Here is a 115,343-nt window from a genome sequence, read left to right as displayed (position 1 = left end):
ACCTTGCCGAACTTCTCGATAGTTATGATATTTATACTGCTGACAGACGCTCATAAAAAAAGAACCCAGAATAGTCTGAGTCCTTCTATCTTTACCAATATATTTATTCTGACAATTTTATTTTACTTCTGAAGTCACTTCACTATCGATATTACCGTGAGTCGCTTTAGAATATGGGCAAACTTTATTCGCTTTTTCGACCAGCTTTTGGAACTCATCCGCTGATAGCTCTGTGTTTTCAGCAGTGACATGAATTTTCACGGCTAATTGAAAATCTAAGCCTTCACCTTTCATTAAATCTACGGATACTTCAGTGGTAGAGTCAAACTTTGCTTTTTCTGCCCCTTTGACCGCAGCAAGTGCGCCATCAAAGCAAGCTGCATAGCCCATCGCAAATAACTGCTCTGGATTATTACCGTCTTTATCAGAGCCGGGTGCGACCATATTAATCGTCAAATCACTGTCTTGCAGACTGGCATTGCCTGTACGACCGCCAGTAACTGTCGCTTTGGTGGAATATAGTGTTTTCATAACATATCCTTTGTTGTGAGTTTTTATGTTTAAGCAATAAATTTTGATAGGGATTCAGCATAACAAACCAGTGCATGAGCAATATAGGTCAGTCGTAAGTATATACTGTGGATTTGTAAGTGAACTGTTAGTAGAATCTTTAGCTGCATTTAACTATCGCAGGAAAAGCTTAATCGCTATAAGTAACAGAAGTATTAATGTAATATAGGAATATAGCTGTAAAAAATAAAGTTATCAAAATAGATGATAAAAAATCTAACCAATAAAGGTCTTATTCGATGAATAAATCAATGGTGTTACCTATTGCACTTTCTTTGCTAACATTTACCCTTGCTGGCTGCGGTGGGGAGGATGATGGTATTTATGGTTCGGGAAACAGCAACGAGCTTGAAATCAATTACTTTGAGCGCTTAAATAACGACATTGCACGTATTGAGACTGAGTATAGTGACGGGGAACGTGACATCGATGTGACTAATATTAAAGGTAGTTTTAATTCTTCAACTATTAATGACTTACCTGTTTCAACAGTGCTAGGTAAAAACTTTGAAGGTACCCTTGAAGATCGCTATATTGAGGTTAAAGGCCGCACTGTAAAACGTCCTATTTATGAGACAAATAGCAACAAAAAACTTAACTATCAAACAGATTATAGAACGCTTGATCTATCAGGAAAAAATGCTAGCAGTTATCAAAAAGGCAGTCGTCCTAGTGATGATCGCGGTATTTTTACTGATCTGAATAACTTTATAAATATTCCCAATAGTACCAGCTTCCCCAATGGTTCAGTCTGTTATATCCCTGTGACTAAGAGCGATGAATCGTTTTTTGTGTTCAATGATAAAAACAAAACAAGATACCAAGCCCTTGAAGACTGGATTGAGATAAATGAGGATAGGTTTGGTGATAATCAGAAATCTTCTACTACTACAGTAAAGGTAGGTAGAGATAATAATGATCGCGCGGCGGAGGTGAAGTTTTTTGCTACCAATGAGCGACCTGAATATATCTACTATGGTGCTGAATATGACAAATCGGTTTTCAATGCGGACTATATTAATAAAGACCAACAGCCGCCTAATGAAGACTTCACTCTCGGAGTAGTTGATTGTACGATAGTCAATGAAGTCGCAGGAGATTTCTTGGCCGCACAAATCAAACGCTACTATTAATCTTAAAAACGCATCATGTTAAAAAATTGACCAACACTCTCTATTTGACTATCTAGGGAGTGTTTTTTTATGCGCTAATTCTGCACCTTGACGCTAAATCCGCTACAATACGCTCATTATTTATTCTATTTAGTTAGATTACTGTCTAAAAGACAGCCTTTTTGAAGTTAAGGTTGAAGCCAAAAATTATGAGCGTAGATCCAAAGAAATTAAACAAAGAAGTGGCTAAACGCCGTACTTTTGCCATTATCTCGCATCCCGATGCAGGTAAGACCACCATGACTGAAAAGTTACTATTATGGGGTCAGGCAATTCAGGTAGTAGGCGAGGTCAAAGGCCGCAAGACTGATCGACATGCGACATCAGATTGGATGAGTATGGAGCAAGAGCGTGGTATCTCGATCACCACTTCTGTCATGCAGTTTCCTTATCAAGACCATGTGGTCAATCTATTGGATACACCAGGTCACGCCGATTTTAGTGAAGATACCTATCGTACCTTGACCGCTGTGGATAGCGCGTTGATGATGGTCGATGGGGCTAAAGGGGTCGAAGAGCGAACCATCAAGCTGATGGAAGTCTGCCGAATGCGCGACACGCCAATCATCTCATTTGTCAACAAGCTGGATCGTCAAATTCGTGAGCCGCTTGAGCTGCTTAGTGAGATTGAGGCAGTGTTAAAAATTAAATGTATTCCAGTAACTTGGCCTATCGGCATGGGACAAGATTTCGTTGGTGTCTACCATCTGACTGAGAACAAGACTTACCTTTATGAAAAAGGTAATGGCGGCAAGATGACAGTCTCTGAGACCCGCGCGGGCTATGATTATCCAGATATCCGTGAGCGTTTGGGTCAATTGATGTTTGATGCTTTCGAAGAGTCACTTGAGCTGGTACAAATGGCGTTAGAAGAATTTAGCGTTGAGGCGTTCTTAGCGGGTGAGATGACGCCAGTATTGTTCGGTACGGCATTGGGCAACTTTGGCGTAAACATGGTACTTGATACCTTGATCAAATATGCACCGCCACCCAAGTCGCATCCGACCAATGAGCGTGAAGTAGCGGCAACAGAAACAGATTTTAGTGGTTTTGTCTTTAAAATTCAGGCCAACATGGACCCACGCCATCGTGATCGCATTGCATTTTTACGCGTGTGTTCAGGCAAGTATGAAAAAGGCATGAAGCTGAAGCATGTACGTTTGGGTAAAGATGTACGTATTGCCGATGCACTGACCTTTTTGGCAGGGGATCGCGAAGCGTTAGAAGAAGCGTATCCGGGTGATATCATCGGTTTGCATAATCACGGCACCATCTCTATCGGTGACAGTTTTACGGAAGGCGAAGAGCTGAACTTTACGGGTATTCCACATTTTGCGCCTGAATTGTTCCGCCGTGTCATTCTAAAAGATCCGCTCAAATCAAAAGCCTTGCAAAAAGGGCTACAGCAGCTAAGCGAAGAGGGCGCGACACAGGTCTTTATGCCGCAGATTAACAACGATTTAATCTTAGGTGCGGTTGGTGTACTACAGTTTGAAGTGGTCGCGCATCGTCTCAAAGAAGAGTACAAAGTACAGTGTATCTTTGAGCCAGTATCGATTGCCACCGTACGCTGGATTCATTGTGATGATGAAGTGGCATTGGCGAAATTCAAACGCAAAGCTCATGACCAGTTGTCGCTAGATGGCGGTGGTTATTTAACGTATCTTGCCCCCTCACGGGTCAACTTGCAGCTGATGCAAGATCGCTATCCAGAAGTCACTTTTAGCAATACTCGTGAGCATTAAAATCCATCATTTCATGAGTTAGTTTATCTTTTGAGACACGCCAGCCGTGTCTTTTTTATTAGCTTAGATTTAGGCATTAAACGAGAGAGGGTAGGTAGCTATTCGTTAGCAGGAGACAGCAAAACCCTAAAAACACAAACAGTGTTCCTACAATACATCGTCATTGTTACGGTAGAATATCAAGTAACATCTTATGTTTATAAAAGAGGATATATGAACGCTGCGAATCAAATTGATATCAATCAGCCAACAATGAATCCGCATTTATCGATGACAGCAAGTCGTAGTCGTCTGCTGAGACTGCTTGCCGGCAGTTTACTGCTAGGTAGCATCGCGATGCCTGCCAATGCAGGTAATCTCATCAGTAGCACGGATTATCTAGAATATGAGCTGCCTAAAAAAGTGCAAGCACAGTGTGTTGAGCGCGATAATTGTCCAGAAATTGACATCAAATATCTGAAGACCAATCACGGTTGGATCAATGATATCGCCAATGCGCGTATTAATAATTTAGTCGTCAATAGTAAACCGACTGAATCTGTGCCTATCAAAACGAACGCCAATCAGACAATGGTGAAAGCCGCCATTGATGACTTTGCCAGCTCACAGTTCATAGATATGCCAGAGGGCAGTTCATGGGCTTATAGCTTAATGGTAACGCCTGAGTATTTAGGTCATGTCAGTGATTTTGAGCTGTTTGAAATCAATACTTATGTCTTTACTGGTGGCGCTCATGGCATGCCTTATAGCGAATACTTAATATTTGACCTTGGCACCAAAAAACAAATCACGCTTGAGGATATGCTTCAATCAGGCAAGGAATCACGTTTTAAAGCGCTTGCTTATGATGATTATAAAACGTGGGTCAAAACGGTTGACGACGATGTCAGCAGTTATGAGAAAAACTGGCCATTTACCTTAAGTGACAATGTGACACTGACAGACAAAGGCATCGATATCCGTTATCAGCATTATGCTATCGGCCCATATGCTTATGGTATGCCGGTACTTAGTATTCCGTACAGTAAGCTCGACGGTGTCATAAAGCCGCACTTTATACCTAAATAGTTCAGATAGTCATTGCATAACTTATTACGGTTTATATTAAAAAAATCGTAAAATCTCTTAAAAAATTGGCAATGATTTATCTAAAACCATTTGAAATTTAATAAAAGAATAAGGAGTTACCGCATGACGAACAATACAGATAGTATGAAGGCGACAGTCGACACAGAGATTTGGCAACTTAATGCATTAACAGAAGCGCTTGGTGACCTCACGTTGACGGTCAATGACAGCCTATCTGTTGGTCGTGGCAGCGACAATGACGTGGTACTTGGTAGCAAACAAGTATCGCGTAATCATGCGGTGTTAAGCATCTTAGATGGTCGATTGTATGTCAAAGATTTAGACTCATCGAACGGCACATTTATCAACGAGCAGCGTATCAAAGGCAATACATCGAGCCTTTTACAGGTAGATGATACCATTGGATTTGCCAGTTTTAGCTTTCAGGTGAACGCGCCTTTTGCTGCTACAGATACTGATGTATTAGCGCCCGTAGCAGTAGAGGATTCAGTTGCTGAGACTGAGACAGTGGTTGCTGAAACGACTGCCGAAATACAGGCTGTCGAAGACTCGGCGGTGAGTGAACCTGTTGTTCATGAATCAGTAGCAAAAGAGCCGATTGTTAAGCAAACGGGCATCGAAGCTATTCTGCCTGTGACAGCTGATATGAAGACAGTACCTGTTGATACCGCCTCGGATAGAGTAGCAGACTCAGTAGGGGTAACTGAGACCAGTATTAATGAAACAGTTGAACCAGTCTTACAGGAGCCGATTCAGGAGGCGATTCAGGAGGCGATTGTGAAACAAACGGGCATCGATGAAGTCTTAACGGCTATAGATAATACCGTGTCTAACACAACTGAAGCGGCACCAGTCGCTGCTGCAACTGTAGCAGATGCACAACCCGCTGTAAGTCAGCCAGAAGCCGTCACAGCGACAGAGGCGGCACCGACAGCACCTGCTCATGATACGTCATTAGTAGAGCAGTCAGCTGTACATGAAAAGCCAGCAGTTGAATCAGAGCATGACAAAACGACTAAAACTGCTCTACAAGAAGAAGCAGATCCCGATATTCTACGAGCTAAGCAGGCGGCAACCGCACAATTTTCTGGCACTGCCAATCTAGGTCAATCTCGTGATGTTGGGACAGAAGGTAATAATGCGATGGATCAGACTATCAGCAATCCAGCCAATGCAGGACAGGCAGAGAAAAAACCAAGCGGTGGTTGGTTTATTTGGGTGTTTATTGCCATCATCATTATTGCGTTAGCGTTATGGTTATTTAACATGGGCGGTGCGTAACCAAGTACCGACCAGTGCGTTTGAGATGCTCTAATTCAAGCGAGCTTTGGTATAATTGTTAGCTGCTATCGGCTAATAGTCCAGCAACCCTCACGAATATGCCACTTTGATAGCGTCAACATTCAATAGAGTGTTGACGCTATATTTTATTTAACAGTCTGCTGTTTTATCTTTTGCCAATATTTTGTTAAGAGAGCATTATTATGATGAACTTTGAAGAATATCAAGCTTTTAAATACCGTGGCTTTAGTCATGCTCCACTGATAAAAAAACGTCTGATGGACGCACAGACACCAGTATCTGTATTTTCTAAAGTACGTGATTTAAGCGGCTCTGCATATTTATTTGAGTCTGTCGTAGGCGGGGAGCGTTGGGCACGATATTCGATGATTGGTTTAGGTAGTGATCTCATTTTGCAGTATGCCGATGGTAATATGACCGTCAAAAAAAATGACCATACCGATGTCGATGCAGTCGCTGACCCGTTTGACTATATCCGTCAGCTAATGGCGCAATATAAGATGCCAACAGTCGAGGATATTGCAACGCTACCGAGCTTTAGCGGCGGCTTAGTAGGTTACTTTGGCTATGACATGGTGAGGGTTATCGAGCCAAGCGTGGGTTTGTCAGACGCCCCCAATCCGATGACAATGCCGGATATGTGGCTGATGCTGTCAATGAGCGTGATTGTTTTTGACAGTTTAGAAAATACGTTATCTATCATCGTTTATGCTGATTGTCACACTGAAGATGGCTATAGCAATGCCATCCGCGAGCTAGAAAAAATTGAAGAAAAACTGGCAGAAATGCCAAATCTGAGCGCACCCGTAATGCCGACGCCGACATTTACCTCACAAACAGGCGCGCAGAAATATTGTCATGATGTCAATAAAATAAAGGATTACATTTTAGCAGGCGATGTCATGCAAGTCGTTCCTGCGCAGCGTTTGACAGCCGATTATACTGGCGACTCATTAGCAGTTTATCGTGCCCTACGATTCTTAAATCCATCGCCTTATCTGTTTCTGGTGCATGGTTATACCCTCGATGATCACAAGCGTTTCGACATTATTGGAGCATCCCCTGAGATATTATCACGTATCGAAAATGGCAAAGTGACGGTACGACCATTGGCGGGTACTCGTAGACGTGGAAAAAATGAGGCGGAAGATTTAGCGCTTGAAGAAGAGCTGCTGAGTGATAAAAAAGAGATCGCCGAGCACTTGATGCTTATCGATTTGGGTCGTAATGATATTGGCCGCGTTTGTGAATATGGCAGTGTCAAAGTCACCGAAAAGATGTTTGTCGAGCGTTATTCGCAAGTGATGCACATTGCTTCTAATGTTGAAGGGACGATATTGCCCAATAAGGATGCGTTGGATGTTTTTTGTGCGACGTTCCCCGCTGGTACGCTATCAGGTGCGCCCAAAATACGCGCCATGCAAATCATTGACGAGATAGAGCCAGTCCGCCGAACGGTATTTGGTGGCGCAGTGGGTTATCTAGGCTGGCATGGCAACATGGATACCGCCATTGCTATTCGTACTGCTGTGATGCGCCGTGGTAAAATTCATATCCAAGCGGGCGCTGGGGTTGTTGCTGATTCTATTCCAGAAGCAGAGTGGGAAGAGACCAACAAAAAAGCATTGGCGTTGGTCAAAGCGGTAAAAATGGCGTGTAATGGTTTACGGATTCGCTAGGGACTCCAGTCATAAAAACACAGTATGCCGTCAGCGTCAAAAAACAGCTTATTTTTATTTGAAAAAAATAGTAACATAATCAACTATTTATATATTTTTATTAAAATAATCATAAAAAATATGAAAAAGGGCTTGCGTCTTTCAAAAAATTTGATAGAATAGCCACCACTTTAAGAGAACAAGCCGACTTAGCTCAGTTGGTAGAGCAACTGACTTGTAATCAGTAGGTCGCCAGTTCGATCCCGGCAGTCGGCACCATCTCTCTTAAAGTAGCTTTTTATGAATCTGTCTTAAACTAAAGTCATTTTTGTTTAAAGCAACCTAAGGTGGGATTGGGGAGCGGTCAAACCCAACAGACTGTAAATCTGTCGCGAAAGCTTCGAAGGTTCGAATCCTTCTCCCACCACCATATTTTTTTAAGTTTGTCATAGCGCCAAGCATACTCTTTATACTTAATGACTCTCGATTAGAGTCTTCTTGAATAAGAGTAATTGCGGGTGTGGTATAATGGTAACACCTTAGCCTTCCAAGCTAATGACGCGGGTTCGATTCCCGCCACCCGCTCCATATATACAACATCGCAAAGATTACCAATAAATCATCACGACAGTCAGTTTTAGTATTGCTGTATCGTGATATTTTTTTTAGTAAATCCATAAGTTGTCTTTTGTGGTTATTAAAAACATGCTCATATAGCTCAGCGGTAGAGCACTCCCTTGGTAAGGGAGAGGTCTTGAGTTCAATTCTCAATATGAGCTCCATTTATTGTTTAAACCTCTTGTGTTTGCTTTGCCATCTTTAAACAGTTCGTGTCGATATCGAAATTACAGAATATTGAAAATTATAAATTACAGTGTAGCAAATAATATTTAAGGGTGACACTGAGGTGTTGCCTTTTAGTGCTGTCAATTTATTAAGTTATCAATACATGAGTAATTATATAAAAGTATCTAAGATAAAATTGTTTAAGATAAAAGTATCTAGGTTCGTCAGGCTCCAATATTATTAATGATTTACACTAAGATAAAGTAGTGCAACAGCGATAATGTATAATATCTTGCAATGTTCACTAGATTAAAAAATACGTATAATGCTTAAACTTATGTGTGCAGCATTGAAATGCATGATCTGAGCACATATATACAGTCGTAAAGTGATCAAACAGTTTTAGTAGATAAGCCATAGCGTCAACGGTTTGATGGTTCTGTATGCATCATGAGCCGTCAAACAGCTATTCACCGATCTTTGATTGATAAAGATTCACCAAAAAAAGAGGAAATACCCATGGCAAAGGCCAAGTTTGAACGCGTAAAGCCACACGTCAACGTCGGTACAATCGGACACGTTGACCACGGTAAAACAACCCTAACAGCTGCCATCGCAACTGTAGCAGCAATCACCTCTGGTGGCGAAGCCAAAGACTACGCGTCTATTGACTCAGCACCAGAAGAAAAAGCACGTGGCATCACCATCAACACCTCACACGTAGAATATGACACCCCAGCACGTCACTACGCTCACGTCGATTGCCCAGGTCACGCCGATTATGTTAAAAACATGATCACTGGTGCGGCTCAAATGGACGGCGCAATCCTAGTCGTATCAGCAACTGACGGCCCAATGCCACAAACTCGTGAGCACATCCTGCTTTCACGTCAGGTTGGCGTACCGTACATCATCGTATTCATGAACAAATGTGATGTTGTTGATGACGAAGAATTGCTAGAACTCGTAGAAATGGAAGTTCGTGAACTTCTTAATGACTACGACTTCCCAGGTGATGATACCCCAATCATCCATGGTTCAGCCACTGAAGCCCTAAAAGGCTCACAAGAAAAATACGGCCAACCAGCGGTTGTAGAACTTCTTAACGTTCTTGACACCTACATCCCAGAGCCAGAGCGTGACGTTGATAAAGCATTCCTAATGCCAATCGAAGACGTATTCTCAATCTCAGGCCGTGGTACTGTAGTAACAGGTCGTGTTGAATCTGGTATCGTACGCGTAGGCGACGAAATCGAAATCGTCGGTATCCGTGACACTCAAAAAACTACCTGTACTGGTGTAGAGATGTTCCGTAAACTGCTTGACGAAGGTCGTGCAGGCGAAAACTGTGGCGTACTACTACGTGGTACTAAGCGTGAAGACGTACAACGTGGCCAAGTACTAGCTAAGCCAGGTTCAATCACTCCTCACACCAAGTTTGACGCTGAAGTATATGTACTGTCAAAAGAAGAGGGTGGTCGTCATACACCATTCCTAAACGGCTATCGCCCACAGTTCTACTTCCGTACTACTGACGTAACTGGTGCAATCCAATTACAAGACGGTACTGAAATGGTTATGCCTGGTGATAACGTTGAGATGGGCGTAGAGCTTATCCACCCAATCGCTATGGACAAAGGTCTTCGCTTCGCTATTCGTGAAGGCGGCCGTACGGTAGGCGCTGGTGTTGTTGCTAACGTACTAAACTAATCTGTCATTCTCAGTAATGAGCTTGTAAGTTAGTCATAAAAAGCCATCCTTGTTTAAGGGTGGCTTTTTTTTGGCTATAAAAAGGTAATGGCATAATCAATATTGTAATGATAAATATTTGAAATATATTAAGTGCTATTGTATTTGGGTTTGTATAAATAATAGTAAAAGGATACATAATGTTGATGATAAAGATTTTATCAACCCATAGTGCAGATTTTGAGCAAGTACTGCAAGCAGTAGCGGATATTGAAGCCATCGTTCAACCGCAAGATGCTTGGGGTTTTCAGACATTGGTGGAATCACTCAAACAAGATAGCATGCATCTGCTGATCGTTTATGAGCAAAAAAACAATAGTATTAATAATACTGTGACAGGCTATTGTCTATATCAAGTGATTTTTGAACAAGCGGAGATTTTACGTATTGGCACACATCCTGATTATCAACGCCAAGGTATTGCCTCACAAATTTTTGCCAGATTGAATACAGAATTGAGAAGGGATCAGGTGGAGAGCCTTTTATTAGAGGTGCGCGCAGATAATACGCCTGCGATAGCTTTATATGAGCAGCAAGAATTTGCTCTCATTCATAAGCGTAAAGGGTATTACCAAACTCCACATCAACCTGCTATTGATGCACTGATTATGCAGCGTCTTTACGTCCGAGAATAATGAATGGCATCATATGGAACCAAATAAACCTGCAGAATAGTAGATGGGTCGGCACTTTTATCATTATTGAGTGGGTATTTTCTTTTTACAGATTTCAATATTGAGTTTATAGTCATTATCTACTTTCATACGCTCAAGAACGTCGATGCGTTCGCTTAATAGTTCTACCATGAGGCTGATATTGTCTTGCTGTTTTTGTATTTGCGCCAATTTTTGCTGAGTAAGCATCAGTTGTAAATCAACATCCAATTGACCATCGTAATAATCATTCAAGCTGTCTCTGATTTCAGTGAGTGTAAAGCCAATCGCTTGCGCACTTTTGATTAGCTCAATACGTTCGATACATTCTGGATGAAACTCGGTATATAAACGCGAGCCTGCCTGACGCTTACGAGATTTTAGCAAGCCCAGTTGGTCATAATGACGAACAGTGTCTTTGGTTGTTTGAGCTTTTGTTGCCAGTGTTCCAATCAGTAAGAACGATGTGTCGGGTGCCATGATAACCTCGTCGGTAGGTAGCAGTTGATAAGGTACGAGTTAATAAAGTAGCGATTAACAAACAGACATAAGCTATCAATCACTTCGTCATCGTATTTATTTTAAGATAAGCTGCCAAGGTTCTATGGTATCAAGTAACGATACGGCGAGTGATTTGTGAGAGTTATTTTGCCATTTGACAGTGCTATTAGCCGTTAAGAGATCCAATTGAGTGAGAAATTCAGCACGCGGTAGCTTGGTTGCACCCAAACTCATCAAATGCTCATTTGGTAGCTGACAGTCGACCAGCGCCACATGGCTTTGTTCACATAAGCGCATTAGACCCCAAAATGCGAACTTTGAGGCGTTAGAGGCGATATGAAACATCGATTCGCCAAAGTAAATGCTACCTATTTTTAGACCATAAAGCCCGCCAATGAGTTGCCCTTTATCATTCCAAACTTCAATGCTATGTGCAAATCCTTGTGCATGCAGTTCGGTATAAGCCTCAATCATTTCTTCATGAATCCAAGTATGTTCGCCCTCGGGCTGTTCATTATTGAGGCGATCACTGCGCGGTAAACTACAGGCATGAATAACGTCATCAAAAGCTTGATTGAGGGTTAATTGCCAACGCTCGCGGATGGCTTGCTTACGCAGCGACTTGCTTGGCTTATAATTGGTTGGCACCATCACACAGCGCGGTTCAGGGCACCACCATGCAATTGGCTCATCTTCATTAAACCAAGGAAACAGACCCTGCGCGTAAGCAGAAATCAATGTTTCGGCTGCCAAATCTCCTCCGACAGCGACGATGCCAATGCCGTCAGGATCAACCGTTAAAGGGTCAGGAAAGTCATAACGCCCAAGACTTTTTAAGGTCTCAGGCGTGATGTGCTCATTATTATATTGAGAGAAATTACCCATTTAGGCTTCTTTATCAGCAGTCAATGTTGACGCATAAGTATGGTCAGCGGCTGTGGCTTCGCCAATCGCATCCAAGTATTTTTCAGCATCTAGCGCGGCCATACAGCCCGTACCAGCAGAAGTGATAGCTTGACGATAGACATGATCTGCGACATCACCTGCGGCAAATACGCCTTCGATACTGGTTTGTGTGGCATTGCCGTCTAAGCCGCTTTTGACAATAAGATAGCCGTCTTTCATATCCAGCTGACCTTTAAATAAGTCTGTATTCGGCTTATGACCAATCGCGACAAACATGCCAAACACGTCTAATTGTTTAGTGCTGCCATCAATCATAGATTCGATGATTACGCCATTGACGCCCATGTCATCGCCGACGACTTCTTTGACTTTATGATTCCACTCGATTTTAATATTACCGTTTTTGACCTTTTCAAACAATTTATCTTGGAGAATTTTTTCGGAGCGTAAGCTATCACGGCGATGCACCAAGGTCACTTCAGCGGCAATGTTAGATAAATATAGGGCTTCTTCAACGGCAGTATTACCACCACCGATGACGGCAACTTTTTGGTCTTTATAAAAGAAACCATCACAAGTTGCACACGCTGATACGCCTAGGCCACGGAATTTGGTTTCTGACTCCAACCCCAAATACTGTGCTGATGCGCCAGTCGAGATAATAAGCGCATCACAAGTGTAGCTACCATTATTACCCGTCAGCTCAAAAGGGCGCACGTTTAAATTGACTTCATTGACATGGTCATAAACCAATTCAGTACCAAAGCGCTCGGCATGGGCTTTCATGCGATCCATCAATGCAGGGCCCGTTAAATCATGCGCATCGCCCGGCCAGTTATCGACTTCAGTGGTGGTGGTTAACTGTCCACCTACTTCCATGCCAGTTACCATGACAGGTTTCAGGTTGGCACGTGCTGCATACACAGCCGCTGCATAACCAGCAGGGCCTGAGCCTAGGATAATGAGTTTTTCGTGACGTGGAGCGGTATTGTCAGTTGCCATGAGTTATTCCTTGCTAAATATAAATGTTAAAAATACGAGTGAGCAATATAATAAAAAACAGTCTTCAAAATTGATGCTAATGGGATTTTCTAATCGCTGCGTGATAATAACATAAGGGCATTGGACGAAAAGTACAAGTTTGCTAAAACAAACACAGGTATGATTACAATCAAAGTATATTTTTCTTGAAATATTATGGTTAGAAACCGCTGGTATTTTATAGGGTTCACCTAATATGACTGTCCTTGTTCTGGTCGTTATATTTTGCAAGTGACATAGGTTGTTGTTTAAACCGTATGATTTTTGCCTAAACCGTATACAGACTGATTTTATTGCACGCTTTCTTTGTAAGACGGTCGCCACTATCCCTATGTATTTGTTATTATAAGAAGTTATGCCAAGTGTGCCAAAGGCAAAAAGAAGTCTGTTGTATATCGCTTTTATAATAGACAATGTTTTCTGTACACTTCGCTAAGTGCGTTTGTATCAGCACTTTATATCCAACCCTTTATCAGCGCTTTATGTCAGCATGATTAGGCTTAGTCATGCATTGGCGACCATTTAGTATTAATAACAAGGCAGATCTTACGTGATATCAGCACCGCTTATTGAGTATTTAAAAAAGGGAATATTTACCCTCCTTGGGTTAATACTGGCCGTCTATCTATTTGTCATTTTGATGACATATACCAGTAACGATCCTAGTTGGTCGCATATCAGTAGCGATATGACCACGATTAATAATGTAGGCGGCGAATCGGGTGCTTGGTTATCTGACTTGCTTTATAGCTTCTTTGGTTTTGGTGCATGGTGGCTGCTGGCGTTTGTGGTTTATGAGTCTATCCTTATTTGGTGGGACAACAAGCCAACGTTTTGGCTGATGCGAGTGGTTGCTTATGTGTTTTTATTATTAAGTGCCAGCGCTTTGTTTGCACAATTGGTGGCGTTAGTACAGCAATTGACCAATCCAGGAACGCTAGGGCTGGAAAGCGTGGCTGGTGGCATTATTGGGTTTGAATTACAGGCGCGTTTGGCACAGCTTTTATCGCAGTGGGGGAGTGTGATTTTCTTGACGGCATTCGTCATTATTACCGCGACTTTTGCCTTTAATATTCATTGGCTAGCGATTTATGAGAAGGTTAAGGCGCTATCGTGGCTTGGCTCAGGGGTGAAGCGTCAGGGTAGAATGCACGATAGCGTATCAACCACGCCAGAAAATATCAATGCCAAGCAAAATGATGAAAACACAGCCAAGAGTAACGCGAAAAAAAACGCAGCCGATCACGAGCAGCTGCCACTTGAATTGCAAGTTGCTGGCAATGCTCAAGCCGTAGACAACAGTGGTCGGTTCAGCAATGTGTTGTCAGAGTTTTTGGCAACGTCAGGGTTGGCTGAGAGCGTTAAAGCTTCTGTAGTTGCCGCAACACAAGCGGCGATGCCTACTTCAGCTGCTAAATCTAGTCGTGAGAATAGTGAACCTGTTCCTGTCTCAGTAGAGACACCTAGCAATACTGTTCAAAATCTTGCGAGTCATACGAATACATCGACGCCGTCAAGTCCTGCCATGACTGCTATCCGTAAAGTTGAGCCAAGCTTTGCTTGGAATGACGCCAATACTGTCGATGACTTGTTATCCAGCGAACAAATGGCTTATCACGCTAATGATATGAACACTTCTGATTCAGCTGCTACTACTTCTGTATCTGCCGCTACTACTTCTGTATATGCTGATAGCAATACTGAGTCGTTAGAGACAGCGGTGCTAGACTCTACAGCGATATCAGCCGTAGAGATGTCCGAAGCTCAACCAACAGAGAACTTGCCGTCAATAGCTCAGCCATCAATAAATGAGCTGGTATACGGTGAGACGGCTGACGAAACGGATAATGAGCCTACATCGTTCGAGTTAGAGGATAAAGTGGAGGCCGTTGATATACTTGCCGATGCATGGTTGGCAGAGCATGCGGATGTATCAACACCTACAGCTATGCAGTCTGTAGAAACAGGGCAACCTACAGGAACAGTGCAAGCAGCCAATATGACTGAGCTGCCCAGACAAGCAGTAGTCACAGCGCCTGCGACAGACTCATTTAATAGCGAAATGGACGACTTTACTGATAAATGGTTTGATCAAGAACCGGAACTATTAGAGGATTCAGAGACTTCTTCTGTACCTAATGAAGCGAGTGTCGCCAAAGCAGTAGACGTGGTTGAACCAGTTGCGCCAGCCGCTGATATGACGCCGACCAATACGCCACCGTCTAATCCTAAACTGCCGCCTACGGTAGAAACCCGCGTCACAGCATCAGCTATTGAACCAATAGTCGCGCCTAAACCAACGGTAAGTTTTGCGGTACCTGAGGGCGATAGTAGCAATCATATCACTGACATGATGCCAGAGGATGATAGCGCTGAGGATGTGAATGCGCCTATTATGCCAGATATTAGTGATGATGCCGCCTTCAGTCAAAAATCACGCTCGATGCAAACGGCTGCCTATCGCAGTAGCCTAACGCCTATTCCAGAGATTTCTATTTTGGATAAGCCAGACCCTGATCGTAAGCCCAGTTATACCGTCGCCGAGCTTGAGCAATTATCAGAGTTATTAGAGATTAAATTACAAGAGTTTAATGTAAAGGCGAATGTGGTCAACGCCATTCCGGGTCCTGTTGTCACCCGTTTTGAAGTTGAGCTTGCTGCTGGTGTAAAAGCCAGTAAGGTTACCGGTATTTCACGTGATTTGGCGCGCTCGTTATCGATGGCGTCTTTGCGTGTGGTTGAAGTGATTCCGGGTAAGCCGTATATCGGTATCGAAGTACCCAATAAGCAGCGCGAAATGGTACGTTTGATTGAGCTACTGAATACCGAAAAATTCCAAGATCCTAAAGCCCAAATCAGCATGGCGATGGGTAAGGACATCGGTGGCAATGCTATCATTACTGACCTTGCTCGCGCGCCGCATATGTTGGTTGCTGGGACTACAGGTTCGGGTAAATCGGTATTGGTCAACTCAATGCTACTGTCGATGCTACTCAAATATACGCCAAATGAGTTGCGTCTTATCTTGATTGATCCAAAGCAGCTTGAGCTTGCCAACTATAATGATATCCCGCATCTATTAACACCAGTCGTCACCGATATGACTGAAGCGGCCAGTGCTTTGTCATGGTGCGTGGCAGAGATGGAACGTCGCTATCAACTGATGAGTTTGCTCAAAGTGCGTAAGCTTAATGAGTTTAATAAAAAAGTCATTGCTGCTGAAAAATCGGGCAATCCGATGCTTGATCCTTTATGGCGACCTAATGACAGCGTGAGTATCAGCCAAGCACCGAAGCTAAAAACCTTGCCGATGATTGTCATTGTCGCGGATGAGTTTGCCGATATGATTATGCAGGTTGGTAAACAAGCCGAAGAGCTTATCACCCGTCTTGCACAAAAATCACGCGCAGCAGGGATTCATTTAATGCTTGCTACCCAGCGTCCATCGGTCGATGTAATTACTGGCTTGATTAAAGCCAATATTCCCGTGCGGGCGGCACTACGAGTGAACTCAAAAGTAGATTCGCGGACGATTCTGGACAGTGGCGGTGCCGAAGACATGCTGGGTAATGGTGACATGCTATTTTTAGGACCTGGGCAAATTGAGCCGGACCGTGTGCATGGTGCGTATGTCAGCGATGAAGAGGTCAACCGTGTTTGTGATGCGTGGCGCGAACGCGGTGCGCCTGATTATATTGATAATATGGCAGGCAACTTTGAACTGTCTAGTCCTAGTGGCGGTGGTAGTACGGCGAATGCATCTGGTGAGGATGACGATCTTTATAACGATGCTGTGGCCTTTATTATGGAGACGCGAAAAGTTTCTGCTTCTAGTATCCAGCGTAAATTTAGCATCGGCTATAACCGTGCCGCACGTATCGTAGATTCCATGGAGGACGCGGGGTTGGTCAGCTCAATGGGCAAAAGCGGTAAGCGTGAGCTATTAATGTAGCGTTTAGACTTTATTAGACAATAAAAAAGACGAGTCACAGAAGTGGTTCGTCTTTTTTATTGAAAAAATATGATAGCGCTTATGTCTGAGTGACCAATCAGTTTTTTTATCAATTATCAGCACTCGTTTTTTATACTAAACTGACCTTTGTTGATAGCATAAATATCACTCAATTTTCAGAAATTTTAGGTTCATTACTCAGCAAGGAAGCAGGTTATGTTTAAAGAATATACCCAATATGATGCCATAGCATTGGCGGCATTGGTCAATGCAGGTGAAGTCAGCGCTAAAGAGTTGTTAGATGCTGCCGTCTATCAAGCCAATACACTCAATCCCAAATTAAACGCCATCATCCATCGTTTCGATGAGCGTGCTTATCATGCTGCACAGGCGGGATTACCCTCAGGTATATTTAATGGTGTGCCTTATTTGCTCAAAGATTTGTCATTTGGCTTTGCCGATGAGCCAATCACGATGGGCAGTCGTAGTGTTAATATCATCTCTGAGAGCGACAGTGAAATCGTTAAGCGGATGAAAGCCACAGGCGTGAATACCTTTGGCAAAACCAATACGCCAGAATTTGGTTTAATCATTACCACTGAACCAAAAGCCCATGGTGCGACTCATAACCCTTTCAAAAAAGGTTACAGTTCTGGCGGTTCATCGGGCGGTAGTGCCGTGTCAGTAGCGAGCGGTATCGTACCGATGGCGGGCGCGGGTGATGGTGGTGGCTCGATACGCTTCCCTGCTGCTTGGTGCGGCGCGTTTGGACTCAAACCCAGCCGTGGTCGTAACCCGATAGGCCCTAAATTCGGGGAAGGCTGGGAAGGTGCAGTCGCAGATCACGTGATTACCCGCAGCGTACGTGACAGTGCCGCGATGCTCGACGCTACAAATGGCGCAGAGATTGGTGCGCCTTATGTCATCGCGCCACCTGATGGCACATTTTTGCAAGCTGCGATGCGCGCACCAAGGCAATTAACCATTGCCTTGCATCAACAGCCATTGATTGCCAATACTGTGGTTGATAAAGAAGTGTTAGCCGTATTAGAGCAAACGGCTAAGCAGCTAGAAGCCATGGGTCATCGCGTCATACCCGCTGAGCCGAATATCAATATCGAGCAGTTTTGGCATGACTTTATGGTGGTGGTCTGCACCCATACCGCTTTTACCATTGATAATATCGAGCGTGACTTTGGGGCAGAGTATATCAAAAACCTAGAGCCGCAAACCTATAATATGGCATTGCTCGGTCGCTCATTATCAGCCGTTGATTTGGCGCATGCTAAGCATGGTTGGCATCACAGTCAGTACCAGACAGGCTTGCTACTTGAAACCTATGACATGATTTTATGTCCGACCGTGCCGACACCTGCAGTTAAGCATGGTGTATTGCCACCAAGTCGTATGGATGAAATGCTCATGCGTAGCGCAGGATTGCTCAATAAGGGCATCGATATGGGTAAGTATGCCTTTAGCTCAGGTATGATCGAAAAGCTTAGTCAGCCTGTACTGGGCAAAATGGCCTTTACACTACTGGGTAATATCACAGGATTGCCAGCGATGTCATTACCGGTAGGAATGAGTAAAAAAGGTTTGCCAATTGGGATGCAGCTGATTGGGCGTATGAATGATGAAGCGACATTATTCAGTGTGGCAGGGGAGATGGAGCGAGCAGGGTTATTCACCAAGGCAGCCTTTGAGAAGTAGGTGTGTATTCTATCGGTTAAGTAATGATTACTTAATCAAATCGATAAATATCCATGCCCAAGCTATGATGCGCCATGCTTTGATGGACAACTGAGACACGCTGACCTGTACCTAAGGCAAAAAATAATGGCAACAGATGCTCGTCACTCGGATGAATATCTTTATAGTCAGGATATTGCTGCCAATCTAAAGCACTAGGAATATCTGTTTTAAGCTGTTGTAGCAGCCATTGCTTAAATGCTTTAGCCGTTTGGTCAACACTATCTGCTTGCCAGCGTAATGCTTGCAGATTATGGGTAATGTTACCTGAACCAATGATCAGTATTTGCTCTTCACGTAGGCGCGCTAGCTGCGCACCCAATTGATAACAGGCGATACTGTCATAATGCTGCGGTAGAGAAACCTGTACGATAGGTATCTCAGCCTCTGGATATAAGTGCCTGAGCGGTGCCCACACCCCATGATCGCAAGCCCGCACCGGATTAACACTACAAGTAATACCGCGTGCAGTGAGCTGCTGGGCAAGGGATTCAGCAAGTGCTGGCTGACCAGATGCAGGGTATTGAAGCTCATATAGCTCAGGTGGAAAACCTGAAAAATCGTGCCAAGTCTTAGGTTGCGGATTACTGCTCATTTCGAGTTTGGCGGATTGCCAATGCGCTGACATAATCAGGATGGCACGTGGCTTTGGTAAGTTTTGCCCAATACGTGCCAGTGCACTGGTCGTGGCTGATTGCTCAATGGCAAGCGTGGGTGCGCCATGCGAGATAAACAATGCTGGTAGCTTAGCTACATTTGACCCTAAAGCAGATACATCTGTCCAAACGCCAGTCGCTGTAATAGGCGTTGGCGAATGAGAGTACGAGTCATCAAGCTGATGAATTGAATGAGGTGTGTTAGGTGTCGCATGTTTTGGATATTTCATGTAGCGTTTATTAGGGCACGCCACGATTTTTCAATCGCTTCTATCATTGATATTGTTGCCCATAAACTATCAGCACAGAATATCGGCAAAAAATATTAGCACAGAGTATAGCAGTGTTTAATGATTGCTTAATTGCCACGATGATAAGGATGATTGTTGTTGATACTCATCGCGCGATACAACTGTTCCATTAGCACAACACGTACCAGCGGATGCGGTAATGTCAGCGCTGATAGTGACAATTTTACATCGGCTTTGGCTAATACTTCTGGCGATACGCCGTCTGCACCGCCGATCACCAGTGCAATATCATCGCCTTGCTGCATGCCATCAGCTAATTTATCAGCCAGCCCTTCTGTGGAAATCATGTTACCTTTGACATCCAATACCCATAGTTGCTCACGCCCTGAGGTATTATGAGCGGCTAATATTGCCTGTCCTTCTTGCTCACGGTATTGTGCCAAATTAGCATCAGACGGGTTTTTTGCACGCTTTGCGGCAGCAATTTCCACGATTTCTGTACTGAGCATAGGTTGGATACGCTTAAAATACTCATAGAACCCCGTTTGTACCCATTTAGGCATTTTATTACCGACGGTTAAAATCCTTACTTTCATAGCCAGTACCACTTTAATTTTAGTCATTAGTCAAATGTAACAAAAGAATTTTACGCTTAAGTGAACGTAACAAACAAGATTTTACGAAGCTTTTTTTATGCTTTACTAATCTTGGATAAATAATAGGTCTTACATCAAGGGCTGTATGGTTTGCGAGACACTATCTTCTGTATTTTGGTCATTACCACTAGCATCAGTTGGGCTGGGTTTTGGAATGATAGTAAGCTTGGCATCAGACTCAAAAACGATGGCTTCAACATCATCGAAACTATGCACTCCTTCAGAGCGCATCGCACATTCAATCTCTTGACGAGTCAGCCGCTCAGTGCGCATGGCATCTGGCAAAAACTGCCCCTGATAAAAAACAATACGCGGCTCTGACAAAATAAAACTGCTAAATTGCGGTGAGATAGAGGCGTATTTGGTGACTAAAAACTGCAATAAATAAAGTACTAAAATCGATGAAACCCCTTCGACAAAAGGAATGTCTTTGAGCAGAATAGTACTGGCACCAAGTGAACCGATCATCACGGTGACGATCCAATCAAAATTATTGAGCTGTGAGGTGGAGCGTTTACCTGAAATTTTGGTCACCAGTACGATCAACACATAAACCATGACAGTCGTCAAAACGATGCGTCCAAGCTTGTCTATATTGTCAAAAAAAACCATGTCCATGATAAATGCTCCTATTAAAATATAAAACCGTTAATCAGCCACAATCATCCAAAAGATTACCCATTAAAGTTAGCCTAACGGATTTTATGTATTAATAGGGAGAAAAATTTGTAGCACCTTGTAGAGGTTTAGCTGAGGTCTCCTCGCTCACATAGTTTTGCGTTTGGGGTCAAGCAGGCGATTGATCGCCCAAAGACTGATGCGAGCACTGACCAGTGTCAGCACCAATATCATCACCAACGATGAGACCAATGGCAGTGGTTGCTGGACGGCCATCTCTAGTAGGACTTCGCGATTTACCGTATCAAACAACCAAAACCATATGGCTAAGAAATAAATGACAGTCAGTAGCCAGACCACCGCGACGCCGCCAAACATTAAGCGATTGATTTCACCGCTATTCAATGCGCGCTGCTGATGTTTGACAAATTTACGAACCGCGATATAAGCCCCGATAATGATAGACAATACCGTTACCAGTTGCGAATTCACAGCAAGCTTGGTTTGAATCATCATAAATATTGCGCTGGCAAGCGTATAGCCAATCGCGAAATAGCCTACATATTGTGCCAATTTAGGCTGCGCTGACTCATGATTCTTCGGCAGCGGCTCGCCACCTGAATGAGTCTTGGATTTATTGAGATTGGTTGTCTTGCGTGACATAAGTGAACCTTTATAAAGGTGGAAAATAGGATGTGAAAAACACTTAATGCTGCGCCGTCCAATCAAGCATCGCATCTAGCACGGGTCTTGCTGTATAAGCGTTATGTGCTTGCTCACTATTGATGAGTCCAACCACGACATAATCCTGTCCTGATAATCCTTTGACATAGCCTGCCATCGAGGTGACGTTGTTTAAGGTACCTGTTTTTATCCACGCCCGACCAATGGCTGCTGATTCTGGTAGGCGTTCACTATGAGCGGTAATGGTGCCACTAACGCCAGCGATACCTAACGAGTTGACGTAAGCGTCAAAACTTGGATGGCTATAAGCATAAGTTAATAGCTCGCTTAGGTTGGCAGCCGTGATGGTGCAGTCGCGGCAGAGTCCTGAACCATTGGTCAAATGGGGCGGTGGTGTGCTTAGATTGGTCTGCCACCATTGATTAATAGTTTGTAATGCGACAGGATAGCTCGTCGAAGTCGGCGTGCCAAATTGATACAAGCTATGTGAACGATTAATAGCTTTATCGAGTGTTTTATTATCAACTTTGTCATAAACACCAATCGATAGCGCCACTTGCTCAGTCATCACATTGTTTGAAAAGTGATTGATATCGTAAATCTGCTGCGTCAAATTCAATGATGGGTAGCTGACAATAGGCAACGGTGATATAGGAAGTGCTGCCAGACCATGCGTTGATTTGGTGCTTTTCATTTTAGTGTAGGGTGCTTCTTGAGTGATGACATGACCACTCAGCGTATTGCCTAGCTCTTGCCATTTTGCGGCAATAACGCGTGCGGCAAAATCTTTGGCATCAGGATAAGCCACATAAAAAGCATGCTCTTGGCAGCTGTTTGGCAACTGAGTATTTAACACCAATTGTTTTTTTTGCCACTCAGGTGCGAGACTATAACGCGCTTGCCCACAGGCCGCCGAACGCGTATTTATGATGCTGGGCAAAGCATAATTTGCTAATTTTGGTGTATAAGTTAGATTTGCTTGGTCATCGTTTAACGGATAGCTTTTGATACCGATGGTACTAAAATTCACCAAAAAACCATCGGGACTGGCGTTATAAGGACGCAGTGGCGAGTTGTCAAAGGCGGCAGGGTCTTTACTAACATTTTTAAAGACGCCGCTGTCAATGATAATATCACCGTCTATATGACGGATACCGGACGACTGGACTTTATAAAGGAGCTGTTTTAAACGCTCGTGGGTCATTTTTGGATCGCCGCTGCCTTGAATAATCAGATCGCCATGCAGACGGTCACCGATGACAAGGCCTGTATGATAGACACGGGTATGCCAGACAAAATCAGCGCCTAGGGTGTCTAAAGCAATAAAGCTGGGAACGAGTTTCATGGTGCTGGCAGGCGTGCGAGCGATATCGGCTTGATGGTTCAGCAACGGCGAAAATGAAATTTTTATGGAGGCGTTATCAGTACTGATGTCATCAGTTTTATTGTTATTAGCATTGTTGTTAATGACAGCTGTTTTTGCCTTATCACCCAATATCGTGGGGATGCTTTCTAAGCTTTGATAAGTGTAAGGGTCATCGGTGTAAGCATGCAGTTTTTTCTCATGCTTTTCAATTGTACGCTGCTCAATAGTAATCAGCGTACTCTGTTGGCGCACATAGTTATTATTGTTTTTGTCATTATTATTTTGCGTGGTTTTTTGAGAATTACTTTTTATATCAGCATTTATATTGGCAGTCGGTTTTGTCTGAAGAGCGGGTTTAGATGAGCGGTGTGTGCTGCTGCTATCAATAACCTGAATGGGAGCGGGCAGGTGACTGGCATTTTTATCACCGACTGGTGTGACGATAATACTAATATCAGCTTCCGTTAAATCGGCTCGTGATAATGCTGCTTCGATGGCTTTTGGTAGTGCTGCTTGTGCATGGATTGGCAATATTGTCGCCGTTGCTAATAACGCCATGATAGGTACGTATTTAGCAGGCGGCTTCGACGGTCGCAGATAACGACAGAAAGGAAATAATTTGGCAGTAAAAGCAGAGGAATGACGGAGTTTAGAGGTGGGTCGCATGAGCATCTTTCATCAGGTGGCAAAAACAGCCTATGGTAACATGAGTTGCCGTTTTCGCGTAGATGGCAGGCGTAGATGAAAACTTGTTTTTATCTGAATATTCAAAATGCGAACGCACGTTAGCGCACATGTAAAAATGCCATGGCGGTCATGATGGCATCGTTGTAAGCATCATGAGCGCCTAGATCGGGTATATTATAATGCGCTAAAATATTGGTCAGATGCTGCGCTTGGCTAGATAGCCCTTGGGTTTGACCACTCATGCGCCGACTATATAAATGGCGCAAATCGATGACTTCGTTAAGCAGTGCTGTGCCCATATAGCGTTTGACCAGAGGGTTTAAAAACGCTGTGTCTAAACTCGTACAAAACCCCACAATTGGGCGATTACCTATAAATGGCAACAACAGCGCCAGCATCTCATCGTAGCTCATACCATGCTCAACGTCGGCAGTACGTAGACCGTGAATCACAATGGTGTCACGGTCTGGCATCACAGGTGGTCTGCATACGATATGCATACCATTGCCAGTGTCGATTGTATTGTCATTGATATGAATCGCGGCGACAGACAATAAATGGTGATTTTTTGGATTGAGTCCCGTCATTTCGCAGTCAATCGCTACCCATTGCTTAGCCACAGGTTTGGTAAACATCGATGCCAATTCTGGGCGCTGTAGCTGCGTTTTTTGCCAAGCGCAGGATAACTGTGTTAGCCAACTCATAGTTGTCGCTCATCCATTTATGCGATTGTTTTACTTATGCGAGTTCTAGTTGATAATGCTGACGTAGCTGATTTTTAAAGCTTTTAACAACGGCCAAACACTCTTTTAATAAGTCGCGCTCAAGCGCGGTCAAGGTCATTGGGTTTACTTGCCGCGCATGTTTATCATCGGTTGATAGAGCGACTGATAGGCGCTGTGCCATAAAAAACTCCAAGGCTTCTAGTAAAGTATCTGCGCGCTCTTGGGTCAAGGCGCGCGCTTGTACCAAAGCTTTAAGACGATTTTTACTACTGGGCAGCTCTAAGATATCGTTTTCTAACGCCAAGGTACGAATGCCATGAACCAGTGGAAAAATACCGGCTTTCTTTAGATCAATGTCTTCTGACCCGGATTTACCACCGAGCAAAGGCACGAATTTTTGCCACCACTGATTGACATCACCGAACTGTAGCGCGGCGCGCGCGAACTGGCGTACAAACATAGGGTCTGACTGCCTGTGGGCAACCTTTAAATGTTGACGCACCTGAGTCAATAATGACTCATCTCCGCAGACATATTCGCCATCGAGTATGGCAGACAAATAAATACCATGCATGGGATCCGTATTTCTAAACCATAAACCAATCTGGGCATTAAACTGTTTTAGCGGCTGTCGCCACATAGGGTTGGTCATCATGATATTACCATCGCACAGTGGATAACCGAGGTCTGCTAAATGCTGATTAAAAGTATCCGCAAATTGTGCCAGATCAGGGTGAGTATAGCCGTCACGTAAGATGAGCGCATTGTCTTGGTCAGTACGCATGATTTGCTCACCGCGCCCCTCGGAGCCCATCACGATCAGGCAGGTATTTGTCATGACCTCATCAGGCACGATAAGTTGCCAGAGCTTGGTAAATACCTGTGCATTCAAGGTCTGTACCATGCGGCTGATATTACCGATTTTGACACCGTTTTGATGTTGTGCGCGAATGTAACGACCGATAAGCTCGACGGCAGTATCTAAGCTCGATAAGTCTTTTGCCTGCTCGATTTGGATACTAATGAGCTGTGAATGATGACCAATATGCGCAAGCATATCGCTTTGTCCCAATATACCGACGACATCCCCATTTTGATCCATCACTGGTAGCCGATGGATGCGATAGCGGGTCATGGTCAATAATGCATCGCCAATCTCATCACTGGCTTTGATGGTGCGCAGGTTAAAATTAGCATAGCGCTGGCAGGGGGTAGTGGCTGGATCTTGCTGGTCACTTACGGCGCGGCAAATATCGGTATCGGTCAAAATGCCCAATAGATGACCAGTACCATATTGCATCTCTCCCTCGTTTTTTAGGTGGTCTAAGGGTTGCACCAGTACGTGTTTTAGCCCCGCTTTCGTCATGATAGACGCGGCTTCGTACAAGCTGTTACTGGCGTTGACGATATGGACTGGCAACAGATTGACATCAATGACGGGCTGCAACATGATTTGCTGCACTTCTTGTTGGTCATTGTAGCTAGCAGAGACTATGGATTTATTATTGCGGCGCTGCTGTAATGCCTTTAGCCGTTCGGGCAATTTGTCTGATAGCATTTGGCGTACTAGATGATTTTGGGCGCTGATTTTATCGACTGCGCTACCAGCGACTTGGAGCAGCAAGGTATCCTCAGCGGCTCGAAACTGATAGGTCTGCAGGGCTTTAGTATTAAGGCTATTTTCAGTCAATGATTCAGGCAGACGACGGCTGTCGAACCAGTCGTTATTATTGAGATGGTCGGAGTGATTACTACCCAAGTAAGAGGCAACAAACTCACCATCAAGCAATTGCTCAATCTGCCCTTTAATGACCACATACAGATATTGCAACTCTTCGGCAGTTAGATTCTCATTTTTGGCAAGGTAGCGGATTTGGGTATTTTTTCTGATGCTTTGACGTTCAGCCAGACTCAATACGTCAAAGGGCGGCTGGGTAAAATCAAGATGGGGCATGGCATCATCCTTGATGGCATATTGAGTAAAAGATAATTGATGATAAAAGACACTTTACCATAGCATTATTAAAGCAAAAAACCTCTAATAACCACAGTAATATTGTGGTTATTAGAGGTTGCTATTTTTTTTCAAACTTTTGTGTATAAAGCGACTGCTTATGCGCCTAGTAATTTTCTAATACGGTTTATCGCTTCACGGCTTTCATAAACACTCGCAACGAGCGCAATGCGCACATAGCCTTGCCCAGGGTTTTTGCCATCAATATCACGTGACAGATAGCGCCCTGCTAGTGCGTGAATATTGGCCTGCTCGTACAGTGCTTTGACAAACCGCTCATCATCCCCATCGAACGGCTCAGGGACCTTTATCCAAAAGTAAAATCCAGCCTCAGGCATTCGTAACTCTAGTAGTTCACCAAGCTCAGACATCCACAAGGCAAACTTTTCTTGATACAGAGCGCGATTGTGTGCCACATGCTTTTCATCTTGCCAGGCAGCGATCGAGGCGAGCTGATGTGGTATCGGCATCGCACAGCCTTGATAAGTACGATATTGCAGATAGGCTTGCAAAATATTGGCATCACCTGCCACAAACCCTGAGCGCAAACCAGGCAGATTTGAACGCTTAGATAAAGAGTGAAAGACAATACAATTTTTGAAATCATGACGACCGAGGGCAGCGCAGGCTTGCAATAGTCCAATCGGTGCCGTATCAAAATACAGCTCGCTATAGCACTCGTCACTGGCAATAATAAAATCGTACTGATCTGACAGACGAATGAGATACTCCCAATCCTCCATCGTCATGACCGAGCCCGTCGGATTGTTCGGACTACAAACAAACAGCAACTGCGTGCGCGCCCAAACATCTTTTGGTACGGCGCGATAGTTACCTTTAAAGTCATCGTCCAGTGTGCAAGGCACAAAATAAGGCTCGGCTTGCGCCAGTATCGCTGCACCCTCATATATTTGGTAAAAAGGGTTGGGCATGACTATTGTAGGAGCAGTCATAGGAGAAACGGCAGATAACGGGTCAGAGCCAGACAGTGGACTACTCTCTGTATCGCTTACGTTATGATCAACAACTGCTTGTACCAGACTAAAAATAGCCTCGCGTGTGCCCATTACTGGCAATACTTGCGTATTGGCATCGACATGGTTCAAAAAGAAGCGTTTTTCTAGCCAATGCGCGATGGTTTGGCGCAGCTCAAACATGCCATTAGTCGTTGGATAACGACTTATTTTGTCCAAATTTTCACGTAGTACGTCCAGCACGAACGCTGGTGGCTCATGTTTTGGTTCACCAATACCGAGCTTGATTTCACTGTAGTCATGGGCTGGCACACTGTTAGCAAGCAATGTTGCCATCTTTGCAAAAGGGTAAGGATGCAGGTACGTTAAGTTGTGATTCATAAGTAGGGTAACTATAATAGACAATTAATAATAAAGTTATAAAGAAAAATTACATTTAAGCAGTGTAGCACTTCTCTTATTTTTTGTCTTTTACTTCTCTTGCTTAAGCTGCTTAGCTATTTAACCATAAATTATAATAACTAATGAAGCCGTCACAGATTTAAAAATCCTAAAAAAAGCTTATCAATTGATAACTTATAACAATACAAAAAACTGCTGTCAGCCCTAATGATAGATTATGGTGAGGATAATTTGATATGCCTAGTATCTCAAAAACTAATGATCTTAACGCGACAGACATTCAAGATGAAAATTTTGATGATGCGCAACAGCGAGCCAAATTCTACGAGCTATTAAAACAGCGGGAGCAAAGCTGGTGGCAAGCTCGCCAGCAATTAATTAGCCATAAAGAACGAAAAATGTTTTGGTACGGTGAAAACAGCTTGATGATGTGGTTACTGTGGCAACTGGTCAGTTACGTGATCGTTGCGATGGTGCTGATGTTGCTTAGCAATCAGCTCGGTATTTTACTGCCCTTATGGCAATATATAGCCTTATTTATCGTACAGACAGTGATTTTTGTGGCCATGCTCGCTTCCAAAAGTCGAATGGCAGACAGCTTGCAACGTAAAATCGATAAAGATGAGTTGATGCGTGAAGAGGCACTGAATGAGATGATTATCTTAGCAGAGGACAGCCTTTATCCCGATGTGCATGCCAAATCGCCTATTTCTCTAAGACAAATCTATGAGTGTTTTGGCAGAGATTTTCATTTAGCAAGTTTACATTGTTTGCTGCAAAAAGAGGTCAACGCTGGGCGCTTAATACTGACGCAAAAACAGATTGAAGCAGAGATTCTGCCACCAGATCTTGCGGATGATGAGCTCAATGAGCACGCTAGCGAAATGATATATAAAAGCACCTTATAAAAGGTGCTTTTAATATTAACGGGTTAAGAAATACAAAGCATGTCATCAATGAATGGATAATACACACTGAGTATTTATCTTAGACTTATCTTGTAAGCCCATTTGTTCAATCACATTTGCTGTAAGCAGCAGGCTGTTCTCTTTGCATACTGAGACTGGCCATCAAAGCTGATCGTAGTGCGTCAAGTCTAGCAGCAGATAGCGGTTCATCATTTTGATCGCTGATATAAAACATATCTTCTGCACGTTCGCCCAAAGTGGTGATACGCGCCGCATGCACCTCAATTTTCTCCTGCAAAAACACCTGTCCTACTCTTGCCAATAGTCCCGGCTGATCAAGGGTTTCTAAGCTCATAATATGCTGATCAGAAGCCTCGTTAAACTCAAAATTAATCACCGTGGTCACTTCAAAATGTCTAAGCTGACGCGGTATGCGCTTATTGGTAAGTTTCAGTACTGTCGGGTCTTTAAAGGCATTGATTAGGCGCTGTTTGAGCTCTTGTTGACTGTCTTCATCGACCAATAGTGTGCCACTGGGATCGAGCAGTACATAGGAGTCCAAAGCAAAATCGCGGGTAGCAGTAATAATACGGGCGTCTAAAACATCCAAGTTCATTTGATCGAATACAGCCATGGTGACTGCAAACAGGTTCGTCTGATCTTGGGTATAAACAAAGACCTGTACCGCATCAAGGGCCAACTCACGATGCTCACGCAGTACTACCAATGGCGGGCTATCTGCATTAGAAGCAAGACCAATTGGTGGATGGTTCAAAATGGCCTCGGTATGCCATAAGATGTCTTCAGGAATTTCTCTCAAGAAATATTCATCACCCAAATCATCCCATAGCCTCAAGACTTCATCGCGATTCATGTGTTGATTGTTGACGCTATCGAGCATCGCTAAGGCTTGGGTACGTGTGGCACTGATCATATCTTGGCGATTAGTAGGTGCATCGATATCAGCGCGCAAAATGCGCCGAGTTTGTGAGTATAACTGTTTCATTAATGTGGCACGCCAGCTGTTCCATAACTGTGGATTGGTCGCATTCATATCCGCAACAGTGAGCACATATAAATGATTGAGGTGGGTGACATTACCGACTAAATTGGCAAAAATAGTGACCACTTCTGGATCTGAGATGTCTTTTTTCTGAGCAGTCATCGACATCAATAAATGATAGCGAGTGAGCCAACCGACCAAGTTGGCATCTGCCAGACTCATACCATGCGCCAAACAAAATTCAGTCGACTCAGTTTGTCCAAGCTCACTATGGTTGCCACCGCGACCTTTGGCAATATCATGAAACATGGCGGCCAGTACCAAGATTTCCTTGCGCTCGATACGTTGAAAGATAGAGCTAACCAGTGGGAAATCTTCATAAAACCGTGGGTCGGTGAAGCGATGCAAAATCCGAATCAAAAATAAGGTATGCGCATCAACCGTATAACGGTGAAATAAATCATATTGCATCAGACCGGTCACTTGGGCGAACGCAGGAATGTAGCTGCCTAAGACGCCATAGCGATTCATGGCACGCAGGCGATGAAACAGATAATTCTGCTCTTTTAAATTGGCTAAGAAGAGCGCTTGGTGAGCGGGGTTATCACGGTAGACTTGATCGATGCCACGCGCGGCGATTTTTAGCGCACGCAACGTATGAGTGCGCACGTTTTTGATACCGTACTGACCCATCAGTAAAAACATCTCTAAGATAGAGTCAGGATGCTGAGCAAAAACCCGATGATGCGCCATGGCGATTTGGTCACCAACTTGGTTAAAGCGCGCATTGATTGGCTGCTTTTTTGGACGCTCATCATCAGGCAACTGCGGCTCTATAATCGTCTCGTAATAGTGATTGGTCAGCATCTCAGACAGCGTCGATATCTGCATGGCACAGCGATAATAGTCGCGCATAAAACGCTCGACGGCGGCATTTGGTTGATCGTCTGGCTGCGTCTCATAACCCATCAACTGGGCAATTTCACGCTGATAATCAAACAGCAGCTTGTTTTCGTTGCGACCAGTCAATACATGCAGATAATGACGTATTTGCCATAAATAACCTTCTGCAAAGTTCAGCTCATCGAACTCTTTTTCAGTCAAAAAGTTTTGTTGTACTAAGTCATACAGCTTACCCACTCGAAAATAGCGTTTGGTCACCCAGCCGATGATATGAATGTCGCGTAGACCACCAGGGGCGGTTTTTATATTGGGTTCAAGGTTGTACTCGGTGGCATTGTGCTGTAAGTATCGCGCTTTAGCTTCTGCGATTTTTACTTCAAAAAACTCACGTGGCGACCACTGTTTATTGACAATTTGAACGGGTACATCCTGTAAAGCCTCATTACCAATTAATAGCCGAGCTTCTAGCTGTGCACTGGCAATGGTGTGATCGAGCGACGCCTCTAAAGCATCATTAACACTACGTACCGAGAGAGCAGGCTCTAATCCTATGTCCCACAATAGCGCCACCAACCGATCGATTTTCCCACTGGCATCAGCGCCAATCTCATCAGGGGAGAGCAATAAAATGTCGATGTCTGAATAAAGCGACAGCTCGCCGCGACCATAACCGCCTGTGGCAAATAAAGCCAAATCTGTCTTATCCAGCTCAAACCAGTTGAACAAGGCAATCAGCAATTCGTCAATCGCACCAGAGCGTGCCGCGACCAATTGACGAATATTGACACCGCGTTCAAGTGCACGGTTGATATCCTGATTAATTTGAGTCAACCAGTGAGGAATACCCAGTAGCGACTTTTCAGTGATAGGGGTGTCCGCTAGCAGTGACGCGTTTGTCGCCATATCCTTTGATAATAGAGGTAAAGGTGTCAGATCGATAGAAGCGACATCACAAGTAAACATGAGTGTTATCCCGTTAAGAGTTTAAAAATAAAACGTTTCAGCTGAAAAGCGTAGAATCACCAGTGTGCTGGTAGCTGACAAAAGCCACAAATATAAGTTATTAAGTCATCAGAGTATAAAGATAAAAAGTGGGTGAGCACAATACTCAATATGACCTAATTATTGACCAAAAAAAAGACCGCCTAGGCGATCTTTTTTGATATTACTGGGTCAAAAAACTCAAATCTTCTTCAGGGCGAGTGGTAAACACCTCACAGCCATTATCGGTCACGACCATCGTATGCTCCCACTGTGCTGACAGCTTACGGTCTTTAGTAATCGCCGTCCATTCATCAGGCAAAATCTTGGTTTGCCATGTACCTTGGTTAATCATCGGCTCGATGGTAAAGGTCATGCCTGTTTTTAGCTCAAAGCCTGTGCCTTTTTTGCCATAGTGCATGACTTGTGGCTCATGGTGAAACTCATTACTAATGCCGTGACCACAGAACTCGCGAACGATACTAAAACGCTCAGGCTCGACCACTGCTTGGATAGCCGCACCGACATCACCTAGACGCGCACCGTTTTTGACGACACTCATACCAGCATATAGGGCGTCTTGTGCCACTTTGCAGATACGCTGTGCCATGATAGAGCCGTTACCAACGATCCACATTTTTGAGGTATCGCCATAGTAGCCATCTTTTATCACGGTCACATCGATATTAATGATATCGCCATCTTTGAGTAGCTTGTTTTCGGCTGGAATACCATGACAAACCACATGGTTAATCGAGGTACAAATTGATTTTGGGAAGCCATTATAATTAAGCGGTGCAGGAATAGCCTGTTGCACATTAACGATATAGTCATGGGCGATTTGGTTAAGTGCCTCGGTACTGATGCCAACTCGAACGTGCTCATCGAGCATGACAAGGACATCACTGGCAAGTTTACCGGCCACGCGCATTTTTTCTATGGCTTCTGGGGACTGGATAAGGGATTTTTTAGTCATCATTATATTACTTATAGTTATGGAATTAATGGCTTGAATTATAACATAAATGAAGACGCCGCTGTTTTACGTTAAGTGATAGTGAACCTATCATTAATATTGATAATAATTGCTTTACAGCGAAGTAGGGGCAGTTGTGACCCTCTAGTCACGATAATATATTCATATTTTGACAATTTAGTTGAATGTTACAGAAGATATAAGTAATGTAATTTTGCATGCTAAAGGAATTAGCAGCAATCTTTGCCGATATTATGAGGTAAAGATAATCAAAATTAATGATAACAAGGACGTTATTATGACGCTAAAATCTTCTCTAGCTTCGGCTTTCACGCCCAGCGTATTTCTCCCCTCACTTGGTGTTATCGGTGCCGGTGTACTTTTAATGGCTTTACAAACCACCTCAGCTCAAGCTGCTGGTCAATACTATAATTGTGCCAATTCAACCGGATGTAAGCTGGTCAGCAACAAATACTGGACGTCAAATCATACTGATACAAAATACCCAATTGTTATGGCACATGGTCTTGGCGGCTTTACTAACTTGTTTGGGGTTATCGACTACTTCAATGGCATTCCTCAAGAGTTGATGAAAGGCGGCTCAGAGGTATATACCACCAAAACCTCAGCCGTCAATAACAGTGAGATTCGCGGAGAGCAACTGCTACAACAAGTCAAAACCATCACTGCCATTTCAGGTGAGCCTAAAGTCAATTTATTTGGACACAGTCAAGGCGGTATAGATATTCGCTATGTCGCTGGCGTCGCGCCAAAATATGTCGCATCAGTTACGGCAGTCTCAAGCCCAGAACAAGGGTCAAAAACGGCAGATTTTGTCAAAAACACCCTTGAGCCAAACAACACCACAGGTAATCCATCCAATGTCACAACACAGCTAGTCTCAGGCGTGTTCAATTTGATTGGTGGCTTTACAGACGTTGGCTCAGGTATCAGTTTTAAAGAGATACAAGAGCAAGATGGCTGGCAAGCGCTCGTGGCTCTATCAACCGATGGTGCTGCTAAGTTCAATGCCAAATTTCCTGCGGCAATGCCAAAAAACTATTGTGGTCAGCCGACCAGTACTGCTGTTAATGGCATTAAATATTATTCGTTCAGCGGGGTTGGGCAAATAACAAGCGCACTTGATCCTAGTGATTATTTGTTGGCAGCAACGAGCGTGCCGTTTGCAGGCGAGTCTAATGATGGGTTGGTATCTGCTTGCTCAAGTCGTCTTGGTTATGTGATTCGGGATAATTATAGAATGAATCATTTGGATTCAGCCGATCAAGTATTGGGTCTGACGGCATGGGGCGATTCTGAGCCAAAATCTATCTATCGTACTCAGGTCAATCGTCTCAAAAACGCTAACCTTTAATAATGTAAGCTTTTAATAACATACGCTTTTAAAAACATAAGCTTTTAAAAACATAAGCCTTTAAGCTGACTTATAAAAAGAACCCTCATCTATGTCGAATAATCGCCGCCCAGCCTATCTACCAATAGTTATAATCGCCTTGGTTAGCATAGCCATAACGGCGGCGGTGATTATGTGGTTCAAACCTGATAATACACGTATGGCTACAGCGCAACCAGTATCCAGTGCCCTCACTAATGAGGCTGATGCTACTCTATCAACTGCGCTGGATAATGGCCAAGTAGTGCAAACAACTGCCGCCCAAAACCAGTCTCTATTTGTCACTGGATTGGAGCATTTGCCGCGCTCATTACAAGGCACGCAAATTGACGGCGAAATCATCATTGATGAAAATAAGCAGTTGGTTGTCACTGAAGGTCTACGGCGTTTATTCGATTATTTTTTGTCGGCGCTGGGTGAAGAAGATGAAGCGGTTATTTATGCCCGTGTCGAAAGCTATATTCGTCACCACACGCCAGAGCCTGCCGCTAGTCAAGCGGTCGCTATATTTGACCAATATATTACCTATCTTAAAGCCATTTCTGAAATAGAACAACGTTACGGTAATCTGCAATTACAAGCGGCAAAAAGCGGTGAGCTGGATCTAAATGTCGTCGCTCAGCAAAAGCAAGATGTAGCCAAGTTGCGTCAGCAGTATTTTACTAAAGAAACCATTACCGCCTTCTTTGGTGCAGAAGAGGAGTATGATGATTATAGTATGGAGATGGTCAGAATTAACCAAAACCAGCAGCTAACGGATGTGCAAAAAGAGGCGACACGGCAGAACTACATTAGCCGTATGCCAGATAATGCGCTCAAAGCCGGTATCACCCAGCAAGCCAATCTGAACGAGCTGATGAATCGCACAAAACAGATGCAAGCAAAAGGGGCAACGGCTCAGGAATTGTATAACATGCGTCGTGATCTGGTAGGTGCTCCAGCCGCCGCACGCCTCGCGCAAGTCGATGCAGAAGATGCTAACTTTGCTCAACGTTTTGACCAATATCAAGCTCAAAAACAGCGCTTATTAAGTCAAAGTGCAGATAAAACGCAAGCACAAACCCAAATCAATCAAATCGAACAGCAGCTATTTAGTGAGGCTGAACGCAAACGTTTGGTAGGCTATGCTGCTTTGCAACAACAGAACAGTGCCAATCTAGAGTAATGCCTAGCATAAATGAGTAAAACGGTAATTTTAACGAGAAATTATCGGTTTTTAGGGTATATTCGAGAAGTTATATAAAAAGTGTTAGCAGTTAATGTACTGTCTAACAATAGGGGTTAGCAAAAAGACTATAGAGCGCAACAAATAACAGGGTAATCATACACTCAATCTATAATGACAGTTAAGCTCCAGTTGTGCATAATGACCGCATTATTGAGAGTAATGAATAAAACAGTAAATTAATCATAATAAAAACGAATGTTTAGGATAAGAGCTATTTTTTATTCTAAAAAACCACTATAGGAGTTTATATGAAAAACATGACTAAAATGATGATGGCAGCGACGCTTGCGGTAGGTACATTGGCTGCTGGTTGCCAAACCACCCCTAGCGTAACAGCGCCAGTGACTCAACCAATTACTTCTAATACGCTACAAGCATATGATTGGCAGCTAGTTGACGCAAAACGCAGCAATGGCGATAAAGTTAGCCAATTGTTCTTTGATCCAGCGAAGCCGTTGACGCTAAAGTTCTTTAAAGATAGCGGCAGTGACCGTGTGACCTTTATGAACACCTGTAATAACATGGGCGCTGACTACAAGGTTGTGAATGGCAATGTCGTACTAGGCAACGTTTTATCTACTATGATGGCATGCCCTGAGCCACAAGCAAGCTTTGATACTGCGACTTTAGCGACCGTACAAGGTAAATATAGCATCAGCAAAAATGCCAATAACACGCCTATCTTGACCATTACCAATAGCAATCAAGTTGCCCATTTCAAAGCTGTTTCTAAATAATTCAAGCATTGCAGATGGTTTTTGAATAGTATTTGCGAAAAGCAAGGTTGAATAAAAGCCAGATGTAGTTTTAAAAATGCCTCACTATCTAGTGGGGTATTTTTTTGTCCAAAATTTGGCATGGTTTACGCTACACTGTCATTTGCTATTAAGTAAAGTCTTTAGGCTAGGATACCTTAATGCACTCAATCTTTTAGCCTTGATTGTCAAGATTCTCAGTACGCAATAATCAACACTTTATTGGACGTTATTTTATGTCAAAAATGCTTGTATCAAAATCATTCGTCAATATACGAACGATAAGTAATATCACCGCACTAACGACTTTTATTCTGTTGACGGGTTGTCAGACCTTGCCTAGTACGATATCTAAAACGATGCAAGCACCTGCTAATAATATGAGTGCGAGCAATCCACTAACGGCGCGAATGTCAGCGATAGATCGGCAAGGGCGCATTGCCTATGTCGAGGAGCAAGGAGTCGGAGCTGCAAAGATATCGACGCTTTATAGCATTCGTCCTGATGGTAGTGATCGTCAGTTAATCGATCAGCTAACTGGTTATATTTATGCGCCAGCGTGGTCAGCTGATGGGCAACTGCTGGCATATAGTAAACAAGCGCCGCGCCAGCATCCTAAGATTTATATCTATGATCGCAAAAGCAACATCCGCAACCTTGCGGTAAATGCTGAAGGCAGCAATATGTCAGCGTCGTTCTCACCTGATGGTCAAAAACTCCTCTATAGCTCAACGGTCGGCGGCAATGCTGATATCTATGAGATACGTCTGAGCGATGGTAAGACCACACAGCTCACTACGTTACCGAGCACGGAAGTACAGCCAAGTTACGCCAGTGATGGGCAAAGCTTTGTCTATACCAGTGATAAAGTCCGCGCTGGACGTCCACGTATCTATCGCTATCACTTCGAGACTGCTAGTGCCACGCCTGTGCCAACAAGTGGCTATGTCGCCAGTCCGCAACTGAGCTTGGACGGTCAGCGTATGGCCTATCTAAATGGTCGAAAGGCCGCCGTTATGACCCTGAGTACTGGGCAAATCACCAATCTAGCAGAGACTGGACTTGATGAACCAGCGCGTCTGTCACCATCTGCACAGTATGCTGTCTATCCGACAAAGCTTTCACAAGTGGGCGGTCAAAATGGCGGAAGTTTGGTCATTCACTCATTATCTGGTAATACAAGTTATGCGATCGGCAGTAAGGTGGGCGGAGTCGTGCGCTCGCCGATATGGGGACGCTAAAGGCAAAACCTATGTATTATGTAATAGAATATATATATAATCCTTGATAAAGCAACATAAGTTGATTTAAAAAATGTAAACTTGGCAGCATTAATTCGAGTGAGCATCATCCACATAATACCAATTTGTATAACCAAGTCATTGAGCTAATAGATTGGGTGAGCAAAAGGAGAACACGCGCAATGCAAGAAGCTTTTTTAGTCTTTATCACTAAAATCAGTTTATATCCCACGATTATTTTTACGGGGCTTGTGATGTTCGTCACTTTATATTGGGTTGTGTCTTTACTCGGCATGGCAGATATGGATAGCGTAGACCTTGGTGAGTCAGGCGGTGATGCTGATGTCTCTACCTTATCATCGACTGGTTTTTTCACCGGTCTCATGCTCAAGTTTGGTCTTTACGGTGTCCCTTTAATCATCATACTAAGCTTAATTAGCTTGATCGGTTGGTTGCTTAGCTATTTATATACCAGCTTTTTACACCAATATTTCGATTCTGGCGTTCTGTATTATTTATTCGGTACAGGGGCGCTCATTTTCGTATTGGTCGTCTCTATGTGGTTGACAGGCATTATTATTTCGCCGATTCGCAAAAATATCGCCAAAATTCCCAAACGTAATTCGTCTAATAATGTGGGTAAGATCGCTGTTGTGCGTACGCTTAGTGTCACAGATAAACATGGCGAAGCAGAATTAAGTGATGGCGGCGCAGGATTGATATTAAAAATTCGTTCAGATATTGATGATAATTTATTAAAACAAGGCGATAGAGTGATGTTGGTCGAGTATTTAAAGGATGCCAATACCTACCGAGTTGTTGTCGTGGAAGATAAAAAAATATTGTAAAAATATGAATAAAGCTAATTATTTTTAGAAATAATTGATTGTTAGAAATAGCGAGTTTTTAGAAATAGCACGAATCGTTTTAAATTTGGTTATAGTCGGTTCAATGTAGTTCAGATATCAGAATGGTGCGTGACAGGGCTATAAAGCGCACATGCTATAAACAGTGCTATAAATAGTAGAGTTAGCAGGCCTGATAGCGTATCTGATTTATATAGAATTGATTATGGAATGTTTTAATTAAAGGAATGGATATGGACACACTCATTATCGTCGGCGTGATTGTAGTGCTGGCGTTTGTTTTTATGATGGTCGCACTATTGATGCTCAAGGCCTTTTACTTTAAGGTCGAGCAGGGCAAAGCACTCATTATTAACGGCGTGAGTAAAATTGCCGTACGTTTTGATGGTGGTTTTGTTTGGCCAGTCATCAACAAAAAAGAATTGATGCGCATATCGCTCATCACGTTAGAAGTGGACAGACGCGGTAAAGAAGGTTTGATTTGCGCAGACAACATGCGTGCTGATATCACCGTGGCATTTTATTTACGTGTCAATGAAACCGAAGAAGATGTGCTAAAAGTTGCTAAATCGGTTGGGGTTGAGCGTGCGTCAGATAAGGTCGCTGTCAACGAGCTATTTAATGCTAAATTCTCTGAAGCATTGAAAACGGTTGGTAAACAGATTGATTTTGTCAAACTGTTTGAAAATCGCAGCGAGTTTCGTGACAGCATCGTTCAAGAAATTGGTAATGATCTAAACGGCTATGTCTTAGAAGATGTGGCGATTGATTATTTAGAACAAACGCCAAAAGCGTCATTAGATTCCAGTAATATCTTAGATGCTGAAGGTATCAAAAAGATTACGCAATTAACGGCCTTTCAGAACGTCATCACCAACGAGCTTGAGCGTGATGAAGAACTGGCTGTTAAGAAAAAGAATGTAGAAACTAGAGAGGCAATGCTAGAGCTAGAGCGTCAGCAAGCTGATGCCGAAGCCAAACAGCAACGTGAAATCTCGTCAGTGATTGCACGCGAAACTGCTGAAACCCGCAAGATTGAAGAAGAAGAGCGTAAAAAGTCTGAAACGGCTGTTATCTCGGTTGAGCAGGATTTGGCCATTCAGCGTGAGAATCAGCAACGTGAAATCGAAGTAGCAGGTCAAAATCGTCTGCGTGCGGTCGTCATCGAAGAAGAAAAAGTCACGCGTGCTCGTGATTTAGAAATTGTCTCTCGTGAGCGTGAAGTTGACTTGCAGCGTATCGAAGCTGAACGTGCAATTGAGCTTGAGAAAAAAGAAATCGCCAACGTCATTCGTGAACGTATCGCAGTGGACAAAACCGTTGCGCAAGAAGAGGAGCGTATCAAAGAAGTCCGCGAAATTAGCGAAGCTGAGCGTTCTAAGCAAACACGTGTGCTAGCAGCAGAAGCCGATGCGGAAGAAATCAAAGTACGTCAGGTGAAAAAAGCCGAAGCAGAAGAGCTGTCTGCCAAGCATAAAGCCGTCGAAATTACCACGCTTGCCGCTGCGAATCTTGAAGCATCCGCCAAAGATTCAGAAGCCAAAATTAAGATGGCCGAAGGTACCAAAGCAGAAGAGTCAGCACATGGCTTCGCTGAAGCGGCTATCCAAGAAGTCAAAGCGGCTTCTTTGGAAAAAGAAGGCATTGCGAAAGCCAATGTTATCAAAGCGACTGGACAAGCTGAAGCACAATCAGATCGTGAAAAAGGTATGGCAGATGCTGAGGTTATCGCGGCTCGCGGTGAATCTACCGCCAGAGCTGAGCGTGAAAAAGGCATGGCAGATGCTCAAGTCATCGCGGCTCGTGGTGAGTCAAATGCCAAAGCAGAACGCGAAGTTGGATTGGCAAAAGCCGAAGTTACTCGTGCACATTTCCAAGCCGAAGCAGATGGTCTGGTCGAGAAATTCAATGCCATGGGTAGCATGAGCAAAGAGGCACGTGAGCACGAAGAGTTCCGTATGAGCCTAGAAACAGCATTGCAAGAAGCGCTTGCTTCGATTGACGCTGGTAAAGAGATTGCGAAAGAAAATGCTGAAGTATTGGCAGTCGCATTACAGAAAGCCAAAATCGATATTGTTGGCGGCGAAGCGCATTTCTTTGATAACTTTGCCAAGTCACTGTCTATCGGTAAAGCCATTGATGGCCTAGCGGGTAAGTCGGACACATTGAGCGGTATCATCAATGGTGTGATGGCCAGTCAAGCCATGAAATCAAACCAGCAAAATGATGATAAAACGACTTATTAATAGGGTCTAAATGTCTAGGGCGAGTCCTCAATTCAATCGATAGTTATCTAAATAGGTTAAAAATGGCTAAATCTTGCCAAACAGCGTCAAATAGCTGACTAATATCTCGATATTATCTGCGCTATTTTCCTTGTTTGACTGCGATTTATCTCATTTTTATCACCATTTTTAAAATGAGGACACGCCCTAGCCTTAATGGGTAAGTATTAGTGAGCAAGTTTTTATCTAACAGTATGAATGAGTAATATTTTCTAAAATAAAAAATCTGTCGTTTAGGCGGCAGATTTTTTTGCTAACTCAGGGTGATTCGGAACGACGAATCATGATGAGTTGGCTAATCTAAAAAATCAGCAGTGATGATTCGCTTTTTTAGATTAGCCAAGTGCTTCTTTACTTTCAATGATTCTTTATCTCACATAGCTTCTTATTTTTCTTATTGCCCAAAATTCTCTTATTATGTAAAAACAGAAACGGACGAGCAACGATGGCGGATACGCAAACTTCAAAGAACTCAGATAGCAACGATAATAATAGCGCTAATCAAGCTAACCAAACCGATCAGGCAGTTGCTTCAGGCAATGCTTATGAGCTCATCAAAAAACGTTTAACCGAGCAAGGCAGCCGCTTAGAGCAGCAGACCGCTACGCTCAATAATTCGCGTCTCGAAGAGTTTGGCAGCACCCAGATGCAAGTCATCGCCCGTACTCGTATTCGTACTGAGTACAACTGTGTGGCACAAGACATGGTGCAGGTCGGTGATTATTTGCTGTTTGGCTACAACGTTTTTATGGGGCTTAAACGCGCGAGCAATATTAAAGACGTATTGTCGTTATATCGTCTGAACGAGCCAGTTGGTAATGAAGAAGAGTATCAGCTCGAAGAGGTTGACTTAAAAGGGACTTTTTTGGCTCAAGATGCCTTTGTCCAAGACTTTAATGAGCTATATAGATACTACAAGCAAACGCGCCTGATTCAAATAACGGTGAAAGACAGCAAATTGCTGTTGGCATTTCAGATTGGCGAGCGTATCACCGATATTCGAGTGTTTCGCTTTGCGTTAGATTTTAGCCAAGGTACGCCAGAGTCGGCGCAAGTCGCTTATGTGGACAATCGAGGCGAGCGTGACATTGAACTGCCGCCTGCTTATGATTTTGACTGGATTGATACCACCCGCGATCAAATGGTGAATGGCAAATATCCCCATATGAATATCTTAGACACGATATTCGTAGAAACGGTCGGTGGTGATTTGACCATTAAGATTGAGGACAATACGCAATCCGGTCAAGGTATTTATAGTGAACATGTCAATGACCGTACCCAGTCGCTGACGGATGCTGAGATTGCGTATGCCAAAGTCGGCAGTCTAATACTGCTTAAGATATTGCCTTATCGTGAAGAGGACTACCGTTATTTCGTTTATAACACCTTGACCGAAGCGGTGCTGCGTTTGGATGCGATTGGACAGTCGTGTGTTCAGCTACCAGAAGACCACGGCATCATGTTTCCGGGTGGTTATTATCTACAGACGGGTGAGTATAAGCTGTTCGAGGCCAATAACGTTGGCGCTACTGACTTACGGTTTAAGCGGAAAATTGTATCGCCAAATGGGGAAGATGTTTTATTCTTATTTTACGACAGAGACTTGGGCGTCACGGGGCTGTTCCCTTATAATCTGATTAAAAAGCAATTGGCAAATCCTATTTATTGCAACGGTATGGCTTTGGCTGAGAATGGCCGCTTGGTGCTGTTTAGTGACCAAAGCGAGCCATCTCGTATTCATCCGATGCAGATATGGCACACGCCTTATGCCTCACACGAGTATGTCAGTGAGTTGCCAGAAAGCACGAGTTTTTATGGCAAGATTGGTAATAAAGAATTGGTGCGCGGTATCTCAGACCTTTATAGCATTACTCGCCTGATTGATAATCAAAGCGTGTCACAAAAACTATATGAAGAGCTTACCAATAATACCAGCCGACTCTTTGACAGCTATTATTGGTTGTCTGAGCCTGAGCTAAGCGAAGTCGCCAGCAGTATTAAAGAAGTGACGGCCACGGCTGAGCTGGTCATTGATGAGTTCGCCAAAGTACAAAGTATCCAGAAGCAAACCCAAACCGCGCTAGCCGATGCTGATACGCAGCAAAGTGAGATTTTACGACAGATACGCGTCACTAGCTTTGAGTCTGCCAGTGATTATGTCGATCAGTTGTCAGCATTAAGACGTCAAAAAGGCCGTTTGGTCAGCTTAGAAGATTTGCGTTATCTGGATGCTGACAAGTTACAAGCATTGCAGACGCAGTTAGAAGAAGCCGAAAGCGAACTGGCTGAAAAGACTGTGCTGTTTTTAAGTGGCGAAGAGGCGCTCTCAAGTTACGAAGGCATATTAGTCGATGTCAGTGAGCGCTTAAACACCGCAGAAACCAATGCCGAGCTAAAACCTGTATTAGAAAAAATTGATGAGACAGCGCAAGGGTTGGATTTATTAACCGAGTTGTTAGGCACGTTGGATGTGGCTGATGCCACGGTACGTACGCAAATTATCGATGACATATCGACCATTTATGCGAGCCTAAACCAGAGCAAAGCCAAGCTCAATCATAAACGCAAAAATCTAGGATCAGCGGAGGCTGTGGCGCAATTTGGTGCGCAGTTTAAGCTGTTTGGTCAATCGATTGCCAATGCATTATCCATTGCCAATACCCCTGAGAAATCAGATGAGCAAATGGCAAAATTGTTGGTACAGCTAGAAGAGTTAGAGAGCCAATTCGCTGATCCAGAGACCAACAGCGGCGATCAGTTTTTAGCCGATATCATCAGTAAGCGTGAAGAGATTTACGAGACCTTTGAAAATCATAAGCAGCAACTGCTCGATGCTCGCAACCGTAAAGCGCAAAATTTAGGTGATGGCGCGCTGCGAATGCTTGAGAGTATTAAAAAACGCACGCAAAGCACTGGCGTCACCGGCTTTACAGAAGAAGAGGCGTTAAATACGTATTTTGCGGCTGATGGTCTGGTGCAAAAAGTCCGCAACATCGCAAAAGAGCTGCAAGCGATGGGCTTTAGTGTAAAAGCTGATGACATCGACGCGCGCCTAAAAGCCATTCAAATCGAGAGTTATAAGAGTCTAAAAGACAAGTCGGACTTGTTTGAAGATGGTGGCCAAATCATCAAACTGGGCAAGCACCGCTTTTCAGTTAATACTCAGCCACTTGATTTAACTTTATTAAGCCGTCAGCAATCAGATGGCAGTCGTGTTTTAAATCTGCATCTCACGGGCACAGACTATTATGAAGTACTTAATAATGCTGAGCTAAACGCCTTGCGTCCGTATTGGGATATGAATATCGCTTCTGAGTCGAATGCCGTTTACCGCGCGGAGTACTTAGCATATAGCATTATCGAAAGTGCCAAAAATAGCCAAGAGGGTTTGACGGAAGCGCGTCTATATCAAGCATACGATGCGACTGTCATTACCCTCGATGTGAATGGCGATATTGATAATGACAGCCCCTTGTCCAAACTGGTCAAAGCCTACGCCACTCCTCGTTATCAGCTCGGCTATGACAAAGGCATTCATGACCATGATGCCACGTTGTTACTGATGCAAATACTGCCGACTTTGCGCGAGGCAGGGTTGCTGATTTATACCCCACAAGTACGTGCATTGGCGCAACTATTTTATTGGCAGCTGAATATCGTCCAAGCGCTGGGCTTAGACAGCTTACGCCAATTTGGTTATGACACTTGGTTAAATGAGTCCGTGCTGACGCGCGCGAGTAACTGGACGGATAGAGCCGCGACCGCCGAGCAACTGCGCCGTGCATTGGGCAGTGATACTGCGAAGTCTCTATTGGTTGAAGACATGAGCCAAGTGATGCGTCATTTTGTTATGGCTCATAATGATGACAGTCTTAGCGCTGATAAAGATGTTAGCGTTGATAACGGCACTGGCATTAATAATGGCGCTGGCAAGCAGTCCACATCTAAATCAGGGTCAAAACTGGATTCAAATACCAGTGATGTTCATAACACCAATATTTTCAAACCAAGCTACGTTCAGCTTGCTTGTGAATATTTAGTGAGCGTGATGGGGCAGTCGGCTGAAACCAATGCAGGCGCAAACAGCACAGTAAACTGGCAAACCAGCCAACAAGCGCAGCAGTTGTGTGAACAGCTAAGCCAAACGCTAAATAGCGCTTCAGGCAGTATGCAAGCGACAGCCAGTTTTGATCAACTACAGTCTTCAATTGGCAAGCTTGGATTCCAACCCAAGTCAGCCTATGAGCTATTGGCAACCTGGTTCCATGCATTGCTTGAGAAAACTTATGGTGGGACTGAATCGGCTAACGTAGCGACTGATAGCACCAATGAAGCAGGCGAAGCACTCAGCGAAGCTCAGCTTGCCGAGATTGACGCACAAAACGCGCTACGCAAGCAGCAGTTAGAAAGTGGCCGTCATTATGTGCCGGAGGCGATAGCCGTTTTACTTACTCAATTGAACGATGCCCAACGTGAAGCTTTGGTGCAACGATTGATTGATTCAGGTGCTAGCTTTGATAAACGGATGGGTGTTAAAGGGTCAGGTAATAAAGGACTAAATGCTAAAGGACTAGGCAATAAAGGTTTAGGCAGTACAGGCACCAATGCCACGACATCTGCCTTATCATTTTCCTCAATTACCTCGTCGGCTACGTCAACGCCTTCATTGACCAGTATTAATAATCCGCTCAACCAAGTACAAAGCTTTGAGCGTAGCACGGGTAAGGTATCGCTTGAAATACAGGTTAATAACTTGCTAGGTGAGCATGCACGTATTCATCAGCAGACCTTAACCTTTGCCGTCGATGATTTCTTAAATCGTTTGCATTATCATGATACCCAAGTCATTCCTGCCTATAGACGTTATCTGGCCATGCGCTCAGAGATTTTGAATGATTCAAAAGAAACGTTGCGACTGGACGAATTTATGCCACGTCCATTGTCCTCCTTTGTGCGTAACCGTCTGATTAACGAGAGCTATCTGCCTCTCATTGGTGATAACCTCGCCAAACAGATGGGTACGGTCGGTGAGGATAAGCGTACTGATTTGATGGGTATCCTCATGATGATATCGCCACCAGGGTATGGTAAAACCACCTTGATGGAGTACGTGGCAAATCGTCTCGGCCTTATCTTCATGAAGATTAACTGTCCGTCACTCGGTCATGACGTAACGTCTTTAGATCCTGAAAAAGCGCCCAATGCCACCGCACGAGAAGAGCTGAATAAAATCAACTTAGCCTTTGAGATGGGCAATAACGTCATGCTCTATCTCGATGATATTCAGCATACGCATGCGGAATTTTTGCAGAAGTTTATCTCATTGGGTGATGGTACACGCCGTATCGATGGTGTCTGGCAAGGTAAAACCAAAACCTATGACATGCGTGGTAAAAAGTTCTGCGTGGTCATGGCTGGCAACCCATATACCGAAAGCGGAGAGGCATTTAAAGTGCCTGACATGCTCGCCAACCGTGCCGATATCTACAACTTAGGCGATATCATGAGCGGCATGGAAGAAGTGTTTGCGCTTAGTTATATCGAGAACTCGCTCACTTCTAACACCGTTCTCGCGCCACTGGCCAACCGTGACCTAGCGGATGTGCATCGTCTCATCAAAATGGCGAAAGCGGACAATGCGAATCTTGCCCAAGCCCAAATCAGTGATTTGACGTATCCGTATAGCACCTCAGAGATTAATGAGATTGTCGCGATTTTGCGTCATATGTTTACGGTGCAAGAGGTCATTCTAGACGTTAACCAAGCGTATATTGCTTCTGCCTCGCAAGATGACAAGTACCGCGTTGAGCCGATATTTAAGCTGCAAGGCAGTTATCGTAATATGAATAAAATGACCGAAAAGCTGTCGGCGGTCATGAATAAGAGTGAGCTGAACCAGCTGATAGACGATCACTATTTGGGAGAGTCACAGCTACTGACTCAAGGTGCAGAGAGCAACTTGCTCAAGCTTGGTGAGATGCGCGGTGTGTTGACCGAAGTAGAACAAGAGCGTTGGGCGCAAATCAAAGCTGATTTCTTACGTAACAAAGCCATGGGCGGAGAAGACGGTGACACGGGCGCGCGTATCGTTGCTCAGTTGGTCGACTTGGCCAGTGGTTTCAATGCCATCAGTAGCCAGTTTGAGACATACTTAACGAAAAATGATCCTGAACAAATCGCTCGATTACGAGAAGCAGGTCAACAAGCGCAGCTCGATGCGCAGTTAAACGGCCAATTAGAAGCACAGAAAATCCTTGCCGATAGCATGATCAATAATGCCAAAGTCGTCAGCGACAGCATCGATAATGGCTTTGAGAAAAGTCTGAATCAGCTGATGCAAATATATAAGCATGATCACAATGCTGGAAAGGCAGAAGGCGAGTATCTCAAGCAAAACCAAGACGTGCAAAAAGCATTGATGGTGCAGCTGGTCAACGCCGTTGAACAACTGGCGCAAAAAATGGCGGATAGCCTGTCTAATAGTTTAACTGAAAGCCTGATTAAAAATGAAGAGCATCAAACCGTAGATAGCGATGCGCCTGATATCACTCAGCAGACCGCACTTATGGCAACTGCACTCAAGCAAGCGTTAGAGCCACTGACGATGCGGATGGATGAGAAGCTGGCGATTGATAGCAGCACCGATCAATCAGGCAAGTTAATCGTCAATAGTCTCAACAGACTCAATAAAATCTTTGACGACTATGATTAATTATTAACGCTTATGAGCAATGCTGATGACTTGCACTTATGAATATCACTATAAATAGGGCTTATGATTAAGAGACAGTGGTAATATAGTCGGCAACAGCTACTTTGGGTACGATGACGGCGAGTAAAGTTGCTACAAACAGTAGGTGAAGCGAGCCTAATACCGTATCCGATGATAGTGAATCGACTATAGATTAAACAAACCAATGAGAGAATTATGGCGCATAAAAAGAAGAACGTCCGCAAAAAACTTTGCCCTGTCTGCGAGCGCGAATTTAGCTGGACTAAAAAGTTGGATAAAAATTGGGAGAGCATGGTCTATTGCTCAGACCAATGCCGACGAGTGAAAAAGTATGAAGGGCTGGATCATCAAAAAGAAGATAAATAGGCAGTAAACATTAATCATAGATATACGGCAGAAGGGAGCAGACGATGGCACATAAAAAGGTCAACCTACCGCAAAAAACCTGCCCAGTCTGTCAACGCCCGTTTACGTGGCGTAAAAAGTGGGAGAAAGACTGGGAGCAGGTGATTTATTGTTCTGAAGAGTGTCGGCGAGGTAAGGATAAAGCAGATTGAGGTATTCCAAAACATTAAGGTAAATTATGAGTAAGCATTTTGAATATTCAAGTTTTCGAGAAAAGCTTATTGAACACCTATTCATTGGTGAAATGCTTAAGCTATCTTGGTCAAAAGATGATTGCCAATTAGAGGTTATGAAACCTGAAGTTGATAACGCAGGTTGCGATGTTGTTCTTGAAGACAATAATATTATCCGTCATATTCAACTAAAGACTTCAAAATTTGGTGCTAAGACATCAGGTCAAAAAGTCAATGTTCGCTTAGCTAATAAGCCATCAGGATGTATAGTTTGGATATTATTTGATGAAGATACATTAGAGTTAAAATCTTTCTACTTCTTTGGCGCAGAAGCAGGAAAGCCACTAACTGGATTAGAAAATGCCAAAGTAGCAAAACATACTAAAGCTAATGTAGAAGGGGTGAAAACTGAGCGACCTAATATTCGTACGATCAATAAAGGACAATTCACTAAATACGATAGTATAGAAGCTTTATACAATGTATTGTTTGTTCCAAAATTCTAAACTAGTGATTATTGTCCTTTATATGCTGAAATATTGATTCGCATAATTCTGTGGCTGATGGTGTTAGCTCCCATCGCTCACTCTGCATCAGTTCAACTATGTCTTGGCAGAAATTAGTTTTACTCTTAATAGTACCTTGGTTTCCATCTAAAAAAGTAAAAGATTTTTCATTATTTCCTAGCTTAGGTACGACTCCATCCTTACGCATTTTACTTAAAATATTATCAAAATATTTGCCTATTCCTTTAGACGATGTCTGATAACTGTCAGTAAAATACTTTTCATAATTATCGCTGTAAGCGAGCTTTTTCTTATTCCCTTGCCTAGCTAGACCGTTATCAGGACACATTTCAAAGAATTTTCTTACTAAAAGTTTTTTAGGTATTGAGTTTTCAGTCTCTTTTCCTTGAGTGATGATTATTCTCTCTCCCAGCTGTTGCTCAAGCTCATTAAACCTAGGCTTGTCTTTCAAGTCAGCATCCGCTATCACTAAGGCATTAGAAGTTACAAGTACAGCATTTAATCCCTTTGGCTTACTACTATCAACTTTTTCTGAATTGTCTATTTCAAAATCCCAATGTTCTAAGTTTGAACCTTGATATTCGACAAACGCATAGTGATAGCCATCTATAAAGCGTGAATAATCTTCCAACTTCTCTTCATCAGTTACCTTCAACTCATCCAAGTACTTTTTTAAATATTGGACGAAATATAGGCGGTCAGTAATTCCTTCAATCCAAATAGTGCAATTGGCTAAGAAGACCGACGAAGGAGATACACCAAGCGTTTGCAGTATAGTGCGATCACCATCACAGCGTCTAATTACAGTTTCGTATTTTTTTTCTTCATTATTAACATTTTCTTTGTCTACACGATATAAAGCAATACGTTTGTCTTCATTAATCATATCAAGCAAATAGTTTGAATGACTGGTTGCCATGTAGTAATGGTCAGTTTCATTTAACAAGAATTTCATAAGTTGTTTGACGTAGCCTGCATGCAAATGCATTTCTGGCTCTTCGATGAGAAAAATAGATGGCCTTCTCATTACATATGATGTGTAGGTTAAAATAATTATTTGCTGTAGTCCATCTCCTAAATCGGAAATAGGATATTGTTCACTGTTACCAATTTTAATTTCTATGCTTTTACTTTTCTTATTGGGAATAATTACAACTTCTTCATTATTGAAAAAATAGTGTGATAATTTGTGTTGATAACTTTTAACTTGCTCTCTTCCATCAGGTAAACCTAATAGTAAGTCAGTAAGAGTTTCGAAAAATCCTTCTCCAGAAATTATCTCACTAGGAGAGAAACGGTAGTCATAGGCTACTCTCAATGTTAATGGCGAGTTTTTAAGAAAATTTTGAGCCTCTTCTACAGACAAATGATACTCTGTGTCAATACCTTTATCTTGAGATATTAACTCATTTATATATTTATCATCGAAGTTGGTATAGCCTAAATCTTTCAGGGTTCTTAAAGAGTTAATATAATGAATTTCAAACTCTGTTATATTAAAGTAAACTGCTTTTAATTCTAGAGTACTCAATTTTTCTAATACTTCATGGAACAGTGAAGTAGTGGTAGATATATCTCCTTTAGTGATTGAGTAGATACTTTTCAACCACACATCGGCGTTGCTATATAGCGTGTTCTGATTTGCGAAGTAATCATTGTGTAAATGCAAATAACGATCTACCTTACCCGAAGCTTCATTTATAAGTTTGCTAATTATAGAAAAATCTGTTGTATCCATTTGTTTTAGATTTAAATCAACTGAAGTCAAGCTTAGAAAATTATCGTTCAATTCATTCAGATTTTGCAAAAACATTGAAGGTGGAAAAATATTGACTCTTTTAGACTGTATGTGCATTGCTAAACTCCGCATAAACCTACTTTTGCCAGAATTATTTGCACCAACAAGTACATTTACTCGTTTTAGTTCTAGAGGATTAGCAGAGTCTAATCCTTCCTCTGAGTCAAAATCATTAAAATCCTCTTTAAACCATATTTTTACTGCTTCTTCCATAGCTTCCGCCTATCTAATTAATACAAACCTTTCTACAAATTCGGATTCAACCATTTCTCAGCAGTCTTCATATCCCAGCCTTTACGCTCAGCATAGCTCTCTAGTTGGTCACGACTGATCTTACCGACGTTGAAGTATTCACTATCAGGATGTGAGTAATAGAATCCGCTGACCGATGACGCAGGCCACATCGCATAGCTTTCGGTCAAAGTCGTACCGATAGCATCTACCGTACCGAGCCAATCAAACAATTTGCCTTTTTCGGTATGCTCAGGGCAAGCAGGGTAGCCAGGTGCAGGGCGGATGCCGACATATTTCTCTTTAATCATCTCATCATTGGTGAGTGACTCAGTTGGCTGATAGCCCCAATATTCTTTACGGATGAGTTCATGTAAATGCTCGGCAAACGCTTCAGCTAAGCGATCAGACAATGCCTGTACCATAATGGCATTATAGTCATCGCCTGCTGCTTTATACTTTTCAGCCAGTGCTTCTGTACCCACGATAGAAACGGTAAAGCCGCCCAAATGGTCAGTATGTGTCTCTGATGGCGAGATGAAGTCTGCCAAGCTAAAGTTCGGCTTGCCACTGGCTTTATCGCTTTGTTGACGTAAGTGCTCGAATTGATATTCTGCTGCACCACCTTCAGTGGCATGGTCATAGACAGTAACGGTATCGGCACCAGTACGGCGAGCTGGCATGAGTTTAAACACCCCTTTGGCGACGATTAATTTTTCATCAATCATCTTTTGCATCAGCTCATTGGCATTATCGAACAAATCGCGTGCCGCTTCGCCCACCACATCATCTTGTAATATTTTCGGATACTTACCGACCAGTCCCCAAGAGATAAAGAATGGTGTCCAGTCGATATAAGTCAGTAGGTTAGCGATTGGATAGTCGTCAAATATCACTTGCCCCAGCTTATTGGGCACTGGTGGCACATAGTTTTCCCAATCATACTGAAAGCCAATTTTGACCGATTCGGCATACGTGACCTTCGCCGCCTTTGGCTGACGCTTGGCAAGGCGTTCACGTACTTTGACATACTCTTCGCGAGTTTCATCGATAAGCGCTTGACGGTATTCTTTGGAGAGCAGTTTAGTGACTACACCGACTGAGCGTGAGGCATCAGATACATAGATGACGGCATCATTTTGGTATTGTGGCTCGACTTTGACTGCGGTATGCGCTTTGGAGGTCGTTGCACCGCCAATCATCAAGGGTAGCGTCATGCCGCGCTCTTGCATTTGCTTGGCGACATAGACCATCTCATCGAGACTTGGGGTAATCAGACCTGATAAGCCAATGATATCGACTTCTTCTGCGATAGCGGTATCGAGGATTTTTTCACACGGCACCATGACGCCCAGATCAACGATATCATAACCGTTACAGCCTAGCACCACGCCGACGATATTTTTGCCGATATCGTGGACGTCGCCTTTGACAGTTGCCATGAGGATTTTGCCTTTCTTTTCACCCTCGACTTTTTCTGCTTCGATATACGGATTTAGCCACGCAACGGATTGCTTCATCACGCGAGCTGATTTGACCACTTGTGGTAAGAACATTTTACCGGCACCAAATAAGTCACCGACGATATTCATCCCGTCCATGAGTGGGCCTTCGATGACTTCTAGCGGCTTGGGGTATTTCTCCCATGCTTCTTTGGTATCAGCTTCGATAAAGGTAGTGATGCCTTTGACCAGTGCATGGGCGATGCGTTCTTCTACCGTGCCTTCGCGCCAGCTCATATCAACGGTGCTGTCTTTTTTCTTACCACCGTTTTGGTAGTTCTCAGCCACAGTCATCAGACGTTCGGTGGCGTCTTGACCGCTCTCACCTTGGTTGCGGTTGAGCATCACATCTTCGATGGCGTCACGAGCTTCCTTTGGAATATCATCGTACAGTTCAAGCATGGCAGGATTGACGATACCCATCGTCAGACCGTTTTGAATCGCATGATAGAGGAATACGGAGTTGATGGCTTCACGGATAGGGTTACCACGGAAACTGAACGAGACGTTAGATACACCACCCGATACCATCGCATTGGGTAAGTTATCGGTAATCCATTTGGTCGCGTTAATAAAGTCGGCACCATAATTATTGTGCTCAGTGATACCAGTGGCGACGGCAAAAATGTTCGGGTCAAAAATAATGTCTTCTGATGGGAAACCAACTTCATTGACCAACACATCATAGCTGCGTTGACAAATCTGAATCTTACGCTCGTAAGTATCGGCTTGCCCGTCTTCATCAAATGCCATGACGATCACGGCGGCACCGTAGCGCATACAAAGCTTGGCACGCTCAACGAACTCAGCATGTCCTTCTTTTAATGAGATAGAGTTGACGACGGACTTGCCTTGGATACGCTTAAGACCTTCTTCGATGATGTCCCATTTAGACGAGTCAATCATGAGTGGTACGCGGCTGATATCAGGCTCACCAGACACGAGGTTGACGAAATGAATCATCGCTTGCTTGGAGTCGAGCATGCCTTCGTCCATATTGATATCGACGATTTGCGCGCCGCCTTCGACCTGATCTCGTGCCACATCGAGCGCTTCGGTGTAGGCTTCGGTTTTAATCAAGCGTAAAAACTTTTTAGAGCCTGTCACGTTGGTACGTTCACCGACGTTGACGAACAAGCTATCTGCATTAATGGTAAATGGCTCAAGACCTGACAAACGGCAGGCAGGTGGGATTTCAGGAATCACGCGCGGTGGATAATTTGCCACCATTTTAGCGATTTGGCGGATATGCTCAGGCGTCGTACCACAACAGCCACCAACGATGTTTAAAATACCCGCTTTGGCAAAGCCTTCGAGTAGGGCAGCGGTTTGTTCGGCTGTTTCATCATATTCACCAAACTCGTTGGGCAGACCTGCGTTCGGATGCGCTGACACATAGGTATTAGCAATGTTCGACAGCGTTTGAATATGTGGACGCAGTGCATCAGCGCCTAATGCGCAGTTAAAGCCAACCGATAATGGCTTGGCATGGCGGATTGAGTTATAAAAGGCTTCGGCGGTTTGACCTGATAGCGTTCGACCTGAGGCATCGGTAATGGTGCCCGAAATCATAATTGGTAATTCAAAACCAATGTCATCAAACACGCCCGTAATGGCAAAGATTGCAGCTTTGGCATTGAGCGTATCAAATATTGTTTCGATGAGGATGAGATCAACACCACCTTCTATCAGGCATAAAGTCGCTTCACGGTAATTTAGTACCAATTCATCAAAGGTAATGTTACGAAAAGCTGGGTCATTGACGTCAGGTGATAGCGAGCACGTGCGTGAGGTTGGCCCCACGACACCAGCGACAAAACGCGGTTTCTCAGGCGTTTTTGCCGTAAATTTATCCGCCGCTTGACGGGCAATCTTGGCTGCTGTCTTATTCAGCTCAGGCACTAGATACTGCATATCGTAGTCAGCCATCGACAGACGCGTACCGTTAAAGGTATTGGTCTCGATAATATCGGCACCAGCTAGCAGGTGATCGTGATGAATGTCTTTAATCATGTGCGGCTGTGTCAGTACCAATAAATCATTATTGCCGCGTACGTCTTGATTGATATCGGCAAAACGCTCACCACGATAATCTGCTTCTTCTAATTTATAGGTCTGAATCTGTGTACCCATCGCCCCATCTAACATCAAGATGCGTGATGCCATTTGCTCGGTGATACGTGCACGTGCCGTCAGTTGCTGCTCTTTATAAGGAAACACGGCAGGTGGCGTTAAAATAAAGTCATCAGCGGATGATGGACTAGAAGTAGGATCAGATTGAGAAGTCATCGTTTGAGTCATAGGAGCGCTGCTTATATCGTCAATGTTATAAAAAGGGGAGTAATAGGAATAATAAATAGCGTGCAACATTCATAAAAGGCGTAGGCAAATCCGCATTATTCTAGCATGAAAATCATACCTCACGTGGGACAGTACTTATTCCTCTTTGGCAATATGCTAGACAAAAAATCTGCCTGTTGATTGAGTGAGCATGATGTTCAAAGTTTATGGCATTAAATGATTAGGAACAAATGAATATCATTTCGCTTAAAGATTACATAAAGCTTTGTTTCTATAAATGAAAGCACAACGATTGTGCTTAAAAGTCAGACAGAGTTTACACCTGTACTACAAAAAGTTGCGTAAAGAGGAATTGATAAAGCTTGGTTATATGTTAATTTAATTTCAGAAGGATTGATGTTTCATAAGCAATACTTACTAGTAAATGTTAATAGTTGTATTAGTGACATCTAACATTTACCACTATTATTAGCGCCAGTATTTGCTATAAGGGAAGACGATCTAATCTGCAAGACAGTTATAGAACAGTCAATAAATACTCAATCATTAAGGATAATGTTATGAAGCTTACTAAAATTGCTACCATCGGTACATTAGCACTCTCAATCGCTGGTTTAAGCGCTTGTAATAATATGATGCCAAGCAAAAGCGCAGCCATGAAAGCGCCTATGCACAGTCAATCTATGGCAAAAATGAACGTGGTACAAGTTGCCCAAAGTAATCCTGACTTCTCGCTACTGGTCGAAGCCGTCGTAGCGGCAGATTTGGCCGGTGCTTTGTCTAACCCGAATGCAAACTATACAATATTTGCGCCGACCAATGCCGCATTTGTACAAGTTCTGCAAGAAACAGGCATGAGCAAAGCACAACTATTTGCCAACAAGCCACTATTGACTAAGATTTTAGGCTATCACGTGATTAACGGTGCTGCGCCAGTATATGCGAAAGACGTTAAACCGGGCAATATTACTATGTTCAGTAAAGATACTCTGATGGTCACCAATCAGAGCAAATTGATGGACGAAAATGGTCGTACTACCAATATCATAAAAACCGATATTGCTGCTAATAACGGCGTAGTACATGTTATCGATAGAGTATTACTGCCCAAATAAGATTGATCTCAAAATTACAGCTAAAGAATTATATCCCTATTACTTTGTATGATGCAGTTGGTATGAGTACCAGCTACCGTCTTTGATGACATGATTATTAAATACACGCTATTTTGATTGCTAACGGTTTTAGATGAAGCTTTTCTAAATGAAATTGCTGGCATTTAGAATGTTTGAGATATTTTTTAAGCGTGTCATCATTATTGTTTAACACTACGACAATAAACGACAGTCATCTTTGTTTCTTGTTGAAAGCTTTGATCATTTAACAATTTCAATCATTCGACGGATGCTACTGACAAAGTAGATGGTTCATCTGAACTCATACATAAGGATATACTCATGCTAAAAAGAACCCTATTATCTCTGGCGCTTGCCATGACCGTTTTGCCGCTAGCCGCTTGTAATGACGATGACAATGATTTTTCAGTTGTTGTAGAAGCGCCAACACAAAATATTGCAGAAATTGCTGCTGAAAATAAAGATTTAACCATTCTTAACGCTGCGTTAAAGGCATCTGGACTTGATAAAGTTTTGATGTCATCAGAGGACGAATTTACTGTATTTGCACCTACTGATGCTGCATTCGCTGAATTATTGGAAGAGCTTGATGTGACGTCAGAAGAGTTATTGGCTAACAAAGAGCTATTAACCATGGTCTTAACTTATCATGTTATCCCCAATATGACAGTCAAAGCTGCTGATATTCCTTATGGCGACAGTATCGAAACAGTCAATGGTCAAGCGTTCTCTATTAGTGATGCCAATGTCATTATGGATGCAAGTGGGGATACCTCTAAAATTATCAAAACAGATGTATTAGCCACTAATGGCGTCATTCACCTCATTGACGACGTACTGTTACCTACTGACAAGTCTATAGTGGATCTAGCCGTTGCCACAGAGGATCTCAGTATCCTCAAAGAAGCAGTGGTAGCAGCAGGATTGGCCGATGCCCTCGCTGATAAAGCCGCTGACTTTACCGTCTTTGCACCCAATAATGCCGCTTTTGCTAAATTATTAGCTGAACTTAATATAAGTAAAGAACAGCTATTACAAGATAAGCCGCTGTTGACTAAAGTGCTCACCTATCATGTGATTAAAGACGACCGCGTCTTTGCCTCTGAAATTATGGCAGGCAGTCAAGAGATGCTGGAAGGCAGCAGCATCACATTTGACGCTAAAAAACAAATTACCGATGGGAGAGATCGTACCTCTAATATCGTTACCGCGAATATACAAGCGAACAATGGAGTTGTACACGTGATCGATACAGTGTTGCTACCTAAGTAAGCATTAATCTGAAATTAATCAGTTAAAATTATAGTTATTGGTATAGCAGAGGCGACATTATTACTATTGTTTAGTTGCTATCATTTGCAACAGATAAGTGGTTCGCTGTTATATACATTAACTGGGTTAAGTTATTTGTCAAACAAGTCACTTAACAGACCATCCCTTTATAAGGAAATACTTATGTTGAAGAAAAACTTACTTTCTATTGCTGTCGTTACAGCTGCCATGTCATTAGCCGCTTGTAATGATAAAGAAGCAGCTACTGATCCTGTTGAGCCTGAAGTGACTACTGAAGAAGTGGTTGTAGAGCCCGTTGCCGAAGTTGAGCCAATGACTGAAGCCGATCCAATGGCCGATACTGCTGCGACGCAAAGCATTGCTGAAATAGCAGCTGGCAACGAAAATCTAACGATTCTAACGGCTGCATTACAAGCTGCTGGCTTAGATACAATGATGATGGATGCTGGGACTTATACGGTATTTGCACCAACTGATGATGCATTTGCTCCTGTGTTAGAGAAGCTAGGCGTTACTAAAGAAGAGCTATTAGCCGATACAGATCTACTGAAAAAAGTACTTCCGTATCACGTAGTGCCTATGGTTGTTATGGCAGCTGACATTCCTTATGGTACTGATGTTGCTACTGTAAATGGTGCTACTATCAATATTAGCGATGCTAATGTCATCACTGATGCGACTGGTAACACGGCTAATATTACTGGTACAGATATCATGGCAACGAACGGTGTGGTTCACACTATCGATGCAGTATTGATGCCTGAGTAAGTTGTTTCTATAGTCTCTTCATTTATGATTAATTAATTATTTAAATAATGACGTCGAAGAAGCCTAGCTATTGAGCTGGGCTTTTTTGCGTTTGGGGGATACCTAATGTTTACCATAGCATTGATATAAGTCAGTCGCATGAAAACGGTTCAATGTAGTGGAGAGTAAGATAAATGAGCCTCTCATTGGTTTAAAATGATGCAAGTTTAAAGAGTAATGATGAATGATGAACGATGAATGATGAATGCAAAGGTTTGAAACAGAAAAGCCCGAAACGATGGTTTCGGGCTTTTGTTTTGGAGGTTTGAATAACAATTATGTTAAAGAATGATAGCTACGTTATAGAATATTACTTATGCTCTTTACGTAGTGGATCTGCTGCCATTCTTTGTTGCTCTTTTAGATGACGCTCTTCCCAATAAGGGGCGTTTTTGATGCCGAATTTTGCAGGATCAAAACTGTAGCGCTCAACACCTGCTTTACGCTGTGCTTCATAATCTTTTAGCATAGTAAGCGTTGGACGAGCCACAATGAAGATGACCAAAATACCAACGATGTTCAACCAAGCCATAAGCCCAACACCAATATCACCAATAGCCCAAATGTAGCCAGCTGAGTTTAGGCCGCCGTAAGCAACCATCACCATGATTAAGATTTTGACTAAGAATAGACCAGTCTTGTTGGCACTGCGCCCGACAAAGCGCGTTAGATAAGCAACGTTCACTTCGGCGATGTAGTAGTAAGCCAAGATAGTGGTAAAGGCAAAGAAGAAGACAGCAATAGCGATAAAGGTATTACCAAAACCACCATAAACAGATTCCATCGCCATTTGCGTGAATGCAGGGGCGTTGATTTCAGTGGTAGCAGCGACGTTCTGTACGATGAACTGACCGTCTGGTAATGTTCCTTGAATGTTATAAGTACCCATGGTTAGGATCATGAAGGCAGTAGCAGAACATACTAAGAGAGTATCGACATATACTGAGAATGCCTGAACCAAACCCTGCTGTGATGGATGCTCAACTTCAGCAGCAGCAGCAGCATGAGGACCTGTACCTTGACCTGCTTCATTTGAGTAAATACCACGTTTTACGCCCCAACCAATCGCTGCACCAAAACCTGCTTGAGCAGTAAATGCATCGCTCACGATTAGACCGAATACTTGTGGAATCATATCAAAGTTAGTAAACATGATGATCAGTGCAAGAACGATATAGCCCAATGCCATAAAAGGAACGGCATACTCGGTAAACGTTGCGATACGCTTGATACCACCAAAAATGATAATACCTAATACCACAAGGATAATGGCTAAGGCTACTAGACGCATTGAGCCAACTTCTAAGGCGCCAATACTCATAACAGACCCTTCGCCCATTACCTGTGCGAAAGCATTGATAACGCCGTTTGCCTGTACACCTGGTAAAAATATACCACAAGCGAGGATAGATGAGATTGCAAAGAGGATGCCATACCATTTTTGGCCAAGTGCGCGCTCAAAATAATAAGCTGGGCCACCGCGATATTCGCCAGTGATGACATCTTTTTCTTTATAAATCTGTGCGAGCGTAGACTCGACATAAGCAGTAGATGCACCTAAGAAGGCCACGACCCACATCCAAAATACGGCACCTGGGCCACCGAAGCCGATAGCCGCAGCTACCCCAGCGATGTTACCCATACCCACGCGTCCTGCGAGTGATACGGCAAGTGCCTGAAATGATGAAATACCTTGATCACTAGACTTACCAGTAAAGAGTAATTTGATCATTTCACCGAACAGGCGCACTTGTACGAAGCGCGTCATAATGGAATAAAATAGGCCCGCGCCCAAGCACAGATAGATCAGTGCGGGGCTCCAGATAATTCCGTTTACTAAGTTAACTAAACCTTCCATATGTATATTCCTAGTACTGTCTCAAAGTGGCTCTGTATGCTAGGAGTAAGCTAACTGGTTAACTTACTTATTTAAGTTAAGCAGTTAAATTATCTACATTGACTCATGTATATCCGTTAAGTCTCATACGAGCTTAGCCACTAAGAATGGACTGTAGTTGTCTGTAGTTATCCGCTTGGTTTATCAGTAATATTGACAGTTTGCTTAAGCTTATTACCGACGATATGCGTATCAGCATAGTTGCAAGGCGTAAGCTGTCTCAATTACTGCGACATTTATCTTATCACTTAATATCTGCGATGAATGTTCAGTAGACCAGTGGATAAAACAGGCGGTTATAATATTAAATACTTATCATGCCGATAGCATTCAACTTTTTGTGAGCGGTATCGATTGACTACAGGGTTGGTGTGGCTGATTGAAACGATTAAGCGAATCTCTAATAATTGAGTAATATTTTACATAGAAATCAACAAATCGCTAATACTAATCAAGCTATAAGTCCACTACCAAATGTATTCAAACCGTACGGCTACGTAACTGCAATTTGCCATATTTTTGTCGTAATTACTAGAATTTTCTTTGTACAGAAGCATATATATTCATATTGAGTCAGACAGATATGACTATAAATAACGATAAAATATCGCATGTTTTGACCGTTGTTAGATATCGAATCAATAGATAAAGCCACATCGACTACACAAAAACAGAGCGGTTATTCATCGCTCATCTGTCAATCCTCTATGCTGGACAAGCTATGCACTAAAGATAATGCCAGTGGTTCGATGATATTTGTGATGTAGATGTTATGAATGATAGGTAGTAAAAACGAGCAATAGTCATGGGATAGCAGTGTGGTTTTGCGGTTGTGTTTTGGTAACGGCTAATTGTAAAAATATCGAGATAGCGCCATCATTGTGTAAGATATCTTATCCTATAGTTTCGTTATCGTTGATAAGAAGAGACTCTAGTAGAGCGGCATACGATTGCTATCGTACTCATTAACTGCTGTTTTTATGTTTAGTGTGGCTTTAATACAAGTGATGTGCCTTTATTATAAAAAATATACGGCTTCAATATAAATAGACATACATTTGCATGACCTCATGTATCAGCTTCAAAATATAAGCTTCAAAAAATTATTAAAAAAGTGTTACTGGCTATTTATTATTTACCATTATTAGGAGAAACAATGATGACGCGTCAATCAATTGTAAAACCCATATTGCTCGCGGCCGTGTTAGCGACGTCTACCGTCGGTCTAAGCGGTTGTGGCTACAACAACCTGCAGGCTCAAGATGAGCAAGTTACCGCGTCGTGGTCAGAAGTGGTGAACCAATATCAACGCCGCGCTGATTTGGTGCCAAACTTAGTCAAAGTCGTGCAGCAGTATGCTGAGCAAGAACAAGAAGTGTTTACTCAAGTAGCTGAGGCACGCTCTCGTGCTGGTAGCATTACGGTGACGCCAGAAGTACTGAATGATCCAGAAGCGATGGAGCGTTATGCAGCGGCACAGGAACAGATGACAGGTGCACTATCACGTTTGATGGCTGTCTCTGAACGTTATCCTGAGCTAAAGTCAGATGCTTTGTTCCAAGACTTACAAGCCCAGCTCGAAGGCACTGAAAACCGTATTGCCGTCGCTCGTAACCGTTATATTCAAGAAGTGCAAAGCTATAATACGACAGTGCGCCAGTTCCCAACCAACATTACAGCAAAAGTATTTGGTATGAATGCCAAGCCAAACTTTAGCGTGGCGAATGAAGACGCTATTTCAACCGCACCAAGTGTTGACTTCGGTGATGATAAGTCAGCGACAGCTGAGTAGTGGTGATTGAATAGAGATGAAAACAGAGCGGAATTTGCCGCTCTGTTTGTTTACATTTTTATCGTTTAGCTCAGTTAGCCACTAGTTTGCTTAGCCACATTTTTAAAGGTATTGATGGATATGAATGCCTATTAAACTTAATACCAAATCCAAAAAGTACGATTAGCTATGTCAAATTTGGTTTCTTTGCTATGCTAATTTTTGTGAATGGTATCACGTAGATTCACTCAGTACAGATGTCACTTGAGGTGGTATAGATTAGATGAACAATTCAAAAGCAATCCTATCAGTATTACTGCTCACACTCAGCGTCAGTAGTGCGTCTGTGTTGTATGCTGCGCCTAATGAAGCCATTGATAGCACCTCAGACATGCAAAGTCGTAGTGTTGAGGACTTGGTAGCGATTGCCAAAGCGGGCGAGTCTAATGAAGCGCTCAATGACGCTGTATTGGGTAATGATGCAATCAATGATGCCATTTTAGGTAATGAGGCGATCAACCCTAATGCGGCTAATAATGAGGCAACAGTTGGGTCAACAGCCGAAAATCCTTCTCCTATACAGTCAAATGCACCCAGTGTCGATGCCGATAAGCTCATATTAAATAATCCTGTCGTTGATCAGGCTAATATTCTAAATCCGCAAGAAAAACAGCGTCTAGAGGCGCAGCTTAGAAATATTTATCAGCAAGGTCTTGCGCAAGCAGCGGTGGTTATCGTTCCTACGACCAATGGTGTTCCTATCTTTGACTATGCTCTACAAGTAGCTGAGAAATGGCAGCTGGGTAATAAAGACGTCGATGATGGCTTACTCATGGTAGTCGCCGTCAATGACCGTGATATGTACATTTTGACGGGTTATGGACTAGAGGGTGTCTTACCAGATGCTGCCGTCAATCGTATTATTCGTGAAGATATCACGCCGTTATTTAAGCAAAATAACTATGGCGCTGGGATAATAGCTGGCGTTGACGCACTCAAAACGCGGTTGACTGCTGATCCTGAGGTATTGGCTCGTGCTGATGCGCAAGCAGCCGAGCGTAGTGCACAACAAGGTTCAGACGAGCTACCATCGCCCATATTTTTATTCATCATGGCAATGATATTTGGAAGCTTTATTACCAGTATTTTTGGTCGTGTATTTGGTTCTATTATTACTGCTGGTGGGTTTTTTGCGGGATCGTTAGCCTTAGGCGGTGGTTTTTTTATGACCGTTATTATGGCTATATTCTTATGGCTATTTTTGATTTCACGAGGTGGCGGTGGTGGTGGTAAAGGTGGATCTGGCGGCGTTCGTAGAGGCGGCGGTATGATATTCCTACCTGGTATGGGCGGTGGTGGCGGCTCTGGAGGTGGTGGTTTCGGCGGCGGCGGCTTCGGTGGTGGCGGCGGTGGTTTTGGCGGCGGCGGTGCTGGTGGCTCGTGGTAGATGCTTAAGTAAGAACGGATACTAAACGACCGTCAGCAATGACGTATTTGAGGAAATAGTAAAATGTCAGAAAACAACGCGTCAAATCCCAGTTTTGCCCGCTGGTGGCGTCAAGTCTTATTTATTCCTATATTGCATAGTAAATGGTTAACAGCAGCAGCCAAAGCACGTTTGACAGACGAGGTGACCCGTGCAGAGCGAGGGCATCGGGGTGAGGTGTTTTTGATTGTAGAAAACCATCTGCCGATTCAAGAGGCTTACTATATTGGCTGTCGCGAACGTGCGATTGAGCTGTTTAGTGAGTATCGAGTTTGGGATACTGAAGAGAATACAGGCGTCTTGGTGTATGTCAATATTTGCGAGCACCAGTTAGAGATCGTAGCTGATCGTGGTATCAGTGCTCATGTCAGCCCCACCGTTTGGCGGGCGATGTGTGATAAGGCCGTATCAGGTATTGCCAATCAAAAAACCGAAGAAAGCTTGGCTGAATTGTTAGATGAAGTTGGGCAAGTGCTGCGTCAGTATTATCATTTGGATCAGGATCCAGCGGGTAACGAGTTGTCTGATACTGTGGTGTTTTTGAAGTAACGTTGATGAGGGAATCTGATGGCTTGTTATTTTGCTAGCATCGTGTTCTTTTATAGGGTTTAGGCATCAATTACAATATAATAGCGCCTCTAGAAATCGAGGGTGATTGATATATTGCTCAAGCGTCTATACAGGCTTTGCATTTATAAAGGCACTTCTCAAAAGCACTTATCAAAAGTACTCTACTACAAAAAGCCGTCACTGGAATCCTATGATTGATTTAATAAAGAAATTACCAAAAGCTGAGCTGCATTTACATATTGAAGGCTCACTAGAACCTGAGCTGATGTTTAGATTGGCCAAAAAGAACCAGATAGAGATTCCCTATAAAAACATAGAAGATGTGCGCAACGCCTACAACTTCACCAACTTGCAAACCTTTTTAGATATCTACTATGCAGGCGCAAATGTCCTGATCACTAAAGATGATTTCTATGATTTAACGTGGGAATATATAATTAAGTGTGTTGAAGATAACGTCATTCACACAGAGATATTTTTTGACCCGCAGACGCATACTGAACGAGGCATACCTTTTGAAGTGGTGATAACAGGCATCAAAGAAGCGCTTGCAGATGCCAAAGAAAAATATGGTATCACCTCTTGTATTATCATGTGTTTCCTAAGGCATTTATCACAAGAAGAAGCGTTTGAGACCTTAGAGCAAGCACTGGCATTCAAAGATGACATCATTGGTGTCGGTCTTGATTCGTCAGAGCTGGGCAATCCACCATCAAAATTCAAAGATGTCTTCAAAAAAGCTAAAGAAGCAGGTTTTAAGCTGGTCGCCCATGCTGGTGAAGAGGCAGATTTTTCGTACATTTATGAAGCACTGGACTTATTAAATATCAATAGAATCGATCATGGTGTGCAATCGATAAAAAGCCCAGAGTTGATGCAAAGACTGAAAGATGAGCAAATGCCCCTGACCGTTTGCCCGAACTCAAATATTGAGCTAAAAGTCTTTGATAATTACAAAGAACACAATATCAAAGAGCTGCTAGATTATGGTCTAAATATCACCATAAACTCAGACGACCCAGCCTATTTCAAAGGTTACATGAATCAGAACTTTATAAATATATGTGAAAATTTACCGCTAACAGAAGATGATGTTGTTACTTTGGTAAAGAACTCCTTTAATGCCTCATTTATTAGTGATGAATTAAAAGCAGCATATTTGGCGAAAGTTGATCTGGCACTAAAGTAAATAAACTATGATTAGGTTTTATATCCGAGGCTTAACGGTTGATATCAATCGTTAAGCCTTTTCTTTTTTATACGGTATGCTTTTTAAGTTCAAGTGACTTAAGTTCAGGCGACTTAGCTGCAAGCGACTTAGGTGCAAGCGACTACAGCGCAGTGATTTTCTGGATTAATAACGGCATAATCACACCAGCTTTTTCTGCTAAGATGATATCCACAATAGTATTCGGCGTTGGATTGGGATTTATCTCGATAATTTTGGCACCATTTTGCGTCGCTAACTGTGCGAGTCCAGCGGCAGGATAGACGAGACTGGAGGTGCCAATACTGATAAATACCTCGCAGTTCGCCGCCGCATCTTCTGCCGTTTGCCATGCTTGTACTGGTAATGCTTCGCCAAACCAAACGATATCTGGTCTGATATAGCCATCGCAATGGCGACAGGTCATCAGTTTGTCATCAAAATTGATTGTATCCTCGCTATGATACGAACCCCTCGATTGACTTTGGTAGACTGTCTCACATTGACTACAGCGGTTATGCCACAGATTGCCATGCAAATGAGTTACCGTACTGCCAGCTTGCTCATGTAAATCATCAACATTTTGAGTGATAAGCGTTAATGATTGATTGGACGACTGAGTATGGTATTGCCACTGCGCTAAGGCAAAATGTGCAGGGTTCGGTTTTTTATCTGCGACCAATTGCCTGCGCCATTGATACCATGACCACACCAGTTTTGGATCACGAGTGAAAGCCTCAGGTGTCGCCAAGTCTTCCACACCATAGTTTTCCCACAAGCCTGTTTGCTTATCTCGGAAAGTTGGAATGCCACTTTCTGCTGAAATCCCTGCACCCGTTAAGATGCAAATATGCTGTTTGGATGTCAATAATTTAGCAGCAAGTTCTACTTCTGCTATTAACGCTGGTGATAATTCTGCTAACATGAGCCAACCCTTGCTAATAATGGATATCTCTTCTAATGATAGATGGAATTTGGTGGCTTGTCATATTGTTTGCCGTTATTGCCGCTTTATGGTTGTTGGCAAAGTCACGCGGCGTAAAAGTGGGTGAGACAATTCATAATAAATCGTCTAAAAGCGTGAGAAAACCTATTAATGACGATTTGCAAAAAACATCCGTACTGATTAAACAGTATTTTCCTGATTATCGAGTCACACGCAAGACCAATCATTTGTTGCTCAGTAAACAAGATAAAAAAATTGCAATGATTACGATGGATAAGAAAATTGCTTCAGGTCAGCGCCTGTTAGGTAATGTGCCCGTGATTAATTATCATCGTGTGCCCAACCGTGCCCAGCTAGCAGCTAATTTGCAGCAAGCAAAATAGGCGAGTGTTATAAGCGAAATGCCTATCATATAAGAAAACTATCTATCAATAGACGAGCACGCACGGCGAAATCCGCAAATATTTTGAGTACGGAGTTAATGGGTATTTGAGATTTAGGATGATACTAGGGAGGGATGAAACAAATATTACCGATACGATGATTGGTGCGCTCGGCGGGAATCGAACCCACGACCCTCGGCTTCGGAGACCGATACTCTATCCAACTGAGCTACGAGCGCATAATAACAATGGCGTACGGTATTATCCACATCATGCCTAAACGAGCGTTCTGAGCAGTAAAGATGTCGAAAAATAAAGACCGCTTAGTCTAACAAATAAAATCCATAAAGCCAATGAATGAAGACAGTGATTGATGTTTTTTAAGAAAAAACAGGATAGTCATTAAACAGGCATGGCAATCTACCTGCCTTTTCCCTTATAATGACAGGGAGAATTCATATTTATAATCACCGATTACAAGTGTGCTGGTACGTGGGATGGCTGTTTGCTATTGATAACTATTTGGTTGTCAAAGGAGGACAAGCAAAATGTCTGAGCCGTACAAGCCTTTGTATATGTAATAAGAGAACGTGACGAATGAGAAAAGTAGTTATGTTATCGGCAGCTGCCATTCTAGGAATCGCTAGTATCGCGGTGAGCCAAGCTGAAAGTGTTGTAGACACTCCTGTAACTGTTTCTGATGCAGCAGCAGCGCAGGAAGTGGTAGCAAATGCGCCTGAGCAGTTGGGTGATGATACCCAAGCTGCTGCAGATACGACTGATGGCGATGCACCTGCCGCTGCCGCACCTGCAGTTGATGAAGAGCCTATTCCGCAAGATACGCCGCAAGTGCAAAAGCTGATTGCTTTGTATCCTAACTTAATTGCTCGCATTCAGCCAGTTGCTAAAGTGTGCTTTGAAGACGATGAAGTTTGTGATGTGACGGCACGCGCCGCTGGCCCAGCAGCGGGTGATGGTCCTCGTGATGGCAAAGCAGTATACAATGCCGTATGTCAGACTTGTCATGCTGCAGGTCTACTTGGCTCACCAATCTTAGGTGACGCTGGTGCATGGGGACCACGTATCTCCAAAGGTAAAGAAACATTATACACTCATGCTATCAATGGTTTTAACGCCATGCCTGCTAAAGGTGGTGCTGATATCCCTGATGAGGAAGTTCAAAACGCTGTTGATTATATGGTTGGTGAAGCAAGCTAATTGTATTGAATATCTGGCTAAGCCTTTTACTATATATATCAGTGGAGCGCCTATTTCATTAAATGAGATAGGCGTTTTTTTAATGATGAGTATTATCAATACGGTACTTCTAAGGCATTACAGTTGAAATTTACCAACACTAGCCTCACTTTATGACACTACACAGTCTCTTCTGTCTGTTTATATTCTAAAAACGTTTTTACATAAATTTATAACCAATAAAGAGGTTTTCATGTCTGAGGTACCAGCACTTGCTATCCAGAATTTATCCAAAACCTATAGCAATGGGTTTTCGGCACTCAAAGATGTCAGTTTAACCGTTCCGCAAGGAGGTTTTTTTGCGTTGCTGGGGCCAAATGGTGCTGGTAAATCAACCATGATTGGTATTATTAGCTCGCTTTTTAAACCAACAACTGGCAGCGTAAAGATCTTTGGCACCGACTTACTAGAGAATCCGTCTGTTGCTAAACAGTATCTTGGTATCGTCCCACAAGAGTTTAATTTTAATATGTTCGAAAAAGTCGAAGATATTTTGATTACACAGGCCGGTTACTTTGGTATTCCTGCCAAAGAAGCACGCCCACGGGCAAAACGATTATTAATGGCGCTAGGTCTGTGGGACAAGCGCAATAGCAAATCACGTGAGCTATCAGGTGGTATGAAGCGCCGGTTGATGATTGCAAGGGCGCTGATTCATAAACCAAAATTATTGATTTTGGATGAGCCAACCGCTGGGGTAGATATCGAGTTGCGCCGCTCTATGTGGGAGTTTATGCAGCAGATTAATATCGAAGAAAACACCACGATTATTCTGACGACTCATTATCTTGAAGAAGCGGAGCAGCTGTGCAAACGCATTGCGATTTTGGATCATGGTGAGATTCGTATTAATACCGAGATGAAGGACTTGCTAGCGCAGCTATCGGTTGAAACCTTTGTGTTTGATTTGGAGACACCGCTTACACGTCAATTGGTTTTGGCAGGAGTGACAGACACATCGCAGCCTGATGATCAGACGCTTGAAGTCACACTGACTGAAGGCGAATCGTTGAATGGTGTTTTTGACCAGTTATCTGAGCAAGGTATCACGGTAGCCAGTATGCGTAATAAAGCCAATCGACTAGAAGAGCTATTTATGCGCTTAGTAGACAAAAATATCCAAAGTGCAGACAGCATGAAGGAGGCAGGATTGTGAGTCAAGAAATGATAGATCCTAATAAAACCATGTCATGGAATAAAAAGTGGATTGCTTTTCGCACCATTTTGTTAAAGGAGGTTCGCCGAATTCTGCGTATTTGGCCACAGACCTTGCTGCCACCAGTTATTACGATGAGTCTCTATTTTGTCATCTTCGGTAAGATGATTGGATCGCGTGTGGGTGAAATGGGCGGCGTGCCATACATGCAGTTTATCGTGCCTGGTCTCATTATGATGTCGATTATTACCAACAGTTACTCCAATGTGGTTTCGAGCTTCTTTAGTGCCAAATTCACCTCCAGTATCGAGGAGCTGTTGGTCTCTCCTGTATCCAAACATGCGATTTTGATGGGTTATATCAGTGGTGGTATCTTTCGTGGACTGGCCATTGGTATCATCGTCTCAATAGTCGCACTATTCTTTACTGATCTTGGCATTGAGCATTTATTTGTGACGGTATTTACGGTACTGGGTACGTCTATCTTATTTTCACTTGGTGGCTTTATAAACGCCGTGTTTGCTCGCTCATTTGATGATATCTCTATCATTCCAAGTTTTGTGCTTACGCCATTGACCTATCTTGGCGGTGTGTTCTACTCGATGGAAAACTTGTCACCATTTTGGCAAAATATTTCGCTATTAAATCCTATCGTTTATATGGTGAACTCGTTCCGTTACGGTATTCTCGGTTATTCTGATGTGAATGTCTGGTATTCGATGGCTGCTATTTTTGTCTTCTGTGCGGTATTCTATACCATCGCCTATCGTTTACTCAGTAATGGCTCACGTGTGCGCTTGTAGATTAGTTTGTAAAATATAGCTTGTCACCTTATTATAAGAGTCCAACATTGTTGGGCTTTTTTTATGCAAAAAATTTCAATAAGGCATAAGCTTTTGATAATAGCGGTATTAAGTGGCTTTTCCAATGCTGCTATTGCGGCATCGTTTGCTAATATGGATGATTATGTTTGGGAGACTATAGAAGCGCCTATTTATCCTAACTGGGGTAAGGATTGTAATAGTGAGGATGAGCGGATTTATCAAGATTGCTTAGATAAAAGCTTGATGATTTATAATCAAAACCTCATCGAAAAACTACAATTATCAAAATATATTTCTCGTCAGCTAAACCAGACCACTATTACGATACCCAGTCATGAATCTCCTGTCATATTGACCGATAAGTCTGTACAAGACGAAAACGGGGACAGCCTTAGGTATGTTTATCTTATAAATAGCTATGATAAAAATAAAAACTGGCTTTATCTATCTGGACAAGCCTATGAAACTAATAACACAGTATTGGTTGATCTAAACACGGGTGTTATACAAGAGTTTGAAGGATCGCATTTGACATTTTCACCAGACATGACTTATGCAGCCACGGTTAAAGTTGAGTTTCCAGAAGAAGAAGAGGTTATCATTTGGAAAAAGGACAAGTACGGTAGCTATCAGTATGATAAAAACAATATGGATTATGGAAATTTTCGGCAACATTTCAAGTTTTATGACAGTCGGAAGTATAGTCCAATGCCTTACAGTGCAAAGCTTGAATGGGTTACCAATGATAGCTTATTGGTAGATTTTTATTGTAATATGAGTGAGCATGACACTATTACTTATCGAGTACGATTTAATTATGTGAAGACAGAGCCCGCATCAGACTGGCAAATGATTCCCATAAAATAGCCCATTGCTGTAAAATGACTGGTTTTTATTTCATTATATTTAAGCATAAAAGGTAAGTAACTTATGAGTATCCACGGTATTTTAGGTGAGCAAACCACTGACTATCCAACCGAGTATAGTCCAGAGACCTTGTATCCTATCGCTCGCAGTATGGGTCGCGATGTCATTGGCTGGCAAGACGATAAGTTAATGGTTGGCATCGATTGGTGGCAGGCATTTGAGATGTCTTGGTTAAATCAACAGGGTATCTCGCAAGTGGCTATCGCGCGTTTTGGTATTCCGGCCAGCTCGCCATTTATCGTTGAGTCAAAGTCACTTAAGCTCTATCTAAACAGTATCAACTTTACTGAATTCGCTAGTTGGGATGATGTGCAAGCGCTGATTGCTAAAGATTTATCAGCCTGTGTACAAGCAGACGTGCAAGTTGAGTTGTTTGGCTTAAATGACGACCTGCATAATAAGACAACAGGGTTATTGGTGGCTCAACCTGAGGGTGTTTGTATTGATGACGCGCTTGCTAATACTAGCGAAAAAGTCGCATTGTGTGATCATCCTGATGCGTCATTGCTAAGTAGTGATAAAGATTTAAACAGTAGCTCTATTTTAGAGAATACTGGCACTGAGCCTTATACTTTTTATTCTAATTTGCTGCGTAGTAACTGTCCGGTGACCAATCAACCAGATTGGGGGACGTTAGCAGTTTCGATTACCAGTAATAAAACAGTCGATGAGGCTGGAATGCTGCGTTATATCTTAAGTTTTCGTCAGCATAATGGTTTTCATGAGCAATGTGTGGAGCAAATATTTGCTGATTTGAGTCAATACTATGAGCCAAGTGAGCTGATGGTTCGCGCTTGGTATACACGCCGAGGCGGTATCGATATCAACCCTTGTCGCGTCAGTGATATCCGCTTAATGCCACAGCCAAGCCGCTTGATTCGGCAGTAAATAAATATTAATTTTTAGCTTTCATAGATGAGCGTTCTTTCTTATACTCAATAAACCTTATTTTATGAATATTGAGATGCAGTTATGAAGTTAAAAACCGGATTTTTAACCGCTCTAGGGACTGCTACTTTGTCTCTTTCTACCTTGCAGTTAGCACAGGCTGCATTTGTGGAAAATCAATATAACTGTGAAGACGCTTATATGGAAGTGGCTTATGATTGTGGTAATAATGCAATTATAGTCGAAAAAAATCGCCTTAATAAAATCTATATGAGCGTTTATCGTACTTTGAATACGACACAACAACAGCAGTTGGATAAAGAACAGCGTATATGGTTAAAGGATCGTAATGATAAGTGTGACTTTGAATATGACGGTCCAATGAATAATTCTGTGGTATACGCCCAGATTAGCGCTAATGTTTGCACCGCTAATGAGACACAGAAACGCAGTAAGGTCATTGCTAAAAGATGTAATATTAAGTAGTTTTTTTTAGCTATATTACACGCGAAAAAGCGCCTATCTCATTTAATGAGATAGGCGCTTTTTATGGCACAGTTTTAACGAGTAAAACTATTTGCCGCTTACTTTTGCCATGACGTCTTCACGGCTCAGCATTTGCTTTTCTGCTTCACGGCGATTGACGTATTCGTACTGGCCTTCAGCCAAGTTACGGTCTGAAACCACGATACGATGAGGAATACCAATCAATTCAAGATCAGCAAACTTGACACCTGGACGCTCGTTACGATCATCAAGAAGTACATTGATGCCTTGTGCTTTTAACTCTTCATAGAGTGCCGTCGCTGTCTGCATGACGGTATCTTCTTTTGACTTCATCGGTATGATAGCGACTTCAAAAGGAGCGATTGAATCATTAACCGTTGGCGTCTGTGGCCACATGATACCGTTTTCGTCGTTGTTCTGTTCGATAGCAGCGGCAATGATACGGCTCACACCAATACCGTAGCAGCCCATCATTAGGGTTACAGGCTTACCATCTTCACCAGATACGGTAGCATTTAACGCTTGCGAGTACTTATCACCCAACTGGAAGATATGACCGACCTCGATACCACGTTTGATTTTTAGGCTGCCTTTACCATCAGGAGAAGGGTCGCCTTCTTGTACATTGCGTACATCAACGACACGAGTAATGCTCGCATCACGCGCCCAGTTCATACCAGTGGTGTGTTTGTTGACTTCATTGGCACCGCATACAAAGTCTGACAAAGTTGCTGCCGAACGATCAACGAAGACAGGCATATCCAAATTAACACCAATATAGCCTTTATGCAGACCAGCAGCTTTCAGTTCTTCATCAGAAGCCATTGTCAGCGGCACATTGGCCTCTTCGATTTTCTCGGCTTTGATCGTATTTAGCTGATGATCACCGCGTAATACGATAGCGATAAGCTGTGGCTCATCATTTTCGGTATGACCATGGACGATTAACGTTTTGACCGTCGTTTCTAACGGTAAGCCTAAATGTTCAGCAACCATTTTACAGCTGGTCATATTTTCCGTCAGGACGTCTTCGCGCTCCATCTTCGGTGGCTGGCGCTCAGCGGTGCTCACTGATTCGGCAAGCTCAACGTTGGCCGCATAATCAGAAGAATCAGAGAAGGCGATATCATCTTCGCCGCTGTCTGCCAATACATGAAATTCATGTGAAGCAAAACCACCAATAGAACCAGTATCCGCTTGTACTGCACGGAAATCTAAGCCCAAACGGGTAAAGATACGCGTATAAGCGTCATACATGTCATGGTAAGTTTTTGCCAACGATGCTTGGTCAACGTGAAACGAGTAAGCATCTTTCATGGTAAATTCGCGTGCGCGCATCACACCGAAACGTGGACGAATCTCATCACGGAATTTATTCTGAATTTGGAAAAAGGTGATTGGTAGTTGTTTATAACTACGCAGCTCGCCTTGCGCCAGATTGGTGATGACTTCTTCATGCGTCGGACCAAGCACAAAGTCGCGATCATGACGGTCTTTGAAGCGCAATAGCTCAGGACCGTAATCGTTAAAGCGTCCGGTCGTTTGCCAAAGCTCGGCAGGCTGGGTCATCGGCATGAGCACTTCTTGTGCACCAACTTCTTGCATCTCTTCACGAACAATACGTTCGACTTTTTGCAAGATGCGTAGCCCCATGGGCAACCAAATATATAACCCAGAAGCAATCTTTCGAATAAGACCGGCACGCACCATCAATTGGCTTGAGGCGATATCGGCATCACTTGGGGTTTCTTTTAGAGTGGCAAATAAAAATTGACTGGCTTTCATAAATAAAGCGTAACCTTATCAACGATAAAATAAATAAGAAATAGTAGGATATTGAGCGTGTGCTTTGATGGCCGACGCAAGCTTACCTTTGTATCACTTGGTAATAGTCTAGGACATGCCTAGCTAAAAAGTACTGCGACAAACAGTACATGAATAGAAAGTGCATTCATAAAACGCCTTACAAAAAGGCTGGAACTGTTCATTTTGTATTAAAACGTTGATGTTGGCAGCGTCATACTTTACGCATAAAGACCAGAAAAATAGATGTACGCCAACATTTTGCTTATACAATCTGACTATGTTAGGTAAAGTTAGCCTAAGACGCAATGACTTTTTGTTTTTTCAGACAGAACGTGACTTAAACGTGACTTAAACGAGCAAATAAGGTCACTACAACTCGATTATTTACCAGCTTTTAGGGTATTTATAGTAAATGGTAGCGCTAGTCATTATGTAGCGTATTGGTAGTTATTACTTGAAGTTGCTGCTCAAAAGTAGCATTTATCATTTAGACAGTTATTTGTTATACGTTTAATAAAAATAAATGATAAAACTCTGAGGGTGTTTATATGAATAATCCTGATAATCGATCTCCTGTTAATAATGATGCGACTAACTCACAAGCGAAAAAATCCATTGCGATGATGTCGTGGATAATATTGCTCATCGGTTTAGCAGCTATCGTCTTTGCTATTTATAGTTTGCAGAATATAACCAAGGAAGAGCCGATAGAAACCATTACTCGTGAAGGCGTGGTCACACAAATCCAAAAGTTAAATCGTTTGGAAACGGTGGCGTTTAGTGTCGATACCGTCATTACCAGTCAACGTCCTGGCAGTTGGATGAAGCTGTGGCAAGACGAGCAAAAGGGTTTGTTTATCGCGCGCGGACGAGTGGAGGCGGGGATTGATTTAAGTGCACTTACCCCCGAGATGGTACAAGTGGTGCAGCCTGAAATTAACGTCGATGAGGTACAAGAAGCGGGTGCCAATACGCCAGTCTCAGTGATGCCGCAAATCAATATTACCATCCCACCATCAGAGATATTTTCGGTTTATCTAGACGATATCGAGATTTATGATTGGCAGACGGGTGCTTTTGGCATGATGCAAGTCGATCCGAAAATCTTGCAACAAGCGCAAAGTATGGCAAAAAAAGAAGTACTCGAACGCGCTTGTCGCGGTGATGTCATGAATATGGCACTAGAAAATGCGCAAACCCAACTGCAACAGCTATTTTCGTTAACTGGTGCAGTAGTGACGGTAACGACTCAAGGTGCAGGCGCGTGCCAGATGCCAGTAAAATAATATATACATAATTTTATTAGAGCCATAGACTAGATAATCATACGTTAGCTTATTAATTGGAAACACTTAAAGTAACGCCATTTATATTGTATAGTAGAGCTTATCTATTATTCATAATGAACTTATGAATTTCGTTGATAATATAACACTACATAAAAAGGTGGCGTATATGACAACTCTTAATAATAAACCGTCTTCTGACTCTGAAGAGCAGCTTAATAAGCGCCCTAAAGCGAAAGAATCGCTTTCTTTTGCGACATGGGTGCTGTTAATCATAAGCTTCACTCTACTAGCCTATGCCTTATACATTATCCAAACCCGCATATTATAAGCAGCCAGCTGATACTAGGGCGTGTCCTCAATTCAATCGATTACTTTCTAAATGGGCTAAAAATAGCTAAATTTTGCCAAACATTGTCAAACATTGTCAAACATTGTCAAATAGCTTCTTAATATCTCGATATTAGGTGCGCTACTTTCCTTGTTTGACGGTAATTTATCTCATTTTTATCACCATTTTTAAAATGAGGACACGCCCTAGGAAGGGTAGATAATGTGATTAAAATACAATAGCTGAAATTCTTAGTAAATTGAGGTTTTAGTGTTGATGTAATGCGTCGCTATTTTTTAAATTCAGCAATCGCTAATTGGCGAGCCGCTTTATGTTCGACCATCGGTAATGGATAATCAATGTCAGCAAATTTACCGCCCTTTGCCAGTGCTTGACGCATTTTATCCTCGCTATGCAAGATGCTGGCAGGAATGGCTTTTAGCTCAGGTAGCCAAGTTTTAATAAATATCCCATCAGGGTCATGGCTTTTGGCTTGGCTAAAAGGGTTCATAATGCGAAAGTAAGGTGCAGAGTCGGTGCCAGTCGACGCACTCCATTGCCAACCCCCATTATTGGACGAAAAGTCACCATCTATCAGCTGCTGCATAAAGTAGCGCTCACCTAAGCGCCAATCAATCAATAAATCCTTGGTCAAAAACATCGCTGTCACCATCCGCAAGCGATTGTGCATAAAGCCCGTCGCATTCAGGCAGCGCATTGCTGCATCGACTAACGGCACGCCAGTTTTACCTACGCACCATGCATTAAATTCCTGCTGATTATATGACCAATTAGTCTTGCTATCGGTTTCCTTTTTATACGCTTGATGGCGAATCAGCTTGGGCTTATAGTCTAAAACATGGCGATAGAAATCTCGCCAAGCCAGCTCACTTATCCAGCGGTTAATGTCGTTATTATCAGTATTGTCAAAGCTATCCCCGTTATCTAGGATGTCTCTGTCATTCCCATGTAATTCTCCCAGTGCTTTGCTTAATTGTAGGGTAGCTTGTAAGTAGCAAAGTCTGGGGCTGATTGCGCCAATAGTCAGGTAGGCAGATAGCTGACTGGTGGCATTTAAACTGGGTACATCGCGACTGATATCGTAGTTATCAATATCCTCAGCGATGAAGTCCTCTAAACGCTGGCACGCCGCCGCTTCGCCAGCAGGGTAGGCTGCCCGAGCGTGCTCAAGCTGTACGTCTATATCCATGGGCTCTAATAAACCAGCATTTTGCAGTGCCTTTTGATAATCTTCGACTACTTCTTTACTTACTCTTTCTATATCTTCGATAGTAGCACTGGCGTTCGAGACTTCTAGTTTGACTTTAGTGTTGCCATTTATGGCGGATGCCTCATGCATTTGTATGGTACTGATATCCAAGGTATGCCGCCATTTTTTATAAAATGGGGTAAATACCTGATACATGCTGTCATCGTTCGTGGTGATGGTTTGTGGTGGCAAGATACATTGATCATGCCAGCGAATAAATTCTATATCGTTGTTTGCAAGCTGTTTGGTTAATTGTTCATCACGCTTAATCTCATTGCCTTCGTACTCGTGATTTGCCATCACAGTGCTGATCTGGTTCGCGCTACAGATATCTAGCATCGCCTCAACACAGTCAGAAAAGCTTGGACAGAGCTGTACTGTTAAGTGGATATTTAATTGTGTTTGCAGAGATTTGGCTAGGATAGGCAAGATGCGTGCGATATGGTCGAGCTGTGTCAGCGACATGTCATGTGCTTGCCATTGTTCAGGCGTCACGAAGTAAATAGCGCTTACTGAGGCGTTATCCGCATTTGCCTGCTCGCAAAGCGCAGCTAGCGCGGTATTATCATGAACTCGCAGGTCACGACGAAACCACATTAAATAATGTGCTGGGTTTACGCTAGTGGCATCGTCGCTATTGTTGAAGTTGCTTGTTTCGGTGCTATCTGTGCTATCGGTGTTATGAGACGTTTCCGCCGCCGTTTTAGACATTCAACTATCCCTCTATTAATCAATCGCAATCATAAACAAAACTGGTAATAAAAGTATGCTAGGATAAGTTTTTGGATGCAATGGATTTACCATTCAATTAACAAATCCTCATATTTACGCTTTAGCGTTGGCAATTGACGTTTACCTTCCGTCAATGTAGCGAAGACAGTCTAATAATGTCGTACTGAGTGTTATATCTAAGGTCACATCATGCACGTTAAGTTTTGCGGATTTACCCAGCCTAATGATATTAAAATTGCTGCCCAGTTGGGTGCTGATGCGGTTGGCTTGGTATTTTATCCGCCCAGTCCACGCGCTGTTACTATCGAGCAGGCGCAATCGTTAAGTGCGTCTTTGCCAGCTTTTATAAGTATAGTGGCTCTAGTGGTGAATATGCCGCGCGCAGAGCTGATAGAATTAGCGAATCAGGTTGCTTTTGATATCATTCAATTCCATGGTGATGAAACACCAGAGCAATGTGCGCAGCTGGCCAGTGCGGTCAATAAACGCTGGATAAAAGCGCTGCGTATCAATGCTGACCAACACACTGCCGCTAGCGTAAGCGCCGAGATTAATGAGTTTGCCGCCGCTGGCGCGAACAGTATCTTATTGGATGCTTACCATCCCCATAAATATGGCGGCACAGGGGCACGTTTTGATTGGGGTCTGCTACCGCAAGACAGCTCGCTACCTATTATTTTAGCGGGCGGACTGGATGCCGATAATGTCGCTGCCACTTTAGATTTGCCTATTTATGCGGTCGATGTCAGCGGTGGGATTGAGTCTGACAAAGGCAAAAAAGACGCTGCCAAAATGCGTGCCTTTATGAAAGCGGTAAAACGCGACCGATGGCAAAATGAGACGCTTGGCGAACCTTCGAATATCAGTAACTAGTTTTTTACCCGTGAATTTTTATCCGTTAAATAGCTAATTACTTGGAAAAATTTCCCCCTTATTTATCTTAAAAAATACCACTTATTATAGTAGGAATTATCATGAGTCATGTCGCAAGCAAAGATGTATCGGCTACTGCTAAAGCTATCAATACCTTCACCAATCCAGAGAACGTGCAAGATTTCAATCAATATCCTGATGCCCGTGGACATTTCGGCGTGCATGGCGGTCGCTTTGTCTCTGAAACCTTGATGGCAGCACTAGAAGAGCTAGAAACGTTATATAACACAGTCAAAAAAGACCCTGCGTTTTGGGAAGAATATCACAATGATTTGGTCAACTATGTCGGCCGCCCAACGCCTTTATATCATGCTAAGCGATTGAGCGATGAGATTGGCGGTGCGCAAATTTATTTCAAACGCGAAGACCTGAATCATACTGGCGCGCATAAAGTGAACAACACCATTGGACAAGCACTACTTGCCAAAATGAGTGGTAAAAAACGCATTATTGCGGAAACTGGAGCAGGTCAGCATGGCGTAGCGACGGCGACAATCGCCGCGCGCTTAGGGCTTGAGTGTATCGTCTATATGGGTGCGGATGATGTCGAGCGCCAAAAGATGAACGTCTATCGTATGCGTTTGCTCGGTGCAACGGTTGTGCCAGTGACTTCTGGTTCACGTACCCTAAAAGATGCCATGAACGAAGCGATGCGAGATTGGGTTACCAATGTGGATAGCACGTATTACATCATTGGCACAGTTGCTGGTCCGCATCCTTATCCTCTCTTAGTACGCGATTTCCAAGCGATTATTGGTAAAGAGGCACGTATCCAGCATTTGCAAATGACGGGTAAATTGCCTGATGCCTTGGTCGCTTGCGTTGGCGGTGGCTCGAACGCCATTGGTCTGTTTTTTGACTTCTTAAATGATACTGACGTTAAAATGTATGGCGTTGAAGCAACGGGTGACGGTATCGAAACGGGTCGTCATTCAGCACCATTGGCTGCTGGTCGTATCGGTGTACTGCATGGCAACCGTACCTATTTGATGGCCGATGATGAAGGTCAAATTCAAGAAACGCATTCTATTTCAGCGGGTCTTGATTATCCTGGCGTTGGTCCTGAGCACAGCTTCTTAAAAGACATGAAGCGTGTTGAATATGTCGGTTGTACCGATAAAGAATCGCTAGAAGGCTTCCATGAAGTGACGCGTAAAGAAGGTATTATCCCTGCGCTCGAATCTGCGCATGCCGTTGCTTATGCATTGAAGCTAGCTAAGACGATGACCCCTGATCAAACCATTATCGTTAATATGTCTGGTCGTGGCGATAAAGACTTGCATTCAGTGATGAAGGCGGAAGGGATTGAGTTGTAGTGGCCTCTATTTTTATAAGCTATTTTACGATTTATCCATTATAAGAAAAATTGCTTAACACCCTTTGTTTAATATTGATTCTTAAATAAAGGGTTAACTAGGCCAGTTTATAATAATCAAGAGAACACTATGACCAGAATTGAAAGCACTTTTGAAACCTTAAAAGCACAAAATAAAAAAGCCCTGATTCCTTACGTGATGGCAGGCGATCCAAACCCAGAGACTACCGTCGGTTTATTGCACGACTTGGTCAAGCATGGCGCAGATATGATCGAAGTCGGCTTGCCGTTCTCTGATCCAATGGCAGATGGTCCTGTGGTTGCATTGGCTGGTGAGCGTGCATTGGCAGCAGGGACGAGCACTCGTGACGCGCTAAAAATGGTGGCAGAGTTTCGTCAGCAAGACACGCAGACCCCCATTACTTTGATGGGTTATCTAAATCCCGTGGAAATCATCGGCTATGACAACTTTGTCGCGCTATGTGAGCAGTCAGGTGTCGATGGTATTTTGATGGTTGATTTGCCGCCAAGCGAGGCAGGCAGTTTTACCCAGCATTTGACTGACCATGCGATGAACGAGATTTTCTTATTGTCACCAACCACTTTACCTGAGCGCCGTGAGCAAGTATTGACTCATTGCGGTGGTTATATTTATTATGTGTCATTAAAAGGCGTGACAGGTTCGGCAACGCTTGATACTGATGATGTTGCGACTCAAGTGCAAGCGATTAAAGCAGCGACTGATTTGCCAGTATGTGTGGGTTTTGGTATTCGTGATGCGGCTTCTGCTAAAGCGATTGGAGCACATGCGGATGGTATTATTGTCGGTAGTGCCTTGGTTCAAAATTTTGCTGATATAGATGCCAATGATAGCACTGCGGTTGCCGCCGCTCAGCAAATAATCATGGCAAAAATGGATGAGCTACGCGGTGCACTTGATAGTTTAAGTGTCTGAGTTAAACAAAGTTAAATTATCGTCACTTAAATCGTCATGGCAATATGAATAACAATGTTTATAAAGACAGGGTTAAATGACTTTGCTAAAGTTAGTTTACGTGTGTAAACTAACATCACATATAAATTGTTACAGTTTCACGTAAGCGTGCCTTATAACTGCGCTTTATAACTGCGAAAGTTATGGGGATATGTGACGATTAAACTGATTCTTATAAATGGATTCTTAGGGACAAGCGAATGAGCCAGCTTGTCGATAAGCCTTTGATAATGGCGAATAATATGACTGATACGATAATAAAACCTGATATGACGACTCTGAACCATACTGAAAAAAGTAACGCTGAGCCAAACGGTAATACTGCTGGGCAATCGTGGTTTAATCGCCCGATACCGGGTATTAAACAGCAACTGACAGCGCCTTTGACAGCAGTAGAGACGGAACCGTCAACCAAGTGCAGTAATTGTCATTCGATGATTACCAATACGGCGCTGATTTTTAACTGCTATGTTTGCCCGCATTGTGATCATCATTTACCGATGAGTGCTCGTGAGCGCTTAAACTGGTTGCTCGATCAAGTAGACGGTGAGCTTGGACAACAATTTACTGCCAAAGATCCGCTAAGGTTTGTGGATAGTAAGCCGTATCCGCAGCGTATGACCGAAGCACAGGACAAAACCGGCGAGTCTGAGGCGCTGATTGTGATGTACGGTAAATTGCGCAATCTTGATATCGTTACTTGTGCCTTTGATTTCCGCTTTATGGGCGGTTCTATGGGCTCTGTAGTTGGTGACCGTTTCGTAGAGGCGGCTGAGAAAGCCCTTAAAGATAAAGTGCCCTTAGTTTGCTTTGCTGCCTCTGGCGGCGCACGTATGCAAGAAGGTTTACTGTCCTTGATGCAGATGGCTCGTACTGCCGCAGCGATTGAGCGTTTGAGAATTGCTGGCGTACCGTATATCGTGATATTGACCAATCCTGTTTATGGCGGTGTGACTGCGTCGCTCGCTATGTTAGGTGATATTCATTTAGCAGAACCAAAAGCCATGATTGGCTTTGCTGGTAAGCGCGTGATTGAGCAAACGGTTCGTGAGACGCTAGAAGAGCCGTTCCAGCGTGCCGAGTTCTTGTTAGAACATGGTGTGGTCGATGAAGTGGTACATCGTCATCAATTAATTGATACCATTTACCGTCTGCTGGCAAAGTTAAGCCGCATTCCTAATGTTGATGCCTAACTTGCTCATCGGCTTGACTAATGGATAACTGAGTTTAATATTCCACAGGACTTATGCTTAGTAGCATGCTCAATTTTGCTGACTAAGTAAGATCAATCAATAGCATTTATCGTCAACAGCGGTAAATGCTATTTTTGCTTTTTGGACAGGTAGTTATATACTGTCTGTACTTTCTTAATGAATGCTTTCTCATTGACCATTTTTTATTCAAATATTTCAATATAGGCTGTGTCCATGTCCGACTCTCTACTTTTTAACCCTAACACTCCCAACAAGCATTCTAGTTTGACCGAATGGCTCGATTATATGCAGCAGATTCATGTATCGGCAATAGACATGGGGTTGTCGCGAGTTTTGCCAGTTGCCGAGGCGTTAGGCGTGGTACAGTCAGCCAAAGACGATGCTTATGTATTTACGGTGGCGGGCACCAATGGTAAAGGCTCAACGACGGCTGTCATCGCGCAGATGTGCCAAGCAGCAGGTTATAAAACGGCTCTGTATCAATCACCGCATCTAAGTGTATTTAATGAGCGCGTGCGTATCAATGGCGAGATGGTCAGTGACGAGACGTTAATTGAAGCCTTTAGCAAGGTAGAAGCAGCGCGATTAACGTGTGAGCTGACCTTATCATTTTTTGAGATGACCACACTTGCTGCATTATTAATATTTGCTGAAGCGGACTGTGATGTCTGGGTGTTGGAAGTCGGGCTGGGTGGGCGCTTAGATGTGGTCAATATCATTGATCCTGATATGGCAGTGATTACCAATATCGCCATCGATCATGTCGATTGGTTAGGTGACAATGTTGAAGATATTGGCCGTGAGAAAGCAGGTATCTTACGTGATGGTATCAGCGTGGTTTATGGTGCTACCGCGATGCCAGTCAGTGTGCAGCAAGCGATTGATAAGCATCAAGCAACTTGTTATCAAGTTGGGCAAGACTTTGATTATCGTGAAGTGGATGCAAGCGCTTGGCAATATAGCAATGCTGCGGTCACCATGCAGTTACCGCGCCCAGCACTGTCATTGACCAATAATGCCACTGCGTTATCAGCAGTGCTCGCAAGTTCGTTAAATGTCGATAGCACTGCTATCGAGCAAGCATTACAAACGGTCAGGCTCGCTGGTCGCTTTGATTATCGTGAGACCCACAATCGCCATTGGCTGTTTGATGTCGCGCATAACGAGCAAGGCGTTGAGTTTTTATTGGCGCAATTATTACCGCTTTGGCAACAGCATCTAGCCAATCAAAATAGCTTTGATGCTCTCAATCAAAGTAGTAGTCAAAACAGCAGCCAAAAAAACCAAGCTGAACGCAGACCTGCCAGCATTAAAATGCTATTTTCTATGTTGGGTGATAAAGATATCAACAAAGTCGTGCAGCATTTGACGATAGCGGGCTTACCGATTAGCGATTGGTATATCGCTGAGATTGATTATCCACGTGCCGCGAGCACCGAGCACTTGCAAGGTATCTTATCGAGCTATGTCGATGATGCTCAAATACACGAATTTAAACGTTTATCAGAAGCGACCGATGCGGTTATCAATGCCAGTCAGCCGCAAGACCTTATCGTGGTATGTGGCTCCTTTCACACGATCGGCGAGGCACTGGCAGCACTTGCGGTTGATAATTAACATTAAAATGGTGCTTATTTAATGTTAATCTTAGCAGTAGCATGATGGCAGACAGTATGAAAAATATGCTTTATAATCAAAGTGATTTGGCAAGTTGCTCTATAATGGCATTAAACGCTTGGCATAACATTTAAAAACGGATGGACGCAACTGGTGGCAATGACACCTATCAAGGCTATTAAAACTATCTAAACACAGTTTTGAGACGACAGTTGCGCCGCTCAATCAACCTTATTACCAACTAAGAGACGTAAACGGATGAACTTTTCGAGACAAGCCTTATTGGGCATTGGGATGATTATCGGCGGTAGCGTGATGCTATACGCCATGGTGCAACAGATTGGTGATAGTAATGAACCACAACCAGCGTCAGCAATGGTAGATAAGCCAAGCCCTGAGCAAGAGTCTCCTCAGCCGCTGACGACGGATATCGAGACTGAAAAACGTATCCTGGCAGAAAAACAAAAAGAGCGCGCTGCTCGTGTTGCTGAACAAGAAAAACGTGCCCATCAGTTCTTAACTGAACAAGAAGCCGCTGAGGCGGAAGCATTAGCAAAAGCCCGTGCAGAAAGTCAGCAGTATATGGCCAGTAGTGCAGCAGCTGCTGAAGAGAGTGACAAATCCAAATCCGACGCGGAAAAAAATGACGCTACAACGCCAATAAAAAAGACTAGCGCTGCTGCGTCAGCTGAAAGTGAGACAAACACTGGCAACCAGCAAAAAGCTGCCCAAGCGCAACAAGAAGCTCAAAGGCAAGCGGCGATTAAAGAGCAGGCTGCCGCCAAGAAACTAGCAGACAGTAAAAAAGAAGCGGAAGCAAAAAGACAAGCGGAAATTAAGAAACAAGCGGATGCTGCGGCTGAGAAAAAACAAGCGGCAGCCGAAGCGGCTAAAAATGAGCCACCAAAATCGCCTTCTGATTATCAAGTTAAAAGAGGAGATGGGCTGATTAAGCTGGCGCGGCAATACAATATGCCAGTAGAAGTATTGGCACAAGCGAATAATCTGTCACCCTCGGCATCGCTACAACTGGATCAAAACATCACCATTCCATCACGTAAGCAAGTGGAGCGATTAGCACGTGAAGCGGCAGCGGCTGAGCAGGCACGTGAAGACAAGCGTCAGAAAGAAGAGGCTTTAGCCAAAAAATCAGCGGATGCTAAGCGTGAAGCACAGCAAAAACTCAGCGAAGCCCGTAAAGAAGTCAAAGAAACCGACGCCAAAGGCAGCTTTGGGGTGCAAGTAGCATTGGCAAACGATCAAGCCAAAGCGGATGAGCTGGCAAAGAAATTTAAATCCGCAGGCTACCAAGTTAAGACCAGCCCTACCAGCCGTGGGGTTCGCGTCATCGTCGGTCCTGAGCGCGGTAAAGTGGCAGCGTTAGCGTTAAAAGATAAAATTAATAGTGATCCTAAGGTCAATACGACCAGTGCTTGGGTTTTATACTGGCGCTAAAATAGTGTGAAAATCACTATAATCAGATGACTGTTATTGCTAAATAAACAGCAGAGTCTTGGTTAGATTTTATTGTTTTATCTGATTTTTATTCAAACACGACATTTATTGTCGTGTTTTTTGTTTTAGTGTTTGCTGATTGGCGCAAGCTTAGCTACGATGTGCGCCGACTGCCCCTGATTTTTTCTGTATAACGGGTCAGCCTATAAGGGCTGCCCTGTCGCAGTTGAGTATGTATATCACTTTATGGAAGTCGTCATACATATTTGGCTGCCTTAATCATGTATAAGGTAAAACCATGTCATTTGGTGTTATGTTTTTAATATTGGCCGTTGGATTTTTAGGGCTGATTACCGTACCAAAGCTGTTGAAAAAACCCCCAGTTGTTGAGCCTGATCCAAAGCCAGTACGCGGCGATGAGTTGGCTATTTGGCCGTTTGCGCCGATGCCGATTATGACGGATACGGAAGTCATTTTCTTTAATAAGCTAAAAAGTGCGTTGCCGGAATATTATATTTTCGTCCAAGTTCAACTGTCACGCATTATCGAAGGCAATAGCAGTGAGGCGTCCGAGCGTAGCTTTTGGTTCAATCGTATCTGCCGTCAAAGCGTCGATTATGTGATTGTGGATATTGATGCGCAGACCACGCTGGTTGCTATCGAGCTTGATGATTGGACACACACGAGTAAAGCGCGTCAAAAGGCGGATGACAAAAAAGACAAAGCCCTTGCTAGTGCCGGTATTGCTATTGTGCGCTTTCACGCTGAGCGCATGCCAAGCGCAGATATGCTCAGGTACGAGCTGATGCAAGTGATTGAAAATTATTGATAAAGTGTCCTTGGTAGACAGTCAAGATTAGTCGCAACAACGGCATTTATTTTTTTGTGTAACATTGCTGTTATATCCGTTTACTTTATAGATAAGTTGTTTAAATAAGAGTATTACTATTTTAAAACAAACTTAAGTTTTCTAAATTAAGAAGTGCTTTTGAGAATTAAGGCATTATTTGCTTAATTAGATAAAGATTTTGGTGCTTCTCGTTTTCAAAATTACTCTATAAAGGACTGTGTTATGAAATTTTTTAAATTGAGCGCATTAGCGTTAGCCAGCACGTTAGCGTTAGCAGGCTGTGGTGATGACAATAATAGTAGCTCTTCTGGTAATGGTACTAATACGCCAGATGTGCCAGTTAAGCCGCCTGTCGATAATAGTTTGTCTGAGATCGAGCAAGCGAAAGAGATGATTCGTACCGCCAAGTTATTTGTCAGTGACAATAAAGCGGTTACAGATGCTTACGAAGATGTAAGTGATATCCTTACAGAAAAGCAAGATACGCGTCTGGGTTATACCTTCGATATCCCAAGTGATCTAAAATACTATATGGAAGAGAATGATGTATCACAGCTCACGGCAGCTGATATCTTAGCATTAGCCAATGATGCAAAATTTGAGGTCGCATTAGGCAATATCACTTTAACGCCCGAAAATGGTTTTGTCGCAACGCTAAGTACTGACGGTAAGTTTACCTTGAATGGTACAACCAAAGTAGATGTTGAAGAATACGATTATGTGTATAACCCGCAAACAGGTTTGTATGACCCTGTTATTGATAACAAAGACGTTTTCACCGTAGTGTTTGATGGTTATGAAGATGCGTTAAGCTCAAACACCAGTACAGATAACTTTAACGGTAGTTTGGGCTTCAAGAGTATTAACATTGGCACTGGCACTGGCACTGGCACTGATACCGTTACCCTCAACTCAAGTACTAAAGGCGCAACAGTCAGTGGTCAATTCAGTGATAAAGTCGTGGTCAATGATGAGTTTGATATTAATTATGCAAATAAAGAAGGCATCACGCTAGAAAAGGCAGTCATCAAATTAAGCAGCCTGAAGTTGACGGCTAATGATAGCGTGATTGAAGCAAAAGATTTTGAATTTGCCGCACTGGATGTCAGCAGAAAGCTAGCAGATAACAGTCTGGTGGTTAGAACAATCCCTTATAAGTTTGCTATAACGGGCAAGATGACCAAGCAAAAACCGATGACTGATGTAGAGATTACACTGAACGCGACTGCCAATGACGCTGATATAAAGAAATTTATCATAATCGATGAAGTCGGTGATATCGAAGAGGCCGCCAATAAATACGTAGGTATGGAAATAGTATTGGCGATTAAAGGCAAGGTAACGAAAGAGAGTACAACGACGATTCCGCTTGATTTCCAAGCCAATCTTAAACGTACTGCTCGTAATGTTATTGAGCTACAAGGTCTGACTGCTAGCGTAGAGGGCAAGAAGCTATTTGTAACCGGTAAGTCAAGCTTAGATAATAACTATGATGTGGTTAGCACCCAGTTTACCGTTGAGCAAAATAAAGCGTCGATCAAGTTAAATGTTGATGCCAATGGTGATTTTATTAAAGATAAAATGGGTAAGCTCGGCGATATCATGGTTAACGGTAAAGACTACGGTGATTTAATGGATAATGATGGCAAAGTTACTGCCAAGTTTACTGATAATAGTTTAATTATTTTATAATCAAATCATGTGTCACATCGACTCTCAAACGTTGTTAGTAGCGATTGAGGTATAGCAACAAAAAAAAGAGACAGATTCCTGTCTCTTTTTTATGCTCTCTAATAAACGTGAGAAATTTATGCCATATAACGTTTCAAGTCTCTATGATTTTTTACCTAAAAGCTTAGCATTGCATTTATACAGCCGTACCAAGTTAATCACTACGCCAGCGATTGCCGCTATGATGATATCCAGCGCTGCGGTTGCTGATAGTGCAGATATACCAGCTGCTGACACGAATTTTTACTTCTACCCCCAAGCGACAGGGTTGCTAGACAGTCATATTGCTCAGTCAAACGCGCAGATAGAGTGGAGTCTGATGGCAACGGCTCATAGTCCAACACAGCCTATCTCAGCATTTTTAGATGATTGGAATGCTCCTTTAGATTCCGGAGATCATGCTTATGCCCAAGGTCGGACGTCGCTTGAGATTCGTCCTGCGGGCAGTGCGATTAGCTACGGTCTAGGTTGGCGTTATGATTATTTAATGACGTTTAGCAAAGAGACTGCCGAAATTTATTGGCAGTATGAAAATAAACAGCCCTCAAGTACCAGTCAAACTTATCCGTTATTTTTGGAAGCCAAGCACAATGAAAGATTCGGTGCTAATATTGGCCTGACGCAGCAGCTCATGCCTAACTGGCAATTGACGACTCGGGCCAATCTCTGGCAAGGACTGCATGCATTAGAAGGTAAGATAGTTGGCGATTTAAGCACCAGAGTGTTACCAAATAATGAGGTGACAGACATACGAGACAGTTTGGATAAAACCAACGCTTACATCGATTATTACTATGATGAACCAGCCTTAGGGGAAGAAAATTTAGACTGGAACCCCGCGAAACCTTCGGGATATGGTTATTCGCTCGATTTGCAGCTCACAGGTCAGTTGTCTGATAGCACGCAGTTATCTCTGCGCGGCTACGATATCCTTGGACGCATGCATTGGAAAGACATGCCAAGCACTCGTTATGCGTTGGATTATGACGTCAACGGCAGACCTCTCTATACGATTGAAGGGCAGCTTAGCACTGACGATGTCACACAGACATTGCCATGGCGAGTTGAAGGTAGCCTTCAGCATCAGCTAGACAGTCAATGGCAGCTCGGTCTACATGGTCAAGTGAATGACATTCAAGACTTATATCAATTATCCGCAGGCTATCAAACGTCCAATGACGCTTTTCCCATTACGGTGACGGGCTTGATAGAGCCGCAAACGCAAGCATTGGGTCTCGCTGTAGACAGTCGTTATGCTGGCATCAAATTGCTGACTGACAGTTTCGATTCAGAAAAAGCCAAACGCAGTGAGATTAGCTTGTATGGACGCTATGCTTGGTAGCTTGATTCATTGCATTGCATTAATAAAGCAGATGGCTAAAGCGTCGATGTGCATATAATGCGGTGGACGTTACTAAAATTTGTCATACGTTTTGTCGCGCTGTTCAGGATAAATGACGATCGGACTATGACCTTCGAAGTATAGTCCTGTCGTAGGCAGTGCGTCGTTTGACCAAGCTACCTGCGGCTGTCGTCCATCATAACAGTCGCGCCTAGTAAACCATTCGATATAATGGGCGGTTCGTAATGCCCTTATATCAATCTTCGCAAGATTAAGCTTATCATCTTTATCACACCATTCGTGCATCGGAAAGCTTGGTACTAACCAAGATGGATAATTAAAGTTAGTGGTGTTGATTGGCAAAAAGAATCGCCCTTTAATCACGCCATAACGCTTATCGATTTTAACCTGTCCGTGTTTCTCCGTATCCACCCAAACCGTACGAAACTGTTTGGTTTGCATATGGGTCATTTTACGCTGTAGATTGTCCTTGGAATTAATACCAACCCAGTTCTCAGGAGCAAACGGCGCTGATCCCATAAAAAACTTAATCGCCAATTCCCAATGCTCGACCAGATTTTCTCCATGATTATATAAGATTAAATCCAGCTCACCAGTCGTCTGCTTACCGTTATACAACTGGACGTTACTGGCTAGCGTTTCATACGGATGTAGCTTGCGCGCAAAGCCATCTGCTAGCCAAAAGGACAGTAACCCTTCAAAGTGAAAACCCAGTCGATTGGGACTTGGGCACTTGAGTAAATAGCGAGTCAGCGCCTGATAAGCATTGGTGCTATCTAGCTCTTCTAAACGCTGCTTATACGCTGCAAACTGCGCCTGCCAAAAGCTGGCATTATGCACTGAAATCGCATGTGTATTCTCATGCGGTGCAAAGTCTATCCACTGTGTCAAGACGTTAGGACAAGCCAGCGCATAAGCCAAATCACGCACATAAGGTCGCTGGTATACGTCCCAAGGTGCGTCAACTATAAGGTAATTCGAGAGGGGCTGAGCGATAGGCTCTGACATAGGATAAACCAGTGTAAAGGTGTAGCATTTACCCTAGCTGCTTGCTTGCCAAAAGTCTATGGTCAATCGTATTATGTTAATGTTGTGACCACTTGTCGGCTAATGCCTGAAAATAACAAGATATTCTATCCATAACTTGTATCAAGCCAAATATTGTTGCTCGATAATGCCTTACTATTAATACTAAGATGATAATCTATGATAAATAAGCATCTGTAAAATATTTCATGCATGATAAGTCCACTGCCTGTGCGTCTATGGGCGCAACTTTGACTATGGCACAGAAACCTACTTTGCCCTAAGAGCATATTTCACAAGATATTCAGTAAGCAATTAATCATGTTATGGTGGTTAATGACAGCTTAAACTATGACAAGGTTCGAAGGTGCACTCTATTTAATAAAAAAGAAACTTCTAATTATGAGAGTAGGGAGTATGTGAGTGAAGACAAATACTGTATTGCTGCTATCAAGTATAAAATTGAGGAAATAAATTGTGAAACTAGGCCATATTGGTAATGAGAGTAATGGAAAATCAAGTTTTGATGAAAAAAGTAATTATATGTATAATAAAATCAAGCAACAGTTTGAATTGTTTGAATAGATAAAGATGATCGTTATGAGAGGTAATATATTATGAAAGCATGGCTAGTTACTGCTGTTCTGATGGGTGTTACATTCGCTACCAATGCCAATGCCAATGCCAGTGCCAGTGCCAGTGCCAGTGCTTTTGATGCTATGGATAAGTATTTTAAAGAGTTTGAGGTCGTAGATGAAAACTACCGTTACGTAGACTTAGAAGCCGCGTCTACTTTTTTTGACTTAATGGATCATATGTTTAATAAAAAGATTAAAAATGAGCAACCTGATTTTAAATTGGGTGGTAAAAATCACTTGATGAGCTGGCATGTCGACCTATACTCAAGCTCACTCGCTTTTAAGAACATGGAGCCTAGTTTCCAAGAGTCGGGTATGACTGAGCTTTGTAATGATTTTTATGGCGCAAAATACCAAGCTGCTAATAATGTTGTGGTTAAGCTATCTAGTTATGACAATCAGGATAATTTGGTAGAAACAGTGGTTTTGAACAAAGATGTCTGTGCAGGGGCTAGTAATCTGTAGATTTGTCATCAAAGTAATTTAAATGTCATACCTACACCTACTAAAAGTAACAACTGTAAGGCATTGCCCAAATTTTAATCAAAAAAAAGCCAACCATTGAAAACAATGATTGGCTTTTTTCTTTACTACTATGTTTGGTCGGAACGGCAGGATTTGAACCTGCGACCACTACACCCCCAGTGTAGTGCGCTACCAGACTGCGCTACGCCCCGAATGACTGACTATTTTACGCAAAATTACGCATATTGCAAGAGCTATTTATTTTGCTCAAGGTCTACTGCGCAACTCCACGTATCGCCATTCACCTTAACCCAAAAGCTCTTTTAAGATTTGGTTCACTTGCTGCGGATTAGCACTACCGCGACTGGCTTTCATGACTTGACCGACCAGACCATTAAAGGCTTTTTCTTTACCGCCGCGATACTCTTCGACCATTGCTTCATTTTTCGCGATGACTTCTTCTACCATGGCCTTGATAGCACCAGTGTCCGTTTCTTGCTTAAGACCTTTGTCTTCGATGATCTTATCTGCTGCATCATCTGTGTCGCCGCCCGCGCGCTCGTATAGAGCACTAAAAACTTTCTTAGCCAATTTACCAGATAGCGTGTCGTCTTTGATACGTTTGAGCATGCCAGCCAATTGCTTGGCGCTGATAGGGGAGTCAGTGATTTCTTTATCGTCTTTATTTAGCGCACCAAGCAAATCACCCATGACCCAGTTGCCAGCCATTTTGGCATCTGCTTGCCCAACTTCTGCGACCACAGCTTCAAAGTAATCAGCAATTTGACGACTGCCAGTCAAGATACGAGCATCGTATTCCGATAGACCAAGCGCTTTTTCAAAACGCGCACGACGAGCAACGGGTAGCTCAGGCATTGCTGCACGAATGCTATCAACCGTATGCTGTTCGATACGCACAGGTAGCAAGTCAGGGTCAGGGAAGTAACGATAATCGTTGGCGTCTTCTTTGGTACGCATTACACGAGTTTCGTCGCGCTCTGGATCATAAAGCATCGTTGCCTGCAGTACTTTGCCACCGTCCTCTAAAATATCAATTTGACGCTCGATTTCACGATTGATGGCGCGCTCTATGAAACGGAACGAGTTGAGGTTTTTGAGCTCAGTACGCGTACCCAATTCTGCACCAGGCTTACGAATAGAGACGTTACAATCACAGCGGAATGAGCCTTCTGCCATCACTGCGTCTGAGATACCAAGCCACGTGACCAGCTGATGAATGGCTTTGATATAGGCAAGTGCTTCATGAGCCGAGCGCATATCAGGCTCAGAGACGATTTCGATTAGCGGCGTACCAGCACGGTTCAAATCCACACCAGTCATACCATCGACGGTGTCGTGTACTGACTTGCCAGCATCTTCTTCTAAATGCGCACGCGTAATACCCATACGTTTGGGATATTCGTTCTTTTCCCCTTCATTGACCACCACGTCGATATAGCCTTCGCCAACGATAGGGTTGGCCATCTGAGTGATTTGATAGCCTTTAGGCAAATCTGGATAGAAGTAGTTTTTACGGTCAAACGTATTAAATAGACCCAACTCAGCGTTGACGCCGATGCCGAATTTTAGGGCACGATCGACCACGCTAGCATTGAGCACTGGCAATACGCCAGGCAGACCTAAGTCTACGATGCTAGCTTGGCTGTTTGGCTCATGACCGAAGTCAGTCGGCGCACTTGAAAATATCTTACTTTCCGTATTTAGCTGGCAGTGAATCTCAATGCCGATGACCACTTCATAACCATCGACGAAAAGCTCTTTACGCACGGCATGCTCGCGCACGGCATTGTTATCAGTAGTAGCTGTACTCATTATACCGTCTCCTTTGCGATGGCAGATTGTTGTAAATGATGGTCGGTATGCTGCTGGAATAAGTGAGCAGTCGTGAGCAATTGGCTCTCTTGCCAATGTTTACCGATTAATTGTAAGCCAACAGGCAAACCTTCTGAGGTTAGACCAACTGGCTGACTGAGTGCAGGTAGACCCGCTAAGTTGACCGCGATAGTATAAACGTCACCCAAGTACATGGTCGCAGGATCAAGGTTGTCAGTAAGCTTGTAAGCAGCGGTTGGTGCTGTTGGGCTAGCAATCACATCACAGCTAGTAAAGGCTTCATCGAAGTCTTTGACGATTAAGCGGCGGATTTTTTGTGCTTTAGTATAGTACGCATCGAAGTAACCTGCCGAAAGTGCATAAGTACCTGTCAAAATACGGCGCTGTACTTCAGGACCAAAGCCTTCAGAGCGTGAGCGCGTGTATAGATCTAGCAGATCGGTTGGATTCTCACAGCGATAGCCAAAACGTACACCATCGAAGCGTGACAGGTTTGATGATGCTTCGGCAGGGGCGAGCATGTAGTAAGTGGCAAGGGTAATCTCAGGGTCAGTGATATTCACCTCCACAATCGTCGCACCTAGCTCTTCATATTTTTTCAGAGCAGCACGTACGGCCGTTTCTACCTCAGCGTCTAATCCAGCACTAAAGTATTCTTTTGCCACACCAATGCGCAAGCCAGAAAATGGCTTATCACCAGCCGCGGCTTCAGCATCATTGATGTCTTGTACGTAGTCAGGCATATCGTATTTGATAGAAGTCGCATCGCGTGGATCGTGACCAATCATTGGCTGTAGCAGATAGGCACAATCTTTAGCGCTGCGTCCCATGCTACCAGCTTGATCCAGACTTGAGGCATAGGCAATCATACCAAAGCGTGATACTCGGCCATAGGTTGGCTTGATACCGGTTAAACCACAAAATGAGGCAGGCTGGCGAATAGAGCCACCAGTGTCACTACCCGTTGCGACTGGGACAAAACCTGCGGCAACGGCGGCAGCACTACCACCTGATGAACCACCGGGGACGCGCTCTAGATTCCAAGGGTTCTGTACCGTGCCGTAGTATGAGCTGCTATTGTCTGAGCCCATCGCAAACTCATCCATATTGAGCTTACCTAAACTAATCATGCCCGCTTTGTCGATGTTAGAAACGATGGTAGCATCATAAGGTGAGATAAAGTTATGCAGCATCTTAGAGCCACAAGTCGTCAGTACACCTTGAGTACAAAAGATGTCTTTGTGAGCCATCGGTACGCCAAGTAATGGACGTTTGTCACCTTGCGCGCGCATCTCGTCAGCTGCCTTTGCTTGCGCGCGTGCTGTCTCAGAAGTATGAGTGATAAAGCTGTTAATCTTATTGTCTAGCGCGTCTATACGTTTGATGTAGTGTTCTGTCAGCTCAAGGCTGCTAAATTGTTTGTCTTGCAAGCCCGTAATAAGCTGCTGGGTACTTAATAAATGAAGTTCTGACATAAGGTGTCGTCCGTCAAAATGTGAATAGCATAAAGTAAAATAGAGTAGCGGTTAAAGCAGCGCGCTGCTTATTCAATCACTTGTGGAACCAAATATAAGCCATCTTCAACAGCTGGGGCGACTGACTGATTGCGCGCGCGGTTGATATCGTGTTTGGCCACATCAGCCCGCAATTCTTGGCAAGCTTCATGAATGTTTGCTAAGGGTTTGATGCCTGTAGTATCCACGTTAGATAGCGTATTCATAAGTTTTAATACTTTACTAATATCGTCGGCATAGCTATCGGCTGTGCTTTCATCGACACCCAAACGTGCAAGGTTGGCAACTTCTAGGATTTCTTCACGGCTGACGTTGCTGTCAGACGTTGCTGGTTGCTGTGACATAGTTTCTCCAGTGAAGGACAGTTTTTGTTAGAGTAGAATGCGGCTAAAATAGGCAAGCATTAGATATAGATAATTATTAACACAAACTAAAACAAGGGGTTTATCTTAAGATGTATATATAGTGGCTTTATTATAAAGCATCTGGCTTAAGTTTACAGAGCATGACGCTTGATTGATGCACAATATCAACCAAGATGGCATGATTTGCAAAATTGACCGTATAATTCACGATTGATTCTCAATTGCTTACCCATTACGTTCTGAAATACGTTACAGTATGCACCTGTGCTGCTAAGCAAAATTATCATTTGCCTGTAGAGCCTTGTTAGTTATTGAATTAAATGATGTTTCATTAAGTCGAATGGTGTTTACTGCTATTTTAAACTTTGTAACAACTTTTAGCGTTTAAGACCAAAATCCTGACTTACTGATGCAAATATCTGTGTTTTTTTTGAGCCAAATCGGTATAATTTAGCTCAGTTTTTCCATTGCATCATTATTGCTTAGGTTTGACTTGTTGCGAGGTTCAAATTTCGCCATAAGTGATGTCTAACGACGACCTGCTCAACGCTGACGAGTAACGCCTCAGTCAATCTCAGTCAATCTCATTCGCCTCATTTGTAATACGCTGGAAATATTAGTCATGAACCTGTTTGGATTTTTATCAAATAATATCGCTATCGACCTCGGTACTGCGAACACTCTCATTTTTATTCCTAATAAAGGCGTCGTGCTTGACGAGCCTACGGTGGTTGCGTTACGAAGTAATCGTACACAAAACCCTACCGTTGCGGCTGTTGGTATTGATGCCAAGCAGATGCTTGGTCGTACACCTGCCAATATTACAGCGATTCGCCCATTAAAAGACGGCGTGATTGCTGACTTTGAAGTGACGCAAAAAATGCTCAAGCATTTCATCATGAAGGTAAAAGCCAAGCGTTTTATGGCGCAGCCTAACGTGGTGGTTTGTGTGCCTTGTAAGTCTACTCTGGTTGAGCGTAAAGCGATTCGTGAAGCGGTATCTTCGGCAGGTGCGAGTAAAGTACTATTGTTAGAAGAACCAATGGCGGCAGCGATTGGCGCAGGCTTGCCAGTTCATGAAGCCAGCGGTTCGATGGTGGTTGATATTGGTGGCGGCACGACGGAGATAGCCGTTATCGCTTTATCTGGTTGCGTTTATGCTGAGTCGATTCGTATCGGTGGCGATATGTTTGATGACGCGATTATCACCCACGTACGCCGTACCCATGGTTGCGTGATTGGTGAGACGACAGCTGAGCGTATCAAGCATGAAGTTGGCTCTGCTTTGAATGAAGACAGTCAGTTAGAAGTCGAAGTTCGCGGTCGTAGCATGGCAGAAGGCGTGCCAAAAACCTTTACTGTCAACTCAGAAGAAGTACAAAAAGCTCTGAGTGATCCGCTGAGCGGTATCGTTAGCGCGGTGAAAGCTGCACTTGAGCAGACGCCACCTGAGCTGTCATCAGACATCGCAGAGCGTGGTATTGTCTTGACGGGCGGCGGTGCGCTGTTACGTGATTTGGACAAATTGATTTCAAGAGAGACAGGTCTACCTGTGACCGTTGCCGAAGATCCGCTGACTTGCGTTAGCCGCGGCGGTGGTATTGCACTTGATTTTATCAATAACAAAAGCTTGAACATGATTTTTGTTTAGATTACTTTAGTTAAGCACTGCGGTATTGATAAATCATCTTCGTCGTGCTTGATGATAGCTTGCGTAAAAATAGTGGGTTAAAACAGTATAAAATTAAAGGTAGCCAGTTGCGCTGCCTTTAATTGCATTAATCAACTAGAACCCAATACTGGCTACTGCTTATTTTATAACTCCTGAGTTAGACGACTTATGACCCCAAGTATTTTTGCGCGCCAGCCGTTAGCACTTCGTAAGACTGCCATTGTATTAATAGCAGCTCTAATACTGATGTGGTTCGATAGCAAAAATTCAGAATGGTTTAATCCAGTACGTAGTACCAGTCATGCCGCGATGCAGCCTATTTATGAGCTATCACTGTTACCGAGTTATGCCAAGCATTGGGCAGGTGGCAGCTTACAGTCTAAAGAAGCGCTGCGCCGCGAAAACATGCAATTGAAGTCTCAGCTTATCCATGCGCAAGCCAAGTTGCAGCAGCAAGATTATATTTTGGCACAAAATGCGCGCCTGCAAGGTATTTTATCAACGACAAAGCCTGAACAATTTGATCTTAATTTGGCACAGGTAATCGGTACAGACACCAATTTACTCAGACAAATCGTGGTGCTCAATAAAGGCGTTCAAGACGGGGTTCAAGTTGGACAGACAGTGATTGATGAGGACGGTATTTTAGGGCAGATTATTAATGTCTATCCCAATACCAGTCGCCTACTATTGATGACTGATGAGCAGCAATCGGTTGCAGTTACAGTCAAGCGCACAGGTCAACGCGCTATCGTGACAGGGCAAGGGATACCAACCTCATTAAGCCTTGACTATGTATTCAAAACCTCAGACGTGCGTGTGGGTGATGAGCTGGTGTCATCAGGATTGGGTGGGCGTATTCCAGCAGGGTATCGTGTCGGGCGTATAGCCCATGTTAAAGATACTCAAGCCGATAACTTTAGAAGTATAGAAGTGACCCCAGCGGCGAACTTTATCGATAATGCATATGTATTAGTTCTGCAAGATAAGCTGGTGAATAAAAATAATATGACTCTTAATGACCGTTAAGAAGTTAGGCGCTCAATACGTAAGCACCAATCAGATAATGGCTGGCATCTATTTATTAACTGGTCTGTTTGTTGATACATTTTCAGCCATGGTTTTTACCCCATCAATGCCCACTCATGCTTTAACAGCAGCCATCAATACATTCGTTAAGGTAAGTACCCATGTCGTATCCTGATTCTGAGAATGCAACGGTACTACTGATTGCTACCATCATTCTAAGTTTTGTTATTGCGTCATCGCTTAATGTCTATCCGTTAAGTCCTAGTATGGCTACCTTACGCCCTATGGTCATGATCATGGTGCTGATTTTTTGGTTGTTATTTCAGCCACGCTATGTTGGTATTTTTACAGCATTTACCATCGGTCTCATTGCTGACTTACTCATGGATACCCATTTGGGACAGCAAGCCTTTGCCGCCGTGGCAGTCGCCTTCTTCATAAAAATAACCAGTATTTATATTAGGCAACTAAATACCATCAGTGCATGGTTATTAGCGAGCTTAGGATTGGTTGTTTTTCAATTATGTTTATGGATATTGCAGATGTTTATCCAGAATGTCTTTGTCGCACAATCTGCCTTATCACTGTTGATGAGTATCATCAGCTGGCCATTGGTACTACTGGCTTTACGTAAATTTGCGTCATAAGAAAAATTCTGCTGATAGCCAATAAAATTGTAGCGCTGGTGTTTATTATTCATGGCTAACTAATGTTAATGCACTAACAGGCAGCAATTTTCGGTAGTAGGCAGATAAATTCAGATATAAAGAGAGTAGCGATGGATATTATTTTAGCTTCTGGTTCGCCGCGCCGTCGTGAGCTGTTAGAAAGAGCACAACTAGAATTTAGCACATTGAGTGTAGATATTGATGAAACACAGCATGATGATGAGTCACCTACAGACTATATCGAGCGCATGGTCGCTACTAAAGCTGAGGCTGCCATACAGCAACTAGCATCACGCTTGAAAACGGATAAAAGCTGTTTTTCGGACTCACTGATCATTCTAACGTCTGATACCATCGGTGTGCTGGCAGATGGTCAAACAGTGCTGGTCAAGCCAGTCGATCGTGAGCACGCTTATAGCATGTGGCAACAGATGTCTGATAATGTCCATGAAGTATGGACAGCGGTTCAAGCAACTTATGTATCATTATCTTCTAAAGCGGTCAACAGCACAACTCATGAGCCAGTATTTCAAATCATTAATCAGCAACAAATCACTGAGCGTACCGAAGTGACCTTTATAGCGCTCACTGCAGAGATGATGAGTAACTATTGGGAAAGTGGTGAGCCTGCTGATAAAGCGGGTGGTTATGGTATACAAGGTCTGGGTGCTATTTGGGTCAGCCGTATCAATGGTAGCTATACCAATGTCGTGGGTTTACCACTTCCACAAACGCTGGCGTTAATTCAAAACGTCACAGATATTAGTATCAAGTAAAATACGAGACAGAACCTGATGGAGATTATTGGTCTCTCAGAGATTGGTTGTCACTCTAACCTGCTGCACATAATAACACGCGAGAGTAATGGGCGAGAGCCAGCTGCATTTGTTACACTATAAAGATAATAGACGATGAACGTCTAACAAGAAAGCTGAGAGATAAGAGAAAAACATTATGTCCGAAGAGCTGCTGATTAATATTAGTCCAATGGAATCCCGTGTCGCAGTTTTAGACAATGGCATCTTGGGCGAAATTTATATTGAACGTCATCATAAATTGGGTCTGGTCGGCAATATCTATCTGGGTACAGTCGTACGCGTTTTACCTGGTATGCAGGCAGCATTTGTTGATATCGGGCAGTCGCGGACAGCATTTTTACATGTCAATGATATGCAGCGTGAGCCGCGTCCAGTAGCAGAAAATAAAAGTAAAGCGGCTGACAATAGCGATAAAAACTCGGATAGCAATATAGAAGATGCTGTGGTAGAAAATAGTACTGATAACTTGGCTGTCACGCCACCGGTGATTAGTATACAAAATACCGAAGTCATCCCTGTGTCTAAAACGTTGATTCAACATCGCTTGCATGAAAGCCAACGTATTTTAGTGCAAGTGACCAAAGATCAGTTGGGCAGTAAAGGCGCTCGCTTGACCACCAATATATCCTTGCCATCTCGCTATTTAGTGTATCTGCCCTCAAGCGAACACATTGGTATCTCTCAGCGCATTGATGGCGAAGAAGAGCGCACTCGTCTGAAGACTGAGCTTAGTAGCCTGATGCAAACGGTCAATCTAAAAGGCGGTCTCATCGCTCGTACCGCTGCTGAACGTGTCCCTGTCGATAAGCTTGAAGAAGACATTTATTATCTATTGCAACTGTGGCGTACCATCTGCGCGCGTCGCCAAGAGATGAAACAACATCAAAGTTCTGAGCTTATTTATCAAGAGCTATCATTACCGCTGCGCTCTATCCGTGATTTGGTACACGCGGATACCGAGAAAGTCATCATTGATAATGCACAAATTTACGCACAAGTCAGATCCTTTGCCAAAGAGTTTGTGCCTTTTGTCTATGACCGCATTGTACATTATACCGCTGAGCCATCCTTGTTTGATGTCCATCGTGTCGAAGATGATTTGCGTGATGCTTTAAAACGCCGCGTAGATTTGAAATCAGGTGGCTATCTCATTATCGACCAAACAGAAGCGATGACCACAATCGATGTCAATACGGGATCATTCGTAGGCGGGCGTTCGTTAGAAGATACGGTTTATAAAACCAATCTTGAGGCAACTCATGCAATCGCCCGTCAGCTGCGTTTGCGTAATCTAGGCGGTATTATCATCCTAGACTTTATTGACATGCTTGAACAGCAGCATAAAGATGATGTGTTAGAGAGTCTGCAATCACAGCTAGTACAAGACTATGCCAAAACTAAGATTACTCAGGTCAGTGAGCTTGGGTTAGTAGAGATGACGCGTAAACGTACGCGTGAGTCGCTCGGACAGCAGCTATGTGAGCCGTGCTCGACCTGTCAAGGACGCGGCTTTGTCAAAACGGCTGAGACAGTGTGCTTTGAGATATTCCGTGAAATCATGCGTTGTGCTCGTACTTATAACTCTCCCAAGAAATTTACGGTCGTTGCTCATGCCGCAGTCATTGACTTACTTCTCACTTCAGAGTCAGACACGGTGGCAGATTTAGAGTATTTACTTGGTAGAGTGATTACCTTTGATGTCGAAAATCTCTATACTCAAGAGCAATATGACATTGTTTTGGATTGATGTTTCATAGCTTTAGATTAACAGTGCATAGTTATTGATTCATATAAGCGTGATTATTAAGCACAGATACTGTTGTTTACATATTACTGTTTATAAAAGGTAATATCCTAAGTCGCTACAGATATTACCCTTGCAATGACTGAAATACTATGTATAATATACACCACTGAATTATATATGCGCCGCCAATCAAACAGCGGGCGCTATGACAGCTAGAGCATCGTTTCTAGCACTATTTCATTATGCCTTTGCTGACATCCTATAATGGAAGGGTCGGCGGGGCTTTAAACTATTTTGCTTTTGGCACGCTACAAGTTCGGATAAAGAACTCATTCTGGTTAAGAACAGAAGGCCGCTTTAAGTGAATATTTAACCAAACGGCTTTTGATCATATCTTTGCAAAGCAAAAATGACAAAAGCACATATTAGGAGCTTGCTGGCATGGCTAACCAGAGAATCCGTATCCGTCTTAAGTCTTTTGATCATCGTCTGATTGATCAATCTGCACAAGAGATTGTCGATACTGCAAAGCGCACCGGTGCGCAAGTTTGTGGTCCTGTACCGTTGCCGACTCGCATTGAGCGCTTCAACGTTCTAACTTCACCACACGTAAACAAAGACGCTCGTGATCAGTACGAAATCCGTACTCATAAGCGTATGGTTGACATCGTTCAACCTACCGACAAAACTGTGGATGCGCTAATGAAGCTTGACTTGGCGGCGGGTGTTGACGTTCAAATTGCTTTGGGTTAATGCACATAAACACCCAACCCATTAATATAAGATATAAAGAGGTCTAAAATGGCGATCGGTTTAGTCGGTAAAAAATGCGGCATGACCCGTGTCTTCACTGAAGCAGGCGCATCTATCCCTGTAACAGTGGTTGAGATCAGTGCTAATCGCATTACTCAAGTAAAAAATACTGATGTAGATGGCTATCAAGCCATCCAAGTTACCACAGGTACCCGTCGTGACAGCCGCGTAGCAGCAGCTCAAAAAGGTCACTTCGCTAAAGCTGGCGTTGCCGCTGGTCGTGGTGTTTGGGAATTTCGTGCCAATGATAGCGATCTTGAAGGTCGTGAAATTGGTGGTGAGATCCTAGCTGACTTGTTCGAACAAGGTCAGATGGTTGATGTCACAGGTAACAGTAAAGGTAAAGGCTTTCAAGGCGGCGTGAAGCGTCACAACTTCAGCATGCAAGATGCCACTCATGGTAACTCAGTATCTCACCGTGCCATTGGTTCAACTGGTCAAAACCAGTCACCAGGTAAAGTCTTCAAAGGCAAAAAAATGCCAGGTCAGATGGGTAACAAACGCGTTACCGTTCAGGGCCTAGAAGTGATATCGGTTGATGTTGAAAAAGGGTTACTTGTCATCAAGGGTGCTATCCCAGGTGCCACCGGTGGCGATGTCATCGTACGTCCGTCAGTCAAAGCCTAAGCAAGGGGATTAACGTGGATTTAAAAACAGTTACAGGGGCGGCAGTTGAGCTTTCTGATACGGCTTTCGGTCGTGAATTCAACGAAGCACTAGTGCATCAAGTCGTCACCGCATATCTTGCTGGTGCTCGTCAAGGTACACGCGCTCAAAAAACCCGTGCCGAAGTTTCTGGTGGTGGCATTAAGCCATGGCGCCAAAAAGGTACTGGTCGCGCTCGTGCAGGTTCTATTCGTAGCCCAATCTGGCGTGGGGGCGGTCGTGCATTCGCGGCTAAACCACAAGATTGGTCACAGAAAGTTAACCGTAAAATGTATCGCGGTGCTATGCAGTGTATCCTAGCCGAATTGATTCGCCAAGAGCGTTTGATTTTGGTCGAAGAGCTAAGCGTTTCTGGACCTAAGACTAAAGAGTTGATTGCAAAGTTAGGTGAGTTAAATGCATCACGTGCATTAATCGTCACTAAAGAAGTTGACGAAAACTTATACTTAGCTGCTCGCAACATCCCACATGTCAATGTACTTGATACAAGTGAAGTGGATCCAGTGAGCTTGATCGCTTTTGATAAAGTGATCATGACAGTCGAAGCTGCGAAACAATTTGAGGAAGCACTAGCATGAATAACGCAAGACTTTATCAGATCCTAAGAGGACCTGTATTCTCAGAGAAATCTCAAATGCTTGGCGACTCACTTGGTGTGCAGGTATTTAAAATTGACTCTAACGCTACTAAGCTTGAAGTCAAAAAAGCGGTTGAGATGATGTTTGAAGGTGTTGAAGTTTTAAAAGTAAACACTTTGAATGTTAAAGGTAAGACAAAGCGTTTTGGTAAAAGTATCGGCCGTCGTAATGACTACAAAAAAGCCTACGTTACCTTAAAAGCTGGTCAAGATGTACAAATGGCTGATGCTGGTGAAGAGGTCGCGAATACGACTGCTTCTACTAGTGAAACAGCGAACAACGAATAAGGATTACACTCATGCCTATCGTAAAAGCAAAGCCAACATCACCAGGCCGTCGTTTTGTTGAAAAAGTGGTGCATCCACACCTTTATAAAGGTCGTCCGTTTGCAGCGCTTCTCGAATCAAAAAGTAAAACTGGTGGTCGTAACAATAATGGTCGCATAACGACTCGTCATATTGGCGGTGGTCATAAGCAGCATTATCGTATTATCGATTTCAAACGTACTAAAGACAATATCCCAGCCACGGTAGAGCGTATTGAATACGATCCTAACCGTACTGCGCACATTGCTTTACTTAAGTACGCTGATGGCGAACGTCGCTATATCATTGCTGCTAAAAAACAAGCAGTTGGCGATACAGTAATGTCAGGTGAGCTATCACCAATTCGTCCAGGTAACTGTTTACCGCTGAAAAATATCCCATTGGGTACTGTGATCCATAATATCGAACTTAAAATCGGTAAAGGCGCACAGATGGCTCGTTCTGCGGGTGCTAGCGTTCAGTTGTTAGGTCGTGAAGGTATTTATGCTATTCTACGTATGCGCTCTGGCGAAACACGCCGTGTACACGTGAACTGCCGTGCCGTTATTGGTGAAGTTTCTAACACTGAAAACAACTTGAAATCACTTGGTAAAGCCGGTGCTTCACGTTGGCGTGGTGTTCGTCCTTCTGTTCGTGGTGTTGCTATGAACCCGGTTGATCACCCACATGGTGGTGGTGAAGGTCGTAATAAAGGTCGCCATCCAACCAGCCCTTGGGGTCAGAAGTCTAAAGGACTTAAAACGCGTAGTAATAAGCGTACTGACAATATGATCATCCGCCGTCGCGCCAAGAAGAAATAAAGGAAGAATTTCATGCCTCGTTCATTGAAAAAAGGTCCATTCATAGACGCGCATTTGTTTGCCAAAGTTGAGAATGCATTAGACACCAACTCACGCAAGCCAATTAAGACTTGGTCGCGCCGCTCGATGATCCTACCACAAATGGTTGGCTTAACCTTGTCTGTTCACAATGGCCGTACTCATGTACCGGTTATCGTGAGTGAACAGATGGTTGGTCATAAACTAGGTGAATTTGCCCCGACTCGTACGTATCGTGGTCATGGCATTGACAAAAAAGCTAAGAGATAAGGTGCTTACCATGGAAGTAACTGCAAAATTACGCGGTGCCGCCATATCGGCACAAAAAGTTAGACTCGTTGCCGATGAAGTTCGTGGCAAATCTATCGAGCGTGCTTTGGATATCCTAACGTATAGTAATAAAAAAGGCGCTGTATTTGTTAAGAAATGTCTTAACTCAGCCATCGCCAATGCCGAACATAACAACGGTCTAGATATTGATACCCTTAAAGTATCAACCATCTACGTTGATGAAGGCATTACGCTAAAACGTATCCTACCACGTGCTAAAGGTCGCGCTGATCGTATCAGTAAGCGTACCTGTCACATCACTATAAAGGTAGGAGAATAAGTTATGGGTCAAAAAGTACATCCAATCGGAATTCGTCTTGGTGTTGTAAAGAAGCATAACGCAAACTGGTATGCTAACCCTAAACAATACTCAGAATACCTAATCAACGACATTCAAGTTCGTGAATATCTGCGCAAAAAACTTGATAGTGCTATGATTAGCAAAATCATGATTGAGCGTCCTACCGGTGCTGCTAAGATTACCATCGCCACTGCGCGTCCTGGTATCGTTATCGGTAAGAAAGGCGAAGACATTGAAAGACTTCAAAAAGAATTGACCAAAATTATGGGCGTACCTGCTCAGGTCAACATTGAAGAAATCACCTCGCCTGATCTTGATGCTCATTTAGTAGCGGAAGGTATCGCAAGTCAGCTTGAGCGTCGTGTTATGTTCCGCCGTGCTATGAAGCGCGCCGTACAGAATAGCATGCGTTCTGGTGCTAAAGGTATTAAAGTTGAGCTGTCTGGCCGTCTTGGCGGTGCTGAGATTGCTCGTACTGAATGGTACCGTGAAGGTCGTGTGCCATTGCATACACTACGCGCTGATATCGACTATTCGTCAGTACGTGCGGAAACTACTTACGGCACCATCGGTGTAAAAGTTTGGATCTTCCGTGGCGAAATCCTTGACGGTATGAACAGTGTATACAATCCCGTTAAAGAAGAGCAGACTCGTGCGCCAAAACGCCGTGGTCGTGGAAACGGAAACCGTCGAAACACAGACAGAGGTTAAACTATGTTACAGCCAAAACGTACCAAGTTTCGTAAAATGCACAAAGGTCGTAACACTGGGCTAGCTCATCGTGGAAGCACCGTTGCATTCGGACAAATTGGTCTAAAATCGTTGACTCGTGGTCGTATGACTGCCCGTCAAATTGAAGCAGCACGTCGTACCATCACTCGTAAAATTAAGCGTGGTGGTAAGATTTGGATTCGTGTATTCCCAGACAAACCAATTACCAATAAACCACTAGAAGTACGTATGGGTAAAGGTAAAGGTCCTGTAGAATATTGGGTATGCGAAATCAAACCTGGTAAAGTGCTATATGAACTCGAAGGGGTTTCAGAAGAACTTGCTCGCGAAGCGTTCACGCTTGCTGCAGCAAAACTGCCCTTTAAAACTACCATTGTTAAGCGGACGATAATGTAATGAAGATCAGTGAATTACGTGATAAATCATTAGAAGAACTGACTCAGTTACTTGATGAAAAGCAACTTGATGCTTTCCGTATTCGTATGGCTAAAGCAACTGGTCAGTTGGGTAATACCCATGAAGTACGTGTTAATCGTCGTGCGATTGCTCAGCTTCAGACTTTGATTAACGAGAAACAACGAGGCGACTCATGAGCGATAACAATCAAACAGCTAATGCTAGCGTATTGACAGGACGAGTTGTCAGTGACAAGATGGACAAGTCCATCACAGTTTTGATTGAGCGTCTGGTTCGTCATCCTTTGTATGGCAAGCAGCTTCGTCGTTCTACAAAAATCAAAGCCCATGATGAGAATAATGTTTGCCAACAAGGCGACCTTGTCCGCATCAAAGAAACGCGTCCAATCTCTAAAACCAAGTCTTGGACTTTGGTTGAAGTGGTTGAAAAAGTAGAAAAAATCTAAGTAAATTGCATTAAAAGCCAGAAGCTGTTAAAATAGCCGCCTTTTTAAGGGTGCTGATTGCGCCGAGCGTATATCACTCACATTAAGAGTAGCAGCGGTTATTATTATTAAAATGCCGACTACTCATACTGTGCTAGCGGCAGCAACTGGTTTTTATTGCTCATACGTGTGGAGTAACGCTATGATTCAGGTTGAATCGATGCTGGAAGTTGCAGATAATAGCGGTGCAAGACGAGTTCAGTGCATTAAAGTACTGGGTGGCTCTCATCGTCGTTATGCATCAGTTGGCGACATTATTAAAGTAACGGTTAAAGAAGCCATTCCTCGCGGTCGTGTTAAAAAAGGCGACGTGATGAATGCTGTAGTTGTACGCACCAAAAAAGGCGTTCGTCGTCCTGATGGTTCTGTTCTGCGTTTTGACGACAATGCTGCGGTATTGTTGAACCAAAATAAAGCACCGATTGCAACTCGTATTTTTGGACCGGTAACTCGTGAACTACGTGGTGATCAGTTTATGAAAATTGTATCACTAGCACCAGAAGTATTGTGAGGTAATCCATGTCAAAATTACGTAAAGGCGATACAGTTATCGTGATTGCTGGGAAAGACAAAGGCAAGCAAGGTACTGTACAAGCTGTAAAAAATGATCGTATTAAAGTTGAAGGCATTAATATTGTCACTAAACATCAGAAGCCAAATCAGGCAACTGGCGTTGAAGGGGGCATTCTTAAGAAAGAAGCTTTTCTACATATCTCAAATGTCGCAATATTAAATGCGCAAACCCAAAAAGCTGATCGTATTACTTATCAGTTCGGCGAAGACGGCAAGAAACAACGCGTCTATCGTTCGAACGGTGAAGTAGTGGCGACTGCGTAAGACACTAAGGGTGTAATGGTAATGGCAAGATTAAAATCTTTATATAACGAAGAATTAAAGCAGCAAATCAAAGAAGAGCTTGGTTTGGCTAATGTGATGCAAGTGCCTAAAATCACTAAAATCACACTTAACATGGGTGTAGGCGGCGCGTCTCAAGACAAGAAATTGCTTGAAGGTGCAGTAGCTGATATGACTGCTATCGCTGGTCAAAAACCTGTCGTCACCAAAGCGCGTAAATCAGTTGCTGGCTTTAAAATTCGTGAAGAATGGCCAATTGGCTGCAAAGTAACGCTACGCGGTGAGCAAATGTACGAATTTTTAGATCGTCTCATTGCCATTGCAATTCCTCGTATTCGTGATTTCCGCGGTTTTTCACCTAAAGCCTTTGACGGACGTGGTAACTACTCATTGGGTATCAAAGAACAGATCGTATTCCCAGAAGTAGATTTTGACAAGATTGATCGTATCCGCGGTATGGATGTGACAATCACCACGTCAGCTCAATCTGATGAAGAAGGTCGCGCGTTGCTTAAAGCATTCGGCTTCCCATTTAAATAAGGTAAAGACGTTATGGCAAAGAAGAGCATGATTAACCGCGAATTAAAGCGCGAAAAAATGGTTGCTAAGTACGCTGATAAGCGTATCAAGCTAAAAGAAACTATCAGTGATATGACTGCAAGTGACGAAACTCGTATGGAAGCGATGCTAGAGCTACAAGCTCTTCCACGCAATTCATCGCCAGTACGTCTGCGCAATCGTTGTGCTATCACCGGTCGTCCTCACGGTTACTTCCGCAAGTTTGGCTTATCACGCAATATGCTGCGTGAGCGTGTCATGCAAGGCGATGTGCCTGGTGTTCGTAAAGCAAGCTGGTAAGGGGTAACTATATGAGTATGCAAGATACCGTTGGGGATATGCTAACCCGTATTCGTAACGCACAAATGGCTAACAAAGTATCGGTAGCAATGCCGAGCTCTAAATTACGTAAATCAATTGCTGATTTGCTAGTTAGCGAAGGTTATGTGGCGAGCGCTGTTGTTACTGAAGAAGCAAACAATAAAGCAACCCTATCTATCGAATTGAAATACTTCGAAGGCCGCGCTGTCATCGAAACGATTCAACGTTTTAGCCGTCCTGGTTTACGCCAGTTCCGCGGTAAAGACGCTATCCCTACTGTTAAGCAAGGTATGGGTGTTGCTATCGTATCAACTAGCCAAGGCATCATGAGTGATCGTGCTGCACGTGCTGCTGGTATCGGTGGTGAAATCGTCGCATTTGTAGCGTAAGCTACACGACGATAAAGTCTATTTGATGATTGTTAGACTTCTATTGATTGAGTAATAATGAATTATTTCAAATTGATAGGTGTCTAACGCAGTCAACTATGCTAAACTAACACGCTTTTTAGCCTGTTAGTTTTTTCGCTAATATAAAGAAGTTAATTTTTTAAGGAATATTCCTATGTCTCGTGTGGCTAAAGCCCCAGTGACACTGCCAAACGGCGTAAGTGTTACTTTGAACGATCGGCAGGTCGAAGTGAAAGGCAAGAACGGCATTTTGTCTTTACGCCTGCATGAATTGGTCGAGCTGAAACAGGAAGATGATGCGATCATTTTCTCACCTACAGTCGATTCAAAAGAAGCTATGATGCACACTGGCACCATGCGCGCTCTTGTTAACAACTATGTTAAAGGCGTGAATGAAGGCTTTGAAAAGCGTCTTCAGTTAATTGGTGTTGGTTATCGCGCACAAGTTGCTGGTAACAAGGTAACTTTGAACGTTGGTTACTCTCATCCAGTAGAATATACGTTGCCTGAAGGTGTGTCAGCTGAAACCCCAACGCAAACTGAAATTGTTTTGAAATCAAACAATAAACAGCAGCTTGGTCAAGCAGCGGCTAATATCCGCGGTTTCCGCCCACCTGAGCCTTATAAAGGTAAAGGTATTCGTTATAGTGACGAGCATGTGATTCGCAAAGAAGCCAAGAAAAAATAAGGTGAGTTGAAATGTTTGATAAAAAAGCAGCTCGTCTGCGTCGAGCTAAGAAAACCCGCGCGCATATCCGTTTCTTAGGCGTTCATCGCTTAACGGTTACTCGCACGCCAAAACATATTTATGCCCAGATTATCTCTCCTACCGGTGGTGAAGTGATTGCTCAGGCATCTACCTTAGACGGCAGCTTGCGCTCAGGCGCGACTGGCAATGCTGATGCAGCAACGTCTGTGGGCCAAATGATCGCAGAACGCGCAAAAGCAGCTGGTATCACTAAAGTTGCCTTTGACCGTAGTGGTTTTAAATATCATGGTCGAGTTAAAGCTTTAGCAGAAGCAGCTCGCGAAAACGGATTGGAGTTTTAATCATGGCTAGAAATGATAAAAATGATAAAAATGAACAGACTGACGGTCTAGTAGAACGCTTAGTTACCGTTGATCGCGTTGCAAAAGTTGTTAAAGGTGGTCGTATTTTCTCTTTCACTGCATTGACTGTAGTGGGCGATGGCAATGGTCGTGTTGGTTTTGGTCGCGGTAAAGCACGTGAAGTGCCAGCTGCTATCCAAAAAGCACTAGAAGCTGCCAAACGTAATATGATTACTGTTGAGCTTAATGATGCAACTTTGTATCATCCGATCAAAGCACGTCATGGTGCTAGTAAAGTTTATATGCAGCCTGCATCTGAAGGTACTGGCGTAATCGCTGGTGGCGCAATGCGTGCTGTATTAGAAGTTGCTGGTGTCAAAGATGTTTTGACTAAATGTTATGGTTCTACCAATACTGCTAACGTTGTTCGCGCAACGTTTAACGGTTTACGTGATATGTCAACTCCAGAGAAGATGGCAGCAAAACGTGGTAAATCTGTAGACGAAATCTTGGGTTAACTTAGACTAGGTGAGTTACGATGAAAAAAATGAAAGTCACTCAATTTAAATCGGGTGCCCATCGCCTAAAGAGCCACAAAGCGAGCTTGAAAGGATTGGGTTTACGCCGTATTAATCATACTGTTGAAGTAGAAGATACACCTTCAAACCGTGGTATGGTCAATCGCGTTAACTACATGGTAAAAGTGGAGGAAGCGTAATGGGTCTTAGATTAAATGAATTATCACCAGGTGTTGGCGCAAAGAAAACTGCCCAACGTCGTGGTCGTGGTATCGGTTCAGGTCTTGGTAAGACTGGTGGTCGTGGTGTAAAGGGTCAGAAATCTCGTTCAGGTTCTAGCATACGCTCAGGATTTGAAGGTGGTCAAATGCCTTTATATCGTCGTCTACCGAAATTTGGTTTTACCAGTAAAATGGCAATGAAGACGGCTGAAGTACGTCTTTCTGAACTAAATAAAATAGATGGCGATGTGGTTAGCCTTGAAACACTTAAAGCTGCTAACCTAATCCGTCACGACATGAAGCGTGCCCGTATTATGTTGTCAGGCGAAGTCACTAAGGCTTATACCTTTAAAGGTATTAAAGTGACTAAAGGCGCTAAGTTAGCAATCGAAGCTGCTGGTGGTAGCATCGAGGAGTAGTAACGTGTCAAAACAATCAATGTCATCGACTGGTATACCGCTCAATCCATTTGCATTCATACGCAAGTATGATGAATTATGGAGGCGTTTATTATTCTTAATCGGCGCATTGGTTGTTTATCGTTTAGGGTCACATATTCCAGTACCGGGTATCAATCCGGTCAACTTGGCTGATCTGTTTTCGCGCAACGAAAATACCATTTTGAGCATGTTTAACATGTTCTCAGGTGGTGCACTAGAGCGTATGTCCATTATGGCGCTCGGCATTATGCCGTATATTTCAGCATCGATTATTGTACAGATGATGTCTGCAGTATTGCCATCGCTTGAAGCCCTCAAAAAAGAAGGCGAAGCGGGACGACGTAAGTTGAACAAGTATACCCGTCAAGGGACACTTGCTTTAGCCCTAGTACAGTCATTAGGAATGTGTGCTGGCTTAATCAGTCAAAATCTTACTTTATCTTCTGGTCTGACCTTTTATATTCCAGCGGTTACCTCATTGGTAGCGGGCGCTATGTTCTTGATGTGGCTTGGTGAGCAGATTACAGAGCGCGGCGTAGGTAATGGTATTTCAATGCTCATTTTTGCGAGTATTGTGGCTGGTACGCCAGGTATGATTTCGCAGTCTATTGAACAGGTCAATCAAGGACAAATGAACTTGATTGTACTGTTTATTTTTGTGCTACTAGGCATCGCGGTTACTGCTGGTATCGTTTATATTGAACGTGCTCAGCGCCGTGTTCCAGTGAACTATGCACAGAAGCAGCAACAAGGTCGCAAAATATATGCTCAGCAGCAGTCACACTTGCCGCTGAAGCTTAACATGGCAGGGGTTATCCCAGCCATTTTTGCCAGCTCGTTGTTGTTGTTTCCAGCAAGTTTAGGGCAGTGGGTCGGTCAATCAACTGATCCTACCCTTACACAAAAGATACTACAGAATATGGCATTGGTGTTGTCTCCAGGACAGCCGCTATATTTGGTTCTGTTTGGCGCGATGATTATTTTCTTCTGTTACTTCTATACGGCATTGGTATTTAGCCCACGTGAAGTAGCTGAAAACCTTAAACGTAGTGGTGCGTATATCCCAGGTATTCGCCCCGGACAACAAACTCAGCGTTACCTAGATCATGTATTAAACCGACTGACCTTTATTGGCGCGATGTATATGACGGTTATTTGTTTAATGCCAATGGTCGTCCAGTCATCGTTTGGTGTGCCGTTTCAACTCGGTGGTACGTCTTTACTGATTATGGTGGTTGTGGTAATGGACTTCATTTCGCAAATCCAAGCGCATTTGATGACCCATCAATATCATGATCAGACGTTAATTCAATCGCCCACTCAACCTTAAATGAGCGGTACGATATCTCAAAGGAGCATGCTATGAAAGTTCAAGCATCAGTTAAAAAGATTTGTGGTAGCTGTAAAGTTGTGCGCCGTAAAGGCCGTGTACATATCATTTGTACAGCAGAACCTCGCCACAAGCAACGTCAAGGTTAATATTTAGTATTATAAAGTCTTAGACTTTTGTTACTATTTCAATTAATACTTGAAAAATGACGGCGGATGGGATATCATCCGCCACTTGCCGTAGTTTATGCAAAAACTTTTATAAGATCGTCAATGAATAGGCTTGTAACCAAGTCAAAGCAGCGATAATAATTATAAAAGCTTTAGTATTGACAGCAACAAATCTGAAAAATAAAGCCTTATTGATAAATAACGCTTATTTTTCTTTAATGGAGAGAAATCAATGGCTCGTATTGCCGGCGTAAACATTCCGGATAATAAGCATGCTGTTATTTCACTAACTTACATCTTTGGTGTAGGTCGTACCACTGCTCAGAAAATCTTAGAAGCAGTTGGCATTGCCCCTACTACTAAAGTTAGTCAGTTAGATGATACACAGTTAGATGCTATCCGTGCACAAGTTGCAAATTACATGACTGAAGGTGATCTTCGTCGTGAAGTGTCAATGAATATCAAGCGTTTAGTTGATCTTGGTTGTTACCGTGGCATCCGTCATCGTCGTAACCTACCAGTTAGAGGTCAGAATACTAAGAACAACGCTCGTACTCGTAAGGGTCCGACACGCCCTCTCAAAAGATAATTAACTTAGGAAGCTAAAAGATGGCTAAAGACACTCGTAGTCGCAAGAAAGTGACTCGTCGTTCAGTATCGGAGGGCATTGCCCATATCCATGCGTCTTTTAATAACACCATTGTTACGATTACCGATCGTCAAGGTAATGCACTGGCTTGGGCCACTTCAGGTGGACAAGGCTTCCGTGGTTCACGTAAATCTACACCATTTGCAGCTCAGGTTGCAGCTGAAGTCGCTGGTAAAGCGGCTCAAGAATATGGTGTTAAGAATATCGACGTTTTGGTCAAAGGACCAGGACCGGGTCGTGAGTCTGCGGTAAGAGCACTAGGTGCATTGGGTTATAAAGTTAACAGCATCTCTGATGTAACCCCAATCCCACACAATGGTTGCCGTGCGCCGAAAAAGCGCCGCGTCTAATATTAAAGACGAAGCTTTTTATTCCAAAAGCTTATAGGAGACATAACAATGGCCCGCTATATTGGACCAAAACTCAAATTATCACGTCGTGAAGGCACGGACTTAGGTCTTAAGTCTGGCGTTAAACCATACGACGTAAAAACGAAAAAAGCTGGTCGTCCACCAGGTCAACACGGTGTAAGCCGTAACAAGACCTCAGAATATGCTTTACAGCTGCGTGAAAAGCAGAAAGTTAAGCGTATCTATGGTGTATTAGAGCGTCAGTTTGCTAATTACTATAAAGAAGCTGCTCGTAAGCGCGGTGCTACTGGTGAAAACCTGTTAGCCATGCTTGAGAGCCGCCTAGATAACGTTGTTTATCGCATGGGCTTTGGCTCAACTCGCGCCGAAGCACGTCAGCTAGTCAGTCATCGTACTGTTATGGTAAAAAAAGCTGGCCGTGATGAGTTTGTTCGTGTGAACATTCCATCAATTCAGTTGCAAGATGGTGATGTCATCGCTATCCAAGAGAAGTCTCGCGAGCAATTACGTATTAAAAACGCAATTGAGCTGGCTACCCAACGTGGTATTCCAGAATGGCTAGATGTTGACCACAGCAAATTACAAGGCACGTTTAAACAAGCGCCTGATCGTATTGATCTACCTGCTGAAATCAACGAAAGCTTGATCGTTGAGCTATACTCTAAGTAATGACGTACTGCTCGATGTCGTAAAAACGGCATTGAGCAATCAACGTTAATTAAACCAGTTTAATAAATCGAGGTGACATCATGACGCTAAATGCAACTGAGTTTCTAACGCCGAATGCCATTAATGTGGATACGGTTAATGAAACGATTGCGAAAGTCACGCTCGAACCGTTAGAACGCGGCTTTGGGCATACCCTTGGTAATGCCTTACGTCGCATCTTGTTATCTTCATTACCTGGTGCTGCAGTCATTGAAGCTGAGATTGATGGTGTTGACCATGAATACTCAACGCTTGAAGGGCTACAAGAAGATGTACTTGACTTGCTTTTGAACCTAAAAGGCTTGGCCATTACGCTTCATGACCAAAATGAAGTATTTTTGACCTTGGATAAACAAGGTCCAGGCACTATTACTGCTGCAGACATCGCGTTACCGCATAATGTAGACATCGTCAATCCAGAATTGGTGTTGGGTACATTGAGTGATCGTGGTCATCTTAAGATGCGTTTGCGTGTAGTAATGGGTCGTGGATATGAGCCAGCAAACCAGCGCCGTGAAGATGGTGATACTAAAGCAATCGGACGTTTAAAGCTTGATGCAAGTTTTAGTCCTGTGCTTCGTGTTGCTTATCAGGTTGAGAACGCTCGTGTAGAGCAGCGTACTGATCTTGATCGTCTTATCATTGAGCTTGAAACTAATGGCACTATAGATCCAGAAGAAGCAATTCGTAAAGCAGCCACTATTTTACAACAACAGATTTCTATCTTTGTTGACCTAGAAGCTGAAGAAGCGCCTGAGCCTGTGAAAGAGAAAGAAGAGGTTGATCCGGTGCTATTACGCCCTGTGGACGATCTTGAACTAACGGTTCGCTCAGCCAACTGCTTGAAAGCTGAAAACATTTACTATATCGGTGATTTGGTACAACGTTCAGAGACTGAACTTCTAAAAACCCCAAATCTTGGTAAGAAATCATTAACGGAAATCAAAGACGTACTAGCGTCTAAAGATTTAGAGCTCGGTATGCGCCTAGATAACTGGCCACCAGCTGACCTTCGTGTTGATGATCGCTTTTCTTATCGTAGCCGTTAAACTTTAAGGATTTTTGACTATGCGCCATCGTAAGAGTGGAGTCAAGCTGGGTCGTACCGGCAGTCATCGTAAGGCAATGTTTCAGAACATGACTAACTCATTATTTGAGCATGAACTGATCAAAACAACTTTACCAAAAGCAAAAGAGTTACGTCGCGTTGCCGAGCCATTAATCACTATGGCTAAAGAAGACAGCGTTGCTAACCGTCGTTTGGCATTTAGCCGTATGCGTAGCAAAGCTATGGTAGGTAAACTATTTGGCACGTTAGGTCCTCGTTACCAAACCCGTCCAGGTGGATATTTGCGTATCGTAAAATGCGGTTACCGTGATGGTGACAATGCGCCAATGGCATATGTAGAATTGGTTGATCGCGACTAATTTTACAATAAGCAAAAGATGTATATAAAAAAGCTCCAATTCAATTGGAGCTTTTTTTGTGTCTGATACTTGAGTCTATTACCGTAGTAGTGAATCTACATCCGCGGCACCTTGTCTGATAATTTCAGGCTGGCTACCAGTCATATCAACAATCGTAGTGAGCTTAGTGGTTTTTATACCTGCATTTATCAAACCGTCAATTTGATTGCCTAATAAATCCTCAATCTCAAAGGGATCATCTAGTATGTCATCACGGTTAGGCAGTATTAATGAGCTGGTTAAGATAGGTTCATCCATGGCCTCTAAAAGCGCTTGCGCAATGGGGTTGCTAGGTACTCGAATACCGATGGTTTTTTTCTTCGCATGTGCCAATTTTTTTGGTACGTCTTTTGTGGCATTGAGGATAAAGGTGATGGGCGCAGGAGTAAATGCTTTGAGCTGTTTAAATTGCATATTGTCCACTGCAGCATAGTTGGCGATTTCGCTTAAGTCACGGCAAAGCAAGGTAAACTGGTGTTTATCATCAAGTTCACGAATTTGTTTGAGCTTATCGAGTGCATCCTTTGCCCCTAAGCGACAACCAAAAGCATAGCTGGTATCGGTAGGGTAGATAATGAGCTGGTCTTTACGTAACAGATCCGCCACTTGCTCAATCAGCCGTGGCTGTGGATTTTCTGGATGAATATAAAATACTTGCATAGCAGTTCCTTATTTTATAGTTATAGGTTTTTAGATGTGAAGTTTTTGACTAAGTAGAACATTTGTGGCGCGTATGCTTCTTTCACTAGGGCGTGTCCCTAATTCAGTTTGCAATGAATCATAGTACAAGCTAGATACAGCATAGACTTATAATTACGAGCCAATTTCTCGTATCTAGTCGCAATACTACGGAAGTGCTTTAG

General features: G+C 43.3%; 104 protein-coding genes, 6 tRNA genes and 1 pseudogene. 83 read left to right on the top strand and 28 right to left on the bottom strand.

All coding sequences use genetic code 11. The features are described from left to right. Window positions 1-117 precede the first annotated feature (117 nt). Entirely contained in the window at window positions 118-531 is a 414-nt protein-coding gene (locus ACP7AE_RS07525) for an organic hydroperoxide resistance protein (protein ID WP_055125695.1), read from the bottom strand. Between the two features lie 278 nt (window positions 532-809). Here ACP7AE_RS07525 and ACP7AE_RS07520 point away from each other — a divergent pair, with 278 nt between their 5' ends. The 11 genes from ACP7AE_RS07520 (at window position 810) to rimI (ending at window position 10,706) form a co-directional block, all read left to right on the top strand. Beyond that, a complete protein-coding gene (locus ACP7AE_RS07520) occupies window positions 810-1,703 on the top strand; it encodes a hypothetical protein (RefSeq protein ID WP_426242248.1) in 894 nt (297 codons plus the stop codon). 188 nt (window positions 1,704-1,891) lie between these two features. Further along, window positions 1,892-3,487, top strand: coding sequence for a peptide chain release factor 3 (locus ACP7AE_RS07515; RefSeq protein WP_045453786.1), 1,596 nt, complete (start codon window positions 1,892-1,894; stop codon window positions 3,485-3,487). Window positions 3,488-3,700: 213 nt separating this feature from the next. After that, entirely contained in the window at window positions 3,701-4,555 is an 855-nt protein-coding gene (locus tag ACP7AE_RS07510) for an RsiV family protein (RefSeq protein WP_426242246.1), read from the top strand. A gap of 123 nt (window positions 4,556-4,678) precedes the next feature. Further along, window positions 4,679-5,857: an FHA domain-containing protein gene (locus tag ACP7AE_RS07505; RefSeq protein WP_426242244.1), complete on the top strand. Its 1,179-nt coding sequence runs from the start codon at window positions 4,679-4,681 to the stop codon at window positions 5,855-5,857. Window positions 5,858-6,060: 203 nt separating this feature from the next. Then, window positions 6,061-7,557, top strand: a complete 1,497-nt coding sequence (gene trpE, locus ACP7AE_RS07500) for an anthranilate synthase component I (RefSeq protein ID WP_426242242.1) — start codon at window positions 6,061-6,063, stop codon at window positions 7,555-7,557. Window positions 7,558-7,739: 182 nt separating this feature from the next. Continuing rightward, a tRNA-Thr gene (locus tag ACP7AE_RS07495) sits at window positions 7,740-7,815 on the top strand. Window positions 7,816-7,882: 67 nt separating this feature from the next. Further along, window positions 7,883-7,966 (top strand) — tRNA-Tyr (locus ACP7AE_RS07490). Window positions 7,967-8,050: 84 nt separating this feature from the next. Next, window positions 8,051-8,124 (top strand) — tRNA-Gly (locus ACP7AE_RS07485). Between the two features lie 119 nt (window positions 8,125-8,243). After that, window positions 8,244-8,318: transfer RNA gene (locus ACP7AE_RS07480), tRNA-Thr, on the top strand. Window positions 8,319-8,841: 523 nt separating this feature from the next. Further along, on the top strand, window positions 8,842-10,032 hold the full coding sequence (gene tuf / locus ACP7AE_RS07475) for an elongation factor Tu (protein ID WP_055124836.1): 1,191 nt from the start codon (window positions 8,842-8,844) through the stop codon (window positions 10,030-10,032). 179 nt (window positions 10,033-10,211) lie between these two features. Next, window positions 10,212-10,706: a ribosomal protein S18-alanine N-acetyltransferase gene (gene rimI, locus ACP7AE_RS07470; protein WP_426242240.1), complete on the top strand. Its 495-nt coding sequence runs from the start codon at window positions 10,212-10,214 to the stop codon at window positions 10,704-10,706. A gap of 63 nt (window positions 10,707-10,769) precedes the next feature. Here rimI and ACP7AE_RS07465 read toward each other — a convergent pair whose 3' ends face one another. From ACP7AE_RS07465 to trxB, 3 genes are all read right to left on the bottom strand, one after another. Further along, a complete protein-coding gene (locus ACP7AE_RS07465) occupies window positions 10,770-11,204 on the bottom strand; it encodes a MerR family transcriptional regulator (RefSeq protein ID WP_426242238.1) in 435 nt (144 codons plus the stop codon). A gap of 96 nt (window positions 11,205-11,300) precedes the next feature. Next, window positions 11,301-12,110 carry a leucyl/phenylalanyl-tRNA--protein transferase gene (aat, locus tag ACP7AE_RS07460; protein WP_426242236.1) on the bottom strand — a complete coding sequence of 270 codons (810 nt, stop codon included), beginning with the start codon at window positions 12,108-12,110 and terminating at the stop codon, window positions 11,301-11,303. Beyond that, entirely contained in the window at window positions 12,111-13,133 is a 1,023-nt protein-coding gene (gene trxB / locus ACP7AE_RS07455) for a thioredoxin-disulfide reductase (RefSeq protein ID WP_193007872.1), read from the bottom strand. Between the two features lie 589 nt (window positions 13,134-13,722). On the opposite strand from trxB, the gene ACP7AE_RS07450 reads away from it, so the two are divergent. Both ACP7AE_RS07450 and ACP7AE_RS07445 read left to right on the top strand, forming a co-directional pair. Continuing rightward, a complete protein-coding gene (locus ACP7AE_RS07450; RefSeq protein WP_201540445.1) occupies window positions 13,723-17,124 on the top strand; it encodes a DNA translocase FtsK in 3,402 nt (1,133 codons plus the stop codon). A 216-nt stretch (window positions 17,125-17,340) separates the two neighbouring features. Next, window positions 17,341-18,834, top strand: coding sequence for an amidase (locus tag ACP7AE_RS07445; RefSeq protein WP_426242233.1), 1,494 nt, complete (start codon window positions 17,341-17,343; stop codon window positions 18,832-18,834). 31 nt (window positions 18,835-18,865) lie between these two features. On the opposite strand, the gene ACP7AE_RS07440 is transcribed toward ACP7AE_RS07445, so the two are convergent. From ACP7AE_RS07440 to dapC, 8 genes are all read right to left on the bottom strand, one after another. Continuing rightward, window positions 18,866-19,759 carry a DODA-type extradiol aromatic ring-opening family dioxygenase gene (locus ACP7AE_RS07440; protein ID WP_201540443.1) on the bottom strand — a complete coding sequence of 298 codons (894 nt, stop codon included), beginning with the start codon at window positions 19,757-19,759 and terminating at the stop codon, window positions 18,866-18,868. 128 nt (window positions 19,760-19,887) lie between these two features. Next, entirely contained in the window at window positions 19,888-20,376 is a 489-nt protein-coding gene (gene rlmH / locus ACP7AE_RS07435; RefSeq protein WP_426242343.1) for a 23S rRNA (pseudouridine(1915)-N(3))-methyltransferase RlmH, read from the bottom strand. A gap of 129 nt (window positions 20,377-20,505) precedes the next feature. Beyond that, window positions 20,506-21,054 (bottom strand): DUF421 domain-containing protein, encoded by a 549-nt coding sequence (locus ACP7AE_RS07430; RefSeq protein ID WP_426242231.1) that lies wholly within the window; start codon window positions 21,052-21,054, stop codon window positions 20,506-20,508. 147 nt (window positions 21,055-21,201) lie between these two features. Continuing rightward, window positions 21,202-21,717 carry an ABZJ_00895 family protein gene (locus tag ACP7AE_RS07425; RefSeq protein WP_201540440.1) on the bottom strand — a complete coding sequence of 172 codons (516 nt, stop codon included), beginning with the start codon at window positions 21,715-21,717 and terminating at the stop codon, window positions 21,202-21,204. A 43-nt stretch (window positions 21,718-21,760) separates the two neighbouring features. Next, the gene (dacB, locus tag ACP7AE_RS07420) at window positions 21,761-23,770 is read right to left on the bottom strand and encodes a D-alanyl-D-alanine carboxypeptidase/D-alanyl-D-alanine endopeptidase (protein WP_426242229.1); all 2,010 of its coding nucleotides are present in this window, start codon (window positions 23,768-23,770) and stop codon (window positions 21,761-21,763) included. Window positions 23,771-23,889: 119 nt separating this feature from the next. Continuing rightward, window positions 23,890-24,495 carry a 3'-5' exonuclease gene (locus ACP7AE_RS07415; protein WP_426242227.1) on the bottom strand — a complete coding sequence of 202 codons (606 nt, stop codon included), beginning with the start codon at window positions 24,493-24,495 and terminating at the stop codon, window positions 23,890-23,892. A 34-nt stretch (window positions 24,496-24,529) separates the two neighbouring features. Then, window positions 24,530-26,470: a DUF294 nucleotidyltransferase-like domain-containing protein gene (locus ACP7AE_RS07410; RefSeq protein ID WP_201540439.1), complete on the bottom strand. Its 1,941-nt coding sequence runs from the start codon at window positions 26,468-26,470 to the stop codon at window positions 24,530-24,532. A 158-nt stretch (window positions 26,471-26,628) separates the two neighbouring features. Next, entirely contained in the window at window positions 26,629-27,885 is a 1,257-nt protein-coding gene (gene dapC, locus ACP7AE_RS07405) for a succinyldiaminopimelate transaminase (RefSeq protein ID WP_201540438.1), read from the bottom strand. 257 nt (window positions 27,886-28,142) lie between these two features. Here dapC and ACP7AE_RS07400 point away from each other — a divergent pair, with 257 nt between their 5' ends. Continuing rightward, window positions 28,143-28,814: a hypothetical protein gene (locus ACP7AE_RS07400; RefSeq protein ID WP_201540437.1), complete on the top strand. Its 672-nt coding sequence runs from the start codon at window positions 28,143-28,145 to the stop codon at window positions 28,812-28,814. 106 nt (window positions 28,815-28,920) lie between these two features. Here ACP7AE_RS07400 and glnD read toward each other — a convergent pair whose 3' ends face one another. Beyond that, window positions 28,921-31,683 carry a [protein-PII] uridylyltransferase gene (gene glnD / locus ACP7AE_RS07395; RefSeq protein ID WP_201540436.1) on the bottom strand — a complete coding sequence of 921 codons (2,763 nt, stop codon included), beginning with the start codon at window positions 31,681-31,683 and terminating at the stop codon, window positions 28,921-28,923. Between the two features lie 202 nt (window positions 31,684-31,885). Beyond that, entirely contained in the window at window positions 31,886-32,677 is a 792-nt protein-coding gene (gene map / locus ACP7AE_RS07390; protein WP_372815769.1) for a type I methionyl aminopeptidase, read from the bottom strand. Between the two features lie 298 nt (window positions 32,678-32,975). Between map and ACP7AE_RS07385 the strand changes: the two genes are divergently transcribed. From ACP7AE_RS07385 to ACP7AE_RS07340, 10 genes are all read left to right on the top strand, one after another. Then, window positions 32,976-34,052 carry an esterase/lipase family protein gene (locus ACP7AE_RS07385; RefSeq protein WP_201540435.1) on the top strand — a complete coding sequence of 359 codons (1,077 nt, stop codon included), beginning with the start codon at window positions 32,976-32,978 and terminating at the stop codon, window positions 34,050-34,052. A 91-nt stretch (window positions 34,053-34,143) separates the two neighbouring features. After that, a complete protein-coding gene (locus ACP7AE_RS07380) occupies window positions 34,144-35,256 on the top strand; it encodes a lipase secretion chaperone (RefSeq protein ID WP_426242224.1) in 1,113 nt (370 codons plus the stop codon). Between the two features lie 311 nt (window positions 35,257-35,567). After that, a complete protein-coding gene (locus tag ACP7AE_RS07375; protein ID WP_055125201.1) occupies window positions 35,568-36,056 on the top strand; it encodes an META domain-containing protein in 489 nt (162 codons plus the stop codon). 254 nt (window positions 36,057-36,310) lie between these two features. After that, window positions 36,311-37,315 (top strand): Xaa-Pro aminopeptidase, encoded by a 1,005-nt coding sequence (locus ACP7AE_RS07370; protein ID WP_426242222.1) that lies wholly within the window; start codon window positions 36,311-36,313, stop codon window positions 37,313-37,315. A gap of 182 nt (window positions 37,316-37,497) precedes the next feature. Beyond that, window positions 37,498-38,163, top strand: coding sequence for a hypothetical protein (locus ACP7AE_RS07365; protein WP_426242220.1), 666 nt, complete (start codon window positions 37,498-37,500; stop codon window positions 38,161-38,163). Between the two features lie 251 nt (window positions 38,164-38,414). Continuing rightward, window positions 38,415-40,427 carry a flotillin family protein gene (locus ACP7AE_RS07360; protein WP_426242218.1) on the top strand — a complete coding sequence of 671 codons (2,013 nt, stop codon included), beginning with the start codon at window positions 38,415-38,417 and terminating at the stop codon, window positions 40,425-40,427. Window positions 40,428-40,911: 484 nt separating this feature from the next. After that, a complete protein-coding gene (locus tag ACP7AE_RS07355) occupies window positions 40,912-47,181 on the top strand; it encodes a DNA repair ATPase (RefSeq protein ID WP_426242216.1) in 6,270 nt (2,089 codons plus the stop codon). A gap of 216 nt (window positions 47,182-47,397) precedes the next feature. Next, a complete protein-coding gene (locus tag ACP7AE_RS07350) occupies window positions 47,398-47,568 on the top strand; it encodes a DUF2256 domain-containing protein (protein ID WP_010196547.1) in 171 nt (56 codons plus the stop codon). A 44-nt stretch (window positions 47,569-47,612) separates the two neighbouring features. Next, window positions 47,613-47,759, top strand: a complete 147-nt coding sequence (locus tag ACP7AE_RS07345) for a DUF2256 domain-containing protein (protein ID WP_426242214.1) — start codon at window positions 47,613-47,615, stop codon at window positions 47,757-47,759. A 26-nt stretch (window positions 47,760-47,785) separates the two neighbouring features. After that, window positions 47,786-48,286 carry a hypothetical protein gene (locus tag ACP7AE_RS07340; RefSeq protein WP_426242212.1) on the top strand — a complete coding sequence of 167 codons (501 nt, stop codon included), beginning with the start codon at window positions 47,786-47,788 and terminating at the stop codon, window positions 48,284-48,286. Window position 48,287: 1 nt separating this feature from the next. Here the strand turns inward: ACP7AE_RS07340 and ACP7AE_RS07335 are convergent, their stop codons facing one another. Next, on the bottom strand, window positions 48,288-50,318 hold the full coding sequence (locus tag ACP7AE_RS07335; protein WP_426242210.1) for an ATP-dependent nuclease: 2,031 nt from the start codon (window positions 50,316-50,318) through the stop codon (window positions 48,288-48,290). A 32-nt stretch (window positions 50,319-50,350) separates the two neighbouring features. Next, complete coding sequence (gene metH, locus ACP7AE_RS07330) at window positions 50,351-54,139, bottom strand: methionine synthase (RefSeq protein WP_426242208.1); 3,789 nt, start codon at window positions 54,137-54,139, stop codon at window positions 50,351-50,353. A 560-nt stretch (window positions 54,140-54,699) separates the two neighbouring features. Between metH and ACP7AE_RS07325 the strand changes: the two genes are divergently transcribed. The 3 genes from ACP7AE_RS07325 (at window position 54,700) to ACP7AE_RS07315 (ending at window position 57,336) form a co-directional block, all read left to right on the top strand. After that, window positions 54,700-55,254 carry a fasciclin domain-containing protein gene (locus ACP7AE_RS07325; protein ID WP_426242206.1) on the top strand — a complete coding sequence of 185 codons (555 nt, stop codon included), beginning with the start codon at window positions 54,700-54,702 and terminating at the stop codon, window positions 55,252-55,254. A 342-nt stretch (window positions 55,255-55,596) separates the two neighbouring features. Beyond that, on the top strand, window positions 55,597-56,547 hold the full coding sequence (locus ACP7AE_RS07320) for a fasciclin domain-containing protein (RefSeq protein WP_426242204.1): 951 nt from the start codon (window positions 55,597-55,599) through the stop codon (window positions 56,545-56,547). Between the two features lie 183 nt (window positions 56,548-56,730). Further along, window positions 56,731-57,336 (top strand): fasciclin domain-containing protein, encoded by a 606-nt coding sequence (locus ACP7AE_RS07315; RefSeq protein ID WP_055125212.1) that lies wholly within the window; start codon window positions 56,731-56,733, stop codon window positions 57,334-57,336. A 349-nt stretch (window positions 57,337-57,685) separates the two neighbouring features. On the opposite strand, the gene ACP7AE_RS07310 is transcribed toward ACP7AE_RS07315, so the two are convergent. Further along, window positions 57,686-59,233, bottom strand: coding sequence for an alanine/glycine:cation symporter family protein (locus ACP7AE_RS07310; RefSeq protein ID WP_055125213.1), 1,548 nt, complete (start codon window positions 59,231-59,233; stop codon window positions 57,686-57,688). A gap of 1,198 nt (window positions 59,234-60,431) precedes the next feature. On the opposite strand from ACP7AE_RS07310, the gene ACP7AE_RS07305 reads away from it, so the two are divergent. The 4 genes from ACP7AE_RS07305 to ACP7AE_RS07290 all read left to right on the top strand — a co-directional run bounded on the left by ACP7AE_RS07305 (window position 60,432) and on the right by ACP7AE_RS07290 (window position 64,288). Continuing rightward, on the top strand, window positions 60,432-61,064 hold the full coding sequence (locus tag ACP7AE_RS07305) for a LemA family protein (RefSeq protein WP_045456163.1): 633 nt from the start codon (window positions 60,432-60,434) through the stop codon (window positions 61,062-61,064). A 262-nt stretch (window positions 61,065-61,326) separates the two neighbouring features. Continuing rightward, the gene (locus ACP7AE_RS07300; RefSeq protein WP_426242202.1) at window positions 61,327-62,490 is read left to right on the top strand and encodes a TPM domain-containing protein; all 1,164 of its coding nucleotides are present in this window, start codon (window positions 61,327-61,329) and stop codon (window positions 62,488-62,490) included. A 63-nt stretch (window positions 62,491-62,553) separates the two neighbouring features. Next, entirely contained in the window at window positions 62,554-63,078 is a 525-nt protein-coding gene (locus tag ACP7AE_RS07295) for a TPM domain-containing protein (RefSeq protein ID WP_193007852.1), read from the top strand. 211 nt (window positions 63,079-63,289) lie between these two features. Beyond that, the gene (locus ACP7AE_RS07290) at window positions 63,290-64,288 is read left to right on the top strand and encodes an adenosine deaminase (protein ID WP_426242200.1); all 999 of its coding nucleotides are present in this window, start codon (window positions 63,290-63,292) and stop codon (window positions 64,286-64,288) included. A gap of 142 nt (window positions 64,289-64,430) precedes the next feature. On the opposite strand, the gene ACP7AE_RS07285 is transcribed toward ACP7AE_RS07290, so the two are convergent. Beyond that, on the bottom strand, window positions 64,431-65,231 hold the full coding sequence (locus ACP7AE_RS07285; RefSeq protein WP_426242198.1) for an SIR2 family NAD-dependent protein deacylase: 801 nt from the start codon (window positions 65,229-65,231) through the stop codon (window positions 64,431-64,433). A gap of 35 nt (window positions 65,232-65,266) precedes the next feature. Between ACP7AE_RS07285 and ACP7AE_RS07280 the strand changes: the two genes are divergently transcribed. Beyond that, complete coding sequence (locus ACP7AE_RS07280; RefSeq protein ID WP_426242196.1) at window positions 65,267-65,635, top strand: hypothetical protein; 369 nt, start codon at window positions 65,267-65,269, stop codon at window positions 65,633-65,635. A gap of 162 nt (window positions 65,636-65,797) precedes the next feature. Here ACP7AE_RS07280 and ACP7AE_RS07275 read toward each other — a convergent pair. Beyond that, window positions 65,798-65,874, bottom strand: a tRNA-Arg gene (locus ACP7AE_RS07275). A gap of 358 nt (window positions 65,875-66,232) precedes the next feature. On the opposite strand from ACP7AE_RS07275, the gene ACP7AE_RS07270 reads away from it, so the two are divergent. From ACP7AE_RS07270 to ACP7AE_RS07245, 6 genes are all read left to right on the top strand, one after another. Continuing rightward, the gene (locus tag ACP7AE_RS07270) at window positions 66,233-66,853 is read left to right on the top strand and encodes a c-type cytochrome (protein ID WP_426242194.1); all 621 of its coding nucleotides are present in this window, start codon (window positions 66,233-66,235) and stop codon (window positions 66,851-66,853) included. A gap of 232 nt (window positions 66,854-67,085) precedes the next feature. Next, window positions 67,086-68,048, top strand: coding sequence for an ABC transporter ATP-binding protein (locus tag ACP7AE_RS07265; protein ID WP_201540399.1), 963 nt, complete (start codon window positions 67,086-67,088; stop codon window positions 68,046-68,048). Window positions 68,049-68,077: 29 nt separating this feature from the next. After that, a complete protein-coding gene (locus ACP7AE_RS07260) occupies window positions 68,078-68,851 on the top strand; it encodes an ABC transporter permease (protein WP_045446727.1) in 774 nt (257 codons plus the stop codon). Between the two features lie 63 nt (window positions 68,852-68,914). Then, window positions 68,915-69,739 carry a hypothetical protein gene (locus tag ACP7AE_RS07255; RefSeq protein WP_426242192.1) on the top strand — a complete coding sequence of 275 codons (825 nt, stop codon included), beginning with the start codon at window positions 68,915-68,917 and terminating at the stop codon, window positions 69,737-69,739. A 63-nt stretch (window positions 69,740-69,802) separates the two neighbouring features. Beyond that, on the top strand, window positions 69,803-70,687 hold the full coding sequence (queF, locus tag ACP7AE_RS07250; protein WP_201540397.1) for an NADPH-dependent 7-cyano-7-deazaguanine reductase QueF: 885 nt from the start codon (window positions 69,803-69,805) through the stop codon (window positions 70,685-70,687). Between the two features lie 84 nt (window positions 70,688-70,771). Beyond that, window positions 70,772-71,173, top strand: a complete 402-nt coding sequence (locus tag ACP7AE_RS07245; RefSeq protein ID WP_426242190.1) for a lysozyme inhibitor LprI family protein — start codon at window positions 70,772-70,774, stop codon at window positions 71,171-71,173. A gap of 87 nt (window positions 71,174-71,260) precedes the next feature. Here the strand turns inward: ACP7AE_RS07245 and ACP7AE_RS07240 are convergent, their stop codons facing one another. Further along, on the bottom strand, window positions 71,261-72,979 hold the full coding sequence (locus tag ACP7AE_RS07240) for a proline--tRNA ligase (protein WP_426242188.1): 1,719 nt from the start codon (window positions 72,977-72,979) through the stop codon (window positions 71,261-71,263). Window positions 72,980-73,548: 569 nt separating this feature from the next. Here ACP7AE_RS07240 and ACP7AE_RS07235 point away from each other — a divergent pair. Further along, the gene (locus ACP7AE_RS07235) at window positions 73,549-74,286 is read left to right on the top strand and encodes a DUF4230 domain-containing protein (protein ID WP_201540394.1); all 738 of its coding nucleotides are present in this window, start codon (window positions 73,549-73,551) and stop codon (window positions 74,284-74,286) included. A 169-nt stretch (window positions 74,287-74,455) separates the two neighbouring features. Continuing rightward, entirely contained in the window at window positions 74,456-74,617 is a 162-nt protein-coding gene (locus ACP7AE_RS07230) for a hypothetical protein (RefSeq protein ID WP_426242186.1), read from the top strand. 289 nt (window positions 74,618-74,906) lie between these two features. Here ACP7AE_RS07230 and ACP7AE_RS07225 read toward each other — a convergent pair whose 3' ends face one another. Continuing rightward, on the bottom strand, window positions 74,907-76,598 hold the full coding sequence (locus ACP7AE_RS07225) for a cryptochrome/photolyase family protein (protein WP_426242184.1): 1,692 nt from the start codon (window positions 76,596-76,598) through the stop codon (window positions 74,907-74,909). A 210-nt stretch (window positions 76,599-76,808) separates the two neighbouring features. Between ACP7AE_RS07225 and ACP7AE_RS07220 the strand changes: the two genes are divergently transcribed. The 9 genes from ACP7AE_RS07220 (at window position 76,809) to ACP7AE_RS07180 (ending at window position 88,070) form a co-directional block, all read left to right on the top strand. Then, on the top strand, window positions 76,809-77,492 hold the full coding sequence (locus ACP7AE_RS07220) for a phosphoribosylanthranilate isomerase (RefSeq protein WP_426242182.1): 684 nt from the start codon (window positions 76,809-76,811) through the stop codon (window positions 77,490-77,492). A gap of 173 nt (window positions 77,493-77,665) precedes the next feature. Next, window positions 77,666-78,868, top strand: a complete 1,203-nt coding sequence (gene trpB / locus ACP7AE_RS07215) for a tryptophan synthase subunit beta (protein ID WP_173936725.1) — start codon at window positions 77,666-77,668, stop codon at window positions 78,866-78,868. Between the two features lie 129 nt (window positions 78,869-78,997). After that, on the top strand, window positions 78,998-79,822 hold the full coding sequence (trpA, locus tag ACP7AE_RS07210; protein WP_426242180.1) for a tryptophan synthase subunit alpha: 825 nt from the start codon (window positions 78,998-79,000) through the stop codon (window positions 79,820-79,822). Between the two features lie 269 nt (window positions 79,823-80,091). Next, window positions 80,092-81,054 carry an acetyl-CoA carboxylase, carboxyltransferase subunit beta gene (gene accD, locus ACP7AE_RS07205; RefSeq protein ID WP_426242341.1) on the top strand — a complete coding sequence of 321 codons (963 nt, stop codon included), beginning with the start codon at window positions 80,092-80,094 and terminating at the stop codon, window positions 81,052-81,054. A 234-nt stretch (window positions 81,055-81,288) separates the two neighbouring features. Next, window positions 81,289-82,692: a bifunctional tetrahydrofolate synthase/dihydrofolate synthase gene (gene folC / locus ACP7AE_RS07200; RefSeq protein ID WP_426242178.1), complete on the top strand. Its 1,404-nt coding sequence runs from the start codon at window positions 81,289-81,291 to the stop codon at window positions 82,690-82,692. Window positions 82,693-82,950: 258 nt separating this feature from the next. Continuing rightward, window positions 82,951-84,147 (top strand): SPOR and LysM peptidoglycan-binding domain-containing protein, encoded by a 1,197-nt coding sequence (locus ACP7AE_RS07195; protein ID WP_426242176.1) that lies wholly within the window; start codon window positions 82,951-82,953, stop codon window positions 84,145-84,147. Between the two features lie 298 nt (window positions 84,148-84,445). Continuing rightward, complete coding sequence (locus ACP7AE_RS07190) at window positions 84,446-84,976, top strand: DUF2726 domain-containing protein (protein ID WP_426242174.1); 531 nt, start codon at window positions 84,446-84,448, stop codon at window positions 84,974-84,976. Window positions 84,977-85,219: 243 nt separating this feature from the next. Next, window positions 85,220-86,689: a hypothetical protein gene (locus ACP7AE_RS07185; protein ID WP_426242172.1), complete on the top strand. Its 1,470-nt coding sequence runs from the start codon at window positions 85,220-85,222 to the stop codon at window positions 86,687-86,689. Window positions 86,690-86,807: 118 nt separating this feature from the next. Further along, window positions 86,808-88,070 carry a hypothetical protein gene (locus tag ACP7AE_RS07180; RefSeq protein WP_426242170.1) on the top strand — a complete coding sequence of 421 codons (1,263 nt, stop codon included), beginning with the start codon at window positions 86,808-86,810 and terminating at the stop codon, window positions 88,068-88,070. A 72-nt stretch (window positions 88,071-88,142) separates the two neighbouring features. On the opposite strand, the gene ACP7AE_RS07175 is transcribed toward ACP7AE_RS07180, so the two are convergent. Further along, window positions 88,143-89,099, bottom strand: coding sequence for a DUF1853 family protein (locus ACP7AE_RS07175; RefSeq protein WP_426242168.1), 957 nt, complete (start codon window positions 89,097-89,099; stop codon window positions 88,143-88,145). 635 nt (window positions 89,100-89,734) lie between these two features. On the opposite strand from ACP7AE_RS07175, the gene ACP7AE_RS07170 reads away from it, so the two are divergent. Then, on the top strand, window positions 89,735-90,220 hold the full coding sequence (locus ACP7AE_RS07170) for a hypothetical protein (protein ID WP_426242166.1): 486 nt from the start codon (window positions 89,735-89,737) through the stop codon (window positions 90,218-90,220). Window positions 90,221-90,355: 135 nt separating this feature from the next. Here ACP7AE_RS07170 and ACP7AE_RS07165 read toward each other — a convergent pair. The 4 genes from ACP7AE_RS07165 to gatC form a co-directional block, all read right to left on the bottom strand. Continuing rightward, window positions 90,356-90,432 (bottom strand) — tRNA-Pro (locus tag ACP7AE_RS07165). Between the two features lie 94 nt (window positions 90,433-90,526). Then, entirely contained in the window at window positions 90,527-92,053 is a 1,527-nt protein-coding gene (gene gatB / locus ACP7AE_RS07160; protein ID WP_426242164.1) for an Asp-tRNA(Asn)/Glu-tRNA(Gln) amidotransferase subunit GatB, read from the bottom strand. Next, entirely contained in the window at window positions 92,053-93,549 is a 1,497-nt protein-coding gene (gene gatA, locus ACP7AE_RS07155) for an Asp-tRNA(Asn)/Glu-tRNA(Gln) amidotransferase subunit GatA (protein WP_201540383.1), read from the bottom strand. The genes gatB and gatA overlap by 1 nt, the downstream gene beginning before the upstream one ends. A gap of 68 nt (window positions 93,550-93,617) precedes the next feature. Beyond that, the gene (gene gatC / locus ACP7AE_RS07150) at window positions 93,618-93,932 is read right to left on the bottom strand and encodes an Asp-tRNA(Asn)/Glu-tRNA(Gln) amidotransferase subunit GatC (RefSeq protein ID WP_045446594.1); all 315 of its coding nucleotides are present in this window, start codon (window positions 93,930-93,932) and stop codon (window positions 93,618-93,620) included. A 634-nt stretch (window positions 93,933-94,566) separates the two neighbouring features. Between gatC and ACP7AE_RS07145 the strand changes: the two genes are divergently transcribed. The 33 genes from ACP7AE_RS07145 (at window position 94,567) to rplQ (ending at window position 114,441) form a co-directional block, all read left to right on the top strand. Continuing rightward, entirely contained in the window at window positions 94,567-95,604 is a 1,038-nt protein-coding gene (locus ACP7AE_RS07145) for a rod shape-determining protein (protein ID WP_201540449.1), read from the top strand. Window positions 95,605-95,793: 189 nt separating this feature from the next. Continuing rightward, window positions 95,794-96,654, top strand: coding sequence for a rod shape-determining protein MreC (mreC, locus tag ACP7AE_RS07140; protein WP_426242162.1), 861 nt, complete (start codon window positions 95,794-95,796; stop codon window positions 96,652-96,654). A gap of 161 nt (window positions 96,655-96,815) precedes the next feature. Beyond that, complete coding sequence (mreD, locus tag ACP7AE_RS07135; RefSeq protein ID WP_045446600.1) at window positions 96,816-97,301, top strand: rod shape-determining protein MreD; 486 nt, start codon at window positions 96,816-96,818, stop codon at window positions 97,299-97,301. Between the two features lie 131 nt (window positions 97,302-97,432). Then, window positions 97,433-98,098, top strand: coding sequence for a Maf family protein (locus tag ACP7AE_RS07130; RefSeq protein WP_270895616.1), 666 nt, complete (start codon window positions 97,433-97,435; stop codon window positions 98,096-98,098). Between the two features lie 178 nt (window positions 98,099-98,276). Continuing rightward, complete coding sequence (locus ACP7AE_RS07125; protein WP_201603771.1) at window positions 98,277-99,887, top strand: Rne/Rng family ribonuclease; 1,611 nt, start codon at window positions 98,277-98,279, stop codon at window positions 99,885-99,887. A gap of 441 nt (window positions 99,888-100,328) precedes the next feature. Further along, complete coding sequence (gene rpsJ, locus ACP7AE_RS07120) at window positions 100,329-100,640, top strand: 30S ribosomal protein S10 (protein ID WP_010196670.1); 312 nt, start codon at window positions 100,329-100,331, stop codon at window positions 100,638-100,640. A gap of 48 nt (window positions 100,641-100,688) precedes the next feature. Then, window positions 100,689-101,327 carry a 50S ribosomal protein L3 gene (gene rplC, locus ACP7AE_RS07115; protein ID WP_055125271.1) on the top strand — a complete coding sequence of 213 codons (639 nt, stop codon included), beginning with the start codon at window positions 100,689-100,691 and terminating at the stop codon, window positions 101,325-101,327. Window positions 101,328-101,341: 14 nt separating this feature from the next. Then, window positions 101,342-101,944 (top strand): 50S ribosomal protein L4, encoded by a 603-nt coding sequence (rplD, locus tag ACP7AE_RS07110; RefSeq protein ID WP_045446611.1) that lies wholly within the window; start codon window positions 101,342-101,344, stop codon window positions 101,942-101,944. Next, window positions 101,941-102,291, top strand: a complete 351-nt coding sequence (gene rplW, locus ACP7AE_RS07105; protein ID WP_010196677.1) for a 50S ribosomal protein L23 — start codon at window positions 101,941-101,943, stop codon at window positions 102,289-102,291. The genes rplD and rplW overlap by 4 nt, the downstream gene beginning before the upstream one ends. Before the next feature lie 11 nt (window positions 102,292-102,302). Then, complete coding sequence (gene rplB, locus ACP7AE_RS07100) at window positions 102,303-103,130, top strand: 50S ribosomal protein L2 (RefSeq protein WP_055125272.1); 828 nt, start codon at window positions 102,303-102,305, stop codon at window positions 103,128-103,130. A 12-nt stretch (window positions 103,131-103,142) separates the two neighbouring features. Further along, window positions 103,143-103,418 (top strand): 30S ribosomal protein S19, encoded by a 276-nt coding sequence (gene rpsS, locus ACP7AE_RS07095; RefSeq protein WP_010196682.1) that lies wholly within the window; start codon window positions 103,143-103,145, stop codon window positions 103,416-103,418. A gap of 10 nt (window positions 103,419-103,428) precedes the next feature. Continuing rightward, a complete protein-coding gene (gene rplV / locus ACP7AE_RS07090; RefSeq protein WP_045446615.1) occupies window positions 103,429-103,758 on the top strand; it encodes a 50S ribosomal protein L22 in 330 nt (109 codons plus the stop codon). Window positions 103,759-103,761: 3 nt separating this feature from the next. Further along, entirely contained in the window at window positions 103,762-104,490 is a 729-nt protein-coding gene (gene rpsC, locus ACP7AE_RS07085; protein WP_045446618.1) for a 30S ribosomal protein S3, read from the top strand. Between the two features lie 3 nt (window positions 104,491-104,493). Next, window positions 104,494-104,907, top strand: coding sequence for a 50S ribosomal protein L16 (gene rplP / locus ACP7AE_RS07080; protein WP_055125273.1), 414 nt, complete (start codon window positions 104,494-104,496; stop codon window positions 104,905-104,907). Next, window positions 104,907-105,104 (top strand): 50S ribosomal protein L29, encoded by a 198-nt coding sequence (gene rpmC, locus ACP7AE_RS07075; protein ID WP_011279794.1) that lies wholly within the window; start codon window positions 104,907-104,909, stop codon window positions 105,102-105,104. The genes rplP and rpmC overlap by 1 nt, the downstream gene beginning before the upstream one ends. Next, a complete protein-coding gene (rpsQ, locus tag ACP7AE_RS07070) occupies window positions 105,101-105,373 on the top strand; it encodes a 30S ribosomal protein S17 (RefSeq protein ID WP_045446623.1) in 273 nt (90 codons plus the stop codon). The genes rpmC and rpsQ overlap by 4 nt, the downstream gene beginning before the upstream one ends. A 181-nt stretch (window positions 105,374-105,554) precedes the next feature. Continuing rightward, window positions 105,555-105,923, top strand: a complete 369-nt coding sequence (gene rplN / locus ACP7AE_RS07065) for a 50S ribosomal protein L14 (RefSeq protein WP_010196702.1) — start codon at window positions 105,555-105,557, stop codon at window positions 105,921-105,923. 8 nt (window positions 105,924-105,931) lie between these two features. Further along, the gene (rplX, locus tag ACP7AE_RS07060) at window positions 105,932-106,249 is read left to right on the top strand and encodes a 50S ribosomal protein L24 (protein ID WP_045446626.1); all 318 of its coding nucleotides are present in this window, start codon (window positions 105,932-105,934) and stop codon (window positions 106,247-106,249) included. A gap of 21 nt (window positions 106,250-106,270) precedes the next feature. After that, complete coding sequence (rplE, locus tag ACP7AE_RS07055; protein WP_011512858.1) at window positions 106,271-106,807, top strand: 50S ribosomal protein L5; 537 nt, start codon at window positions 106,271-106,273, stop codon at window positions 106,805-106,807. Between the two features lie 12 nt (window positions 106,808-106,819). Beyond that, on the top strand, window positions 106,820-107,125 hold the full coding sequence (gene rpsN, locus ACP7AE_RS07050; protein WP_021813378.1) for a 30S ribosomal protein S14: 306 nt from the start codon (window positions 106,820-106,822) through the stop codon (window positions 107,123-107,125). 11 nt (window positions 107,126-107,136) lie between these two features. Next, window positions 107,137-107,535 carry a 30S ribosomal protein S8 gene (gene rpsH, locus ACP7AE_RS07045; RefSeq protein WP_045446631.1) on the top strand — a complete coding sequence of 133 codons (399 nt, stop codon included), beginning with the start codon at window positions 107,137-107,139 and terminating at the stop codon, window positions 107,533-107,535. Window positions 107,536-107,710: 175 nt separating this feature from the next. Further along, complete coding sequence (gene rplF / locus ACP7AE_RS07040) at window positions 107,711-108,244, top strand: 50S ribosomal protein L6 (RefSeq protein WP_045446634.1); 534 nt, start codon at window positions 107,711-107,713, stop codon at window positions 108,242-108,244. Between the two features lie 11 nt (window positions 108,245-108,255). Continuing rightward, window positions 108,256-108,606: a 50S ribosomal protein L18 gene (gene rplR / locus ACP7AE_RS07035; protein ID WP_021813381.1), complete on the top strand. Its 351-nt coding sequence runs from the start codon at window positions 108,256-108,258 to the stop codon at window positions 108,604-108,606. Between the two features lie 2 nt (window positions 108,607-108,608). After that, complete coding sequence (gene rpsE, locus ACP7AE_RS07030; RefSeq protein WP_010196711.1) at window positions 108,609-109,124, top strand: 30S ribosomal protein S5; 516 nt, start codon at window positions 108,609-108,611, stop codon at window positions 109,122-109,124. Between the two features lie 20 nt (window positions 109,125-109,144). Continuing rightward, the gene (gene rpmD / locus ACP7AE_RS07025) at window positions 109,145-109,324 is read left to right on the top strand and encodes a 50S ribosomal protein L30 (RefSeq protein WP_201540379.1); all 180 of its coding nucleotides are present in this window, start codon (window positions 109,145-109,147) and stop codon (window positions 109,322-109,324) included. Beyond that, window positions 109,324-109,764 carry a 50S ribosomal protein L15 gene (rplO, locus tag ACP7AE_RS07020; protein WP_045446637.1) on the top strand — a complete coding sequence of 147 codons (441 nt, stop codon included), beginning with the start codon at window positions 109,324-109,326 and terminating at the stop codon, window positions 109,762-109,764. Before rpmD ends, rplO begins: the two co-directional genes overlap by 1 nt. Window positions 109,765-109,783: 19 nt before the next feature. Then, window positions 109,784-111,115 (top strand): preprotein translocase subunit SecY, encoded by a 1,332-nt coding sequence (gene secY, locus ACP7AE_RS07015; RefSeq protein WP_426242339.1) that lies wholly within the window; start codon window positions 109,784-109,786, stop codon window positions 111,113-111,115. A gap of 32 nt (window positions 111,116-111,147) precedes the next feature. Beyond that, a complete protein-coding gene (gene rpmJ / locus ACP7AE_RS07010; RefSeq protein ID WP_010196721.1) occupies window positions 111,148-111,264 on the top strand; it encodes a 50S ribosomal protein L36 in 117 nt (38 codons plus the stop codon). Window positions 111,265-111,517: 253 nt separating this feature from the next. Further along, a complete protein-coding gene (gene rpsM, locus ACP7AE_RS07005) occupies window positions 111,518-111,874 on the top strand; it encodes a 30S ribosomal protein S13 (RefSeq protein WP_021813384.1) in 357 nt (118 codons plus the stop codon). A 20-nt stretch (window positions 111,875-111,894) separates the two neighbouring features. Continuing rightward, window positions 111,895-112,284, top strand: coding sequence for a 30S ribosomal protein S11 (gene rpsK / locus ACP7AE_RS07000; protein ID WP_045454458.1), 390 nt, complete (start codon window positions 111,895-111,897; stop codon window positions 112,282-112,284). 48 nt (window positions 112,285-112,332) lie between these two features. Continuing rightward, a complete protein-coding gene (rpsD, locus tag ACP7AE_RS06995) occupies window positions 112,333-112,974 on the top strand; it encodes a 30S ribosomal protein S4 (protein WP_010196731.1) in 642 nt (213 codons plus the stop codon). A gap of 80 nt (window positions 112,975-113,054) precedes the next feature. Continuing rightward, window positions 113,055-114,062 carry a DNA-directed RNA polymerase subunit alpha gene (locus tag ACP7AE_RS06990; RefSeq protein ID WP_426242158.1) on the top strand — a complete coding sequence of 336 codons (1,008 nt, stop codon included), beginning with the start codon at window positions 113,055-113,057 and terminating at the stop codon, window positions 114,060-114,062. Between the two features lie 19 nt (window positions 114,063-114,081). Beyond that, window positions 114,082-114,441, top strand: coding sequence for a 50S ribosomal protein L17 (gene rplQ / locus ACP7AE_RS06985; protein ID WP_021813387.1), 360 nt, complete (start codon window positions 114,082-114,084; stop codon window positions 114,439-114,441). Window positions 114,442-114,519: 78 nt separating this feature from the next. Here the strand turns inward: rplQ and ACP7AE_RS06980 are convergent, their stop codons facing one another. Next, window positions 114,520-115,140, bottom strand: coding sequence for an L-threonylcarbamoyladenylate synthase (locus ACP7AE_RS06980; RefSeq protein WP_201540378.1), 621 nt, complete (start codon window positions 115,138-115,140; stop codon window positions 114,520-114,522). 98 nt (window positions 115,141-115,238) lie between these two features. Further along, window positions 115,239-115,343, bottom strand: a pseudogene (locus tag ACP7AE_RS06975) (IS5/IS1182 family transposase); the annotation flags it as partial.

Source organism: Psychrobacter sp. TWP2-1-2, from assembly GCF_049896785.1.
Taxonomy (GTDB): Bacteria; Pseudomonadota; Gammaproteobacteria; order Pseudomonadales; family Moraxellaceae; genus Psychrobacter.
This window is presented reverse-complemented; position numbering and strand designations above follow the sequence as displayed.

Excerpts from the sequence above, each read along its gene's own strand:
- ACP7AE_RS07525 (WP_055125695.1), bottom strand. The coding sequence starts at position 531 with ATGAAAACACTATATTCCACCAAAGCGACAGTTACTGGCGGTCGTACA.
- ACP7AE_RS07520 (WP_426242248.1), top strand. The coding sequence starts at position 810 with ATGAATAAATCAATGGTGTTACCTATTGCACTTTCTTTGCTAACATTT.
- ACP7AE_RS07515 (WP_045453786.1), top strand. The coding sequence starts at position 1,892 with ATGAGCGTAGATCCAAAGAAATTAAACAAAGAAGTGGCTAAACGCCGT.
- ACP7AE_RS07510 (WP_426242246.1), top strand. The coding sequence starts at position 3,701 with ATGAACGCTGCGAATCAAATTGATATCAATCAGCCAACAATGAATCCG.
- ACP7AE_RS07505 (WP_426242244.1), top strand. The coding sequence starts at position 4,679 with ATGACGAACAATACAGATAGTATGAAGGCGACAGTCGACACAGAGATT.
- trpE (WP_426242242.1), top strand. The coding sequence starts at position 6,061 with ATGATGAACTTTGAAGAATATCAAGCTTTTAAATACCGTGGCTTTAGT.
- tuf (WP_055124836.1), top strand. The coding sequence starts at position 8,842 with ATGGCAAAGGCCAAGTTTGAACGCGTAAAGCCACACGTCAACGTCGGT.
- rimI (WP_426242240.1), top strand. The coding sequence starts at position 10,212 with ATGTTGATGATAAAGATTTTATCAACCCATAGTGCAGATTTTGAGCAA.
- ACP7AE_RS07465 (WP_426242238.1), bottom strand. The coding sequence starts at position 11,204 with ATGGCACCCGACACATCGTTCTTACTGATTGGAACACTGGCAACAAAA.
- aat (WP_426242236.1), bottom strand. The coding sequence starts at position 12,110 with ATGGGTAATTTCTCTCAATATAATAATGAGCACATCACGCCTGAGACC.
- trxB (WP_193007872.1), bottom strand. The coding sequence starts at position 13,133 with ATGGCAACTGACAATACCGCTCCACGTCACGAAAAACTCATTATCCTA.
- ACP7AE_RS07445 (WP_426242233.1), top strand. The coding sequence starts at position 17,341 with ATGTTTAAAGAATATACCCAATATGATGCCATAGCATTGGCGGCATTG.
- ACP7AE_RS07440 (WP_201540443.1), bottom strand. The coding sequence starts at position 19,759 with ATGAAATATCCAAAACATGCGACACCTAACACACCTCATTCAATTCAT.
- rlmH (WP_426242343.1), bottom strand. The coding sequence starts at position 20,376 with ATGAAAGTAAGGATTTTAACCGTCGGTAATAAAATGCCTAAATGGGTA.
- ACP7AE_RS07430 (WP_426242231.1), bottom strand. The coding sequence starts at position 21,054 with ATGGACATGGTTTTTTTTGACAATATAGACAAGCTTGGACGCATCGTT.
- ACP7AE_RS07425 (WP_201540440.1), bottom strand. The coding sequence starts at position 21,717 with ATGTCACGCAAGACAACCAATCTCAATAAATCCAAGACTCATTCAGGT.
- dacB (WP_426242229.1), bottom strand. The coding sequence starts at position 23,770 with ATGCGACCCACCTCTAAACTCCGTCATTCCTCTGCTTTTACTGCCAAA.
- ACP7AE_RS07415 (WP_426242227.1), bottom strand. The coding sequence starts at position 24,495 with ATGAGTTGGCTAACACAGTTATCCTGCGCTTGGCAAAAAACGCAGCTA.
- ACP7AE_RS07410 (WP_201540439.1), bottom strand. The coding sequence starts at position 26,470 with ATGCCCCATCTTGATTTTACCCAGCCGCCCTTTGACGTATTGAGTCTG.
- dapC (WP_201540438.1), bottom strand. The coding sequence starts at position 27,885 with ATGAATCACAACTTAACGTACCTGCATCCTTACCCTTTTGCAAAGATG.
- ACP7AE_RS07400 (WP_201540437.1), top strand. The coding sequence starts at position 28,143 with ATGCCTAGTATCTCAAAAACTAATGATCTTAACGCGACAGACATTCAA.
- glnD (WP_201540436.1), bottom strand. The coding sequence starts at position 31,683 with ATGTTTACTTGTGATGTCGCTTCTATCGATCTGACACCTTTACCTCTA.
- map (WP_372815769.1), bottom strand. The coding sequence starts at position 32,677 with ATGACTAAAAAATCCCTTATCCAGTCCCCAGAAGCCATAGAAAAAATG.
- ACP7AE_RS07385 (WP_201540435.1), top strand. The coding sequence starts at position 32,976 with ATGACGCTAAAATCTTCTCTAGCTTCGGCTTTCACGCCCAGCGTATTT.
- ACP7AE_RS07380 (WP_426242224.1), top strand. The coding sequence starts at position 34,144 with ATGTCGAATAATCGCCGCCCAGCCTATCTACCAATAGTTATAATCGCC.
- ACP7AE_RS07375 (WP_055125201.1), top strand. The coding sequence starts at position 35,568 with ATGAAAAACATGACTAAAATGATGATGGCAGCGACGCTTGCGGTAGGT.
- ACP7AE_RS07370 (WP_426242222.1), top strand. The coding sequence starts at position 36,311 with ATGTCAAAAATGCTTGTATCAAAATCATTCGTCAATATACGAACGATA.
- ACP7AE_RS07365 (WP_426242220.1), top strand. The coding sequence starts at position 37,498 with ATGCAAGAAGCTTTTTTAGTCTTTATCACTAAAATCAGTTTATATCCC.
- ACP7AE_RS07360 (WP_426242218.1), top strand. The coding sequence starts at position 38,415 with ATGGACACACTCATTATCGTCGGCGTGATTGTAGTGCTGGCGTTTGTT.
- ACP7AE_RS07355 (WP_426242216.1), top strand. The coding sequence starts at position 40,912 with ATGGCGGATACGCAAACTTCAAAGAACTCAGATAGCAACGATAATAAT.
- ACP7AE_RS07350 (WP_010196547.1), top strand. The coding sequence starts at position 47,398 with ATGGCGCATAAAAAGAAGAACGTCCGCAAAAAACTTTGCCCTGTCTGC.
- ACP7AE_RS07345 (WP_426242214.1), top strand. The coding sequence starts at position 47,613 with ATGGCACATAAAAAGGTCAACCTACCGCAAAAAACCTGCCCAGTCTGT.
- ACP7AE_RS07340 (WP_426242212.1), top strand. The coding sequence starts at position 47,786 with ATGAGTAAGCATTTTGAATATTCAAGTTTTCGAGAAAAGCTTATTGAA.
- ACP7AE_RS07335 (WP_426242210.1), bottom strand. The coding sequence starts at position 50,318 with ATGGAAGAAGCAGTAAAAATATGGTTTAAAGAGGATTTTAATGATTTT.
- metH (WP_426242208.1), bottom strand. The coding sequence starts at position 54,139 with ATGACTCAAACGATGACTTCTCAATCTGATCCTACTTCTAGTCCATCA.
- ACP7AE_RS07325 (WP_426242206.1), top strand. The coding sequence starts at position 54,700 with ATGAAGCTTACTAAAATTGCTACCATCGGTACATTAGCACTCTCAATC.
- ACP7AE_RS07320 (WP_426242204.1), top strand. The coding sequence starts at position 55,597 with ATGCTAAAAAGAACCCTATTATCTCTGGCGCTTGCCATGACCGTTTTG.
- ACP7AE_RS07315 (WP_055125212.1), top strand. The coding sequence starts at position 56,731 with ATGTTGAAGAAAAACTTACTTTCTATTGCTGTCGTTACAGCTGCCATG.
- ACP7AE_RS07310 (WP_055125213.1), bottom strand. The coding sequence starts at position 59,233 with ATGGAAGGTTTAGTTAACTTAGTAAACGGAATTATCTGGAGCCCCGCA.
- ACP7AE_RS07305 (WP_045456163.1), top strand. The coding sequence starts at position 60,432 with ATGACGCGTCAATCAATTGTAAAACCCATATTGCTCGCGGCCGTGTTA.
- ACP7AE_RS07300 (WP_426242202.1), top strand. The coding sequence starts at position 61,327 with ATGAACAATTCAAAAGCAATCCTATCAGTATTACTGCTCACACTCAGC.
- ACP7AE_RS07295 (WP_193007852.1), top strand. The coding sequence starts at position 62,554 with ATGTCAGAAAACAACGCGTCAAATCCCAGTTTTGCCCGCTGGTGGCGT.
- ACP7AE_RS07290 (WP_426242200.1), top strand. The coding sequence starts at position 63,290 with ATGATTGATTTAATAAAGAAATTACCAAAAGCTGAGCTGCATTTACAT.
- ACP7AE_RS07285 (WP_426242198.1), bottom strand. The coding sequence starts at position 65,231 with ATGTTAGCAGAATTATCACCAGCGTTAATAGCAGAAGTAGAACTTGCT.
- ACP7AE_RS07280 (WP_426242196.1), top strand. The coding sequence starts at position 65,267 with ATGATAGATGGAATTTGGTGGCTTGTCATATTGTTTGCCGTTATTGCC.
- ACP7AE_RS07270 (WP_426242194.1), top strand. The coding sequence starts at position 66,233 with ATGAGAAAAGTAGTTATGTTATCGGCAGCTGCCATTCTAGGAATCGCT.
- ACP7AE_RS07265 (WP_201540399.1), top strand. The coding sequence starts at position 67,086 with ATGTCTGAGGTACCAGCACTTGCTATCCAGAATTTATCCAAAACCTAT.
- ACP7AE_RS07260 (WP_045446727.1), top strand. The coding sequence starts at position 68,078 with ATGTCATGGAATAAAAAGTGGATTGCTTTTCGCACCATTTTGTTAAAG.
- ACP7AE_RS07255 (WP_426242192.1), top strand. The coding sequence starts at position 68,915 with ATGCAAAAAATTTCAATAAGGCATAAGCTTTTGATAATAGCGGTATTA.
- queF (WP_201540397.1), top strand. The coding sequence starts at position 69,803 with ATGAGTATCCACGGTATTTTAGGTGAGCAAACCACTGACTATCCAACC.
- ACP7AE_RS07245 (WP_426242190.1), top strand. The coding sequence starts at position 70,772 with ATGAAGTTAAAAACCGGATTTTTAACCGCTCTAGGGACTGCTACTTTG.
- ACP7AE_RS07240 (WP_426242188.1), bottom strand. The coding sequence starts at position 72,979 with ATGAAAGCCAGTCAATTTTTATTTGCCACTCTAAAAGAAACCCCAAGT.
- ACP7AE_RS07235 (WP_201540394.1), top strand. The coding sequence starts at position 73,549 with ATGAATAATCCTGATAATCGATCTCCTGTTAATAATGATGCGACTAAC.
- ACP7AE_RS07230 (WP_426242186.1), top strand. The coding sequence starts at position 74,456 with ATGACAACTCTTAATAATAAACCGTCTTCTGACTCTGAAGAGCAGCTT.
- ACP7AE_RS07225 (WP_426242184.1), bottom strand. The coding sequence starts at position 76,598 with ATGTCTAAAACGGCGGCGGAAACGTCTCATAACACCGATAGCACAGAT.
- ACP7AE_RS07220 (WP_426242182.1), top strand. The coding sequence starts at position 76,809 with ATGCACGTTAAGTTTTGCGGATTTACCCAGCCTAATGATATTAAAATT.
- trpA (WP_426242180.1), top strand. The coding sequence starts at position 78,998 with ATGACCAGAATTGAAAGCACTTTTGAAACCTTAAAAGCACAAAATAAA.
- accD (WP_426242341.1), top strand. The coding sequence starts at position 80,092 with ATGGCGAATAATATGACTGATACGATAATAAAACCTGATATGACGACT.
- folC (WP_426242178.1), top strand. The coding sequence starts at position 81,289 with ATGTCCGACTCTCTACTTTTTAACCCTAACACTCCCAACAAGCATTCT.
- ACP7AE_RS07195 (WP_426242176.1), top strand. The coding sequence starts at position 82,951 with ATGAACTTTTCGAGACAAGCCTTATTGGGCATTGGGATGATTATCGGC.
- ACP7AE_RS07190 (WP_426242174.1), top strand. The coding sequence starts at position 84,446 with ATGTCATTTGGTGTTATGTTTTTAATATTGGCCGTTGGATTTTTAGGG.
- ACP7AE_RS07185 (WP_426242172.1), top strand. The coding sequence starts at position 85,220 with ATGAAATTTTTTAAATTGAGCGCATTAGCGTTAGCCAGCACGTTAGCG.
- ACP7AE_RS07180 (WP_426242170.1), top strand. The coding sequence starts at position 86,808 with ATGCCATATAACGTTTCAAGTCTCTATGATTTTTTACCTAAAAGCTTA.
- ACP7AE_RS07175 (WP_426242168.1), bottom strand. The coding sequence starts at position 89,099 with ATGTCAGAGCCTATCGCTCAGCCCCTCTCGAATTACCTTATAGTTGAC.
- ACP7AE_RS07170 (WP_426242166.1), top strand. The coding sequence starts at position 89,735 with ATGAAAGCATGGCTAGTTACTGCTGTTCTGATGGGTGTTACATTCGCT.
- gatB (WP_426242164.1), bottom strand. The coding sequence starts at position 92,053 with ATGAGTACAGCTACTACTGATAACAATGCCGTGCGCGAGCATGCCGTG.
- gatA (WP_201540383.1), bottom strand. The coding sequence starts at position 93,549 with ATGTCAGAACTTCATTTATTAAGTACCCAGCAGCTTATTACGGGCTTG.
- gatC (WP_045446594.1), bottom strand. The coding sequence starts at position 93,932 with ATGTCACAGCAACCAGCAACGTCTGACAGCAACGTCAGCCGTGAAGAA.
- mreC (WP_426242162.1), top strand. The coding sequence starts at position 95,794 with ATGACCCCAAGTATTTTTGCGCGCCAGCCGTTAGCACTTCGTAAGACT.
- mreD (WP_045446600.1), top strand. The coding sequence starts at position 96,816 with ATGTCGTATCCTGATTCTGAGAATGCAACGGTACTACTGATTGCTACC.
- ACP7AE_RS07130 (WP_270895616.1), top strand. The coding sequence starts at position 97,433 with ATGGATATTATTTTAGCTTCTGGTTCGCCGCGCCGTCGTGAGCTGTTA.
- ACP7AE_RS07125 (WP_201603771.1), top strand. The coding sequence starts at position 98,277 with ATGTCCGAAGAGCTGCTGATTAATATTAGTCCAATGGAATCCCGTGTC.
- rpsJ (WP_010196670.1), top strand. The coding sequence starts at position 100,329 with ATGGCTAACCAGAGAATCCGTATCCGTCTTAAGTCTTTTGATCATCGT.
- rplC (WP_055125271.1), top strand. The coding sequence starts at position 100,689 with ATGGCGATCGGTTTAGTCGGTAAAAAATGCGGCATGACCCGTGTCTTC.
- rplW (WP_010196677.1), top strand. The coding sequence starts at position 101,941 with ATGAATAACGCAAGACTTTATCAGATCCTAAGAGGACCTGTATTCTCA.
- rplB (WP_055125272.1), top strand. The coding sequence starts at position 102,303 with ATGCCTATCGTAAAAGCAAAGCCAACATCACCAGGCCGTCGTTTTGTT.
- rpsS (WP_010196682.1), top strand. The coding sequence starts at position 103,143 with ATGCCTCGTTCATTGAAAAAAGGTCCATTCATAGACGCGCATTTGTTT.
- rplV (WP_045446615.1), top strand. The coding sequence starts at position 103,429 with ATGGAAGTAACTGCAAAATTACGCGGTGCCGCCATATCGGCACAAAAA.
- rpsC (WP_045446618.1), top strand. The coding sequence starts at position 103,762 with ATGGGTCAAAAAGTACATCCAATCGGAATTCGTCTTGGTGTTGTAAAG.
- rplP (WP_055125273.1), top strand. The coding sequence starts at position 104,494 with ATGTTACAGCCAAAACGTACCAAGTTTCGTAAAATGCACAAAGGTCGT.
- rpmC (WP_011279794.1), top strand. The coding sequence starts at position 104,907 with ATGAAGATCAGTGAATTACGTGATAAATCATTAGAAGAACTGACTCAG.
- rpsQ (WP_045446623.1), top strand. The coding sequence starts at position 105,101 with ATGAGCGATAACAATCAAACAGCTAATGCTAGCGTATTGACAGGACGA.
- rplN (WP_010196702.1), top strand. The coding sequence starts at position 105,555 with ATGATTCAGGTTGAATCGATGCTGGAAGTTGCAGATAATAGCGGTGCA.
- rplX (WP_045446626.1), top strand. The coding sequence starts at position 105,932 with ATGTCAAAATTACGTAAAGGCGATACAGTTATCGTGATTGCTGGGAAA.
- rplE (WP_011512858.1), top strand. The coding sequence starts at position 106,271 with ATGGCAAGATTAAAATCTTTATATAACGAAGAATTAAAGCAGCAAATC.
- rpsN (WP_021813378.1), top strand. The coding sequence starts at position 106,820 with ATGGCAAAGAAGAGCATGATTAACCGCGAATTAAAGCGCGAAAAAATG.
- rpsH (WP_045446631.1), top strand. The coding sequence starts at position 107,137 with ATGAGTATGCAAGATACCGTTGGGGATATGCTAACCCGTATTCGTAAC.
- rplF (WP_045446634.1), top strand. The coding sequence starts at position 107,711 with ATGTCTCGTGTGGCTAAAGCCCCAGTGACACTGCCAAACGGCGTAAGT.
- rplR (WP_021813381.1), top strand. The coding sequence starts at position 108,256 with ATGTTTGATAAAAAAGCAGCTCGTCTGCGTCGAGCTAAGAAAACCCGC.
- rpsE (WP_010196711.1), top strand. The coding sequence starts at position 108,609 with ATGGCTAGAAATGATAAAAATGATAAAAATGAACAGACTGACGGTCTA.
- rpmD (WP_201540379.1), top strand. The coding sequence starts at position 109,145 with ATGAAAAAAATGAAAGTCACTCAATTTAAATCGGGTGCCCATCGCCTA.
- rplO (WP_045446637.1), top strand. The coding sequence starts at position 109,324 with ATGGGTCTTAGATTAAATGAATTATCACCAGGTGTTGGCGCAAAGAAA.
- secY (WP_426242339.1), top strand. The coding sequence starts at position 109,784 with ATGTCATCGACTGGTATACCGCTCAATCCATTTGCATTCATACGCAAG.
- rpmJ (WP_010196721.1), top strand. The coding sequence starts at position 111,148 with ATGAAAGTTCAAGCATCAGTTAAAAAGATTTGTGGTAGCTGTAAAGTT.
- rpsM (WP_021813384.1), top strand. The coding sequence starts at position 111,518 with ATGGCTCGTATTGCCGGCGTAAACATTCCGGATAATAAGCATGCTGTT.
- rpsK (WP_045454458.1), top strand. The coding sequence starts at position 111,895 with ATGGCTAAAGACACTCGTAGTCGCAAGAAAGTGACTCGTCGTTCAGTA.
- rpsD (WP_010196731.1), top strand. The coding sequence starts at position 112,333 with ATGGCCCGCTATATTGGACCAAAACTCAAATTATCACGTCGTGAAGGC.
- ACP7AE_RS06990 (WP_426242158.1), top strand. The coding sequence starts at position 113,055 with ATGACGCTAAATGCAACTGAGTTTCTAACGCCGAATGCCATTAATGTG.
- rplQ (WP_021813387.1), top strand. The coding sequence starts at position 114,082 with ATGCGCCATCGTAAGAGTGGAGTCAAGCTGGGTCGTACCGGCAGTCAT.
- ACP7AE_RS06980 (WP_201540378.1), bottom strand. The coding sequence starts at position 115,140 with ATGCAAGTATTTTATATTCATCCAGAAAATCCACAGCCACGGCTGATT.